This is a genomic window from Sorangium sp. So ce327, assembly GCF_051530205.1.
GTDB lineage: Bacteria > Myxococcota_A > Polyangia > Polyangiales > Polyangiaceae > Sorangium > Sorangium cellulosum_B.
This window is the reverse complement of record NZ_CP150330.1, coordinates 11,009,957-11,125,299: the sequence shown is the minus strand read 5'-3', so window position 1 is coordinate 11,125,299 and position 115,343 is coordinate 11,009,957. Positions and strand designations below refer to the sequence as shown.

Genomic DNA, 115,343 nt, shown 5'->3' with positions numbered 1-115,343 from the left:
GTCAATGACGCTCAGCGGGGCCGGCGGCTCGCCCTGGGTTCAACCCAGGAGAGAGACGAGCACCTCGGCGACGCCCCGGCCGGGTGTCGACATGAAATGCCAGGTTCGAGGTCCCGAAACACGCGCCACACCGTCGCGCGCGGCGGCGCCATCGCCCTGCGAAAGCGCAGCTGGTCGGGGCTCGCCAATGCAGCCTTCCTGTCCGTGTCACGCGCGTGGCGCGCACCGAGTAACGCACCAGGAGGCACCCGTGAATTCTTCTGGCAACACTTCAGCCAGCGCGAGCCTGTTTTGGTGCGATGCGTCATTTCGGGCCCCCCTTCCGGGCCGCGGAAGAGAGCCGGTCCTGCTTAACCAAGTGATTTCGATTACTTAATAATAACGCGCCGCAGAAGATGACAAACTGCCGAAGGGTGTTCGGAGACCTTTGACATGAACAGAACGTTCCTGTTAACTGTGCCCCCCGCGGGCCCCGCATGTGTGGCAGCGGGTGGCTCTTTCCTACAGAGTCAACTTGGATTCTCTTGACAGGCCACTACCTCTGCCGCGCTTGGCCATCTGGCCGAATCACCTCCCATCACCCCAAAGCACACTCCCAGAGAATGGATAGGAGCGTCGTTCGATGACATCACTTATGAGAGACAGGTCGTCGGTCCCCAGCAAGCGAATCGCGGGTCGGCGCGCCGCTGTCCGAGCCCTCGGGCTGCTTTCCGTCTCCGCCCTTTGCCTCACGGCGGCGCCGCGGTCGGCTCACGCGGTGGGGAGCGAGAATTTTGAGTGGCACTGGTACTCACGCCTCGGCATGGCGTGGTCCCCGGTCTACGGGCAGAACGTCCAGGGCGCGTCCCTGAACCTGCTCGGGTTCGGCATCGGCGGCCGCTACGAAGAGGGCGATTACTCCGAGCCGTCGTTCGTCGCGCACGTGGTGAAGGGCGCGACGCCGGATGACTTCTACGTCAAGTCCGAGATGACGTTCGCCATCTGGAACCAGTACGGCGGGCCGTTCATGCAGCCGTCCTCGAACGGTGGCCAGTCGATCACGGTGCAGTTCAACCAGGCGTACATCGAGGCCGGCAACTTCCTCGTCCCGGGCCTCAGCGTCTGGGGCGGCGCGAAGTTCTTCCGCGAGCAGTACGCGCCCATCGGCGACTACTTCTACCTCGACGACCTCAGCGGCCAGGGCGGCGGTATCAAGTACGGCGGCCTGCAGCTCGCGATCCTCGGGTATCGCGGCTTTGGAAACACCACCCCCCCCTACAACGTCGACGTGAACGGCGACGGCGGCGTGGACGTCGAGCGCTTCCGCACCATCTTCGCCGGTAACTACAAGGCGGAGTTCGGCGGCGAGGCCAAGCACCACGTCAAGGTCCACGGCGAGTTCCACGTCCTGCCGGCCGCGAAGCGGGGTGAGGGGTGGGCGGTGCCCGACAACGCGCCGGCGGACTTCGGCGGCGTCATCGGCGCGAAGCTGCACCTCGGCCTTGGCCAGGGCAACTTCAGCGACACGGCGGTGCGCTTCGGCACCGGCATCGCCAACGGCGCCGCCGGCGGCGCGAAGACGTACCAGACCTGGGGCGCCGCGAACGACGAGGGCACCTTCGCGGGCTCCTTCGCCATCGAGGCGGTCGAGCACCTCGGCTTCCGGCTCGGCGACGCCGCCGCCCTGGAAGGCCTCGCCACCTTCCACTACACGAAGGCGGCGTACGAGGCCGAGGGCGCCGCGCCCCCCACGGCCCTCGAGAAGCAGATGGACTTCTCGGTCCAGGCGAACGCCACGATCTTCGCGCACAAGAACTTCCACCCCGTCGTCGAGGCCTCGTTCCAGGGCCGCAAGGACGGCGACGGCGACCTGGGCACCGCGGTCAAGGTCTCGGTCGTCCCGACCCTCGTGCCGACCGGCGAGCTCAGCGCCGGCGCGCGGCCGCACTTCAAGCTCATCTACTCGCTCGCCATCTACAACGATGCGGCGAGGGACGCGGCGATGTCCGGCTACCTGCAGCGCGTTGGCGCCGGTCCGGGCGTCGGGTCGAAGGTCGGCCAGTACATCGGTGCCCGCACCGACTGGTACTTCTAGACCGCTCGGCGATCGAAGCCGCCGCTCCCCTCCGTTCCCCCACCCACCCTCAGGCCAGCGCCCCGGCGCCGCGATCGCGGCGCCGGCGGCGCGCCCTCACGCCGTGTCGCTGCGCGACTCGCTCGCGATCTCCTGCGAAGCAGGCCCGGCGTCGTCGTCTACCGGCCCCTGGGCCTCGTGGTAGTGGTGCGCGAACGAGCGCGCCGCGCGGCGCGCCTTCAGGAACTCCGCGAACGCCGTCAGCGTGTCGAGATCCCGCGGACCGAGCGCCTCGGCGATGTCGCGGAGGTTCTTGCGCAGGCTCTCCACGCTCTTGCCGCGGCGGGGCTCTCGCGTCTCCTCGCGCTCGCGCGCCGGCGGCTCCACCGCAGGGACCGCCGGGACGATCGGCTCCGGACGAGACGGCACCTCCGGCACCCAGAGCGGGCGAGGGACCGGGTTCAGCGCATGGGCGCTGAGCCACGCCTCCATGAAGATCCGCAGCCGCTCGCTGCGGAACGCGAACCAGCGCTCCCGCTCCGGACCGTAGGACATCAACACATCCTTGAAGCGACGGAACGCGCCCTTGCCATCGATCGCCTGGCTGAGCTTCGCCTGGAGATCCATGTCTTCCACCATCGGGATGTAGCGCTCCATCCACCGGTACTGCTCGCGCGAGCTCACGGGATCGATCCGGAGGTAGTTCGCGTCTGCCGCGATGCGCGCGTGCATCTGCGGATCCGCCACGCCGTCGACCACCCGCAGCACGTCGCCCGTGCCGAGGTGCAGGTACGAGTGCACCTCTGGGGCGTTGTTCTCGAAGGCGTCCTCCAGCGCCTCCCAGTCGATCGGGATGTCGCGAACGGCCGTCCCGCCGGCTGAAGCATTCTCGGTAGTCGGCATGTCCTCCTCGTCTCCATCGAAAGCAGCGAGGCGGCGGTGGGCTGGCCGCGCGCCTCGGTTCAAGTGCACCAAGTTTGAACGGAAATGCGCCGTCGTCATAGCACTCTACGCTGGTTGGGGGCTTCTGGGCCTAACTCTCGCAACCTAGGGTTGATTCCTTGATCCGGAAGCCCGTTCGGCCGCCGAGCCGCGGCGCGATGACGGCTCGGGAGAGAGCTTCGGAAGACCTGGTTCAAGCGGAAAACAGCGTGGAAATTCAGGGGAATCGGCGAGTGCTCAGCTGCGCTTCGAGCGCGTGCGGGCGACGGCGTCGGCCCAGCGGTGGAGGTGGGCGGATCGAGCCGCTTCGCTCATCTCGACCTGGAAGCTCTGCCCCACACGGGACATGCGGGCCGCGTCCTCCTTCGTGAGGAAGAGGCCGGCGCCGACCCCGGCGAGCATTGCCGCGCCTCGCGCCGTCGTCTCCAGGTCGGTGGGGCGCTCGATAGCGACGTTCGCCACGTCCGCCTGGAACTGCATGAGCAGGTCGTTCGCGGCGGCGCCGCCGTCCACGCGCATCCGGCGCAGCGGGTGGCCCAGGTCGTCGGCCATGGCCCGCACGAGATCCGTCACGGAGAGCGCGATTCCCTCGAGCGTCGCGCGGGCGAGGTGCGCCGCGGTCGTGCCGCGCGTCACCCCGGAGATGATCCCGCGAGCGTCCGGATCCCAGTAGGGCGCGCCGAGGCCCGAGAGCGCCGGGACGAACGTGACGCCCTCGCTCGATGGCACGCTGCGGGCGAGCGCCTCGATCTCCGCCGCGCTCTTGATGAGGCCCAGGCCGTCGCGGAGCCACTGCACCGCCGCGCCGGCGATAAAGGCGCTTCCCTCGAGCGCAAAGACCACCTCGGAGCCGATCTTCCACCCGACGGAGGTGAGCAGGCCGAAGCGGCTCCTGAGCGGGCGATCGCCGATGTTGGTCAGCACGAACGCGCCGGTGCCATAGGTGCACTTCGCGTCGCCCGTCGCGAAGCAGGCCTGGCCGAAGAGGGCCGCCTGCTGGTCGCCCGCGACGCCGGCGATCGGGATGCCGTCGGGCAGGTGCGGGAAGCCGCGAGTCGCCGCGATGCGGCCCGCCGAGCCGACGATCTGCGGCAAGAGCGAGCGCGGGATCTGGAGCATCGCGAGCATCGCGTCGTCCCAGCTCAGCGACGCGAGGCTCATGAGCAGGGTGCGCGACGCGTTGGTGACGTCGGTCGCGTGCACCGGCGAGCCGCCGGCCGCGTCGCCCGAGAGCCGCCAGACGAGGAAGCTGTCGATGGTGCCGAAGCAGAGCTCGCCGCGCTCGGCGCGCGCGCGCGCGCCGGGCACGTTGTCCAGGAGCCACGCGAGCTTCGTGCCGCTGAAGTACGGATCGAGCACGAGGCCGGTGGTCTCCTCGACCGGCTGCTCGTGGCCCGCGGCGCGGAGCTCGGCGCAGCGCGCCGCCGTGCGGCGGTCCTGCCACACGATCGCGCGGTGGATCGGGCGCCCGGTCGCGCGCTCCCAGACGAGCGTCGTCTCGCGCTGGTTCGTGATGCCGATGGCCTTGATCGCGCTGCCGGCGACGCCCGCCGCCCTGAGCGTCTCGCCCACGGCATCCTGAACGCTCTGCCAGATCTCCTCCGGGTCGTGCTCGACGAGGCCCGGCTCCGGGAAGTGCTGGCGAAATTCGCGCGTCGCGCGGCCCAGCGTCGCGCCCGATGTATCCATGAGGAGAGACGTCGTTCCGGTGGTGCCCTGATCGATCGCGAGGAGGTACGCGGAATCCATGCGGCCGACTAACGCGGCGGCATGTGGGCGCATAGCCGTTCCAGGCGGCGCCTCCATGAGATGCAGGGCCCGGTCAGCTAATCATCCGGTCAGGTATCCATGCGACAGCCGGCGACAGCCGCCCCGGGCGGTCGAGCTCGGCGCAGGGGTTTCCTGCGGGGCGAAGGCCCATTTTGCGCGGCCCGGCACGGTCGCTCCCCGCGGCCGGCGCTGGACTTCGGCCGGAAAGATTGTCGGTCCGTGCCCGGCTGGGTAATCTGCCAGAACCGATGGCCCGCCTCATCCTGCAGACCGCCGAGGGCCAGCAGGCGATCGATCTGCGACCCGTGAACTCGCTGGGGCGCCACCCGAACAACTCCATCCAGTTGCTCGACAAGATCGTCTCCAAGGAGCACTGCATCATCGAGCAGCGGGGCGATCACTTCGTCCTGCGCGATCTGGGGAGCCTGAACGGCACGTTCATCAACAGCGAGCGTGTCCGGGGCGAAGCGCCGCTGAAGCACGGGGACGAGATCGCCCTGGGGTCGACGCGTGGGCGCTTCGACGATCCGGCCGCCCCGGTCGCGCCGCCCCTCGTCCCGGGCTGGCCGCCCGTGGTCAACCACCAGGGCGCGGCGCCGGCGCAGCCGCAGGGCCACGGGTATCCGCCGCAGCAGCCGCAGTACCAGCGCCAGCCGCCGCAGCCGCCGCTCCCGGGCACGCCGGTGGCGCCGCCGGTGACGCGGCAGCCGTACGTGCCGCCGCCGCCGCTGGGCGCCGGGCCGGGCGGGACCGCGCCGCTGCCGGGGCGCTCGGGGGCGCACGGAGGCTCGTTCGTCGCGCAGGGCACCCGCATCGACGTGAACGATCAGGCCCGGCAGATCGGGACGCAGATCGCCGCGGTCGACAAGGGGTTCTTGGCGTTCGATCGGATCGCCAACGACATGAACCAGCTGCGCGCCGACTACGAGCGGCTGCGCCTGTCGCACGAGCTGTCCCGCGAGATCGCCGCCGAGCGCGACACGACGAAGCTGCTCGAGAAGATCCTCACGAGCGTGTTCAAGTTCATCCGCGCCGACCGCGGGGTGATCTTCCTGCGCAACGAGAACGGCGAGCTCACCCCGCAGGCCATGCAGCGGCGCGACGGGACGACGGCCCCGATCAGCGTGTCGTCGACGATCCTGAACCACGTCGTCCACGAGCGGGCCGCGGTGCTGACCCACGACGCGGCGATGGACTTCGCGGCGTCGAAGGGCAAGAGCATGATCTTGAACCGGATCAGCTCGGCGATCGTCGCCCCGCTGCAGCACAACAGCGAGGTGCTCGGCGTGCTCTGGCTCGACTCGGAGACGCTCGCGCAGTTCCAGCCCAAGGACCTCGAGCTGGTGACGGCCATCGCCTACCAGGCGGCGATGTTCATCGAGATCAACATCCTCGGGAAGAAGATCGAGAACGAGATCGTCACGCGCGAGCAGCTGCGCCGGCTGCTCTCGCCGAACATCGCCGAGCGCGTGCTGAGCGGCCAGCTCGCCGTGAAGCAGGGCGGCCAGCACGTCGAGGAGTGCACCGTCTTCAACAGCGACATCCGCGGCTTCACGCGCATGGCCGAGAGCAAGCGGCCCGAGGAGCTCGTCGAGATGCTGAACCTCTACTTCGAGCGGATGGTCGACACGATCTTCCAGTTCGAAGGCACGCTCGACAAGTTCATGGGCGACGGGATCATGGCGCTCTGGGGCGCGCCGGTCGCCCACCGGGACGATGCGGTCCGCAGCGTGGAGTGCGCGCTGAAGATGGGCGAGGTGCTCGGCGAGTTCAACCGCGAGCGGCTCGAGAAGGGCGAGCTGCCGCTCGCTGTCGGCATCGGGATCCACACCGGCCCGCTCGTCGCCGGGTACATCGGGAGCTCGAAGGCGCTCAGTTACACGGTGATCGGCGACGTGGCGAACACGTCGGCGCGGCTCTGCTCCATCGCGCTGGCCGGACAGATCGTCATCAGCGAGAGCACGTACGCGCAGCTCGGGGGAAGGTTCGAGACCGAGGAGCTCCAGCCCGCCAAGGTGAAGGGCAAGGACAAGCCGGTCACGATCTACAACGTCATCCGGAGCCGGCCGATGTCGCAGGTCCCGGCGAACGCCTTCATCCACGCCGAGCCGACCAACGCCCTGCCCGAATGACCGAGGTGACGCGGCGCCTCGGCCGATCGGCCGGGGCGTGCGCGCGCGTCATCCCGTGGACGATGCAGCGCGGCAGCACAGCGCCGTAGCCGTCCGCCTGCTGCAGCGTTAGGGTCCGGGCCGTGGCTGCTTCGATCCTACCCTTTGAGAAACCTGTCGCAGAGCTCATCGAGAAGGTGCGGGAGCTGCGCGCGCTCGCCGCGGCGGACCCGCGGTTCGAGCCGGAGCTCGCCCAGCTCGAGGACAACACGGGCCGGCTGGCGCGCGAGATCTTCGCGGGCCTCACGCCGATGCAGAAGGTGCTGCTCTCGCGCCACGCGAACCGGCCGTACACGCTCGATTACATCAAGCGGCTCTTCACCGACTGGGTCGAGCTGAAGGGCGATCGGCGCTTCGCCGACGACTGCTCCATCGTGGGCGGGCTCGCGACGTACCACGGGCGGAGCGTGGTGGTGGTGGGCCACCAGAAGGGGCGCGGCGCGAAGGAGAACGTGAAGCGCAACTTCGGGATGCCGCACCCGGAGGGCTACCGGAAGGCCATCCGGCTCTACGAGATGGCCGACAGGTTCGGGCTGCCGATCCTGACGTTCATCGACACGATGGGCGCGTACCCGGGCATCGGCGCCGAGGAGCGCGGCCAGAGCGAGGCGATCGGCGCCGCGCTCGCCGCGATGGCGCGGGTCGGGGTGCCGATCGTGGCGACCGTCATCGGCGAGGGGGGCTCGGGCGGCGCGCTGGCGCTCGGCGTCGCCAACCGGGTGCTTGTGCTCGAGTTCAGCTGCTACTCGGTCATCTCGCCGGAAGGCTGCGCGGCCATCCTCTGGAAGGACGGCTCCCGCGCCGACGAGGCCGCGGCCCGGCTCAAGATCACCGCGCCGGATCTGCTGCAGCTCGGCGTCGTGGACACGATCGTCGAGGAGCCGACCGGCGGCGCGCACCAGGATCACGACGACGCCGCGGTGCGGCTCGACAAGGCGCTCTGGGCGACGCTCTCGTCGATGGACGGGCTCGGGCCGGAGGAGCTCGTCGACGATCGGTACCGCAGGTTCCGCGGGCTCGGGTCGTTCGTGGGTTAGGCGGCGCGCCGCCCCGGCTGGCTCTCCCTGAGCGCCGGGGCTATACGGCTCGCGGATGGACTACGGCAAGGCGGTGCGGATGCTGCTGCTCGTGGGCACCAGCGCCGCCGCCGGCGGCGCGGTCCTCTGGACGCAATCGAGGTTCAACGCCTCGGACCGCAGGGCGGCGCTCGGTGTCGTGCAGCAGTACCGCCCCGAGGGCGGCCGGAGCGTGCCGGAGGCGATCGGCGCGCGGCACCCGGGAAAGGCGCCCGCCTGGAGCGCCACCACCGAGTCGGCCTGCTTCCAGCACGTCCGCGTTCGCGCGACGATCGAGGGCGAGGCGCGCGCGCGGTACGACTTCCTCGTCGACATCAACGGGCCCTCGATCCACCCGGGCAACGCCGAGGGCGAGGCGATCCTCGGCGAGCTCACGCTCCGGCCGGCCGAGTCCGCCGCGGCGCCGGGGGCGCCGTGAGCGCCGCGAACGTCCGGGTCGCGCTGGTGGGCTGCGGGCGGTGGGGGGAGAAGCTCCTCCGCGCGCTGTCGGAGAACGCGCGGGCGCGCGTTGTCGCGGTGGCGGACGTCGACCGCGGCCGCCTCTCGCGGGCGCGCGCGATTGCCCCGCGGGCGCGGCTCGTGCGCACGATCGACGAGGCGCTGGCCGCGCGCGTGGACGCGGTGATCATCGCGACCCCCGCGGCGAGCCACGCCGAGCTCGCGCTGCGGGCCCTCGAGGCCGGCGCAGACGTCTTCGTGGAGAAGCCGCTGGCCCTCTCCGCCGCGCAGGCCGATCGCTGCGCTTCCCGCGCCGCGGCGCTCGGCCGGATCGGCATGGTCGGCCACCTGCTCCGCTACCACCCCTCGGTGGTGCGCCTCGTCGCGCTCGCGCGCGAGCGGCGCCTCGGCGATCTCGTGAGCTTCAGCGCGGCGCGCCTGTCGATGAGCGCCGGCGCAGCCGGCGCCGGCGGCGGGGCCCGGTCGGCGCTCTGGACGCTCGGGCCGCACGATCTCTCGTTGCTCTCGGCGCTCGACTCGAGCCCGCTCGCCGAGGCGCGGGCCCACCTCTCGCCGTGCGGCGAGCTCGTCACGCTGGAGGCGCGCCTCGAGAGCGGCCTCGCGGCGCGGATCGAGCTCTGCTCGTCGAGCCCGGCGAAGGAGCGACGGCTGCGGCTCGTCGGCAGCGCGGGCGTCGCGGTCTTCGACGACGTGCGCGCGCCCGACCGCATCGTGTTCCTGGACGCGCGCGGCGCCGCGGCGGGCGCGCCGGCCGGCGAGCGCGCCGCGCACCTCGAGCTCGCGCCGGCCGGGCGCGAGCTCGAGGTGCCGTGGCGCGAGCCGCTCTCCGTGGAGATCGATCACTTCCTCCGCTGCGTCGAGGACCGCGCGCCGCCGCTGACGCCGCTCGACGAGGGCGCCGAGGTCGTGCGGATCCTCGAGCGTGTCGAGGCGACGCTCGCCCCCGTCGATGCGCGGGTGGTCGCCGCAGGGTGACATGCGTGACCGCGGTCCGTTCCGGCCAGCCCGAGGCGCCCGGCAGGGCGCGGAGGGCGCCGGCGCGGCCGAGCCCGCGGGAGCCCTGGAAACCTCGGAGACACCGCTGAATCCGAGAAAAGCGGAGCGGCGCGCGGCCGACGCGCCGCGGCGCTTTGCAGCGCCGGATCGGCGTGGTACTGCCGTCGCCTGGAAGGGCACGATGCCGCAGGATCCGAAGCTGACTCCCACTCAGGTCAAGGCGCCGCACGGCGCGACGGTGATGGAGATCCACTGGGCCGACGGCCACCGCAGCGTCCTTCCGCACGAGCTCCTGCGCGGGTACTGCCCGTGCGCGAACTGCCAGGGGCACGGCGGCACGATCAACTTCGTGCCCGGCGGCGACCTGAACGTCCGCGAGATCGAGCAGGTCGGCAACTACGCGCTCCAGTTCACGTGGGGCGATCGGCACGACTCGGGCATCTACACCTTCCGGTACCTGCGCTCGCTCTGCCAGTGCGACGAGTGCAAGCCGCAGTTCCAGCCGCCCCGCTCTAAGTGACCACCTCCCGCCGCGCCCCCAAGCCTCAAGCTGCTCCGACGACGCGCGCCGAGCGGCAGCTCGATCCGTTCCAGATCGTCGACTCGTCCTTCGTCGCCGGCGCGGGATCGCTCGCGTCGCTCCCTCCGCCCGTCAGCGCGGAGGTGGCGTTCGCCGGGCGCTCGAACGTCGGCAAGTCGAGCCTCATCAACACGCTCGTCGAGCGCAAAGGGCTCGTCCGGACGAGCTCGAACCCAGGCTCGACGCGGCAGATCAACCTCTACGAGGCGCGGGCCCGCGACGGCGCGGTGTTCCAGCTCGTGGATCTGCCGGGGTACGGCTTCACCCGGCGCTCGAAGTCCGAGCAAGCGGCGTGGGCGTCGCTGATCGAGGGGTACCTGCGCGGGCGCGTCACGCTCGCCGCGGTGTTGCTCCTGGTCGATGGGCGGCGGGGCCTCGAGGAGGACGATCTCGAGCTCATCCGCTTCATCGAGGCGTCACGCGACGTCGCGCGACGGCCGGTGGAGCTGCTGCTCGTCGCGACGAAGGTCGACAAGGTGCAGCGCTCGTCGGTCCGTCGCGCGCTGGACCAGCTGTCCGCGGCGGCCCCGCGCATGGCGGGCGGCGGTCTTCGCCGTGCGATCGGCTTCTCGTCGATCACCGGCGAGGGCAGGCGGGATCTGTGGCTCGCGATCCGGCGCGTGACGCAGCTCGGCGGCGCGGCGCCGTCATCGAGCGGCGGCGCCGCGCGCGAGGACGATGACCAGCGGACGACCGACGGCTGACCTCGCCGAGGTGCGAGATCCGCGCAGAAACAGCGCGTCTCGCGGCGGAACAGGGCCGATGGAAGTATTGACCCGCCCTGTGGCCCTCCATTAACGTGCGGCTCCTCCGGTTCCGCGGGGGAAGTCACCAGAGCCGACTGACACGTCGCGGGGTGGTTGCAGAGCAAGACGCGCGTGCCGGCCCATGTTCTCACCGGCTGCCCCAACGATGCCCGACTACTCCGGCCAGGTCACGCACGTCCACACGGCGCTGGCGCCACTCTGGTGGATTCCGCTCCTGCCGATGCTCGGCGCGGTGATCAACGCGCTGTTTGGCCGCGCGTTGCAGCGGAGCGCGTTCGGCCGCGACGTGTCGAGGCGGCTCCACATCGGGAGCTTCGGCGTCACGCTCGTCGCCGTGGGCGCGATGCTGGGCGCCTTCGCCCTCGGGCTCGCGAGCTTCGTCCAGCTCATCGGGCTCGCTCCGGGGGAGCGCGCGCTCTACAGCTTCGCCTGGCAGATGGTCCGCATCGGATCGCTCGACGCGAACTTCGCGTTCGTGATGGATCCGCTGAGCTGCCTCATGACGCTGATCATCACCGGCGTCGGCACGCTCATCCATGTTTACGCCGCCTCGTACATGGAGGCCGAGCCGGCGTACTGGCGATTCTTTACCTACCTGAACCTCTTCGTCTTCTCGATGTTGCTCCTCGTCCTCGGGGACAACTTCATCGTGATGTTCTTCGGCTGGGAGGGCGTCGGCCTCTGCAGCTATCTGCTCATCGGGTTCTGGTACAGCGACTACAAGAAGGCCTCTGCCGGCATGAAGGCCTTCGTCGTGAACCGGATCGGCGACTGGGGCTTCGTGTGCGGCCTCGCGCTCCTCTTCTGGGGTCTCGGCGCCAGGTGGCTCGACGACGGCCGGTTCCTCTCCGATTACCGCGCGCGCTTCATCGCGGTGGCCGCGGAGGCGCGCGGCGATCACGGCGCCTCCGCCGGGGTGCAGGACGGCGCGGGCGGCAAGGCGGGCGAGCGCAGGGCGCAGCCGCTCGCGGGGGCGAAGGGATACCTCACCTTCACCGGTCATCCCGGCGCGCGCGTGTACCTCGGTATCGCCGACGCCGCTCAGCTCGCCTCGAGCCCGCGGCCGTTCGGCGTGTCCCCCTTCATCCGCAAGGAGATCGACGCCGGGGCGCACTCCGTGGTGATCGTGCCGGGCGACGGCGCCGTGATCGGGGGCGATGGCCTCGAGATCGCGGCGATCGAGCGGATGCGCGTCGAGCCGGGCAAGGAGATCGTGGTGGCGACCGTGGGCTCGACGGTCACGTTCCGCGAGATCCACGATCAGCTCGTCATCAAGGACGCGAGCGGCAAGGCGTTCCTCAAGGATGCCCTCGAGTCGAAGACGGTGTGGGGCGGCGTCGCGCTGATCACGCTGGCTTGCCTCTTCCTCTTCGTCGGCGCCGCCGGCAAGAGCGCCCAGATCCCCCTCTACGTCTGGCTGCCGGACGCGATGGCCGGCCCGACCCCCGTCTCCGCGCTGATCCACGCCGCCACCATGGTCACGGCCGGCGTTTACATGGTCGCGCGCCTCAGCTTCCTGTTCTCGCTGAGCCCGGTCGCGGGCGGCGTCATCGCGCTCATCGGGGCCTCGACGGCGCTCCTCGCAGCGACGATCGGCTTCTTTCAGTACGACATCAAGAAGGTGCTCGCCTACAGCACGGTGAGCCAGCTCGGCTTCATGTTCATCGGGGTCGGCGTCGGGGCGTACTGGGCCGCCGTGTTCCACCTGATGACACACGCCTTCTTCAAGGCGTGCCTGTTCCTCGGCTCGGGCTCGGTGATCCACGGGATGCACGCGGTGGAGCACGACGAGGCCGCGGCCCAGGACATGCGCAACATGGGCGGCCTCCGCCGCGTCATGCCGCTCACGGCGCGGACGTACCAGGCGGCGTGCCTCGCCATCACCGCCGCGCCCATCCCGTTCTTCGCAGGCTTCTGGTCCAAGGACGAGATCCTCTGGAAGGCGTTCGGCACCGAGAACACCGGCCCGATCCCGGGGCTGCTCCTCTATGCGATGGGCCTCGCGGCGGCGCTCGGCACCTCGTTCTACATGTGGCGGAGCTACTTCCTGACGTTCGAGGGACCCCACGCCCGCAAGGAGATCGAGACCAAAGTCCATGAGTCGCCGCCGGCGATCACCTGGGTGCTCGCGGTGCTGGCCGTCCTGTCGGCGTTCGCGGGCGTCGTGTTCGGCTTCTCCAGCCACTTCGTCGGCGGCCACGGCGAGCCCCTGCTGGAGGCGTGGCTCCATCCGGTGTTCGCCCACGCCGACGTCTCGTTCCGGCGCCACGGGCTGGGGCTCGAGCTCGCGCTCATGGCGCTCTCCGTCGGCGGCGCGGTCGTCGCCTTCTCGCGCGCGCGCGCCCGCTACGGCGCGCGTCGCTCCGCGCGCTGGGCCGAGGAAGAGCGGCGGCTCCCGGGCTTCCAGCTCCTCTCGAACAAGTACTACGTCGACGAGATCTACGACGCGACTGTGGTGCGCGCCGCCCTCTCGCTGCGCCTCTTCTTCGCCGAGATGGACCGCTGGATCGTCGACGGCATCGTCAACGGGGTCGCGGTCCTGGCCCGGGCCGCCGCCTGGGTCACGGGCGCCATCGATCGGTACCTCGTCGACGGCGTCGTGAACCTCGTCGCCGAGGGCACGCTGAGCGCCGGGGCGAAGCTCCGCTCTCTGCAGACCGGGCGCATCCAGAGCTACGTCTATTTCCTCCTGGGCGGCGTCGCCTTGTTCAGCATCGTTCATTACTTCCTGCGGTGAACGGCCGATGTCGAACCTCTCCCTCGTCAGCATGCGCCGTGGATTCGCCCTCGCGAGATCGGCCAGGTCCACCTCGATGAAGCTCCTGATCCCCCTCCTTGTCGCGCTCTCCGTCGTGCTCGGGGCGGCGCCGCCGGCGCTGGCGCAGGCGCTCGAAGCGCCGAGGGCGCCCGGGCCGCGCGGCCAGATCGCGCTGCGCGCGGAGCCGCCCGGCGCGCCTGTCGAGCTCGCCGCGAACGGGCCGGATCACGTCGGCTCGTTCACGATCGAGAACCAGGGCGACGGCCCCTTGAAGGTGACGCGGGTGATCGTGCGGACGTCCCCCGAGGACCCGCGCGTCCCGCCGGGCGTCAGCGTGGAGCTCGAGGGTGGCGGCGCCGCGGCGACCCTCCCGCCGGGCGCGAGCCGGAAGGTCGTGGTCCGGTGGAAGACCGCGGGCGTGCGCGCGCGGGAGCTCTACGGGCACGTCGTCGTCGAGTCCGACGCTGTGGCGGCCGGCGCGGCTGCGCCGGGGCGGACCGTCGCGATGGGCATCCACGCGGAGCGCGGGAGCAGCCTTGGCTTCGTCGGCGACCACATCCTCTCCATCCTGACGTTCCTGCCGCTGCTCGGCGTGGTCGCGGTCTTCCTCGCGCACCTCCTGCGTTACCGGGACGACAGGAAGCTCCGGCTGATGACCGTCGTGCTGATGGGCGTGAACCTCGTGCTCGCGGCGTGGCTCTACGCGCAGTTCGACCGGGGCTTCACCAGGGCCGACGGGAACGACGGCTACCAGTTCATCGAGCACGGCGTGTGGATCCGCTCGCTGAACGTCGAGTACTTCGTCGGCGTCGACGGCGTGTCGATCTCGATGGTCCTGCTCACGGCGCTGATCTCGTTCGTGGGCGCCCTCGCGAGCTACAGCGTCCACGACCAGCTCAAGGGCTACTTCGCGATGTACAACCTCCTCGTCACGGGGATGTTCGGCGTCTTCATCGCGCTCGACCTGTTCCTCTTCTTCGTCTTCTGGGAGGTGATGCTCCTGCCGATGTACTTCCTCATCGGCATCTGGGGCGGACCGCGGCGCGAGTACGCGGCGATCAAGTTCTTCCTCTACACGCTGGCCGGCAGCGTCTTCATGCTGCTCGCGTTCATCTGGTTCTACCTGAACGCCGGCCACACCTACCTGGTCGACGGCCAGGCCACCGAGCGCATCTTCTCGATCCCGGAGCTCTCGCGGGTCGCCTGGGCGGCGCAGGGGCTCACGATCCTCGGCGTCGCCGCGGTGAAGGTGGTCTGGATCTGGCTCTTCGTCGGGTTCGCCATCAAGATCCCGATGTTCCCGTTCCACACCTGGCTGCCGGACGCCCACGTGGAGGCGCCGACCGCGATCAGCGTGATCCTCGCGGGGGTGCTCCTCAAGATGGGCACCTACGGCATCCTCCGCATCAACTTCACCCTGCTGCCCGAGGCGACGCAGTGGGCCGCGCCGGCCATGGCGGTGTTCGGGGTGGTGAACATCCTCTATGGCGCCTTCTGCGCCATGGCGCAGAGCGACCTGAAGAAGCTCGTGGCCTACTCCTCCGTCAGCCACATGGGCTTCACGCTGCTGGCGCTCGGCGCGATGACGCCGCAGGGCATCCAGGCCTGCCTCGTCCAGATGTTCAACCACGGCCTGATCACCGGGATGCTCTTCACCCTGGTCGGCGTGGTCTACGACCGCGTGCACACGCGCGACATCGACAGGTTCGGCGGCCTCGCCTCGGAGATGCCGCTCTACACCGCCCTCGTCGGCTTCGCGTTCATGGCGTCGCTCGGCCTGCCCGGCCTGTCCGGCTTCTGGGGGGAGGCGATGACGTTCATCGGCGCCTTCCCGCGCTACCGCGCCCTCACGATCCTCGCCGCCGTCGGCGTGATCCTCACCGCGGCCTACCACCTCTGGGCCCTCCAGCGGATGTTCCTCGGCACGTTCCGCGCGTCGTGGCGGCAGAGCAAGTACCTCGAGCCGTTCGGCGGGAAGTTCCCGGAGATCAGCGGGCGAGAGCTCGCGTCGATCGCGCCGCTCGCGGCGCTGGTCCTCGTCCTCGGCTTCTGGCCGCGCCCGCTGCTCAGCCTCATCGATCGCGGGGCCCTCGACGTGCACCGCCTCGTCGACAGGCCGGGGCAGTCCCAGATCGCCGGCGCGCCGAGCGCAGACAGCGCGGGCGGCGCCGCGTACGCCCGCGCGGGCGCCCCGGAGGAGGGCGCCTCGCCGGGCCAGGGCGCCCTCGCCAGCGCCAGGTAAGCCGTGGAACCCCGCACCCTCGACAACGTGGCGAGCCTCGCCTACTTCGCGCCGGAGCTCGTCCTCATCGCGGCGGCCCTGCTGCTCGTCGTGTGGGATCTCGCGTCCCCGGCGCGCCTCAAGCTCGCCGGCCTCGTGAGCCTCAGCCTCGCGGCGCTCGCCTGCTCGGGCGGGCTGGGCGCGTACTTCCTGGCGACGGACGCCGCCCCTCGCGCGCTCTTCCACGGACTGCTCGCGTTCGATCGCTTCTCGAACCTCTTCCGCGTGATCTTCGCGCTCGTCACCGGGGCGATCGTCCTCTTCGCGGTGCCCCCGCGGGCCCCCGGGATCGAGCCCGAGCTCCGCCGCGACTCGGGCGAGCTCTTCACGCTGATCCTCGTGCTCTCGCTGGGCATGAACCTGATGGCGGCGAGCCGCCATCTGCTGCTCATCTACCTGTCGCTCGAGCTCGTCAGCGTCATCAGCTTCGTGCTGGCGGGCTTCAAGATCAACGACGCGAAATCGAGCGAGGCGGCGCTGAAGTACGTCATCTTCGGCGGCGTCGCGTCGGGGATCATGCTCTACGGGATGAGCTGGATCTTCGGCATCACCGCGTCGATGCGGCTCGACGAGTGCGCGGCGCGGATCGCCGCGCTCACGGCGCAGCAGGGCAGGGTGCCGGAGGTCGTGTTCGTCGGCACGGCCTTCATGCTCGCGGGCTTCGGCTACAAGATCAGCGCCGCCCCGTTCCACATGTGGACGCCCGACGTGTACGAGGGCGCGCCGACCCCGGTGACCGCGTTCCTCTCGGTGGGGCCGAAGGCGGCCGGCTTCGCGGTGCTGATCCGCTTCTTCTCGGACGCGCTCGGCGCCGGGAGCGCGCCGCCCGGCGTCGCGACGCCGTGGCCGGTGCTGTTCGGGTGCCTCGCGATGGCGACCATGACCGTCGGCAACCTGTCGGCGCTCGAGCAGGAGAACGTGAAGCGCATGCTCGCCTACTCGAGCATCGCGCACGCGGGGTACATGCTGCTCGGCTTCTCGGTGTTCAGCGGCGCCGGCGTCGCCGCGATCGCCTTCTACATCGTCACCTACTGCTTCATGAACCTCGGCGCGTTCATGGTGGTGATGGCCGTGGCCGAGGAGAGCGGCGGAGACGAGACGTTCGCCGCCTTCCGGGGGCTCGGGCGCCGCGCCCCGCTCGTCGCCGCAGCGATGGCCGTGTTCCTCGTCTCGCTCACCGGCCTGCCCCCGACGGCGGGCTTCATCGGCAAATTCTACCTCTTCTCGGCGCTGCTCGCCGCCGGGGGCGCGTGGAGCTGGGGTATCGCGGTCGTCGGCGTGCTGAACAGCGTGATCTCGCTCTTCTATTACGCGCGCCTCCTCCGCACGATGTATCTCGACAGGAGCGATCGCACCGAGCCCACACCGGTGCGGCCGCTGCTCGGCGCGACGACGTGCGCGCTCGCGGTTCCGACCGTGCTGCTCGGGGTCTACTGGGGGCCAGTTTACGACTTCGTGGCGCGCTCGGTGACGATCCTGCGCTGAGCGCTGAGCGCTGTGCCACGGCGCCGACGCCGTCCCATCCAGCGCGCACCGGGCCGAACGCGGCGGTATCGATCTCCCCGCGATCCTTGCTAGTGTGCGCGCGCGTGGCCACGACCCAGGACGCGATCTCTCCAGAGGAACGTTTCGCGCGGGGGGTACGCCTTGTCCCGGGCGGCCTGGACATCGGCGGCAAGCTGGTCCCGCTGTACGCCGGCAGCGTGCACTACTGGCGGCTCGACCCGCAGCACTGGCGCGCTTGTCTAGAGGCCACGCGGTCGCTCGGCGTTCACCTGATCGACATCTATGTGCCGTGGGCCGTTCACGAGACCGGGCCGGGGCAGTTCGATTTCGGCCGGCTCGATCCGCGCCGCGACGTCGGCGCCTTTCTCCGCCTCGCGCACGAGCTCGGCTTTTACGTCATCGCCCGCCCGGGCCCGCACATCAACGCGGAGCTCACCTGCTTCGGCATCCCCGAGCGCGTCATCTGGGACCCGAGCTGCCAGGCCCGCTCGGCGCGGAACAACCCGGTCGTGCTCCCGATGTTGCCGTACGGGTTCCCGGTCCCGAGCTACGCGAGCAACGCATTCCACGACGAGGTCGCCCGCTATTTCAACGCACTCGCCCCGGTCCTGAAGCCGCACCTCTACCCGGACGGGCCCATCGTGCTCTTGCAGATCGACAACGAGGGCGCGCTCTACTTCCGCGACGGGGCGTACGACCAGGATTACCACCCGGACGCGATCTCCCTCTACCGCGACTTCTTGCGCGAGAAGTACCGGACGATCGAGGCGCTCCAGCGCGCTTACGCGACGAAGAGGGTGGAGCCCGCGCCGGAGGGCGACGCGACCGAGGACGCCGGCGCGGCGCTCGTGCGCGCGATCGTCCGCGAGCGCGCGCAGGCCGAGGAGGGCGATCTGCGGTTCGCCACGATCACGCCGCCTGTCGCGTTCGACGCCGAGACGCCGGCCGATCTCGCGCGCCACCTGGACTGGAGCGAGTTCCACGAGCACCTCCTCGAGACCGCCATGGGGCGCTTCGCGAGGGCGCTCTCCGCGGCGGGCGTCGACGGCCTGCCCACGATGCACAATTTCCCGATGGGACAGGACGCGACGCCGCTCAACCCGGCGCGCATCTCGCGCGTCGTGGACCTCGTCGGCCTCGACTACTACAGCGTCGCGAGCCCGAGCAGCCGGCAGATCCTCGCCCGCCGGACGAGCGAGCTCGCCGTGCGCTGCGAGGCGCTCTCGCTGCCGCCCTTCGCGTGCGAGATGGGCGCCGGCTTCCCGCCGTTCTTCCCGCCGCTCGAGGAGCGCGACAGCGTGTTCGTGATGATGGCCGCGCTCGCGTACGGGCTGCGCGGGTACAACATCTACATGGCGGTCGAGCGCGACCGCTGGATCGGCGCGCCGATCGATCCGCGCGGCCGCCCTCGCCCCTTCGCCGCCTTCTGGCGGAAGCTCTCCGCGGCCCTCGAGGCCACGAGGTTCCACGAGCTCCGCCGCCCGGCGCCGGTGCGCATCGTCACGCCGCGCACGGAGCGCCGGCTCTCCCGCGTGATGCACGCCTTCGGCCCGCTCACCGGGGCGTTCTTCTCGATCATGAACTTCGGCGCCCGCGATCGCTGCCTCGAGGACGACCTCGGGCTCGGTTACCCGCTCGCGGTGGAGTCCGACACGTTCGTGCGTGCGTTCGAGGAGGCGCTCGACGCGCGCGGCGTCCCCTACGCCCACGTCGGCGGCGAGGATCGCGACATCTCGCTCGTCGGGGCGCGCTGGGTCATCTGCGCCACCTCGGGCGGCCTGAGCCCGGAGCTGTTCGCGTGGCTGGAGGCGACGTCCCGGCAGGGGACGCTGATCACGCTCGGCCCCCGCGAGCCCACCTTCGACGGCGCCTTCCGCCAGCTGCCGCGGCCCTACGATCTGAAGCGGCTCCTCGCCCCCGGACAGAACCTGCCGGCGCTCCTCCAGGACGACCCCGCCGCGGCCGACGCCGCGGTGTCTCGCGCCATCGACGCGCTCGGCCTGCCGGCCTTCGCGTGTGATCCCGACAGTGTCTTCGCGACGCTGCACGAGGATGCGTCGGGCACGCCGCGGGTGCTCTTCTTGCTGAACCCCGGAGACGCGGACGTGGTGGCGCGCGTCACCGTGAGCGCCCAGCGCGCGCGCGATGTGCTGGACGACGCGCACTTCGAGGCGCGGCGCGGGGCGCTCGAGGTGCGGCTCGTGCCTCGCTCCGTGCGGATGCTCGCGCTGGAATAGCCCCGCCGCCGGGCGCTACGCCGTGACGGCCAGCGAGGCCAGGCAGCGCTGGCCCGCCCGCTCGCCTCCTGACCTGGCGTGCCCCTCGATCAGCGCTCGAACCGCAGCGAGTTGCCCTCTGCGTCGCGGAAGCGACCCATGCCGATCATGAGGATGTCGATCAGCGACCAGATGCCGAGCCCGCCGCACGTCAAGAGCTTCGCTATGCCGAGCCCGGTCTGTCCCAGATAAAAGCGATCTACGCCAAAGTAGCCGAGGAAATAGGAGAGCAAGAACAGCGTGGACTGGCTCTTGGTCGGGTGACCGACGGGCGCGTCGCGCCTGAGCACGAGCCCCTGGGCGTCTCGCATCGAGCCGGTGCCGATCAGGATCGTGTCGATGAGGCTCCAGAAGCCGAGTCCACCACACGTGAACAGCTTGAGGAGCCCGAGCCCCGTCTGGCCCAGGTAGAAGCGATCGACGCCGAAGGTCCCGAGAAACACGGCGAGCATGAAGGCTGTCGCCTGGTCCTTGTCGGAATAGGCCTGCGCCGGGGCGCCGTGCGGCGGTCCACCGCCGTGAGCCGGCGGCGGGCCCCAGCCGCCTCCGGGAGGCGCGCCATAGCCGCCGGGGGGCGCGCCCCATCCTGCGCCAGGCGGCGGGTATCCTCCGCCCGGCGGTGGGTATCCGCCCGGCGGCGGGTATCCGCCCGCCGAGGACGCGCCGCCACCGCCGCCCGGCGCCACGCCTTGGCCGCCGGGCGGGCTCGACCCCCAGCCGCCATTTCCCCAGCCTCCGCCTGCGTTGCCCCAGCCTCCGCCGCCGGGCGGAACTCCGCCTCCGCTGTTGCTCATCCTCGTTCCCTCCAGCTGATGCGGCTGTGGAGGCGGCCGTGCGCCCCGCGGTCGTCAGCCGAGCCTGACTGTATCCTGGAACCGAGGCGCCGCGCTTGCGCAACGCGGAAATCGCTGGTGGTTGCCGGAGGCCCACCCTACCTTGGCCCACGATGGGCCGCTGAGCGCGGCGCAGGAGCGAGCGCACCCGGCGATGCAGCAAGATTTTCAGTCCGATCGGTGGCTGTCGTTCGCCCTCCGGGCGGGGCTCATCGCTCTGTTCTTCTGGATGGTGAAGGGGCTGCTCGTCCCCGTCCTGCTCGGCGGTCTGGTCGCGCTCCTCGTCTCCCCGCTCCAGCGCCGCCTCGCGCCTCGACTCGGCCGCTTCCGCCCCTTCGCGCCCGCGATCTCGACGGCGGGCGTGATCATCCTCGTGTGCATCCCGCTCGCGGTGATCATCATCGAGGCCTCCGCCTCGATAAGCCGCTTCTTCGCGCGGGATTGGTCGAACACGATCGAGCGGGTCGAAGGCCTCCTGAACGACGGGAGGATAACGGGGCTCCTCAACAGGGCTGGCCTGTCCGGGGACGATGTCCGCACGTACGTGAGCAACCTGTTCGAGCGGGTGGGCAGCTCGATCGCCGGCTTCGCGGGGGGCATGGTCGCCGCGGTGCCGCAGACGATCGTCGACGCCTTCCTGTTCGTCGTCGCGCTCTACTACCTGCTCCGCGACGGAGGCCTGCTGCTGCGCTGGCTGCTCACGCAGTCGCCGTTCAGGAACGAGGAGACGGACGTCCTCTTCGCGTCGATCCAGGACACGGTGCACGGCGCCGTCCTCGGCCTGCTCGCGACGGCGGCCGTCCAGGGGACGCTGACGACGATCGCGCTGTTCGCCTGCAAGGTGCCGGGCGCGTTCCTGTTCGGCCTCCTGGCCACGCTGCTCTCGCTCGTCCCCATGATCGGCACCACGCCGGTCACGCTGGGGGCGGCCATCTACCTGTTCGTCGTCGGGCGCATCGGGGCGGGCATCGGGATGTGCGCCGCGGCGGTCCTCATCGGGCTCTCGGACAACGTGATCCGGCCGTGGGTCCAGAGCTCGCACGGCGGGATGCACCCGCTCATCGCGCTCCTCGCCATCTTCGGCGGGCTCGAGCTGTTCGGCGCGGCGGGGATCTTCATCGGCCCGGTCGTCGCCGCGATCGTCCTCTGGGCGGTCGACACGCGCGCGGGCATCTCCAGCTCGGGCCTCCCGCTGGGCCCGCACACGTCGCAGCCGCCACCCTCGCTGACGTCGCGACCGCCGCCGGCCTCGCGACCGCCTCCGACGTCGCGACCGCCGGCGTGACGCGTCGGCGCGCCGGAGCGCCGCGAGAGGCGCGGCCCGCGCCCTAGAGGGAGGCGCTCACGGCGACAGGCCGTAGCCGCGGGCGAGGGTGAGGGAGAGGAGGTTGCACGCCGCGTGGAACACGAGCGGCGCCCCGATGCCGCCTGTGCGCGCCCGCAGCCATCCGAAGAGGAGCGCGGGGAAGAAGACGGCGAGCCGGGCCGGGTGCTGGATCGTGAGCACGTGGCCGATCGCGAAGATCGCCGACGAGAGGAGCCACGCCGGGCCGAGCGTCGCGCCGGCGACGCGGAATCGCGGCGGGAAGACGCGGTCGAGGGCGCTCTGGAGGTAGCCCCGGAAGAACGCCTCCTCGGGCAGCGCGACCACGAGCAGCTGCGCGGCGATCTCGTCGGCGAGCGAGGGCGGCGGGCGCAGCACGAACGGCGAGGTCGCGCCCCAGTAGAGCCGGTAGCCCAGCCAGAAGAGCGGGAAGACGATCGCGGCGACCAGCGTCGCCCAGGCGACGGCGTGGAGCGCGGCGCGGGCGAGGCGCCTCGCCGACAGCGGCACGGGCTCCAGGAGCCCTCCGAGGGACAGGCCGTGGGCGCGGATCGTCGACTCGTCGTACCTCAGCACGAGCCAGGACGTCGCCGCGAAGAACGTGAGGCCGACGAGCGTGCCGGCGTAGCTCTTCGGCGCGGCGTAGGACACCGCCGTCACGGCGGCGGTCGTGATGCCAGCGGCGAGGAGCGCGCGCGCCGCGGTCGGCTCGGGCGGCCGCGGGCGCTCGCGCTCACCGGCGCTCGCATGCGCGGCGTTCGCGTCTGCCGGCGCGCCAGGTGTCTCGTCGCCGGCAGGTGCGCGGGCGTCTCGGCTCGGTTCGATGGGTGTGGGCGGCTGCAAGGCGTGTTCGTCGCGGAGGGGAGCGCGCGGTGCGGGGGCTTACGCGGGGATCGCGGCGACCCGGGGTCGCGGCCGCGCGCGCTCAGCCTAGCCGCCACGATGTCCCTCCGCGATGGTCAGCGCTCGGGGCGGCGCGATTCAGGTGCTGCACACGGGTCCAGCCACCGCCCATTTTCTAGCCTTCCAGCCCGGCCACGTTAGAGTGCGGCCGCTGTGGCGTTTTCCCGACTTCGCTGTCTGATGAAGCCGTTGGCCTGCGCGCTGCTTGCGTCCGTCGCGACGCTCGGTCCGGCGCCCGTGTCGGCCGCGTCGCCGTTCCTCATGACGCCGGCGGCGAGCGTCGCCGAGGCGTCTCCGGCGTACCGCTACGCCAACATGACGAACGAAGAGGCGCTGGCGGAGCTGGATCGCCGGAAGATCCTGTACCTCAAGGTCGACCACGCGCCCGGGGTGCGCGCTCCGATCCGGCTCACGGGTCGTCTGAACGGCGTGAACTTTCATTCGGTGCTCCCGCCCGAGCAGCGCGTGACGAGCATGTTCGAGATCCTGGACGCGCGCCTCGCGCTCGCCCTCGACGATTTCGCGGCCGTGCTCTCGAGGCACGATATCGACGAGGTCGTCCATTACACGATGTATCGACCCAACGTGCCGATGCGCGGCCGCGAGGGCGTGGACGGCGACGGAGAGCACGGGCACCCGATCGCTCATGCCAAGGCCGCTGACCGCGCGGTGCAACAGGCAGAGGCCGCGGACGGCGCTGCCCGCGAGGAATCGACGAGGCAGGCCTCGCCGGTCGAGCCTGCGCCGCCGGTGGAGCTCGGCAAGAAGGGCGCGCTCGATGCGACGTCCAAGGCACCTGAGGAGCGGCCGCGACGCCTGAAGGAGAAGGGGTCGGCGGAGGCGGCGCCGAAGGAGAAGGGGGCCGCGGAGGCCGCGCCGAAGGCGAGGGCCGCAGCGGAGGCCGGGCCGAAGCAGAAGGGTGTGGCGGAGGCCGGGCCGAAGGCGAGGGCCGCAGCGGGGGCCGCGCTGCAGGAGAAGGCCGCAGCGGGGGCCGCTCCGAAGGAGAAGGCCGCAGCGGGGGCCGCGCCGCAGGAGAAGGGCGCCTTGGAAGCCGATCCTGGCGCCGCTTCCAAGGCTCCTGGCCAGCGGACGCGGACGATCGCTGCGCGCAGCGGGCCGGCCAAGAAGGACGCCGGCAAGGTCGGAGCGCGCCGCGCTGCTCGGCGCAAAGCCGCGGGGCCGACCCGGGCGACGACGTCTCCGGTCAAGCACCGTGGCGACGTCGCGCTGCGCAGCGATGCAGCGCAGAAGCCCCGCGGCACGTGGGCTCCGCCGGGCACGCGGCACCCCGCCGGCCTGGCCATCGACGTCGGCGCCCTCAAGAAGCGCGACGGCACCTGGATCAGCGTCGCGCGCCACTTCCACGGCCGCATCGGGGACAAGACCTGCGGTGAGGGGGCGCCCCAGCCCGAGCTCCCCGAGGCGCGCGAGCTCCGGTCCATCGTGTGCGAAGCGGCGGACCTCGGGATTTTTACATACGTGCTGACGCCCAATTTCAATGCGGCGCACGTCGACCATTACCATATGGAGATCAAGCCGGGCGTCCGGTGGTTCCTCTATCACTGAGCGAAGGCCTCGCGCCCCCTGTGCAGCCCTGAACGGCTCGCAGCGCCCCCCACTGCACATCCGTTGATTGCGCGTTTTTTGATGATCTGAGCGGTTTGTTCGCGCAACTTCTGCCACGAGAGCGACGATTCCCTTCCCGAACGAAGGCGCCGGCGCTCCGCCGCGCGCCCCCGCGAGGGAGGTCGACGGACATGGTGCAAAAGAAAGACGGACAGCCGCTGCCGGGGACTTCGTACCGTGTGCTCCGTCGGATCGGGGCAGGCTCGTGCTCGGAGGTCTTCGAGGTGACCGGGCGCCGCGGCCAGCTGCGCGCGCTCAAGCTGCTCCGCGCCATGCACGAGGGGTCGAGCGAGATCGGAGCGCGCCTTGTCCAGGAGGGGCGCGCTCTCTCGACGCTGAGCCATCCTCACATCGTGAAGGTCGAGGAGGTCGGCGTGACGAGCGACGGCCGGCCCTTCCTCGTCATGCCGCGCCTCTTCGGCGAGACGATGCGCGAGCGGCTCGACGCGCGCGGACCGCTCGCGACACCGACCGCCGTGCACATCGCCATCCAGGTGCTCGGCGGGCTCGCGGCGACGCACCGCGCTGGCATCGTCCACCGCGACATCAAGCCGGCGAACGTCTTCCTCGCGCAAGCGAGCTGCGCCGAGCAGGGCGTCGCCGATCTGGAGAGCGCGCCCGGTGTACCCGAGGCCGAGCACGCCGTGCTCATCGACTTCGGCATCGCGAAGGTGAGCCGCGAGGGGCTGGAGCCGTCGATGGGCTCGAACGTCCTTGGCACGCCGCGCTACCTGTCGCCCGAGCAGATCCGCGGCGAGGAGGTCGACGCTCGCACCGACGTGTACGCGGTGGGCCTCCTGCTCTTCGAGGCGATCACCGGGCGCGGTCCGTTTCCGGTTGTCGACTCGATGGCGGTGATGCGGGCGCACCTCAACACGCCGGCGCCGCGGCTTCGCTCGCTCCTCTGGGTGCCTCCGGCGCTCGATCACGCCGTCGCGCGCGCGCTCGAGAAGGATCCGGGGCTCCGCTGGCAGACGGCGGACGCGATGGCCGCGGCGCTCGCGGAGGCGCTGGGCGAAGGCGGGGGCAAGGAGACGCCGGCTCACGGCGGAGCGGGGCGCGCCGCGCCGCCGGACGGCGAGCGCAGCGCGCGGGCGCACCTCGCGGTCGGAGAGGCGCGATGAGCGGCGCGTCCGCCGAGTGCTCCGGGGCGCGCACGCTGCTCTACGCGCGCGGGGTGTCGCTCGCGCCGAGGGCGCCTCTCGCGCGGTCGCTCCGCGCGAAAGGCGAGGGCGAGCCGTCCGAAGGCGCGTGGCCGCTCCGCGCGCCGGGTGAGGGGGAGCCGCTCCCCGGCACACCCTATGTCGTGCTGCGTCTGCTCGGTCAGGGCGGCATGGGCGAGGTGTACGAGGTCGAGCACCGGGCGCTCGGCCGCCGGTTCGCGGTGAAGGTGCTGCACCGCAGCCACGCCGGCCGCAGCGATCTCTCGGCGCGCCTGCGCGCCGAGGCGCGCTCGATCGCTCGCCTGCGCCACCCGGGTCTCCCCGACGTGTTCGATCTCGGCGTGACCGACGGTGGCCGCCCCTACTTCGCCATGGAGCTCCTCGAGGGGCGCGATCTCCGGACCGAGCTCGCGCGCCTCGGCGTGGTCGCGGTTCCGACCGCGCTCGACCTGGTCCTGCAGGCCCTGTCCGCGCTGTCGCTCGCGCACGCGGCGGGCATCGTCCACCGCGATCTCAAGCTCGAGAACCTGTTCCTCTGCGACGACGGCACGCTCAAGGTCCTCGACTTCGGCGTCGCGAAGCTCCTCCACGCCAGCGCCTCGCTGACCGCCCCGGACGCCGTCATCGGCACACCCAGGACGATGGCGCCCGAGCAGTGCGCCGCCCAGCCGATCGATCCGCGCGCGGATATCTATGCGATGGGCCTCGTCCTCTACGAGCTCGTCGCCGGGCGAGGCCCCTTCGACGAGCTGCGCGGCCGGGGCGACGCGCTCCGCTTCGCTCACTGCGAGCAGGAGCCTCCTCCTCCGTCGCGCTTCGCGCCGCAGCCGATCCCGGCGGCGCTCGAGCAGCTGATCCTGCGCGCGATCGCGAAGGCGCCGGAGCATCGCTTCCAGACGGCAGCCGACATGGAAGCCGCTGTGCGCCGAGTGCACGTCCGGTTGCACGACGGATCGCCCTCGAGCGCCGGGCCGGTGGTCAGCGCGAGCGCGCTCACCCCGACCGCGACCGACGCCGTCGCGGCCTGCACGCCTGTGCGCAGCGAGGTGCCCGCCGAGCTGCTTCGCCGACCGCTGCTCGCCGCGCCGGCCGGCGCCGCGCGCCTCTCGCGCCGCCCGAGGGCGCGCTCGACACGGCGCGCACCCCCGGCGCGGCCCGTCGCCCGTGCGGCGTCGCGCGCCTCGGCGCTCGCCGTCTGCGCGCTCGCCGTCGCGTTGGCCGCGCTCGGGCTCGCGCTCGCGCAGCGCTGGATCGCGGCGAGTGAACCCTCCGCGCCCGCGCCGCCGTCCGCGCACGCCGGGGCGCAGGCGCGCTCGGCTGTAAGGTAGCCTCGTCGCGCCCGTTCTCTGGTCGACACCGCAAATGCGGAGTGGAGGGACCATGAACCGGATGCGACGAATCGGGCTGGCTTGTTTGGCGATATCGCTCCTCGCGGGCACCGCCGGCTGCGGCGGCAGCACAGCGGCCCGGCCGGCGGATTCCACGGCAAAGGGGGGACGCGCGATCACGGGCGCTCCCGAGCCCTCCGGCGCACAGGGATTCCAGGACGGCGCCGCGTTCGACGAGCCGGGCGCGCCCGCCGCGCCGCCGTCGCCCGACGCCTCGCCCGCGGCGCCTTCGGCCGAGATCGAGCGGCCCTCTGCGACGGGCGGCGCCTCGCGCGCCGAGGGGGCCGCGCGCAAGGCGCCGAGCAGCCAGGTCGCGCCGGAGCCCATCGATCGCCCGGGCCTCGGCACCGAGTGGGGTGAGACGCGCGTGTCGCGCATCTCGACCGCGCCGTTCGTCCGGGCCGACGTCAACCGCCCCTTCGTCGTCGCGAGCCTGTTCTACAACGACGCCGAGGGCGCCCGCGCCATGGCGAGCGCGTCCGGCTTCCGCCGCACGTCGCCGCAGGCGTTCACGCTGGCCGGCGGCGCCGTCGCGGTCGGGCTCCGCGGCGAGGGCGGCGGCTTCCTGAGCGGCTTCGTCGCCGGCGAGAAGAGCCACGTCATCGGCGAGGCCGGCCAGCGCTACAGCATCGTGCTGCGCAACCTCACGCCGACCCGGATCGAGTGCGTCGTCTCCGTCGACGGCCTCGACGTCATGGACGGCCAGGCCGCGACGTTCAGCAAGCGCGGTTACCTCATCGATCCCCACGGCGAGCTCGAAATCGACGGCTTCCGCCAGTCTGTCGACACGGTCGCCGCGTTCCGCTTCGGCTCGGTCCGCGGCTCCTACGCGAACCAGAAGCACGGCGACACGAGGAACGTCGGCGTGATCGGCGTGGCCCTCTTCAACGAGCGCGGGACGACGCCCTGGACGTTCGACGAGGTCCAGCGCCGCCGGGAGGCGAACCCGTTCCCTGGGCAGTTCGCCACGCCGCCCGGCATCTGAGCCTTTCCAGCGGGATCTCGCGCCTCCTCCGCGCTCCGACAAAATCAAGCTCCCGCTCCGCCGCGCGCCGGGCTAGGCCACGGCACGGTGTCGGACTTATTGAACCCGTCTCAACGTGCGGCCGTCGAGCACGAGCTCGGGCCAATGCTGGTGCTCGCCGGCGCAGGTTCCGGCAAGACGCGTGTGGTGACGACGCGGATTGCCCGCCTCCTCGATCGCGGCATCCCGGCGCGCTCCATGCTGGCGATGACCTTCACCAACAAGGCCGCCGCCGAGATGCACGAGCGCGTCGGCAAGCTCGTCGGCTCCAAGGTCGCGCGCGAGCTCAAGGTGTGCACCTTCCACCGCTTCGGGCTCGACGTCCTCGGCGCGGAGACCCGCGCCCTCGGCCTGCGCGGCGGCTCCTTCGCCATCTTCGACCAGTCCGACGCCCTGGGGGTCATCCGCGAGATCCTCCGCGAGCTCCGCGCCGGCAAGAGCTACGACGTCAGCGCGATCCTCTCGCGCATCTCGAACGCCAAGAACGCGTTCCTCGACGCCGAGACCTGGGCCGAGGCGCAGCGGCAGGGCAAGGGCATCGACGAGTACGACGAGATCTCGATGCTCGTGTACCCGCGCTACATGGCGGCGCTGCGCTCGTTCCAGGCGTTCGACTTCGACGATCTCATCTGCGAGGTGGTCCGCCTCTGGCAGACGCGCGCCGACGTCCTCGAGCGCTGGCGGATGCGCTACCGCTTCGTGATCGTCGACGAGTACCAGGACACGAACCGCGCCCAGCTGGAGCTCCTGCGCCTGCTCTGCGGCGAGCACCGCAACGTGGTGGTCGTCGGCGACGACGACCAGTCGATCTACGCCTGGCGCGGCGCCGACGTGCGCAACATCCTCGATTTCGAGGAGCACTTCTCCGGCGCGAAGGTCGTCAAGCTCGAGCACAACTACCGCTCCCGCAAGCCGATCCTCGACGTCGCGAACGCGGTGCTCGCCAAGTCCGGCGCCCGGCGGCACAAGAAGTCGCTCATCGCCACCCGGCTGGAGGGCGACAAGGTGCGGTCCATCATCTGCGTGGACCCTGACGTCGAGGCGAGCTTCGTGGCCACGGAGGCGCAGCGCCTCCTGGAGCGGGAGGCCGCGCGGCCGAAGGACATCGCCGTGCTGTACCGCTCGAACCTCCAGGCGGCCGCGATCGAGTCGGCCCTCAAGGAGCGGCAGATCCCGATCCGGATGATCGGCGGCCAGCAGTTCTTCGAGCGCAAGGAGGTCAAGGATCTCATCGCCTACCTCCGCGTCGCGCTCAACCCGGGCGACGAGATGTGCCTGCGGCGCATCCTGAACTACCCGGCGCGGGGCATCGGCGACGTCGCGGTGGCCAAGCTCGGCGCCTACGCGACGGCGCACGACGCGTCGCTCTGGACGGCGGTGTCGCGGCCGCACGCCGTCCACGAGCTGACCGCCGCTGCGATCGAGGGCTGCCGCCAGCTGCTCCGGATCATCGAGGCCACGCGCGCGCGGTTCGAGCGCGGCGAGCCCTCCGCGGAGGTCGCCCGCGCGCTCCTCGCCGACGCCGGCTTCAAGGAAGACATCATGGCCGGCTCGTCCACGGCCAACGCCGCGGCGCGCCGCTGGGGCAACATCGAGGGCCTGCTCAACGTCTTCGCGCGCCGCGACGAGAAGGGGAAGGGGGACCGCGCGAGCTTCGCCGAGTTCCTGCGGCTGCTCGCCCTGCGGCAGGACTCGGAGGAAGAGGAGGCCACCGATCGGGTGACGCTCACCACGATGCACGGCGCCAAGGGCCTCGAGTTCCCGTACGTGTTCGTGATCGGCCTGGAGGAGGGGCTGATGCCTCACCAGCGCAGCCTCGACGAGCGCGCCACGGACGCCGCGCCGAGCGGCGCGGAGGGCGGCGACACGGGCGGCCACAGCATCGAGGAGGAGCGGCGGCTCTTCTACGTCGCGGTCACGCGGGCCCGCGATCGGCTCTACCTCACGCGGGCGAAGCACCGCGGCTCGCGCGGCAAGATGGTGCCGAGGACGCCGAGCCGGTTCATGCTCGAGATCCCCCCCGAGCTCATCGAGGAGCGCGAGGAGCTCGCGCCGGTCGCTCCGGGGATGGAGAAGGTGAAGGCGGGGGCGGCCGGCGTGCTGGCCGCGCTGTCGATGAACCCGTTCGCCGGGGATCCCCCCCTCATCCCGCGCCGCCGCAGCTGAGCGGGGCGCGGGACGGCGGGGGCTCGGTCAGACGGCGCCCTCGGCGGCGGCGAAGCCGGCGCGGGTGATCTCCTGCACGCCCTTGCGCGTGACGAAGTCGCGGAAGCTCTCGCCCTCGGCGCGGCCGGCCATGTAGAAGCGCGCGATCGCGGCGATGACCTTGGGCGTCTCCTCCTCGGGGATGCGGCCGTCGAGGCGCTCGCCGATGCGCGCGCTCGGGCCGCAGCAGCCGCCCACGCGGAGCGAGTAGTGCGGGCGCTCGACGCCGTCCTTGCCCTTCACCATCAGGCCCGTCATCCCGATGTCCGCGACGTGGTGCTGACCGCACGAGTTCGGGCACCCCGAGATCTTGATGTCGAACTCGCCGAGCGCGCTGACGAAGTCCTCGGTCTCCTGCCGGCTGCCGTTCGGCACCAGGTGATCCCGGATGCGCGTGCCGACCTCCATGCTCTTCGTGATCGCGAGCGTGCAGTAGTCGCCGCCGGGGCAGGTCACCACGTCGGTGATGTGCCCCGCGTCCGCCTCGGCGAGGCCGATCTGCGAGAGCTCGCGGTGCAGGCCGAGGATCTTCGCCTCCGGCACCCAGCGCAGCACGAAGTTCTGCGTGTTCGTCGCCCGCACCTCGCCGTTGCCGAAGCGACGGGAGATGTCGGCCAGGCGCTTCAGCTGCTCGCCCGTGATGTCGCCGAGCGGCAGCTTGACGGTGGCCACCCGGTAGCCGGGCTGCTTCTGCGGGATCGTGTTGGTCCGCTTCCAGCGCGCGAAGGCGCCGTCGCCGAGCGTCTCCCGAGACGGCTCGAGCGGGGGCGGGTCGCTCTCCCGGTACTCGGACACGTACCGCGCCACGTCGGCCGCGAGCGCGTCGCCCCGCGCCGCCTTGATGCGATCGAACTCCTCGTCCAGCCTGCGCAGGAACTCGGCCTCGCCGACCTTGCGGATCAGGAACTTGAGCCGCGCCTTCTTCCGGTTCTTTCGCTCGCCGTCCCGGAAGAACACGCTGACCACCGCTTCGCACGCCGGCAGCAGATCGGCGATCGGGATGAAATCCCGCCAGAGGTGGGCGATTTCGGGCGTCGAGCCGAGCCCGCCCGCCACATAGACGGCGAAGCCCTGGCCGAGATCGCCGACCTTGGCCAGGAGGCCGACGTCGTTGATCATGATCTGCGCGTGATCGCGCGCGCTGCCCGACAGGCCCACCTTGAACTTCCGCGGCAGCCGCCGGTTGTGCTCGTGGAAGAGGAAATGCTCGGTGACCGCGTGCGCGTAGGGCGTCACGTCGAACACCTCGTCCTCGACCACGCCCGCGAGGTGCGACGCGGTCACGTTGCGGAGCGTATCGGCGCACGCGCCGACCGTCGTCACGCCAGCTTGCGCCAGCGCGCGCTGCAGGTCGATCGTCTCCTCGATCTCCAGGTAGTGCAGCTGGATGTCCTGGCGTGTTGTGACGTGCGCTAGCCCGCGACCCCACCGCTCGGTCACTTCCGCGAGCGCTTCCAGCTGCGCTGCGGTCAGCTGTCCGCCCGGGATCTTGATCCGCTGCATGTGCTTCACGTGCGCGAGCTGCGCGTAGACACCCATGGCCAGCCGTAGAGGACGGAACTGGTCGGGGGTCAGCTCACCACGTTTGAATTTGGCGACGTTCTCGGCGTGTACGTCGATGGCCGCCGCAAGGCGCTCGACTCGTTGCGACATATCCGATGGTATTCCCTATATTTCCGACGCGTCAAGTGCGACAATTATCACCGCCGGTTCTACGAGGTATCCAGCCCCCAGCACCATGAAGACCGCTCTGCCGAACTCGACCGAAGCCGTGCATGCGGGTGTACTCCGCCAGCGCCCCTCCCACACCCTCGCGCCTGCGATCGCGCAGACGGCGACCTACACCTTTGCGAACACGGCGGACCTCGAGCGCTATTTCGCCGGAGGGGACGCGGATCCCGAGCGGCAGGAGTACGGCCGTTACGGCAATCCCACCGTGCGCGAGGTCGAGCAGCGCATCGCGGCGCTCGACCGCGCCGAGGACGCCCTGCTCTTCGCGAGCGGGATGGCGGCGGTGACGACCACGGCGTTCGCGCTCCTCAAGGCGGGCGACCACGTCATCCTGTTCCGCGACGTGTACCGCCGCACGCGGCAGTTCGTGATCAACGTGCTCTCTCGGCTCGGCGTCGAGCACACGCTGATCGACCCGGGCGCGTTCGATCAGCTCGAGGCGGCGATCCGGCCGCGGACCCGCTTCGCGCTCAGCGAGTCGCCCACGAACCCCTACCTCCACTGTATCGACCTGTCCCGCTTCGCCGAGATCTGCAAGAAGGCGCGGGTGAAGACGGTCGTCGACGCGACGTTCGCGACCCCCTGCAACTCCGACCCGATCGGCCGCGGCATCGACCTCGTGGTCCACAGCGCCAGCAAGTACCTGTCCGGCCACAACGACGTCCTGGGCGGCGCGGTCTCCGGATCGAGCGCGCTGATCTCGCTGATCCGCGACATGCGGAGCGTCCTTGGGGGCATCATGGATCCCCACGCCGCGGCGCTGATCGGGCGCGGGATGAAGACGCTCGCGCTCCGCATCGAGCGGCAGAACGCGACCGGGCTCGCCGTGGCGCGCGCGCTCGAGGCGCACCCCGCGGTGGAGCGCGTGTTCTACCCGGGGCTCCCGTCGCACCCGGATCACAAGGTCGCGGCCGAGCAGATGCGCGGCTTCGGCGGCGTGGTGAGCTTCACCGTGCGCGGCGGGCGAGAGGCGGCCTCGCGCGTGGTGGACGGCACGCGCATCGCCGCGATCGCCCCGAGCTTCGGCGGCGTGGAGACGCTCATCGAGCAGCCCTGCATCATGAGCTTCCACGAGCTCAGCGACGAGCAGCTCGCGGCGATCGGCATCTCCCCCGCGCTGATCCGCCTGTCGGTCGGCATCGAGGAGACCGAGGACGTCGTGAGGGACGTCCTTGGCGCGCTCGACGCGCTCGGCAAGCCCTAGCCCCGGCCCGCCCGGGAAGGCCGGCGCGCGGCTAGCCGAGCTTCTTCAGCTTCCGCTGCAGCGTCCGCCGGTCGATCCCGAGCAGCTTCGCCGCGGTGGCCACCACGCCGCCCGACTCCCGCAGCGCGGCGCGGATCGCCTCGCGCTCGAGATCGTCGAGCTTCAGGCTCCCCGGCGGCGGCGTCGGCGCCGCCGAGGCCGAGGGCGGGGGCCGCTGGCGCTCCCGGAGGCTCGCGGCCTCGCGCAGCAGCTTGTCCGCGTCGATGGGCTTGCTGAGCAGCGTGTCGGCGCCCTCGCGCATCGCCGCCACCGCCAGCGGGATGTCCCCGAACCCGGTCAGCATCACGATCGCCGCGTCCGGCTGCAGCTTGCGGTACTGGGCGAGCGCGCTGAGCCCGTCGCCGCGCGGCATGCGGTAGTCGATGACCACGAGGTCCACCGGCTCGTACTCGAGCGCCACGAGCCCCTCGTCGATCGTCGCCGCGGTCCTCGCCACGACCCCGCGGCGGCGCAGCGCGCCCTGCAGGGTGGTGCGGAACGCGTCGTCGTCGTCCACGAGGAGCGCCGTCTCGATCCGTCGCGTCATCTTCACCTCAGGCGGCCCCGGAGCGCTTCAGCGCGCCGGGCAGATCCGCGTCCATGGGGCCCGTGCTCCCGTCGAGGCGGAGGCGCAAGGTCGCCTTCGCGCCGCCGGTCTCGACGCTCTCCATGCGCAGCACCGCGTTCATGCGGGAGGCCATCATCGAGCTGATGTAGAGCCCGAGCCCCATGCCTCCCTGCTCCATCTTCGTCGTCTGGAACGGCTCCCCGAGCCGCCCGGCGATGTCGGGGTTGAGCCCCGGCCCGTTGTCGGAGACCGCGATCTCGCAGACGTCGCCGCGCTCGACGACGCTCACCTCGATCCGCTGCTCGGCCGAGTCGGCCGTCGCCTCGGCGGCGTTGGCGAGCAGGTTGACGAGCACCTGGCAGAGCGCCGGCCGCAGCACGTCCGCCTGCACCGGCCGCGGCGTGTCGAACGCGAGCTCGCCGCGGTAGCCGAGCCGCGCGAGCTCGACCTTCGCCAGGTCGCGCACGAAGCGGGTGAGCTCGAGCGGCTCCAGCCGCTGATCGAGCCGGATCTGGCCGCGCATCAGCCCGATGATGTCGCTCGCGCGCCGCGCCTCGCCGGCCACGGTCTCGGCCATGCGCGCGGCGTCCTCGGAGCCCGTCTCGCGCGCCACGTCGACGAGGTCCTTGCTCGCGAGGAGGATCGTCGCGAGCGGCGTGCTGAGCTCGTGCGACATCCCGCCGACCATGCGCCCGAGCATCGCCAGCCGCTCGTTCCGCTGGCTCTGCTGCCGGAGCTCCTCGAGCCTGTGGGCGTAGACGACGACGAAGAAGCCGAGGAACAGCGTCAGCGACGTGAGCGACACGAGGTCGCCCAGCCGCCGGATGCGCTCGCCGCCGAGCGGCGCCGCGTCGAGCGGCAGCGGCGTCGCGTACGTGAGCACGGCGATCGCGGCCAGCGTCAACAGGCCGACGAGCACGGTCGTGCGCCGCGGGCAGAGGAGGCCGGAGAGGGCGATGTGGAAGGCGAGGAAGACGGCGAAGGGGTTCGCCAGCCCGCCCGAGAACCAGAGCATCCAGGCGTTCGCGATCACGTCGCCCACGAGCTGGGCGCGCGCGTGATCCTGCGCGGGCTCGCGCGCCGACGGCTCGCCCCCGTCCGGCCGGCGCGCGCGCCCGACCCGGATGGTCCAGGCGACGTTGGCCGCCGCGATCGCGGCGATGCCGACGATCAGCGGAGCGAGCCCGAGGTCGGGGACGAGCTTCCTGCCCGCGACCGTGGTCGCGATCATCCCCGCGATCGCCCCCCACCGCAGCTGGATCAGCCACCTGTCGGCGGTGTCCCAGGAGGGGGGCTTGGGCCCGGAGAGCAGGACCGCGAGCCGCCGGCGCGCCGCAGGGGGCGCGCTGCTCTTGGCGGGGTCGTGCCCTGCGTCAAGCGACCATGGCTGAAAGGAGGATTGCATCCGCGCGCGGACAGGGGGGCTTTCCAGGGCGTGGTCGAGGCGTCCGGCGTCCATCCCGGAGCAACCTTCCGACGTTGCCTTGCATCCGCTCCCTTGTACCGCGCACGAAAGCCGCGAGCACGCGCGAGGTGCGCCCCGGCCCACATCCGGGGGGTGTCAGGAAAAACCCCAGCGAATACCGTGACTTGAAATTGTTGTCTGGGTTACGTTCGGCCTCGCGCCGGCGGGGCGCTCGGCCTCGGGCCGGTCACTTGGCCTCTGCGGCTCCGTTGCCGTGCTGCGCGGGCGGCGGCGGCGCCTTGTGCGCCCGCTTCATCCTCCAGTCGTCGGCGGCGCGCTTGCCGTCGAACGGCGCCTTGATGTCCGCCGGCCGCTCGGCCTCGATCCCCTCGGCCCGGCCGCGGTTGGCCGTGTCGAACATGGTGAAGCCGATGAAGATCGCCAGGAAGATGAGCGACGACGCGAAGATCAGGGTGTGGAACTTATGGTCCCACTTGAGGTGCATGAAGATGAGCGCCACGACGCCCGCCTTCGTCGTCGCGATGAGGACCGCGATCGCCAGGTTGGCCGCGCCGAGGTCGACGTAGCTCGCGCCCACGGTGACGACCGTGAGCACGAGCAGCGCGAGCCATGTGGCGATGTAGACCTTGAGCGGCAGGACGTGAGGCACGTGGTCTGCGCCGTGGCCATGGCCGTGCCCGTGCCCGTGCGCGCCAGCTGCTTCTGCGTGTGTCGACATGCTGTCCTCTAGGCCTCAGCCCACCAAGTAGAGCAGGGGGAAGAGATAGATCCAGATGAGGTCGACGAGGTGCCAGTACAGCCCCACCCCTTCGACCGGCGAGTAGTAACGGCTCGAGAACTCACCGCGCAGGTTGCGGATGAGGATCCACGTGATGAGCCCCATCCCGATGACGACGTGCAGCCCGTGGATGCCCGTCATCATGAAGTAGATGGCGAAGAACGTCCCCGCGTGGGCCGTCGTGAAGCCCTGGGCGGTGAAGTACTTCCCGGGCAGGAGGCCGTCGTGGAACTTGTGCTGGTACTCGAAGTACTTGATCACAAGGAACACGGCCGCGCAGAGCAGGGTCACCACGAGCAGCCGGGTGGTGGTCTTCTGGTCGCTCCTCTGCGCAGACCGGACGGCGAGCGCCATCGTCAGGCTGGAACAGATGAGCACGATCGTGTTGACGCCGCCCATCACCTTGTCGAGGTGATGGTGGGCTTCCACGAACGAGTCGAAGAACCAGCCCCGGAAGATGGCGAACGCGCAGAACAGCCCGCCGAAGAGCAGGATCTCCGTGACCAGGAAGAGCCAGATGCCCATCCTGCCGGCGTCGAACTGCGTGTCGGCGGAATCGAAATGATGGGCGACGTGGAAGTCGGGGGACAGGGCCGTGCCTGCCTTGTTCGGCCGGTCGGCGGCCTCGGCGTGCGCGCTCATGCGTTCTCCGTGTTGAAGTCGTAGGCGCCCTTGGTCACGACCGGGGTGCGGACGAAGTTCTCGGTGATGGGCGGGGAGGCGGTGGTCCACTCGAGGCTGAGCCCACCCCAGGGGTTCGCCGGCGCCGGAGCGCCGGAGCGCAGCGACTTGATGAAGCAGATGAACATCACGAGGAAGCCGGTGCCCAGGATCCACGAGCCCACGGTCGAGAAGGCGTGCAGCGGCTGGAACTGGTCCAGGTAGTTGTAGTAGCGGCGCGGCATCCCGCGGCTGCCCAGGACGAACTGCGAGAAGAACGTGACGTTGAAGCCGATGAAGATGAGCACACAGGCGATGGCGGCGAGCTTCTCGGAGTACATCTTCCCCGTCATCTTGGGCCACCAGTGGTGGAGCCCGCCCATGAAGGCGATGACGGTGCCGCCCACCATCACGTAGTGGAAGTGCGCGACCACGAAGTACGTGTCGTGCAGGTGCAGGTCGACGCTGAGCATCCCAAGGAAGACGCCGGTGAGCCCGCCGATCGAGAAGAGGATGAGGAACGACAGCGCGTAGAGCATCGGCGCGTTAAAGCTGATCGAGCCGCGCCACAGCGTCGCGATCCAGTTGAAGACCTTCACGCCGCTGGGGATGGCGACGAGGAAGGTCAGGAACGAGAACATGATCGCCGCGAACTCGCTCTGGCCGGAGGTGAACATGTGGTGGCCCCACACGAGGAAGCCGACCAGGGCGATGGCGATGCTGGAGAACGCGATCGCCTTGTAGCCGAAGATCCTGCGCCGCGCGTGGACGGCGATGAGCTCGCTGATGATGCCCATGCCCGGCAGGATCATGATGTAGACGGCCGGGTGGCTGTAGAACCAGAAGAAGTGCTGGTAGAGCACCGGGTCGCCGCCGAGCGCCGGGTCGAAGATGCCGATGTGGAACGCGCGCTCCGCGATGAGCAGGAGGAGCGTGATGCCGAGGACCGGCGTGGCGAGGATCTGGACGATGCTGGTCGCGTAGATCGCCCAGAGCATGAGCGGCATCTTGTACCAGCCCATCCCGGGCGCCCGGAGCTTGTGCATCGTGACGATGAAGTTCAGCCCCGTGAGCACGCTGGAGAAGCCGAGGATGAACACGCCGAGGGTGACGCTCAGGACCGACGTCGTGGTCACCGTGCTCGAGTACGGCACGTAGAACGTCCACCCGGTGTCGATGCCGCCCGTGACGAGCGACGACAGCGTGAAGAGGGCGCCGATCCAGTAGAGGTACAGGCTGAGGAGGTTCAGCTTGGGGAAGGCCACGTCCTTCGCGCCGATCATGATCGGCAGCAGAAAGTTGCCGAGCGCGCCGGGGATGCTCGGGATGATGAACAGGAAGGTCATCACCGCGCCGTGGAGCGTGAACATCTGGTTGTAGGTGTTCGCGCTCATCAGCGTCTCCTTCGGCGTCAGCAGCTCGAGCCGGAGGACGAGCGCGAACACCCCGCCCATCGCGAACGCGATGAACGTGCTGATGAGGTACATCAGGCCGATCCGCTTGTGATCGACCGTGGTGAGCCACGACATGATCCCGCTCTGGGCCCGGATGTAGTCCGTTCCGTGGCCGCCGGCGGGTGCCGTATTGACGTCGAGGGTTGTTACGGTCTGCGACATGACTGCTTCTCCCCGGCGCTCACTTCACCGACTTCAGATAAGCGATGAGCGCGTCCACTTCTTTGTCCTTGAGGAGCCCCTTGAACGACGGCATCACCGGCGGGTAGCCGCGAACGACCTGGCCGCCGGGGTTGAACACGCTCTCGCGGAAGTAGTTCTCGTCCGCGATGAGCTTGGATCCGTCCGCGAGCTCCTCCTCGCGGCCGAAGAGTCCCTTGAGCGACGGGCCCTGGATGCGCGTCCCGTCGAGCGAGTGGCAGGTCGCGCAGCTCCGCTTGGCGAAGAGCAGCTTGCCGAGCTCCTCGGGCGGCAGGTCGCTGTTGTTGTTGCCCTCGAGCCACTTCTCGAAGTCCGACGGCTCCAGCACCTTGACCGTGGCGAGCATGTCCGAGTGACCGGAGCCGCAGTACTCGGTGCACAGGAGCACGGTCTCCCGCGCCTCCGTCGCCTCGAACCACAGCGACGTGTACGACCCCGGGACCACGTCCTGCTTCACGCGGAACTCCGGGATGTAGAAGCTGTGGAGGATGTCCTTCGAGCTCATGATGAGCCGCACCGGGCGGCCCCGCGGTACGCCGAGCTCGTTCACGGTCGTCGTCCCGTCGGGGTAGGTGAACGTCCACAGGTACATCTCGCCGGTGACGTTGATCTCGTAGGACTCGGCCGGCGCGACGGAGGCGTGCACGTAGCCGCGCATGCCCACGAAGAAGAGCGCGATCACGATGGCGAGCGGGATCAGCGTCCACACGACCTCGACCGTCGTGCTGTGGTCGATGGGGCTCGTCTTGTCGCGCTCGCTCCGCCGCTTGTACTTGATGGCGAAGAGCACCGTCGCCCCCGCCACCAGGATGAAGAAGAGGACGGAGACCCAGTAGGCCGCGTCCCAGCCGGCGTCGATGTGCTCAGCGAGCGTCGAGCCCTGGCGGGGCAGCCAGAAGGAGCCGAGTTCGATCGGGTTTTTCATCACCATAGTTGTGGCTCCGCCACCTTGTATCTAGGAAGCCTCGTTTACACGCGCCCTCGTGCGGGCGCGTTCAGTCCGCCAGAAGCGAATGAGCCAGAGCCCGATGAGCACGACGGTGACGACGCCTGACGCCATCATCAGCCGCCTCGTCGCCAGGACGTACCCTCGGGCGTTGGGATCGTAATGGAAACAGAACAAGAGCACCCGATCCCAGGCGCTCCCGACCTGCCCGCTGCCCGCTTCGCGCAGCGCGAGGCCGAAGTTCTTCTGTGGGAAGGAGATGCCGTACAGCGTGCGCGACAGGCGCCCGTCGGGCGTGAAGACGAACGCGCCCGCCGCGTGTGCGTACTGCTTGGTCGTGTCGTCCCACCGGTAGTGGAAGCCCACCGCGTCGGCGAGCGCGCGCACCGACGCCTCGTCTCCGACGAGGAAGTCGAAGCCGTCGCCGGTGACCGGCTTGCCGTACGCCTCGATGTAGTTCGCCCGCTTCTTGCGCGCGGCTTCGGGCGTGTCGCGGGGGTCGAAGCTGACGACGAGCGCGCGGTACTCCTCGCCCGCGGTCCAGGCGCTCTCCTTCATGGCCTGGAGCACGCCGTTCAGGACCAGCGAGCACAGCATCGGGCACTCGAAATAACCGAGCACCAGGACGAGGGGCTTGTCGCCCGCCGCATATTTGGCGAGCTCGACCTCTTGCCCCGACTGGTCGCGGAGCCGGAGCTTCTGCGGGAGCAGGGCTCCCGGCCGCTCCTCGATGTCGATGCCGGCGAGCTCCGTCGGGATGGTCGTGTCCGCAGCTCGCGCGCTCCGCGCCGGGGTGACCGTGGCCACCACGAGCGCGAGAACGGCGAGCAGGGCAGACAGCGGGCGGGACATCACTGCTCCGGAGCGGGGGTCGCCGGGGCTGCGGGCTTGGGCGCCGCGCCTGCAGGCGCGGCGGGCTTGGCGTCCGCAGGCTTGGCGGGCTTCACGGCGTCGGCGGGCTTGGCCGTCTCGGCGGGCTTCACGGCGTCGGCGGGCTTGGCCGTCTCGGCAGGCTTGGCGGCGTCCGAGGGCTTCGCCGCGTCCTTGTTGCCCGCCGTCGCTGCGTCTTCACCCTTCGACGGCTCGGCGGCGGCGCCCTCGGCGGGCTTCGCCGCGCCGTCCGCGGGCTGCGCGCCCTCGGTCGTCGCGGCGGGAGCGGCCACGGTCCTCACGCGCTTCTCCTGGTAGTCCTTCAGGGTGAGCGCGACGGCCTGATCGACCGGGATGCGGACGACGCCCTTCTTCTCGTCGGCCCACTGGTAGCGGCTGAGCCGCTCCTTCTCCCAGGCCCGCAGGCTGCGGACCCCGCTGCTCGGCGGCTCCAGCACCTTGGTCGAGATCTCGCGCTCCATCGTCGACTTGAAGATCTCGTTGACGAAGAGCACGACCACCACGATCGAGAGCAGCGTGGCGATCACGATCACGAAGATGAGCGAGTTGTTCGGTCGATCCACCTCGGCCTGGGCCTCGGCGTGATCGGTCGCTGTGTTGTCGGTCGCTTCGCTCATGGCCGGCTCCTTACGGGTTGTCGATCCGAGCCGCTTCGGCAAGGTGAGGGTCGTTCAGGGGATACAGCGGGCTCTTGGACGCCTGGAGCGCGAGCATCCAGGCGCCGACGCCCAGCGGGCCGAGCAAGCCGGCGAGGTCGATCCAGCTCAGGTGCGCGCCGTGGTGATCCACGTTCGGCATGACGAGCCAGTAGAGGTCGACGTAGTGCATCACGAGGAGGAGCACCGACGCCGCGCCGAGCACGAGCGGGCTCCGCTTCGCGTGCCGCGACAGGAGGACGAGGAACGGAACGACGAAGTGCCCGAACAGCAAGGCCAGGCTCACGACCTTCCACGAGCCCTCCCAGCGGTGCTGGTAGAAGATCGTCTCCTCCGGGATGTTCGCGTACCAGATCAGGATGAACTGCGAGAACGCGATGTAGGCCCAGAAGATCGTGAATCCGAAGAGCAGCTTGCCGATGTCGTGCTGGCGCTCGACGTTGCTCACCTTGCGCAGGAGCCCCGCCTTGTGCAGCGCGATCGTGATCAGCGCGAGCGCCGAGAGGGAGCTCGTGGCCGAGCCGGCGAACACGTAGACGCCGAAGATCGTCGAGTACCAGTGCGGGTCGATGCTCATCAGCCAGTCGAACGCCGCGAACGAGATGGTCAGGGCGAAGACGATGACGGCCGGGGCGGCCCCGGCGCGCATCCTCGCGGTGGGCCGGAAATCGGCGCTCTTGTCCTGCGCGCGGGAGGTCTTGATGAACCAGAGCGCGAGGCCCGCCCACGCCGCGAGGAACACCACGGCGCGGATGTAGAAGAACGTCGGGTTCAGGTAGGGCGCCTTCTGGTGCAGCACATGATCGTTCGCCGCGTCGGGCCCCATCCAGTGATGGTAGATGTCATGGGCGAGCACCGCGACCGGGAGGAAGAGCACGATGCAGGCGGGCAGGATGCCGCTCATCCACTCCATGTGGCGGCGCGCGGCCGCCGACCAGCGCGCGCGGGTCAGGTGCTGGATGATCACGAAGAACAGCGCGCCGAGCCCGATCGTCACGAGCCACGTGAAGCCGGTGAGGTACGAGAACGCAAAGCGCTTCGCGTCGGAGACCGCCGCCGCCGCCGAGAGCACCACGCCGACGATCGCCAGCACCATGCTCCCCGAGACGAGCCGCTTCGCGACCGCCGGATCGAGGACCTTCGCGTCCTCGGCCAGAGCACTTCCGTGGGACTTCATGGAGTTCCGCTCTCCTTCGCGATGTTGCCCCGCTGGGCCTCGGGCACGTCGTCGACGCGCGCGTGCTGGCTGTGCTGCAGCACGCGCACCCACGTGACGATCGCCCACCGGTCCTTGACCGGGATCTGCTTCCGATAGGACGGCATGTTGCGCACGCCGTTCGTGATGACGTTGAAGATCTCGCCGTCGGGCAGGCCGATGGCCCGGTCGGACGCGAGGTCGATGGGGGGCGGGTACCCGCGCTTCACCACCATGCCCTGGCCGCTCCCGCTCTGGTCGTGGCACGGCGCACAGTAGATGTTGAAGCGATCCTGGCCGCGCCGGATCACCGTCTCATCGACGGTGATGGGCGCGAACGCCAGGAACGTCTCGCCTTCCTTGCCGGTGCGGTAGGCCTCGCTCTCGTCGAGCGATCCCTGGGCCACCGTGCCTTCGACGATCGGCCGCATCGCCCGCCCGTCGGGGAACAGGCTGGTGCCCTCCTCGGGCTGGAACTTGGGCTGCCAGTCCATGTCTCCGAAGAGGTGGATCGGCGGATCGCTGCTCGCCTGTCCGCGGCAGCCTGCCAGGACGACGAGGAGGGGAATGCACCAGCGCTTCACGAGGAGACCTCCCGGATGCCCTGGGCGCCGAGGCGCTGGAGGAGGTTGCGCGTCTCCGTGGAGTCGAACTTCGGGTCGCTCGCCTCGACGCTGATGAAGAAGGCGTCGTCGGTCGCCCGCGGGAACGAGGGGTGCGTCATGGTGGGGTGGAACAAGGTGGGCAGGCGCCCGAGCGCGAAGAGCCCGAAGAAGCACGTGAGCGCCGCGAAGAGGACCGTGAGCTCGAAGAAGATGGGGATGAAGGCCTGGTACGAGAACGACGGCTTGCCGCTGATGATGAGCGGATAGTCGTAGTACTGCGTGTACCAGGCGAGCGCGATGGCGCTGGCGAGCCCCGCCGCCCCGCCGCCGAGCACGAGCCACGGCAGCGGAGACGGCTTGAGCCCCATCGCCTTCTCCAGCCCGTGCACGGGGAACGGCGTGTGCGCGTCGAAGCGGCTGTACCCGGCGTCCCGGAGCGCCTCGCACGCGTGGAAGATGTCCTTCGGGGTCGTGAAGTAGCCCATCACCCCGAACAGGGTCGACTCGCCGTCCGCCTCGTGCTCGGCCTTACGCTCCAGCTTGCGCTCGATCGCGAGCGCGGCCTGACCGTGCGGCCCGCTCTCGCGGGGCTCGTCGTACTCCGCGTCGTCCTCGGGCACGTGGCCCTGCGGCTTGATGTCGGGCTGGCTGTCGCGCGCGGAGTCCTTGTGCGCTCGTGCCTCCTCGGCCGAGGCGGGCTTCCCGGAGCGCTTCTGGCGTCGGGCGTCGCTGTTACGCTGCATGATGAGCCTCGTCGTTGCTGTGCGAGCCGTGAGGATCGGCCGCCGCCGTGACCCCCTTCACCTCGCTGATCGCGACCATCGGCAGGTAGCGGACGAACAGCAGGAAGAGCGTGAAGAAGAGGCCGAACGAACCGAAGAACGTCGAGATGTCCCAGATGGTCGGGCGGAAGTAGGTCCAGCTCGAGGGGAGGAAGTCGCGGTGGAGGCTCGTCACGATGATGACGAAGCGCTCGAACCACATCCCGATGTTGACCAGGATCGAGATGATGAACATCGCGGGGATGCTGGTGCGCACCTTCTTGAACCAGAAGAGCTGCGGGAAGATCACGTTGCAGCTCACCATGGTCCAGTAGGCCCAGGCGTACGGGCCGAGGATGCGGTTCCGGAAGGCGAACTGCTCGTAGCCGTTGCCGCTGTACCAGGCGATGAAGAGCTCCATCCCGTACGCGTAACCGACCATGGTGCCGGTCGCGACGATGACCTTGTTCATGTTCTCGAGGTGCCGCATCGTGATGAGCCCCTCGAGACCGAACGCCTTGCGCGCGAACACCATCAGCGTGACGACCATCGCGAACCCGCTGAAGATGGCGCCGGCGACGAAGTACGGCGGGAAGATCGTCGTGTGCCAGCCGGGGACGATCGAGACGGCGAAGTCGAACGACACGATCGTGTGCACGCTGAGCACGAGCGGCGTCGAGAGCCCGGCGAAGATCAGGTAGGCCTTCTCGTAGTGGAGCCAGTGGCGGTGCGAGCCGCGCCAGCCGAGGCTGAGGATCCCGAAGACGATCTGCTTCGTCCGGGTCGTGGCCCGGTCGCGGATCGTGGCGAGATCAGGGATGAGCCCGACGAACCAGAAGAGGGTCGAGACCGTCGCGTACGTCGAGACGGCGAACACGTCCCAGAGCAGCGGGCTCTTGAAGTTCGGCCAGAGGCTCATCTGGTTCGGGATCGGGAACAGCCAGTGGGCGAACCAGATCCGGCCCAGGTGGGCCACCGGGTAGATGGCGGCGCACGCGACCGCGAAGATCGTCATCGCCTCCGCGGCGCGGTTGATGCTCGTCCTCCACTTCTGGCGGAAGAGGAAGAGGATGGCGCTGATCAGCGTGCCGGCGTGGCCGATACCGACCCAGAACACGAAGCCGGTGATGTCCCACGCCCAGTTGACCGTGGTGTTCAGCCCCCAGATACCGATACCGGTCCCGACGAGGTGAACGAGCGAGCCGGCGAGGATGAAGAGGATGCTGATGGCAAGGCACAGCAGGACGAGCCACCCGGGGGGGCGCTTGCTGAGGACGATGCCCGAGATCTTGTCGGTGAGAGAGCGGAAGTCGTCCTTCCCCTGCACGAGCGGCGCCTCGTCCAAGAGGGCGGCGCGGTCCGAGAGCCGGGGGTGATCGACCTGGAGGGGTGCTGTGGCGCTCATGCGTCGGCGAGCTCCGGGTTCTTGTTGCGGATCTTGGCGAGGTACGTGACCCGCGGCTTGGTGTTGATCTCGTCCAGCAATCTGTAACCGCGCGGGCTAGCGGCCGCCGCGGCCACCTGGCTCTTGGGGTCGTCGAGGTCGCCGAAGACGATGGCCTGCGTCGGGCAAGCGCCCTGGCACGCGGTCACGACCTCGCCGTCCTTGATGTGCTCCCGCCCCTCTCGCTTGGCGTCGATCTTGGCGTGGTTGATCCGCTGCACGCAGAAGGTGCACTTCTCCATGACGCCCCGCGATCGGACGGTGACGTTGGGGTTGAACTGCATCTTCCGCTCCTCCGAGTCCACCTGGTTGTACTCGAGGAAGTTGAAGCGACGGACCTTGTAAGGGCAGTTGTTGGCGCAGTACTTCGTGCCGACGCACCGGTTGTACGCCATGTCGTTCAGCCCCTCGGGGCTGTGCGTCGTGGCGGCGACCGGGCAGACCTGCTCGCACGGCGCGTTCTCGCAGTGCTGGCAGGGGAGCGGCTGCGAGATGCTCTCCGGCTCGTTCGGGTCCGTGCCCTGGAAGTAGCGGTCGATCCGGAGCCAGTGCATCTCGCGGGTCTGCCGCACGCCGTCGGCGCCGACGACCGGGATGTTGTTCTCGGCCTGGCAGGCGACGACGCACGCGTTGCAGCCGAGGCAGGCGTTGAGGTCGATGGTCATGCCCCAGGCGTGCCCCTGCCGCCGGTTCGGCTCCTTGAACAGGCTGAGGAGCGGCGGCACGTGGACCTGCTTCTGGGCGAACTCCGGGTCCTTCTGGAACTCGGCGAGCGTGCCCTCCCGCGCGAGCGGGCGGCCCTCCATCACGAAGTGCTCCTGGGTGCGCGCGAGCTCGACGACCTCGCCGGTCTTCTCCAGCGAGAAGCCGCCGGCGAGCTCGAAGGCGTCGCTCTTGCGCAGCGGGGTCGTGTCGACGCCGACGCCATGGCCGACCCGGAGCTTCGCGCGCCGCCCCTGGCCGACGGTGATGCCCACCGAGTCGTCCGCCTGCCCCGGCGCGACGATGACGGGGATCCGCACCGACGCGCCGCTGCCCGTCAGCGTCACGACGTCGCCGTCCTTCAGGCCGAGCCGCGCCGCCGTCGAGGGCGAGAGGTTCGCGGCGCTGCCCCAGGTGAGCTTCGTCATCGGGTGGGGCAGCTCCTGGAGCCACCCGTTGTTCGCGAACCGGCCGTCCCACGTGTGCACGTCGGGCCGGAAGGTCACCTCCAGGCCCTCGCCCAGGGCGGGCGCGAACGCGCGGAGCGCCTCGATCGCGCCCTGCGCCGCGGCGGCCACCTGCTCGTCCGCGAGCTGGGTCCCCGCGACGAGGCCGTCGTGCAGCGCGCGGCGGAAGTCGTCCTCGGTGCGCTTCGCGCCCTCGGCGGTCAGCCAGGTCGCCCGCACCAGATCGTAGGCCGTCCGCGAGCCGCCGAGCAGGAGCTCGATGACCTCGGCGTCGGTCCTGCCGCCGAAGAGCGGGGCGATGAGCGGCTGCGCGACGCTGGCCGTCCCGTCCTCCGCCCGCACGTCGCTCCACGACTCCAGCGGGTGGGCGCGGTTCAGGTGCCAGCGGGTGCGCTCGCTCGTCTCGTCGACGTGCGTCGAGACGTGCACGCTCACGGGCACCTTGGCGAGCGCGTCGGCGAAGCGCGCGTCCGCGGGCGCGTCGAAGGCCGGGTTGCCGCCCAGGATGATCAGCGTCTCGACGTCGCCCTTCTCGATGGAGCGCGCGAGCTCGACGAGCGCCTCGGGGCCCTCGCGCGAGTCGTCGAAGGGCGCGACGTGCCGGACCGCCTTGCCCGTGTTGTCGAGCGCGAGGTTGATGAGGTGCACGAGCCCGTGGACCTCCTTCGGCAGCGAGCGCCCGGCCACGACAGCGCCCTCGCCCCGGTTGGCGACGAGGTCGGCGGCGATGGCGGCGACGTGCCGGGTCGCCTTGGCGTCGAGCCCCTCCGATTTGCCCGCGAGCGCGCTGAGCAGCTGCGGGTCGAGCGCGACCCCGCGCTTGCCGAGCTCGGTCGCGAGGGCGAAGGCGAAGGCGGGGATCTTGCGGCTCTGGATGCGGAGCCGGTGATCCGCGGCCGCGCCGGTGATCGTGAAGGTGCTCTCGACGGAGTAGAGGCGGTTCATCGCCTTCGGGTCCTTGTCGACAGCGCGGCCCGCCGTGAACGCGCGCCCCTGCTTGAGCGGGCTGCCGTCGGAGGCGAACAGGTCGGCGTCGAGCGCGACGATCACGCGCGCCTTCGTCAGGTCGAGCGTGGTCTCGAGCGGCTTGCCGAACGCGAGCCGCGCGCCCTCACGCGCGGCGTCGCGCGAGAAGGGCTCGTACCGGACGACGCGCGCCTCGGGCAGCGTCTTGCGGAGATCGGCGAGGCGCGCGGCCAGCGTCGGCGACCGGTGCGCCTCGGTCAGGATCGTGAGCCCCTTGCCGCCGCGGCCGCGGAGCTTGTCGCCCTCGGTGCGGAGGAACGCCGCCGCGTCGTCCCACGACTTTTCGGTCGCGCCCTCGCGCGGCGACTTGCTGCGATCGGGATCGTACAGGTCGAGGATCGAGGCCTGGATGTGGAGGGTGGTCCCGCCGAGGCTCTCGGGGTGCTTCGGGTTGCCCTCGATCTTGGTGGGCCGCCCCTCGTGGCTCTCGACGATGACGCCGAAGGCCGTGCCCATCATCGGCAGCGCCGTCGCGAAGAACAGCGGCTTGCCCGGGATGACCTCCTCCGGGGTCCGCGAGTACGGCAGGATCTGCTCGACAGGCCGGCGGCAGCCCACGAGGCCGCCGAGCGCGAGCGACGCGCCCATGAGGCTCAGGAACGTGCGCCGCCCGACGCCCTCCGGCGGCTCGAACGCGGCCGGCGGGAACTCGCGCCCGAGCGCGTCGACGAAGTCGGGCGAGCCGGAGAGCTCGTCCAAGCTGCGCCAGTAGGTCTTTCCAGAGAGATCCTGGGCGAGGGGGAGGGGAGTTCGTTTACTCATCGGTGGCACCCCGAGCAGTGAAGCGGCGCTTGCACCTGCCGCCCGGAGGAAGTGACCGCTGGCACGCGATCGTTGTAAGGCTCGTGGCTCGCGGGGATGCCGGCGCCCGCCATGGCGGCCGTCGCGGGTGCCATATCCATCTTGGTGACGTCGGCGGGATTGCGGAGGTTGGGACCCGGATCGCGGTGGCAGTCCAGACACCATCCCATGGTGAGCGGCTGGACCTGCCGGACCTTGTGCATCTGGTCCACGCGTCCGTGACAGCTCACGCAGCCGACCCCTGCGGCCAGGTGGGCCGAGTGGTCGAAATAGGCGTAGTCCGGAAGGTTGTGGACGCGCACCCAGGGGATGGGTTGATCCGTCGCCCAGCTCTCCTGCACGAGGAGGAGCTTTTCGCTGTCCCGCCGCACCTTGGCATGACAGTTCATGCACGTCTCGGTGGGGGGAACCGCGGCGAAGCTGGATACCTCTACTGTGCTGTGACAGTAGCGGCAGTCGATGCCGAGGTCGCCGGCGTGCAGCTTGTGGGAATAGTCAACCGGTTGATCCGGCTGATACCCGACCTCGAGATGTTTGTTGGTACCGTAGTACCAGAATCCGCCGATCACAGCGGCGCCGAGGGGCAGAACTCCGAAGAGCAGCCCCAGCGGAACCACTTTGTTGGCCCATCGTGGGAACAGGAACCGAGCCATAGGGTTGTGGTGGGCGTCGGAGGGACGCGCGGGCGCAGTTATGGCTTGCTGGCGGGGTGCGACAAGACGGCAAAGTGCCGCGTGACTGCGGCAGATTGCCGCTGTGGGTAATTGAGGCTCCACGCCGCGGCAGGTCGCCGCGGGGGCGCGGCACTTTGCCGCGGGTGCAGGCGTCCGTCCTTACGACACGGGGGCGAACTGGATGTGACACCGGCTCGAAAAATTGTCGAAACGTCACGCCGGCCGGGGAACGTTCCGGGGAAGCCAGGGGAACAGGGGAAGGAGAGGGCTGGCGAGCGAGGGGGCCGCCGCGCCGAGGCCGCCTGCCCGGGGGAGCTCAGAACACCGGCGTGAACGTGCGTGGGGCCTTCTTCTTCCGGAGGCAGCGGGTCGCCCTGCTCATGTAGCAGACGGTGAACGCTCGCCTCGGCTGGCCGCTCCGGTTCATGGCGGAGCAGTGCCAGAGGTAGTTGTGGATCAGCAGCGCCTCGCCCGCGCGCGCCGGCAGCGCGATCTTGCGGGCGTCCGCGTCGGCCGCGCGCACGCGGTCGATCGGAATGACGCCGCCGAGCGGCGTCGCGAGCCCGGCGATGTGGCTGCCTTCCAGCACCTCCACGCAGCCGCCGCCGGCGGGCGCGTCGTCGAGCGCTGTCCAGATCTGCAGCTCGGGGTCGCGATCCAGCCCCCAGTAGCTGCCGCCGTCCTGGTGCCACGGCAGCGGCGTCCCTCCGGACGCGGCCTTGTTGAAGAGCACGGCCCGGTAGATGGAGACCTCGCCGTCGATGAGCGCGCGCGCGATCCTCTCGAAGAGCGGGTTCTCGATCCAGGCGAGGAACAGCGGGTCCTTCTCGAGCTTCTCGAGCTTCCGGTACGACGTGCTCGGCCCCTGGTAGCCCTTGCCGTACGGCAGATCCTCGTAGCGGCCCGACGCGGCGTCGTGCTGGAAGAAGAGCCCGGGGTACGTGACGCGCCCGAGCATCAGGTCATCCGAGCGCGCGCGCAGCGCCGCGAGCCCCGCGTCGGTCATCACGCGCCCGAGGCGGGCGTGGCCGCGGGCGGCGTAGTCGGCCAGGGGGCCCGCGAGATCGAGGTCCCTGGCCTCGGGCAGGAGGAGATCGATCATCGCGCGTAGCTCGCGTCGGTGCCGAGGTGATCGCGGTAGAGCGCGTCCATGCGCCGCGCCGCCTCCTCCGAGAGCGGGCGCCCGACGGCGTCGGCCGCCGCGTCGAGGTGCTCTGCCCGGACCGGGCCGACCAGGATGGAGTCGACGACGTCCCGCCCCGCGAGCCAGGCGTACGACAGCGAGAGCAGGCTCATCTCTTCGTCCGCCGCCACCGATGCGTAGCTGGCCGCGAGCTCGAACATGCGCCTGCTCCAGTACCGGCGCTGGTAGAGGCGGTTGCCCTCGAAGCGCGAGCCCGCCTGCGTCGCCTCCGGCCCCGCGTGCCGCCCCGTCAAGAGCCCGCCGGCGAGCGGGTTGTACACAGCGGTGGCCAGCGCGTACCGCCGCGCGAAGGCGGCGTACTCGACGTCGAGCTGGCGGATCAGCGCGTTGTAGAGCACCTGAGAGACGGCGGGGCGCGGCTTCCCGACGGCGTCGCGGCGCGCGATGATCTCGAGGATCTGCCACGACGCGAAGTTGCTGACCCCGTACTGCAGGATCTTCCCGTGCTCGAGCAGGGCGTCGATCGCCGACAGCGTCTCCTCGATGGGCGTCTCCGGGTCCGGCGCGTGGAGATAGCAGACGTCGACGTGGTCGGTGCCGAGGCGCGCGAGGCTCTCTTCGACGGCGCGGATCACGCGTTCGCGCCCGAGGCCCTCGGGCCTGCCCCGGACGCGGCGCAGGCCGACCTTGGTGGCGATCTGCGCCTCGGCCCGGCGGCCCCGGAGCGCCCGGCCGAGGATCCGCTCGGACGCGCCGTCCTGGTAGAGGTTCGCCGTGTCGAACGCGGTGATCCCTCGCTCGAGCGCGCGCAGGGTGATGCGCTCGGCCTCCTCGGGCGGCGTGCGGCCGCCGAAGTTCATCGTGCCGACGAGGATCGCGGGCGGCGCGCCCGGGCGCCGCTTCGCCGTCATTCCCGCCCTCACGTCGTCAGCCTTCACGTCAGGCGCCACGCCCTGCTCCTCACGCCCGCGCGACGAGGAGCGCGAGCACGTACACGATCAGCCATACGAGCCACAGGGTGCTCGTCCGCCGCCACCCCAGCCGGAAGCCGTACATCGGCGCGAGCGGCGGCACCACCAGCGCGACGAGCCCGCGCCAGCGCGGCTGGCTCCGGAGCGCGAGCCGCGCGGCCAGCGCGACGTGGGTGGTCACCCAGGCGGCGAACGAAAGGACGAGCGTCGCGGTCGCCGCGATATCCTTCACGGGGCGAAGCCTAGCGTCGCCGGCGCGCCCCGCCTCTGGAAAACGGCGATCCCGGGCAGCGCGGTGACCTCCCGGCGCGCCCGGAGCCCCCGCTCTGTCGCGCTACCAAATCCGGGCTAAGCTTGGCCCGTGCCTCTGCGCAACATGCCGTGTTTTCGTCCGGATTCCTTCCTCATCGCGCGCGCCGCCCCGCTCGCGACCCGCAGCGCGAGGGCGATCGCGGGCGCCATCCGCGCCCTCGTCGACCGCGACGGCCGCCTCATCCCCCTGAGCCTGCTCGCCGGCGCGGCGTGCAGCGTCGCCGTCGGCGTCGGCGCGGCCCAGGCGATCTCCGCTCCGCCCGATACGTTGCCGCTCTCCGAGGTGAAGCCGGGCATGAAGGGGTACGGCCTCACCGTCTTCTCCGGCACCACGCCCGAGAAGTTCGACGTCGAGGTCATCTCGACGCTCCGCAATTTCCGGCCGAACCAGGACCTCGTCCTCGTCAAGACGCAGCACCCGCGCCTCGAGGTCGCGCGCACCGTGGCGGGGATGAGCGGCAGCCCGATCTACCTGAACGGCAAGATGATCGGCGCCTACGCGTACGGCTGGCTCTTCGGCGCGGAGGCGATCGCCGGCGTCACCCCGATCAAGTCGATGCTCGACGAGCTCGCGCGTCCGCTCCCGCGCGGGATCGCCCCGAAGGTCGGCGGCCCGCTGCCGGCCCCGGTGAGCCGCGCCGGCGGTGCGACGCCGCCGCCGCCGCCGCGCGCCGCCGCGCCCGCTCGCCTGCACGGGAGCCGCGGCTTCCTGGGGGCCGTCGACGCCTACGACCTCGCCGGCCACGCCAGCCAGATCGCCGCGCGCGTCGCGCCGTCGCTCGCCCCGCCCGAATCGACGAGCCTCGCGCGCGCCTCGACGCCGGTGATGCTCGGCGGGCTCGGCGGGACGTCGCTGCGCATCGCGAGCGATCTGCTCGGCCCCATGGGGCTCGATCCGATGCAGGCCGGCGGCGGCTCGTCCGCGAGCCCGGAGCCGGGCGCGCCGACCAAGTACGTCGACGGGGGGGCGATCGGCGTCGAGCTCGTGCGCGGCGACATCTCCGCGATGGGCATCGGCACGGTCACGCGCGTGTCGGGCGACAAGCTTGTCGCGTTCGGCCACCCCATGATGAACGGCGGCGTCACGAACCTCCCCGCCGCGATCGCGCGGGTCCACTGGATCCTCGCGAGCCAGAACCGGAGCTTCAAGATCGGCGAGGCGGTGCGGCCTCTGGGCACGCTGGTGAACGATCGCCAGGCCGCGATCGTCGTCGACAGCTCGGCGAAGGCGCCGGTCTTCCCGATGCGCGTCCAGATCGACGGCGTGGCGGGCGCGCCGCACCCGACGTGGAACGTCGAGGTCGCGCACGATCAGTTCCTCGCGCCCGCCTTCGTCTCGATGGCCGTCGGCAACGCCGTCGAGGCGACGACGGCCGAGCGGCGGGACATGACCTGGCGGGCGGTGAGCCAGGTGAAGATCGGGCGCTACGGCACCATCTCGCTCGTCGACTTCGGCGCTGGCAACGGCACCCCGCTCAGCAGCGACGATTTCGTCCGCAGCCGGCTCGTCCGGGCGATGGGGGCCCTGCTCAACAACCCCTGGGAGGACGTCTCGATCGAGCGCGTCGACACCCGCGTGAAGGTCACGTTCGACCGCGAGGTCGTGCTGCTGCGCGGCGCGAAGGTGCTCGAGCCGGAGATCGAGGCGGGCGCGCCCGCGCGGATCCGCCTGGATCTCCAGCCCCATCAAGGCCCCATCGAGTCGCGCGTCATCGAGGTGCCGGTGCCGCGCGAGCTCGCCGGCGGCCAGGTGGACATCGATCTCGCGCCCGGCTACGAGGTGGAGCGCCCGATGGCGACCCCGAACAACGTCGCCGAGCTCGTTGCGATGCTGCCGAGCCAGACCCACGACGCGGAGAGCGTCGTCGCGACGTTCCGGCTCCGGGAGAACGGCGCGGCGTACCGCGGCAAGGTCGCCTCGCGGCTCCCCCCGGGTGCGATGGACACGCTGCGCCCGAGCTCCGCGTCCGACGCGCCGGAGACCTTCGGCGCGCAGGTGCAGGTGCCGGTGTCCCTCAAGCGCTTCCTGGTCGGGAAAGACTCCGTGAGCGTCACGGTCCGGCCTATCCTCCGCTGAGCCCGCCGGTCTCCCGCCTCCCTCTCTTCCCTGACCCCCCTCTCCCTGACCCCCCTCCATCTTGCGACCCATGAGCACAGAGCGCTCTTCTGCCCATTCCCGAACGCCTCACCTTCGCGCCGTCCCCTCTCCGCGCAGGCTCCTCGCCGCCGCCGTCGCCGCCGTGGGGCTCGTCGCGCTGCCGGCCCACGCGGTGGGCACGCGCAGCTTCGAGCTCCGATCGCTCGAGGACCTGAAGGGCGGGGATCTCACCGGCGTCAGCGTGGACTCGAACGGCGCCGTGCGCGCCGGGCTGACGCTCGGCGCGACGCCGCTGCCGGACGCGACGTCCATCTGGAGCTCCGTGGTGCTGCCGGACGGGACGGTGCTGCTCGGCACGGGCAACGAGGGGAAGATCTACAGCGTCTCGGGCGGCCGGGTCGCGCTCGTGGCCACGACCGGGCAGATGGCGGTCAGCGCGCTCGCGCTCGCGGAAGGTGGCGACGTCATCGCGGGGACCTTCCCCGAGGGCAAGCTCTTCCGCCTGCCGCGCGGCGCGGGCAACGGCGGTCCGGCGAAGGTCTTCGCCGAGCTCCCCGACACCGAGGACGTGTGGGGCCTCGCGTACGATCCCAGGGCGAAGGCGCTCTACGCGGCGACCGGCTCGGGGGGGAAGCTGTTCCGCGTCGACGCCGCGGGCAAGGCTCAGGTGTACTTCGACAGCGACGAGCCGCACCTCATGTGCGTCGCCGTCGGGGACGACGGCGCCGTCTACGCCGGCTCGAACGGCAAGGCGCTCCTCTACAAGCTCACGGCGCCCGGGCGCGCGACCGTGCTCTACGACTTCGACGCCGACGACGTGAAGGCCATCGCGATCGCGCCGGGCGCGAAGGGCGGCGCGATCTACGCGATCGCCAACAAGTACGCCGAGGCGTTCGCCCCCCCGAAGCGCAACCGGAGCGGGCCGCCGTCGCCGCAGCCGGCGCGCGCGCCGAAGCCCGGCAAGGGCGTGCTCATGCGCTTCGATCGGAGCGGCGTCGCCGAGAAGATGATGAGCGACGACGACACCCACTACGTCTCGCTCGGCCTCGGCGACGACCTGACGCCGTACGTCGGGACCGGCGCGGAAGGCCAGCTCTACGCCGTGAGCGACAACCACGTCGCGCGGCTCGTCGCCGACACCGACGAGCGCCAGGTCGGCGCCTTCCTGATGGCCGGGCGGCGCAGGTTCGTCGCGACCACCGACCCGGCGGTCTTCCACGAGGTGAAGGGCGTCGGCGGCGCCGACGCGGTGTGGACGAGCAAGGTGCTCGACGCCGGGCTGCGGGCCACGTTCGGGCGCCTTTCGTGGCGCTCCGACGGCGCGCTGGAGCTCGAGACCCGGAGCGGAAACACCGACGCGCCGGACGGCACCTGGAGCCCGTGGTCCACAGCGCTCGCCGCGCCGGGCGACGTGAAGAGCCCTCCGGCGCGCTTCGCGCAGATCCGCGCGCGCTGGCGCCGCGATCCGGGCGCGGTGCTCCGCGAGGTGAAGCTCTCGTTCGTCACCGACAACGCGCGCGCCGTGGTCACGTCGATCGAGGCCGCGCCGAAGGGGCAGACGAAGCCCTCTCGCTCGAGCCTCCCGCCGTCGGGCGGGGAGGCGCCGAAGCCCGTGAGCGCGCTCCAGCTGACATGGAAGGTCGACAATCCAGATCAGGACGACCTCCGCTACCGCCTCTCCTACCGGATGGAGGGGCAGTCGACCTGGCGCAGCCTGCTGAAGCCGGGCGAGAAGGTGACGCGCGCCGAGCACGTATGGGACACGACCGCGCTTCCCGAAGGCGAGTACCGCATCCTCGTCGAGGCGAGCGACGAGCTGGCGAACCCGCCCGAGCGCACGCTGCGCCACAGCCTCGAGTCGGGCACCGTCCTTGTCGACAGCACGCCGCCGGTGTTCCGGGCGCTCGCGCTGCAGGGGCGCCGGCTCACGGGCGAGGTCGGGGACGGCCTTGGTCCGGTCGCGCGCGTCGAGGTCTCGATCGCGGGCCTGGAGGAGTGGCGGCCCATCTTCCCGAGCGACGGCGTCTTCGACGAGGCTGTCGAGCCGTTTGAGGCGGATCTCGGCGCGATCGTGCCGCCGGGCGCGCACCTGCTCGCGGTGCGCGCCTATGACAGCGCGGGCAACGTGGTCACCCGCGACATCGAGGCGCGGTAGGCGCCATCACACACCATCGCGCGAGGCCCGGCGCTCGGTGCGACACGGGCGTCATGCTTGCGCCAGGGATGCCCGCAGGCGAGGTGCCCCCGTGTTCGCGGCGCACAGGACGGCGTCCTCACCCAGGTTGCGCTCGGCGCCCTGGCGACGACACACAGAATCGGCACATTCTGTGAATGCAGGAGGCGACATGATACGCTCATTCCGCTTGTGCTTTTCTGGTAGTCCTGGAATGAGCTCACACCACGCCGGTCTGCTTTCCAGTCTCGTGGCGGCCTGGGTTTTCGCGCTCTCGGCGTGCTCGATGGACGACGCCTCGGCGGGTGGGTACGACGACGACGGCGGCGGCGGGATGTTCGGGAGTGGGGGGAGCGAGAGCGAGTCGGCCCAATCGGGTGGCAGCCCTCCGCCCGCGAGCGCCAGCGGCGGCGGCGGCGTGAGCGAGGATGTCAACATCCCGGCCGCTCCGGAGGCGCAGGATCCCTACACCCGCTTCGCTTACCTGTGCGGCGATGGCTGCACCCCAGGCGGCGAGCCGACCGAGTGCTCTTCGGACGGCGGCGCGGGCACAGGGACGGGGCTCCCTGCCGCGCAGACGCTGCACTGCCAGCTCGTGCTCGACGACAGCGACGCGATCCCGAGCTGCCAGCCGGCGGGCCGCTTCGAGGCAGGCGGCCCTTGTCACAGCGCCGCCGATTGCGCGGCTGGCCTGGGGTGCGTGGCAGCCGACGGGGAGGGCGGCGTGTGCCGGCAGTACTGCTGTGGTCACGTCGAGAGCTGCGCGGCGGGGACGTACTGCGACGAGCGACCGATGGCCGAGTCGGTCGCCGGGGCGAGCTCGAGCGCTCCGGTCCCGATACCCGTCTGTGTTCCCGCGATGAACTGCGAGCTCTTGAACGACAGCGTGTGCCCGACGGGCCTCACCTGCACGATCGTCCGCGAGGATGGGACGACGAGCTGCGTCGTGCCCGGCGAGGGGCGGGCCGACGAGCATTGCCCGTGCGCGCCCGGCTTCGTGTGCTCGATGCTGACGAACCAGTGCAAGCAGCTCTGCCGGATCGACAGCAGGGCGCCGGAATGCGGCGCAGGCGCCAAGTGCCAGGGCGGCAGCGCGATCTACCCCGCCGGGTTCGGCGTGTGCGTGAGCACGTCGTAGCCGCCGTCCGCCGCGTCGCTCCGTTAAGAAATGTTGTCGAGCCTGGCTCCGGCGCGGATGGGAGCGGCAGGCGCGCGCCGCCGTGGTCATGCTGGACGCGTGCAGCGGCCTCTCCTCTCCTTCGTCGTCTTCATCGCTGTCTTCAGCGCCATCGTGGCAGGCGTCCACTACTACCTCTGGCAGCGCCTGATCCGCGCGCCCGAGCTCGGCCCGCTCTGGCACCGCGTCGGCAGCGTGGCCCTGGTGGTGCTCGCGTCGCTGGTGCCCCTCGGCCTCTTGCTCACCCGCGCGCTGCCCCGGCACATCGCCGGCGTCGTCGCCGGCGTCGTCTACACGTGGGTCGGGCTCGCCGTCCTGCTCTTCTTCCTCCTGCTCACCTCCGAGTTCGTCCGCCTCGGCGCCCACGGCGTCACCGCGCTGCTGAACCAGCCGCTCGACGGCGAGCGCCGCACCTTCCTCTCGCGCGCCCTCGCGGGCGCGGCCGGAGCGCTCGCCATGGGCTTCGGCGTCGCCGGCGCCGCGAGCGCCCTCGGCGAGGTCGCCGTCCGCCCGGTGCGCGTCCGCCTCCGCCGCCTCCCCGCGGCCATGTCGGGCTTTCGCGTGGTTCAGCTGACCGACCTCCACATCGGTCCGACGATCGGCCGGGCCTGGCTCGAGCGCGTCGTCGCGAGCGTGAACGCGCTCGAGCCGGATCTCATCGCGATCACGGGCGATCTCGTCGACGGCTCCGTGGAAGAGCTCCGCGAGCACACCGCGCCGCTCGCCGATCTGCGCGCCAAGCACGGGGTCTTCTTCGTGACGGGCAACCATGAGTACTACTCCGGCGCCGAGGCGTGGATCGCGGAGCTCCGCCGGCTCGGCGTGACGGTGCTGCGCAACGAGCGTGTCGCGATCGGCGACGGTGAGCACGGCTTCGACCTCGCCGGCGTGGACGACTGGAGCTCCCGCGGCATGGGCCGCGGCCATGGCCCCGACCTCGCGCGCGCGCTCGCGGGGCGGGACCCTTCTCGGGAGCTCGTGCTGCTCGCGCACCAGCCCAAGCAGATCCTGGAGGCCGCGGAGCGGGGCGTGGGCCTGCAGCTCAGCGGCCACACCCACGGTGGTCAGATCTTCCCGTGGAACTTCTTCGTGCGGCTCGACCAGCCCTACGTGGCCGGGCTGTCCTCGCACGGCGACAGCCAGATCTACGTGAGCCGCGGCACGGGCTACTGGGGGCCGCCGATGCGCGTCGGCGCGCCGTCCGAGATCTCGCTGATCGAGCTCGAAGGCGCCGCCGCGGCGGAGGCCGTGGCGTGACCCGACCTGGCGCTCACGGGAGCGGGTTCGCCGGGTCCCTCTTGCAGTTGATGACCGGCGCCGGGTAGCTGCTCGGATCGGCGATTCGCTCCATGGCGAAGTTGGAGCCCTTGAGGTTCAGGGGTATCGGCCTCGCCGCGCTGCCGGTGACGACGCCACAGATGAAGTCGGCGGGCGCGCAGAGGGAGCCGGTGAGCGTGATGGTGGCCTCGAGCTCGTTGCCGGAGATGGGGTTGGCGTCACCCGGCACGATGAGCGTGGGCAGCTGCGCGGTGAACTTCCCATCGGCGGACAGATCGAAGGGACCCACATCGAACGGCTCGCCCGTGGGCGTCCTGCGATCGGCGGCCACGAGCGGCTGGAAGGTCAGCGAGAAGCTCAGGCCGCCTTCGCTGGCCTCGGTGGTCAGGCTGGCCACGAAGAGGAAAGGGGCCCGCGGGTTGAGATAAGCCGAGAGGCTGAAGAGGAAATCGCCGTCGATGGCGCCCGCTTCCGGCAGGCAGTTGTCCCCGCCGCCTCCAGCGCCGCCATTTCCGTCGCTGCCACCACCACCGCCGCTGCTCTGGTCTTCGCGGATCGTGGTATCGCGAGCTTCGAAGTCATCGTATCTGCCTGCCGGGTCGGCGCAGCCGATGAGGAGCGCCGTGGTGGTGAGGGCAGCTGAGGCGAGCGTTGTCCGGATGGTGCGGGAGAAAAGCATTTGACACCGTGCGAAAGGTGACATTTGACTTGAGCGGGTAGAACCTTCCCCGACGTGGCAGGTGTTGCAACCCTACCATGCAGGGTCCGCCGCAGGCGCCGCATTCCTCCGCCCTCAGAATCGAGAACACCGGATATGTTCATCAACCGCCCCTGTTTCGCGATCTCCGTCGGCCTCCTCGGCGGTCTCGCCTGGACCGGATCCGCGCTCGCCGGTGGGTTCGCGACCGCGCGGTTTGGCGGCGAGCACGGCAACCCGATCACGAGCAATCCGACCGCGGTCTACTACAACCCCGCAGGCCTCGCCGAGAGCGAGGGGATTCATCTGTTCCTGGACGGAAATATCGCGTTGCGCGCTGCCTCCTACACGCACTCGGCGGCGGCGACCGATGACGTGACGGTGCCGCAGGCGAACACGGGGGAGGCGAGCCTGTTCAACGTGGCTGCCGCGCCGATGCTCGGCGCGTCGGCCAGGCTCGGCGATCTGGCGCTGGGCGCCGGCGTCTATGTGCCCTTCGGCGGCGCCGCGTCCTGGGACACGAACGCGGCGTTCGAGGGCAATCGCGAGCTCGCCGGGCCGGTGGACGGCGTGCAGCGCTGGCACTCCATCGAGTCTTCGCTCCAGGCGATGTTCTTCACCCTCGCCGCCGCCTACAAGATCCCGGCGCTCCGCCTCAGCCTCGGCCTCTCCGGCAACCTGATGCGGACCCAGGTCAACACCGTGCGCGCCCGCAACGCCTCGGGCGACAACCTCCTTGCGACCGAGGGGCGCTCGCTGCTCGAGGTGAGCGGCTTCCACGCGAGCTTCGGCGTCGGCGCGCTGGTCGAGGCGGTGCCGGAGCAGCTCTGGATCGGCGCGTCGTACCAGTCGCGGCCGAACGTCACGGGGGGAGAGTCGCTCGAGGGCACGCTCACCAACCGCTTCAGCGGCGTGTCGAACGCCCCGAGCGACGTGGAGCTGCACCAGGGCCTGCCGGATATCGTGCGGCTCGGCGCCCGCTTCGTCCCGGCGGAGCGCTTCGAGGTCCGGCTCTTCGGCGACTGGACGCGGTGGAGCTCGATGGAAAACCAGTGCCTCACCCAGATCGGCGCGGCGTGCGAGATCGACAGCGACGGCTTCGCCGGAGAGGGCGCCCGCGTAGTGCAGAACATCCCCCGCCGCTGGAACGACACGTTCGGCGTTCGCGTGGGCTGGAGCCACTGGCCGCGGCCTGCGATCGAGGTCTTCGGCGGCGTCGGGTACGACTCCAACGCAGTTCCGGACGAGACCCTGGATCCATCGGGCGTCGATTTCCACGATGTCTCGTTCGCCCTCGGCGGGCGCTTCCATGTCGCGAAGCAGCTGCACCTCGCCGCGTCGTATACCCACCTGTTCTACGTCAGCCGCGACACCACGGGGGACAGCATCACCGCGGGCCTGCACCCCAACTCGAGGGCTCCCGACTCCGGCGGGCACTACGCGCAGAGCATCGGCGTGATCAACCTCAACGTCGATGTCGCCTTCTGAGCGCGGAATCTGCGTGCGGTGACCGAGCGCGAACTCACGTCGCGGCGGAGCCGCTGCGCCGCGGCGAGGCGCCTCAGGAGGTGCCTCGCCGGGTCCGGCGGAGCAGGCTGAAGATGCGAGCCCCCAGCTCGGGGGCGCGGAAGGGCTTCACCATGTAGTCGTCGGCGCCGCTGGCGAAGGCCTCGACCATGTCCTGCGAGGAGGCGTGCGCCGTCAGGAAGAGGACCGGGAGATCGCGGAGCCCGGGCTCCTGCCGCAGCGTCCGGCACAGGTCGATGCCGGTCATCTTCGGGAGGTTCCAGTCGAGGACCACGAGGTGAAACGGTGAGCCGCGGACCCGCGCCAGCGCCTCTTCCGCGCTGGCGACGGCGACGACGGCGAGCTCGACCGCCTCGAGCATCGCCGACAGGAGCTCGCGGATGTGGGGGTCGTCGTCGACAACGAGGACCCGTGAGCCTTTGCCCTTCAGCCGAGGCGGCGCAGGGGGCGGCGGCGCCCGGCCCGCCGGGCCGGCGCCCTGGACGCCGGATGACGCGGCGGGCCCGGCCCCGTCCGCGGCGCGGAGGAGCGCCGCGGCGTCGGTGTCGGGCACGGATCCGGGGCGGGGCGCCTCCGTCCGCGCGAAGTGGGCGAGGCGATGCCAGTCGCGCGGCTCGAACGTGAGCCGCGCCCCCTCCGGTGAGACCGACGCGCAGGCCGCGGCCGACGTCGCGCGGCGGTTTTCGCCCAGCTCGAAGATGGCGAGCACCCACTCGCCATCGGCCACGACCTCCCCCGCGGGCAGTCCGAGCTCGAGGTCACGCTCCTCCGGATCGCACACGATTTGCTCGAACTGCTGCAGATCCGGGAAGCGGTAGAGGACGCTCCGCACCTCTTGACGCTACACCCGCGCTAGCATCTCGCAAGGGGTCCGACTAAGCTCGCGCCGCGATGTCATTCCTGCGCTGGATGCCGCCGCTCCTCGCGTTGCCGTTGCTCGCGATCGGCGCCACGGGCTGTCCTGGGAACCCGAGCTCGAACGAGCCCAAACCGGCCGCGAGCCCGGAGGTGTCGGTCTCGCTGCCGGGCGTGGACACCTCCTCGCTGACTCCCCGCGAGCGCCGGGAGTGGGGGGCACAGGTCTCCGAGCTCCTCTCCCCTTGCCCGGACACGCCCGTGAGCATCGCGCAGTGCGTGAAGGAGCAGCGCCCGTGCAAGGCGTGCCTCCCCGCCGCGCAGCTCCTGCTCGATCTGGTCAAGGACGGCCGGTCGAAGAAGGAGCGCGACGACGCGTTCCACATGCGCTTCGACGCGAACAAGGTGAAGACGCTCGCCACCGACGGCTCGCCGGAGATGGGGCCGCCCGACGCGCCGATCACGATCGTCGAGTGGGCCGACTTCGAGTGCCCGTTCTGCAGGCTGATGTCGCCGCTGCTCGAGGGGCTCGTGAAGCGCTTCGACGGGCAGGTGCGCCTCGTCTTCAAGTTCTACCCGCTCTCGGCGCACGTCCACGGCGAGCCCGCCGCGCGCGCGGCGACCGCCGCGCTCAACCAGGGCAAGTTCTGGGAGATGCACCACCTCCTCTTCGAGAACCAGGACAAGCTGGAGCAGGCCGACCTCGAGCGCTACGCGCAGCGGCTCAAGCTCGATATGGTGAAGTTCCGCGCCGACCTCGTCTCGACCGACACCAAGGCGCGCATCGACAAGGACAAGCTGCAGGCCGACGGGGTCGGGCTCGAGGGGACGCCCCTCGTCTTCATCAACGGCCGCGAGGTCAACCTCCAGCTCCTCTCGAACCCCGGCGAGGATCTCGAGGCGTGGGTCAAGCTCGAGCTGGAGCTCCTCGGCAAGACGCCGCGGCCTGCGCCCCCGAAGCCAGGCGACGCGTCGCCCTCCGGCAGCGCGATCCCCGCGGCCAGCGCGACCCCCGCGGCCAGCGCGACCCCCGCCGCCGGGACCAGCGCGCCGGCGGGCGGAGCGGCGCGCCCCGCGACCTCGGTTGCACCCGTCCAGCCGGCCCAGCCCGCCAAGCCGAGGACGCCGTGAAGGTCGCCGACCCGTGCGGCTGCTTCCCGACGGGCCGGCACTACCCTGGGATCGCGCACCTCCTCAAGGTGCGCGCCGTCGGCGTCGCGTCGGAGATCGACGCGGGCAGCGCCTGGATCGATCAGCCCATCGCCTTCGTCGACGTCGAGACCACGGGGCGCGATCCGGCGGGCGATCGGATCATCGAGCTCGGCATCGTCATCGGCCGCTCCGGGGAGATCCTGACGCGCTACAACTGGCTCATCCACCCCGGGCGGCCCATCCCCGCGGAGAGCACCGCCATCCACGGGATCAAGGACGCGGACGTCGAAGGCAAGCCGTCGTTCGCCGAGGTCGCGGAGGAGATCCTCGGCTGCTTCAAGGGGGCGATCCCCGCGGCGTACAACGCCACCTTCGACCGCTCGTTCCTGCTCGCCGAGCTCGAGCGCGTGGGCATGCGCCCGCACGAGCCGCCGCCCGCCATGCGGCGCGAGGTCGACTGGGTCGATCCGCTCACGTTCGCCCGCGAGCTCTACAAGAACGAGGAGAGCCGCGCCCTCGGCGACATGGCCGCTCGGCTCGGGATCTCGCTCGAGAAGGCGCACCGCGCGACGGACGACGCCGAGGCGGCGCTCCAGGTCCTGTACGCGCTCGCGAAGGATCCGCGGGTACCTCGCGCCTACGGCGGCCTGATCCAGGAGCAGCGGCGGCTGGTCCGCCAGCAGGACGAAGCGCGGAAGTTCTGGCGGAAGGCTCCTGCCGCGGCGCCGCCCCCGACCTCGAAGCCCAGCTGACGCCATGGGGGACGCGCCGAAGCGACGCCTCCCGGTCGTCGGCAGCGGCGCGGCAGGCGCGGCGCCTCCTCGGGGCGGCGCGGCAGCGCCGGAGAAGCGCAAGCTCCCCGTGCTGCAGAGCAGCGGCGACGACGACGGCGAGGACCGGCCGCCGTGGCACTGGATCGCGCTCGGGACGGTGGCGATCTTCATCGCGTGGCTGCCGCTCGCGGGCCTCGTCAACACGCTGCTGCGCCGGATGATCGAGCGGGCGGGGGACGCCGGGGCACAGGGCTCGGTGCGGCTCGCGATGGTGGGGCTCAACGTGATCGCGTTCGCGCTCGCCGGGGTCGCCGGCGGCTACCTCGTGGGGCGGTTCGGCGGGCGCGCCGGGCGGCGCGAGGCCGCCGCGAGCGGCGCCGTCGTCGCGGCGCTCGCGTGGGCGCTCGCCTTCGCCGAGGGCGCGCCGGCGGGCGCGCTGGGGTGGGCGCTGCTGCTGGTCGTGGTGGTCACGATCGGCAGCGCGGCGTCGTACGCCGGCGGCCGCGCCGGTCTCCGAGCCCGCGCCGCATCCGGCCCGCCGCGCTCGCGCTGAGCGCCGCGCCCGCGCGCCGCTGCCGCGCCGATCAGATGGGATCGAGCTTGCGAATGGGCGCGCTCGCCTCGGGGAGCGCGGCGTACGCGACGGCCGTGCGAGGGTCGCGCGCGTCGGGGGCGACGTCGAGCAGCGGCCTGAGCGCGAACACACGGTCGCAGAGCCGCGGGTGAGGCACCTCGAGATCCGGCTCCGCGACGACCTCGCCCTCGATCCAGAGCAGGTCCAGATCGATCGTGCGCGGCCCCCATCGCACCGGATCGGGGCGCGTCCGCCCGAGCGAGCGCTCCACGGCGAGGGTGCGCTCGAGGATCTGGCGCGCGGGCAGCGACGTGGCGACGAGCACCGCGGCGTTCACGTAGTCGCCCTGCGGAGGGCCGCCTGCGGGCGGGGACTCGTAGCGCGACGACTCGAGGAGGACGTCGAGATCGGGATCAGCGCCGAGCGACGCGATGGCGGCGCGGAGGGTCGCCAGGCGATCGCCCAGGCTCGACCCGAGCCCGATGACGACATGCCGGCGGGATCTCATGGCGAGAACCTACCACGCGCCGCGCGCATGCGGCGGCCCGCGGCGCTCCGCGCGGAGAGCGGGCGCCGCTCCGGAGATCGGCGCGAGGAGGGCGCCGGCGCGCGCGAGGAGGGCGTCGGCGCGACGGTCGCGATCACTCCCCCGGATCGCTGGCGCGGCGTCCTGCACCGAGCCGCCGGCCTTCCGGCCGCGGGGGGAAGACGCGCCGATCCTCGGGGTTGCGGCGCGCGATGGGGGAGCGGCGCTCGACGGACGGATCGCGCTGCGCCGGCTGCGCGCTGCGCTGGAGCCCCACGAACAGCGCGCGCATCTCCTCGAACGTCTCCGGCATGGCGGCGGCCACGGTCGCCGCGTGCGTCCGGCACAGGCTCAGCGAGCGTCCCTGGATGACCACGCGCGCCATCCGCGTCCTCGCGCGAGGATCCCCGGGCGCACCGCCGTCCCGATCACCCTGCTCGCCGTCGCTGCACACGGCACACCGCTCGAATGACTCGCCCATGGGGGAGCCTTCGCAGAGGTGGGCGCTCCGGGCCAACTTTCCGGAGCGAGGTGGGTCACGCGCGCGCGGCCTGACCGCGCGCCCGCTCCTCGGCCCAGGCGATCACCCTCGCCGCCGGATCCGCGCCGGTGAAGCGCCCGAGCTCCTGGATGCCCGTCGGGCTCGTGACGTTCACCTCGGTCAGGCGCTCGCCGATGACGTCGAGGCCCACGAAGAAGAGGCCGTCGGCGCGGAGGCGAGGCGCGACCGCGCGGACGAGATCGAGCTCGCGCGGCGAGAGCTCCGTCGAGACCACGCGCCCGCCGACGTGGATGTTCGAGCGGTGATCGTCGTCGCGGGGCACCCGGAGGATGGCGCCGAGCAGCTCGCCGTCGAGCAAGAGGACGCGCTTGTCGCCGTGGACGACGGCGGGCAGGTACTCCTGGACCATCGCGAGGCGGTGCCCCTCGTTCGTCATCATGTCCGCGATGGCGCGCGCGTTCTTGTCGCGCTCGTTGATCTGCAGCACGCCGAGGCCGCCCGCGCCGTCGAGCGGCTTGATCACCGCCGTGCCGCCGAGGGCGCGCACGAACGCGTGGATCTGCTCGCGGTCCGCGGTGACCAGCGTCCTCGGCGTCCACTCGGGGAAGTTCAGCGCGTAGAGCTTCTCGTTGGCGTCGCGCAGCCCGCGGGGGTCGTTCACGATGAGCGGGCAGCGCCGCGCGCGCTCCAGGATCAGCGTCGCGTACAGGTAGCTGCGATCGAACGGCGGGTCCTTGCGGATGAAGATGGCGTCCACGTCCGCGAGCCGGAGCCGCTGCGCGCCCCCCGCGAGCGAGATGAACGGGGGCGCGTCGCCGATGAGCACCGGCGAGGCCGAGGCGTGCGCCTCGCCGCCCTCGATCGAGAGGTCGCGCGGCAAGCAGTGGTAGCTCTCGTGGCCGCGCGCCTGCGCCGCTCGGATGAAGGCGAACGACGTGTCCTTGTCGTGCGTCACGCGGCTCAGCGGATCCATGACGAAGACGAAGCGCATGCGGTCTCTCGCGGTAAGGGTTGGTCGGGGTGGGATGATCGAGGGAGGGGAGAGAACGGCGCCCGCTGGAGAGCGGGCGCCGGCGCGCTCACTGCATCGCAGCGAGGACGAGCTGCGTGCTGACGTCGTCGCCGAGATCCGAGGCGAGCGCGTAGCCGACGCCGCTGCGCTCGGCGGCGGCGACCGAGTAGCCGTTGATGTTGCCCACGTAGACGGGGCGCTCGCGCACGACGCGCGGCTGCAGGATCGGCTGCGCCTTCTGCACCGGGACCGCGCGCGAGTTGAACATGTAGACCGTCACGCGGTGGTTGCCCCGCACCACGAACTGGAGCAGCGCGGCGCGCCGATCGCGCATCGTGTGCACGCGGGCGCCCATGAAGTTCGCCGGTATCGACTGGAACTGCGGCCTGCGGACCGGGACGCCGACGAACGGATCGAAGCGCGGGAGGTCCTCCGGGTTGGTCGTCTCCGGCGGCAGCGGCTGCGCGTGCTGGGTGACGAGATCGTCGAGCAGGACCTCGACGCTCTCGGTGGACGCCGCGCGATCGACCGCCGCCCTCGCGGCGTCCGCCTTCGCGGCCTCCGCCGGCGCGTCCGGCCGCCGCGCCACGCCCACGACGAAGACGACGCCCGCCGCCGCGGCGAGCGCGATCGCGTACCCCCTGTGCACGAGGCGCGGCCTCGCCTCGGCCGACTGCGCCGCGTCGCGCGCCTGCTCGTGCGCCACCGCCGCGGCGACGCGCGCCCGCAGCGCGTCCGGGCACCCCGACGGCCGCGCCCGCTTCAGGCTCGTCCGCAGCGAGCGCAAGAGCCTCACCTGCTCGAAGCACGGAGGGCACTGGACGAGGTGGGACTCGAGATCGACGGCGTGGTCCGGATCCAGCTCGCAGTCGACGTAGGCGGACAGCGCGTGGTCGAACCGCGAACAGCTCTCGATCGATTTCGCAGCGCTCATGCGGCACCCCGCTTCCGCTTGCGGTACGCGTCCAGGTCGGCGGGCGCGTCCTTCGCCGCGTCTTCGCTGACGATGCCCATCAGGACCGCGTGCTCGCGCAGCGTCTTCTGGAGGAGCTTGCGGCCCCTGTGCAGGCGCGACATCACCGTGCCGATGGGGCAGCCCATCGCCTCGGCGATCTCCTTGTAGGAGAGCTCCTCGATGTCCGACAGCACCACGGCCAGCCGGAACTCCTCGGGCAGGGCGTCGAGGGCGCGCTGCACCTCCGCCTCCACGAGCGGCGTGAGCGCCTGGGTCTCCGGATCGCGCATCGCGCGCATCGTCGTCGCGCCGACCCACGCATCGGTGAGCGGCTCGGCGTCGGGGCCGTCGAAGATGCCTCGCTCGAGGCCCCCGCGACGGTACCGGTTGATGAACGTGTTCGTCAGGATCCGAAGCAGCCAGGCCTTGAGGTTGGTGCCCGGCTCGAACTGATCCCGGGCTCGCATCGCCTTGACGATGGTGTCCTGGACCAGATCCTCCGCCTCCGTCGAGCTCTTCGTCATCCGGCAGCTCACGCCGTAAAGCGTGTCCAGATGACCCAGCAGCTCGATCTCGAAGGCGTCGGCTCGGCCACCATCGGTGCTGGCCAACGACAGGTCCTGCGCTACGGACGCAGGTTTCTTGCTGAAGAAGAACGGCATGGGCTCGCCCGGGGGAACAGAGGAGCGCCCAGGGCTATTCCAGCCTGCTCTCGCTCCCTTGACCCTCGCGACCCTCGCCCGCGGGTTCGTCCGCGCCGGAGCCCGCCTGGTGCGGAGCCGCGCCCTCGATGGGTTCACCCGCGCGTCCCTGGAGCTTCGCCTCCAGCTCGTCAATGCGCTGCGACAGGCGCTTGACATCGGACTGGAGATCGCGAACGAGCCCGAGGCCCGGGAGGATGGCGCGGATGCGCTCGTCGACGGCCTGCTGCCACTGATCGAGCGTCTGCTTCGAGCTCTCGACGATCCCGCTCAGGCGCCCCTTCGCGTGGCTCGACCTGTCTGCGTCGAGCGGCGGGGGCGGATGGGACGAGGGCGACGCGGGCGTCGCTTGCTCCGTCCCAGGGGCGGGCGCCGTTCCTGGCGCCGCCACGCCGCCCTCGCCAGGGACCGCCCCGGGGATGAGCCGGCCGATCGGGCCCTCGCGCAGCTGCGAGAGCAGCCGCTCGCCGCGCTCCTGGATCAGATCTCTCAGCGTGCCGAGCGGGACCGAGCGCGGCTGCGATTTGAGATCTTCCGAGATGATCAGCGCCAGCGTGACCTCGGTCTTGTCCTCCTTGGTCGCGTTGTCGATGATCTGGACCTCTTCGCCAGCCCGGACCATCTCCCCTATCTGCTGCAGGGTGACGTAACGACTGTCCTTCGTGTCGTAGAGCTTCCGATTGGAGTAGCGCTTAATAACGCGACGCGGTACCTCGCCGCCTCCCAGAGTCTCCTTCGCCGTTTCCATCTCCTCTACGCCTCGAGTCGATTGGACCACCGCAAGAAACCTCGCGCAAGGGAAGATCACTCGATATCACTCAAATCATTCGACAAAAGAGACCGCGTGCAGGGGCCGGCGATCGATCTGCGTGACGTGGCCGCGAGCTATCCCACCGGGAGGCTGGCGTTGGAGGGGATCAGCCTGGATGTGCGCGCGGGCGAGCTCTGCGCCGTCCTGGGGCCGAACGGCGCGGGGAAATCGACGCTGGTCCGGGTCCTCTCGGGGGCCCTGCGGCCGACGCGGGGCGAGGCGACCCTGCTGGGGAGGCCGCTCGCCGGCATGGACCGGCGGGCGATCGCGCGGTGCGTGGCGGTCGTGCCGCAGGGGATCGCCTCGGCGCCCGGCTTCACGGTGCGCGAGGTCGTCATGATGGGCCGCGCGCCCCACCAGGGCGCGTGGATGCTCGCCGCCGGCCGGGACGAGGAGGCGGTCGCCCGCGCCCTCGACGCCTGCGATCTCGTGGGGCTCGCGGGGAGGCCGGTGGCCGAGCTCTCCGGTGGCGAGCAGAAGCGGGTGGCCATCGCCCGCGCGCTCGCGCAGGAGGCGCAGGTGCTGATCCTCGACGAGCCCGGGGCGCACCTCGACATCCGCCACTCGATCGAGGTCCACGAGGTCGTGCGCAGGGAGGTGGCCGAGCGGCGCCTCGCGTGCGTCGCGGTGCTGCACGACCTCAACGCGGCCGCCCAGTACGCCGACCGCGTGGCGCTCCTCAACGCCGGGCGGCTGGTCGCCCACGGCACCGTCGAGGAGGTGATGACCTACCGCCGGCTCAAGGACGTGTTCGAGGCAGAGCTCTACGTGGGCGTGAACGAGCTCGACGGCAGCCGGTACTTCCTCCCCGTCCGAGGCCGGTAGGTAAGCCGGTCGGTAGACAGCGCCGAGCGCTTTTCTCCGCATTCTCGACCGCGCGAGCGGCGCGGTTTATAAGCGGCACCATGCGCGGATCTCCTCCCTGGAGAGCTCTCTCTCGAGGCTTCTTGCCGTGCCTCCTGGCCCTCCTCGCGCTGCTCGGCGCGGCCGGCTGCGCCGAGAGCAGGACGGCGCCCGAGCTCCTGAGCGTCGTCGACGTCGTGCCGCGCGAGGTCGACCTCGGCGACCGCATCGAGATCCTCGGGACCAACCTGCCGACCGCCGAGGCGAAGGAGGCGGTCGTCACGTTCCGCGGCACCCTCCGCCGCCCCGGCCAGGCGCCGCTCACCGGCCAGAGCATCGAGATCGAGGGCGCGCAGGTCAGCAGCACGAAGATCTCGCTCGTCTTCTCGGAGGGCCTGCAATCCCGCTTCGCCGGCCGCGGCGACGACGCGGTGCACACGACCTTCCACGGCGACGTTGTCGTCGAGATCCCCGCGACCGCGCAGGGGGCGCTCCCCGTGAACGGCACGGTGAGGGGCGTCACGATGGACTTCCTCCCGCCGACCCCGCGCCGCGCCGTCATCGAGGCGCGCGTGAAGGAGGGAGCGCGCGCGCTCGCGTTCTTCGGCGTCGAGGTCGCGGCCGAGTCGCCGCCCGCCGGCGGGCTCGTCGTGACGGGCGTGCGCGACGGGAGCCCGGCGAGCCAGGCAGGGCTCCAGCCCGGCGACGTCATCACGCGCTTCGAGGGCGTGAAGGTCCTCTCGAAGGCCGACGTGATCCCGAGCGGCCACGATCGGCGGTCCGCGGTCGGGATCCGGCGGGGCGGCGCGACCCCGTCCGAGATGGAGCTCTCGACCGAGGGGTTCCACGCGAGCGCCCCGACCGATCTGCTCGGCGCCGGGATCCTCCTTGGCGTGGCCGCCGCGATCATCCTGCTCTTCATGGCGCCGACCGCGGGGATCATCACCTGGGTCGAGCGCCGCGTCTCGGCGCGCATGCAGTCCCGCATCGGGCCGAACCGCGCCGGGCCGCAGGGCCTCCTCGTGTGGGTCGCCGACGGGATCAAGTCGATCATGAAGGAGGACGTCATCCCGGCCGAGAGCGACAAGGCGCTCTTCCGGCTCGCGCCCTACCTCGTGTTCGTCGGCGTGTCGGCCACGTTCGTCGTCATGCCGTTCGGCCAGTACCTCATCGCGGCCGACCTCGACATCGGGATCCTCTTCGTCATCGCCGTGACGTCGCTGGTCACCATCGGCCTCATGACCGGCGGCTGGGCGTCGAACAACAAGTGGTCGCTCCTCGGCGGGATCCGCTCGGCGGCGCAGATCATCAGCTACGAGATCCCCGGCGCGGTCGCGATCGTGTGCATCGTCATGATGACGGGCTCGCTGCGGCTCCAGGACATCATCGGCGCCCAGGGCGGCGCCGGGCCATCGCTCCTCGACGTGGGCGGCTGGCCCTGGCACTGGTTCGTCTTCCGCAACCCGATCACGTTCGCGCTGTTCTTCCTGTATTTCACGACGGCGCTCGCGGAGGGCAACCGCGCGCCGTTCGACCTGCCCGAGGCGGAGAGCGAGCTCGTGGCCGGCTACTCGACCGAGTACTCCGGCATGCGGTACCTCTTCTTCTTCTTCGCCGAGTGGGCGAACGTCTTCGTGATGTGCGGCATCGCGAGCGCGCTCTTCCTCGGGGGCTGGCAGATCCCCGGCGTCTCGCCGGCCCAGCAGGAGGCGAGCTTCGGGCTCCAGCTCGTCGGCGTCTTCCTCTTCCTGCTGAAGAGCTGGGCGCTCGTCTTCGTGGTCATCTGGATCCGCTGGACGCTGCCGCGCGTCCGCATCGACCAGATGATGAACCTGTGCTGGAAGTGGTTCGTCCCGCTGTCGTTCGCGGCCTTCCTCCTGACGGCGCTCTGGATGGTGATCGGCGTCAGCAAGACGGTCCAGCTCGTCATCAGCGTCGTCACCTTCGCCGCCTGGGCGTACCTGTTCATCCACTTCATCCGCAGGGTCCAGCACAACCTGCGGGAGGCCAAGGTTGCGCTCCACCTGAATCCGTTCCTCTGAGCGCAAACCGCGGTGCCACCTCGGCCTTGCGCTGAGGTATGCTGTCGGCGTGGCGGTCCCCTCGAGCCCGGCCTCCGACTTCTGCTCCGCGTGCGGGTTCCCGCTGCGTGGGCCGCGGTGCGAGGCGTGCGGGGTGGACCGGTCGCCTGTGCTCTCCGCCTCGCGCAAGCCGCCCGCGGATGCGGACTGGGACGGGAGCTCGATCGACGCCTTTCGCACGCGCGACCCGGTGCGCTTCGTCGCGCAATGCGCCTCCGCGGAGGCCGGGGCGAGCCTCCAGGCGACGACGCTGCCGGAGGGCGTGGGGTGGATCGTTCCGCTCGGGGCGATGACGCTCTTCGTCTCGCTCGACGCGGCGAACGAGCGGGTCTCGATCGACGTCCCCGTCGTGCGCGTCGCGGAGCGGCACCGGGTGCCGCTGCTCAGGACGGCGCTGGAGCTGTCGGGCGGCCCCGAGCCGTTCCGGCTGTGCATGCGGGAGGATCTGCTGCTCCTCCGCCGCGTCGGCCGCGTCGCCGCCTTCACGCCGGAGGCGCTGCGCCAGGCGCTGCGCGAGAGCGGCGAGGCGGCGCAGCGGCTCGGGGAGACGATGGGCGCCTGGTTCGACGCGCGGCCGCCGTTCTCCGAGGAGCAGCGGGCGAGCCTCACGTGGGCCTCGGCCGGCCGCGCACGGCCGCTCAAGAACCTCACCGTCCCGCCCGCGCCTGCGCGCGCGCAGAGCGCTCCGTCGGTGCGGGCCGGCGCGCCGGCGACGCCGGTCTCGGGGGCGCGGACGCCGCTCGAGGAGCTGGCCGCGTGGGCGGCGCCCCCCTTGCCGCGCCTGCCCGAGTCGGTCGCGCGCCCCATCCGCGACGCGGACGCGATCCCCGACATCCTGTCCCCGTCGCTGGCGTCGGCGCCGATGCCGGCGGCGGGCGTCGCGTCGTCGAAGAACGGCGGCGCGCCCGCGCCCAAGGCCGGCATCCTCCCGCCGGCGCACGACGCCGGCGCGGCGTCGGCGGCGTCGAAGTCGATCGGCGGCGTCGCGAGCCCGGGGTCCGAGGGCGGCGCAGCGAAGCCGGCTCCGGGGAGCGTGGCGGCCGCGGCGCCGCTGTCGGGTGAGCAGGCGGCGGCCGCGGAGACGCCGGCGCAGGTCAGCGATCGCCGCAGCGCGCGCACCGTGCCCTTTCGTCGCTCGTCCTCCATCATGGCGGCGACGCCGCTGTCGGTGCGCCCGCCCGCGCTGCCGGAGGTGGAGATCGAGCCTCCGTCGCGCCGGAGCATCCCGTCCCGCCCGGAGTCGGCGAACGCGGCGGCCGATCGGTTCTGCCAGCTGCTCCGGGACGCGCAGGTGCTCGGCGCGGCGCTCAGCTTCCAGGAGCGGCCGGGCGTCATGGTGCTCCTGATCCGGTGCACGGTCTTCCGCGCGATCTACGAGCACGGCGAGGTGATGCCCGACGCGGTGGCGCACCTCTACCGCTGCACGGCGGCCGCGACCCGCGAGCTCATCCAGGCCGAGGGCGGCGCGCGCCGCGGGAACACCGCGGGCGTCGCGGAGCCCGCGCTCCTCGCGATGGAGCGGCTCGTGGCGGTGCGCGGCCAGGTGCCCGAGGAGAAGCCGCTCCACATCGATCCGCTCACCACGGCGGCGCTCGCGCGCGAGCACCTCGGCCGCTACCTGCGCGAGATCGAGCGCGCGCCGGCCGACCCGATGCTCCGCCACTTCCTCGCGATCGGGGCCCTGTCCGAGCTCCTTGTGCGCACGAAGCTGCCCGCCAAGACCGAGCAGCGGCTGCGCGACATCGTCGCCTACGCGCAGCGGGACGGCGCCAAACCCGGCACGATCGAGCTCCTGATGACGGCGCTCTCGAGGATCGTCGCGCAATGACGTCGCAGCTGGCGGCGCACGGCGACGGCGATCTCGCGCTGCTCCACGAGCGCGTCGCCCGCGCCCGCCGCTCGGTGGTGGCGATCCGCGCCGGCGCGCTCGTGACGACCGGCTGGGTGGCGCTCGGCAACGGCGTCGTTGTGGCGAGCCGGCGCGGGCTCGGCTACCCGACGGAGGTCGCGCTGACGTTCGAGGACGGGCGGGGCATGGCCGGGCGGGTGATCGCCGCGGACGTGGGCCGCGACGTGGCGCTCGTCGCGCCGGCCGATCCGCCCGGCGTCGCGGCGCTCGCCGTCCGCGCGGCGGCCGAGCCGAGGCTCGGCGAGCGCGCCGCGGTGCTGAGCTGCCTCCCGGGGCAGAGCCTGCGCCTCGCGGTCGCGCGGGTCTGCCACGTGGCGCGCAAGGTCGACGGGCAGCTCCCGGCGTTCGAGCTCGACGTGGCGGCGCCCCTCGGCGCGCCGGTGCTCGATCCCGAGGGGCGGGTGATCGGCGTTGTCGCGGCGCCGTCCGGCGCGGCCGGGGAGCTCGCGGGTCACTGCGTGGTGGTCCCGGCGGGCGCGTTCCAGCCGCTGCTCGCCCTGGGGGATCGGCCGCTCGCGGAGCTCAGGGACCGGGCGCCGGTGTACCGCTGCCCGGCGTGCGAGGAGCCGTTCGACGTCGAGTGCGACCGGTGCCTGGGCTGCGGCCGCCTGCTGCCGCACGCGTACCCGCCGTGCCCGGCGCGCGCGGGCGTCGAGCGGGTGATCCGGCAGGGCCTGTCGGCGCTCGGGCTCATCGCCAACCGGGTGCGTGTCGGTCCGAGGGCGTGGCGCATCGCGCAGCGGCCGTACCCCACGGCGGAGACGGCGACGCAGGTGGACATCGAGATCGACGAAACGGGGCGCCTGCTGACGCTGCGCGCGCCGGTCGTGGGGCTGCCTGCGGCGAACCACGAGCCGTTCTACCGGTTCCTGCTCACGATGAACGACCAGACGACGGGGGAGTTCCGCGTGTCGCTCACGGGCGACGAGGTGTCGACGTCGTGCGTGGCGTCGCTGGGGGGCTGCGCGGACCACGACGTGGCGCTGCTCATCGATGGGCTCGTGCAGATGGCCGACGAGTACCGGAGGACGCTGGCGGAGACGTTCGAGGCGGCGCCCAGGTTCGAGTCGGCGGCGGGGCGCTGAGGGGGAGGCCCGTCGGCGTCGACCAAGCGCGTTCAGCGCCCCACGCCCACCCCCAGCCGTCGTGGTCGTGGTCGTGAACGAGGTCGTGGTCGTCAACGGCTCGGTCGTGAACGTGAACGTCCCGCTCCGGCGTTCCGCTGCCCTCCGCGATGGGCCGAAACAAAAGCTTCCGGCGCGGAGGCGCGACGCGGAATTGGCCGGAAAACTCGTCCCCAGCGCGCGTCGGACGGCGCCGGCTCGGAGGCGCTGCGCTCGCTCAATGCGACGCTGGGGTACGCGCAGCAGCGGGTTGCCCGGAGCGACAGGACTGCGACCGCGCTGCTCGGCGGCGTCGCCCTGAGGCGGCAGGCGCTCCTCGGCTGGCCCTGACGATGTGAAGGATATTGACAGTGCCACCGGGAAGGTCGACATCGACCACGCGCTCACGCAGCTGGAGAATGCGATGAAGAAGCTGAGCGAAAACGGACTCGCCAGCGACGTCGAGCGGATCGAGTTCATCATCCCCAAGGGTGCGCCGCTCAAGAATGAGAACGAGATCGTCGAGGAGTGCTATCTAGTCGACGCGCTCACGGGTAAGCGCATCAAGCTTGAAGGCTTTAGGAACCTGGTCATGGTGATCCAGTGATGAGCGTATCAGGTCCCTGGATCCATGCATGGTGTGACGAGAAGGGCCGGGGCGACGCGCTCGCGGCGGCTCTGTCTGCTCTTGTCATCCCGGGGGGAACGTGCGGCTTCCACATCGAGTCCATCGACCATCCAGACAGCACATGGCGATGGCGCGATACCTTCACCCTCAGCGAGACGGTCGCGGCGGTGCGCGCAGGATCACTGCAGGGACGCACGTCTTCGCATCCTTCGGCGCGACGCTGAGCTCCGGAAGCGCAATCGAGATCGCTGTCGAATGCAGCGGCGAAGAGTGGGAGCGCAGGTATCCCACCGGTCCTCTATGCGCACGTCCGGGCGATCGCAGCGATCTACTTCCCCGGAGTCTCCGCCTCGCCCTCGGCCATCTTCAGCGATGCAGGCTCCCCTGCGTGCTGCCGCGTAAATACGCCGGCCCAAACTTCGACGAAGAGCTGAAAAATCAAGATAGAGTGAGAGCAAGATGGCCAAGGTCAAATTCGTGGAGATCCACCTCGTCAGGGCGCACCAGGAGGTCGTCCCGCTGGCTCGCTTTGTCCTCAGGTCGGAGGGCCCCCCCGTGCAGATCGTGAAGCTCCACCCGAATTGCATGAACGCGTTGGGCGACATACTCGAGCAAGGGCTGCCTAGCTACGAGCGCGTCTACAACGTCGAGGATGGGCTCGATTTCCTGAAGGCCTTGCGGCGAACCTATCACTCCCTTCGGTACTACGCGACCGAGGTCGCCGAGATGGACGAAGAGGAGGCGCTCCGTGGCTGCGAGGACGGCGAGGGGTAATGCGCGCGGGCCCACCGCGTCCGCCTCAACGCATGATCGACGCCTGAGCCCGGCGGATGCACGTAGAACGGCCCCTCTGTCGCGCTGGCGAACCTCATCGGAGCTCACTCGCCGCCCGCTACGCACACCATCTGAACGAAGTCAACCCACACGCCCCCACGTCGCCGCTGTCCGCGGGCGGCGTCGCGCAGGTCCGTCCCGCACCGCCGCGCCGCCGCCCTCCGCGCTGCCGTCCGGAACCCTCGCCGAGCGGCGCGTGGTAGCTTCACCCGCGCCCGCACGAGGCCGTGCGGCCACCCGTCATCGAGGAGACCATGAAGCGAGAGAAGCGACTGACCAAGCGCGAGCGGAAGGCGCTCGCGCCCGCGCGCCCGGCGCAGCCCCACGAGCACAAGCACATTCATTGCGTCGCCTGCGGCAAGCACCTCGATCCGGAGGAGTTCCTTGCGCAAGGGTCGGCGACCTGGATCCAGTGCCTGCACAAGTCGCGCTTCGCCACCTGCACCGAGTGCGTCGAGATCTCGAAGCGCCTCCTCGCCGAGCACGACCGCACCGGTCAGCCAGTTCAGTCCGCTCAGGCATGGCACTGAGCGACCGACACCAGCCGACGCGCACGCGCGGCCTCGCCTGAGCACCCTGCGCAGCTTCACCTGGGCACGCCCGCACGGCCTCGCCTGAGCACGCCCGCACCGCAGGCGGGCGCCCTGGACAGGTCGTCCCAGACACCAACTCCCCATCTCCCCGCTCGCCCGGAAACCGAAGCGCATCGAGGAGAGCCAATCGCTGGAACACACGGGTCGTCGGTAGTCCAGAGGACGCTGCCGCGTCCGCTCCGGAGGCGCCGTCCCTCATCCGGATGCACCACCCCTCATTCCGGTGCGCCGCCCCTCATCACAGCTGCCGCTCGCCCTCCACTCCCGCGCTGGCCCGTGCGGTATCCCACGTGCGCCGCCTCTCATTGTAGCTGTCGCTCGGTGTCGCACACCCGCGCTGGTCCGCCCGGCATCCCGCGGCGCCCCGCCGCGCCTCGCCGATCAGCGCGCGCCCTCGACGGCGACGCGTAACCTTGCTCGCTCTCCCGCGCGGCCGTCCACCCCGGATACGCTTGCGCTCGGGGCCCTTTCCGTCAATGGTTTGCGCCCCATTCATCTCTCTCGGAGGATCTGCATGACGAAACCAATCCGCCGCGCGGGCGTCATCGGCGCGGGCGTCATGGGCAGCGGCATCGCCGCCCACTTCGCGAACGCCGGCATCGAGGTCCTGCTCCTCGATATCGTGCCCCCGAACCTCACCGACGCCGAAAAGAAGGACCCGGCCGCCCGCAGCAGGTTCGCCGCAGGCGGGCTCGAGAAGGCCCTCAAGGCCAGGCCCGCCGCGTTCTTCCACCCGTCGAACGCCCGCCTCGTGCGCACCGGCAACACCGAAGACCACTTCGCCGAGCTCGCCCAATGCGACCTCGTTATCGAGGCCATCATCGAGAAGATGGAGCCGAAGCGCGCCCTCTTCGCGCGGCTCGAAGAGGTCTTGCGGCCTGACGCGGTCGTGGCGTCGAATACGTCCGGGCTGCGCATCGAGGAGATGATGCAAGGGCGCTCCGCGGACTTCCGCAAGCGATTCCTCGTCATGCACTTCTTCAACCCGGTCCGGTACATGAAGCTCCTCGAGCTCGTCGTCGGGCCCGACACCGATCCCGCCGTCGTCGCCCGCGTGCGGAAGCTCGGCGAGGACGTGCTCGGAAAGGGCCTCGTCTTCGGCAAGGACACCCCGAACTTCGTCGGCAATCGCATCGGCACCCACGCGATGCTGACCGCCATCCACCTCATGATCGAGGACGGCCTCGCGCCGGAAGACGTCGACGCCATCACCGGCGTCGCCATGGCCCACCCGAAGAGCGCGAGCTTCAGGACAGGCGATATCGTCGGGCTCGACACCTTCGCCCACGTCGCCGACAACTGTTACTCGGCGCTCGAGCGCGACGAGGACCGCGACGTCTTCAAGGTGCCCGCCTACATCCGGAAGATGATCGAGGCGAAGCTCCTCGGCGACAAGACCAAGGGCGGCTTCTACCGCAAGGCCAAGGAAGGCCTGGAGACGCTCGACCCGGCCAAGCTCGAGTACCGCCCCCACGGCGGCGACGAGGCCATCAAGAAGGCCACGCGGTCGTGCGAGAAGATCGAGGACCCCGCCGCGCGCGTGAAGAAGCTCGCCGGCGACCCCGGCAAGGCCGGGCAGTTCGCCTGGAAGGTGCTCTCCCGCGCGCTGGCGTACACGGCGCGGCGCGTCGGCGAGATCGCCGACAGCATCGTGGCGATCGATGACGCCATGCGCTGGGGGTACAACTGGGAGCTCGGGCCGTTCCAGACCTGGGACGCGCTCGGCTTCGCCGAGACCGTCGAGCGCATGCAGAAGGACGGCATCAAGCTGCCCGAGTCGATCCTCCGCATGAAGCAGAGCGGCGCGACGTCGTTCTACCGCGCCGACGGGGCGGTGTTCGACCTGCTCAAGGGAGAGTACGTCGCCCAGAAGGTCGATCCGCGCAACGTGACGCTGGCCGGCGCGCGCGCGGCCGCGCGGGGCGCGAAGGCCGTGCTCGCCAACGACGGCGCAGAGGCCTGGGATCTCGGCGACGGCGTGCTCGGCGTCACCTTCAAGACCAAGGCGAACAGCCTCGATCCGGACTCGATCGGGATGCTCTCGCTCGCCGCCGAGAAGGCCGAGCAGGACTTCCGCGCGCTCGTGGTCTTCAACCAGGGCGAGCACTTCTGCGTCGGCGCCAACCTGTTCCTCGTGGCCATGGCCGCGGGCAACAAGGACTGGGACGCGATCCGCAAGATGGTGAAGGCGTACCAGGACGCGACCCAGCGGCTGAAGTACGCGAGCGTGCCGGTCGTGGCCGCGCCCTACGGGATGACCCTCGGCGGCGGCCTCGAGCTCTGCTTCGCCTGCGACGCGGTGCAGGCCGCGGCCGAGACGTACGCGGGGCTCGTCGAGGTCGGCGTCGGCCTGATCCCGGGCGGCGCAGGGACGCTCAACATGCTCTGGCGCGCGCTCGAGGGGATCCCCGAGGGCGTGACGGTGCCGACGTACGACATCGTGACGCAGGTCTTCAAGAACATCGCCCTCGCCAAGGTCGCGACCAGCGCGGACGAGGCGAAGGCGCTCGGCTTCTTCCGCAAGACGGACGGCGTCTCGTTCGACCGGGCCCGCCAGCTGTACGAGGTGAAGGCGCGCGCGATCGGGCTGGCCGAGGCCGGGTACCACGCGCCCGTGCCGCGCGCCTACAAGCTGCCGGGCGAGAGCGGGATCGCGACGCTGCAGATGATGATCGACACGCTCGTCGCCGGCGGCCACGCCAGCGAGCACGACGCGAAGATCGCGCGCAAGCTCGCCGAGGTGCTCTGCGGCGGCGCTGGCGGCGGGGCGCGCGAGGTGACCGAGGACGAGATCCTCGAGCTCGAGCGCGAGGCGTTCGTCAGCCTGTGCGGCGAGCCCAAGAGCGCCGAGCGAATGCAGTACATGCTGATGAACAACAAGCCCCTCCGGAACTAGGTGAACGCCATGGTCGACGTCGTAATTGCAGAGGCCGTCCGCTCGGCCGTTGGCCGGGCCCACAAAGGGTCGCTCGCGCTGAAGCGACCCGATGAGCTCGCCGGCGAGGTCGTCGCTGCGCTGCTCCAGCGCGTCCCCCAGGTGAAGCCGGAGGACGTCGAGGACCTCGTCCTCGGCTGCGCCATGCCGGAAGGCGAGCAGGGGCTCAACATCGCGCGCGTCGTCTCGCTCCTCGGCGGGATGGCGCAGGAAGGGTCCGCGATCACCATCAACCGCTTCTGCTCGAGCGGGCTCCAGGCGATCGCGAGCGCGGCGGGCAGCATCGCGATGGGATCGCTCGACATCGCCGTCGCCGGCGGCGTCGAGTCGATGACGATGGTGCCGATGACCGGCAACAAGCTGAGCGCGTCGCCGGAGGCGATGGAGCGGTGTCCGACGGTGTACACGCCGATGGGCATCACCGCGGAGAACGTGGCGAACCGCTTCCAGGTGAGCCGCGCCGACCAGGACGCGTTCGCGCTGAAGAGCCACCAGAAGGCGGCGGCGGCGCGCGCGGCCGGGCGCTTCGAGGACGAGATCGTCACCGTGAAGGGGGTGCGCTTCGAGAACGGCAAGCGCGCGACCTTCGACTTCCGCGCCGATGAGCTGATCCGCAAGGAGACGACGGCGGAGGCGCTCGCGGGGCTGAAGCCGGCGTTCTCGGCGAAGGGGAGCGTCACGCCGGGCAACAGCTCGCCGCTGTCGGACGGCGCCGCCGCGGCGCTCGTGATGAGCAAGGCGAAGGCGGACGCGCTCGGGGTGAAGCCGCTCGGGTACTTCCGGGCGTTCGTGACCGTCGGCGTCGACCCCGCCATCATGGGCATCGGCCCGGTGCCCGCGGTGCGCAAGCTGCTCGCGAGGACGGGGCTGAAGATGGCCGACATCGACCTCTTCGAGGTCAACGAGGCGTTCGCCTCGCAGGCCGTCTACGTGCAGCGGACGCTCGAGATCCCCGAGGAGAAGCTCAACGTGAACGGCGGCGCGATCGCGCTCGGCCACCCGCTCGGGTGCACCGGCGCGAAGCTCACCGCGACCGCCCTCTACGAGCTGCGCCGCCGCGGCGGCCGGTACGCCGTCGTGACGATGTGCATCGGCGGCGGCATGGGCGCGGCCGGCCTCATCGAGCTGGCCGGCCCGACCGCGCGCGCCTGATCCCACCGCGCCGATCCCGCCCGTCCCGTCCCATCGCGTCGATCCCGCCCGTCCCGTCCCATCGCGTCGATCCCGTCGACCGCGCCCCGCCGCGGCCCGAGCCCCGCGCTCCGGCTTTCCCGCGGCGGGGCGATGGCCTATAGAACGCCCATGCCGAGCCACCTGACGACCTTTCAGGGGTCGATCCCCGAGGCCCTGAAGCAGGCCATCGAAGCGAAAATCGAGGGCTCCACCGCCGAGGTGACCGGCGGCGGAGGCCACTTCAACCTGGTCGTGACCTCGCCGGTGTTCGCCGGCAAGAGCATGCTGGAGAGCCAGCGGCTGGTCTACGGGGCGATCGCCCACCTCATGGCCGGCGACCAGGCGCCCGTCCACGCGATCGACAGCCTGAAAACCCGCACACCCTGAGCGGGGGCGCCCCCGCTCAGGGCGTGGATCAGCGGTGGGGGGCGTGACGTCGGTCGCCCTCGGCGTGGCAGGTGCTGCTGCAGCCGTCGCCGTCGGTGGTGTTGCCGTCGTCGCACTCCTCGGGGCCCACCTCGATGCTGTCGCCGCAGACGGGGGCGCAGACGCTGGGCTCGCCGGTGCACTGGTAGCCGTGATCGACGTCGCAATCGGGGCTGCAGCCGTCGCCATCGACGGTGTTGCCGTCGTCGCAGCCCTCGTTGCCGATGAGCAGGCCGTCGCCGCAGAGCGGGCCGCAGGCGCTGGGCTCGCCGTTGCACTCGTAGCCCGCCTCGATCACGCAGACGGCGTTGCAGCCGTCCTCGTTCCCGACGTTGCCGTCGTCGCAGGCCTCGGCGCCCCGCACCAGGCGGTCGCCGCACATCGTCGAGCAGATGCTCGGCGCGCCGGCGCAGGTGTAGCCGGGCTCGACGGCGCAGCCCGCGTCGCAGCCGTCTCCTGCCGCGGTGCCGCCGTCGTCGCAGGCCTCGGCGCCGCCCACCGCGCCGTCGCCGCACACGCCGCCCCCGGCGCCGCCGTCGCCGGCGCCGCCCTGGCCGCCGTCGCCGGCGCCGCCCTCGCCCGTGGCCCCGCCGGAGCCCGCCGTCGTCGTGCTCGACACGGCGCTCGACCCGCTCGTGCTCGATCCGGAACCGCCGCCCCCGCCGTCGCCGTCGCTCGCGCCTTCCCGTTCGCACGCGAGCAGCGCCGTGGCCGCGATCACCGCGGCCGCCCCAGTCCATCTCGTTAACAGCATCTGTATCCTCCAGGAGCGAGGTCCGCGAGCGACGGGGGCCTCCCCTCGACCCTCGAGCGCGCGCCGAGCACCTGTTGCCCCAACCTTCCACGGAATACTCCGCTCCGATCGTCCGGACAACTTCGCCCTACCCGGACGTCCCGGCGTTCGGCCGCGCGGCCCGCCGGCGCGCATCCACGCGCATCAACTCATGATTTCCGGCGGATCGCGGGCCCTCGCGAGGGAGCGGCGGGCGCGCGCCGCTCCCAGGCGGAGCGCCCGGCGCCGGGCGCGCGGCGGGGCGCGTGGCAGGTCGCGTGACAGGTCCAGCCAGGCGCCGCGATCGCTCGCGCCGCGAGCTCGCCGCGTCGTCTGTTTGACACCGGAATTCGCGCGGTGGTACGTGGCGCCGGGCGCCCCACGCGCTCGCCCGATAGCGACCTCACACGACCCCGAGGACCCTCCCATGACGCCTCGTTCCCCGTTGCTCCCCGCCGAACCGCTCCCAGGCGCTCCTGGGGCGAACGACGCCCGGCTCCCGGCCCAGGCGCGCCCCGGCCGAGCCTCCCGCCTGGGCGCCGGGCTGCTCTCCTTCGTCCTCGGCGCCGCGATGACCGCCGCCAGCGCGGGCGACGCCGCGGCCCAGACGCGCACGGGAGACGGCGCCAACGGCGACGGCATGGACCTGCACCTGTTCCGGCCGGCGGTCGACTCCAAGGGGCTCTTCTCCGTCAACGGGGCGGACATCCTCGGCGCGAACGACATCAGCCTGGGGCTCGTGCTCGATTACGGGCACAACATCCTGCCGCTCACCGAGAACGACCGGGGAACGGAGATGATGCTCAATCACGCGTTCCAGGGGACGTTCCAGTTCGATTACGGCATCGCCAACTTCCTGGTCGTCGGGCTCTCGGTCCCGGTGGTGCTCAACGGGGGCAAGCCGGTCGACGACATCGGCCCGGGCGGCAGCGCCAACTACGACGACGACTCGCTCGACGCGCAGGCGCTCGGCAACCTGGCCGTCCACGCGAAGGCGCGCATTCTCCGCCCCGATCAGGACGTGATCGGGCTCGCGGTGATCGCCCAGGCCGGGATCGGGGTCGGCGGGAGCCAGGACTTCGCGTCGGATCCGGGGTTCTTCTTCTGGCCGCAGCTCGTGCTGGAGAAGCGGCTCGGCACGACCAACCCGTTCCGGATCGCGGCGAACGTCGGCTACCGCGGCCACGCCGGGAAGAACCCCGTGTTCGGCCTGCGCCAGGACGGCACGACGTTCCAGCTCAAGCACGGGGACCTCGAGTACTCCGACCTGATCACCGCCGGGGCCGGGATGAGCTACCGCGTCCTCACGCCGCTCGATCTCGTGGCCGAGACCTACCTGACCCAGCAGGTCGGCGGCGGCGACAGCGCCAAGCAGAAGCTGTCGGCCGAGGCGATCGGGGGCATCAAGCTCTTCATCGAGCGGAACAGCTTCCTCATGCTCGGCTTCGGGGTCGGGTACACGCCCGGGTTCCAGGCCGCGGCGCAGCGCGGGACCATCGGGTTCGTCTTCGAGCCGTCGATCGGCGATCGGGACGGCGACGGCATCAAGGACGACCAGGACGACTGCCCCGACGAGCCCGAGGACTACGACGGCTTCCAGGACACGAAGGCGGACTCGCCCCCCGGGAAGTACGGCTGCCCGGATCCGGACAACGACGAGGACGGCATCCTCGACGTCGACGACCGCTGCCCGAACAACCCGGAGGACCGCGACGGCGACGAGGACGACGACGGCTGCCCGGAGGGGAGCGACGGCGATCGCGACGGCGACGGCATCCTCGACTCGCGCGACAAGTGCCCGGACGACCCGGAGGACCGCGACGGCTTCCAGGACAAGGACGGCTGCCCGGATCCGGACAACGACAAGGACGGCATCCCCGACAAGTCCGACCAGTGCCCGAACGACCCCGAGGACAGGGACGACTTCGAGGACGAGGACGGGTGCCCGGAGCCCGACAACGACAGGGACGGCATCCCGGACGTTGTCGACAAGTGCCCGAACGATCCGGAGACGTTCAACGGCCTCGAGGACGAGGACGGGTGCCCGGACAAGGGCAGCGTCGTGATCGAGGAGAACAACATCGTCATCCTCGAGAAGATCCAGTTCGCGACCGGCAGCGCCGAGATCCTCCCGGAGTCGTTCGGCATCGTGCAGGCGGTGGCCGAGACGCTCAAGCACCACCCGGAGTTCACGATGATCGAGGTGCAGGGGCACGCCGACGAGCGCTCGGCCGACGCGTACAACCTCAAGCTGACCCAGGCCCGCGCGGACGCGGTCGCCGCGGCGCTGGCGCAGCGCGGCGTCAACAAGAACAGCGTTCGCTCGATGGGCTACGGCGAGTACTGCCCGATCGATCCGGCCCACAACGCGGCCGCCTGGGAGAAGAACCGGCGCGTCGAGTTCAAGGTCGTGCGGACCGACAAGGGGCCGACCAACGTGGAGCTCGGCTGCGCCCTGGCCCGATCCAAGGGCGTCAACCCGCCGCCTCCCTGAGCGAAACCGCGGCGCCGCCCGGAGCAGAACCGCGGCGCCGCCGATCTGGACAGGACCGGTCGGGCCGGGAGAGAGTGAGCCCATGAAGGCCCGCGCCAGGCGCTCCGCCGCCACCACGCTCGCCGCCGCTGCGCTCGCCATCATGGCGAGCGGCTGCATCAACACCGACGCGGCCGTGTTCGTCGAGCCGTCCATCGCGGCGCCCGGGGCGACCGTCTCCTCGAACGCGCTCGGGACCGGCCTTACCGCGAGCTTCGCGCTGGAGCTGCACCTGAGCGCGCGGGCAAGCGGACCCAGCCGCGTCGCGGTGCGCACCTTCGCGATCACGAGCGCCGATCAGAAGACCTCGATCGTCGAGCCGCTCCCCGTCGAGACCACGGCGGCGCTGCCGGTCGAGGTCGCTCCGGACAGCGACGTCACCGTGGCGTTCACCGTCGATACCGGCGCTCAGGGCGGGACGCTCAAGGCCGACGCCGCGGCGGCGCTCTGCGCCACGGAAGGGATCCGCATCACGGGCGCGATCGAGGACTCGCTGGAGGACGGGGCGACGCCGGTCGCCTCCGCGGTGTTCCACGCGGACTGCCCGTGATGCGGCGCACGCCCGCCGCCCCGGCGCGTTCGCCGGCATTGCCCGGCGTCATCGCGCGCGCGCCGCGCTAAAATGCTCGCCATGGCGCCTCGAGAGATCACCCCCCCTCCGGAGACCACGGCGGATCGAGCGGTCGGGTCCCCGGGAAACGCCGACGCGCTCCGTTCCACGAACGGCGGGGGCGGAGAGGGGCTCGCGCTCGACGAGGCAGGGCTCGCGGCGCTCCGGCGCGCGGTGGCCGCGTGGCGCGCGGGCCCGGTCGCCGAGGCGTCGGCGCGCTTCCCGCCGCGGAGCGAGCGCTTCACCACGTGGAGCGGCATCGACGTCCCCGACCTCGCGACCCCGGCCGACGCGCCGGTCGACCACGCGGCGGATCTCGGGCTGCCCGGGGAGTACCCGTTCACGCGGGGCGTCCAGCCGACGATGTACCGCGGCAGGCTCTGGACCATGCGGATGTTCGCGGGCTTCGGCACGCCCGAGCAGACGAACGCGCGGTTCAAATACCTGCTCGCAGAGGGCCAGACGGGCCTGTCGACCGCCTTCGATTTCCCGACCCTCATGGGCTACGACTCCGACTCTCCGCGGTCGCTCGGCGAGGTGGGGATGTGCGGTGTCGCGGTCGACACGCTCCGCGACATGGAGGCGCTCTTCGACGGCATCCCGCTCGACCAGGTGACGACGTCGATGACCATCAACGGCCCCGCGGCCGTGCTGCTCGCGTTCTATATCGCGCTCGCCGACAAGCGCGGGATCCCGCGGAGCCGCGTCGGCGGCACCGTGCAGAACGACTGCCTCAAGGAGTTCATCGCCCAGCACGCCTGGCTCGTCCCGCCGCGCCCGGCGATGCGCATCGTGACCGACATGATCGAGTTCTGCGCGCGCGAGGTGCCGCGGTGGAACTCGGTGTCGATCAGCGGCTACCACATCCGGGAGGCGGGCTCGACCGCCGCGCAGGAGCTCGCGTTCACGCTCGCGGACGGGCTCGCCTACGTCGAGAGCTGCGTCGCGCGCGGCCTCGACGTCGACTCCTTCGCGCCGCGCCTGTCGTTCTTCTTCGACGTCCACAGCGACTTCTTCGAGGAGATCGCGAAATTCCGCGCCGCGCGCCGCATGTGGGCGCGGTTCCTCAAGGTGCGGTACGGGGCGAAGAAGGCCGAGAGCATGAAGCTCCGGACGCACGCGCAGACGGCCGGCGTGTCGCTGACGGCGCAGCAGCCGTACAACAACGTGGTCCGCGTCTCGCTCCAGGCGCTCGCCGCCGTGCTCGGCGGCACCCAATCGCTCCACACGAACTCGCTCGACGAGACGTACGCGCTCCCGACCGAGGAGAGCGTGACCATCGCCCTCCGGACCCAGCAGATCATCGCCCACGAGAGCGGGGTCGCGAACACCATCGATCCGCTCGGCGGGAGCTACTATGTGGAGTGGCTCACGGACCGCCTGGAGAAGGAGGCCCTCGAGTACATCCAGCGGATCGACGAGATGGGCGGGATGGTGGCCGCCATCGAGAAGGGGTATCCGCAGCGCGAGATCGCCGCCTCGGCCTACAGGTTTCAACGAGAGCTGGAATCGAACGAGCGGATCATGGTGGGCGTCAACCGCTACGCCGCGGTGGGCGAGAAGACGATCCCCCTCCTCCGGATCGACGAGGAGGTGCAGCGCGTTCAGTGCGAGAACCTGGCCCGGGTCAAGGCCCAGCGCGACCAGGATCGGGTGCGGCGCGCCCTGGCCGACGTGCGGAGCGCCGCGCGCGGCCGTGACAACCTGATGCCGCCCCTCATCGCGGCGGCCAGCGCGTACGCGACCGAGCAGGAGATCTGCGACGTGCTGCGCGACGTCCTGGGGACTTACAGCGATCCGGCCGAGTTCTGAGCACGCGGGAACGCGCGCGATCGCGGGGGTAGTCGCGCGGGTAATCGCTCGGGTAGGAGCGCGCGCGCGGCTTGCTGCGGTGCGCCGCGGCCCCGGCGTGCGCATCCGCTCAGGTCGCGGGCGGCGCGGTGGCCGGGGAACCCCTCGATTCGTCAGGTTGACACTTCTCTACCTCGGCCGGTAGAGTGCGCCGGCGTCAGGTTGCCGCAGTCGCGGCTCATCCGTGGCGCCGCCGTACGGTCTGCTGTTGTCGCTGCGCTGCGGCGCTGCGAGCTGTCGGTCGAGTGAGAGGATCGTCGTGGGCGACCGAGGTCGCCGCGTAGGGAGCAAGCTTATGAAGAGTCGATCCATGTCGCGCCGCATTTTTGCCCTTTCGGCGCTCGTCCTATCCGTCGGCGCCACGGCGGCCTGCGACAACAAGCCCGAGTCCGGTGGCACGGGGCCCACGGGCTCGGCCGGGCCCGCGGCCACGGGCGCGGCGAAGGGCGATGCGAAGGGCGGCGCGAAGTTCGTCACCATCTCCAGGGAGCAGCAGGCGTCCTGGGTTCGTAACTTCAACCCCCTTCTCGGCGAGGGGGCCACGCGCTTCCCCACCGTCGCGGGCATCTACGAGCCCATGATCGTGTACAACACGATGAAGGGCGAGTACGTCCCGTGGCTCGCCACGAAGTACGAGTGGAGCGACGCGAACAAGAAGCTCACCTTCACGACGCGCCCCGAGGTCAAGTGGTCTGACGGACAACCCTTCTCGGCGAAGGACGTCGCGTTCACGTTCGGGCTCCTCAAGAAGTTCCCGGCGCTCGATCTCACGGGCGTTTGGAAGCTCGTCGAGTCGGTCGAGGCCAAGAACGACACCACGGTCGAGTTCGTCTTCAAGGAGGCGTTCGTCCCCGGCCTCACCTACATCGGCCATCAGCCGATCGTGCCGGAGCACAAGTGGAAGGACGTCGCCGACCCGGTCACGTTCACGAACGAGAACCCGGTCGCGACGGGGCCCTTCACCGAGGTGAAGACCTTCCAGAACCAGATCTACGAGCTCGGCAAGAACCCGAACTACTGGCAGAAGGGCAAGCCGGCGGTCGAGGGGCTCCGCTTCCCGGCGTACCCGGGCAACGACCAGGCGAACCTGGCGCTCATCAACGGCGAGGTCGACTGGGCCGGCAACTTCGTGCCCGACATCGACAAGACCTACGTCGCCAAGGACCCGGAGAACAACCACTACTGGTTCCCGCTCGTCGGCGGCACCGTGACGCTCTACCCGAACGCCACGAAGAAGCCGTTCAACGACATCAAGCTGCGCAAGGCCATCAGCATGGCCATCGACCGCGCCCAGATCGCGAAGGTCGCGGTCAACGGCTACACGGTCGGCGCGGACGGGACCGGGCTCGACGACGCCTACGGTCGCTGGCGCAGCGACAAGGCCGCCGCGGCCGGCGACTGGACGACCTTCGACGTGGCCAAGGCGAACGCCCTCCTCGACGAGGCCGGCTACGCCAAGGGCGCCGACGGGATCCGCGCGAAGGACGGCAAGCCGCTGAAGTTCGACATCAACGTCGTGACCGGCTGGTCCGACTGGGTGCGCGCGGTCCAGATCACCGCGCAGAGCCTGAAGGCCGTCGGCATCGAGGCCACGCTGAAGACGTACGACTTCAGCGCGTTCTTCGAGGCGCTCCAGAAGGGCACGTTCGACATGTCGATGGGCTGGACCAACACCGAGCCCACGCCGTTCAACTACTACCGCGATCTCATGGCCCCCGAGTTCGTGAAGGCCGTCGGCGAGGTCTCGAACCGCAACTGGCACCGCTTCGCCGCCAAGGAGGCCGAGCCGCTGTTCAAGAAGTTCGCGGCCGCGACGGATCCGGCGGAGCAGAAGAGCATCGTCGAGGACCTGCAGATGATCTACGCCACGCAGGTGCCGGTCATCCCGCTGTTCAAGAACCCGTCCTGGGGCGAGTACAGCACGAAGCGCTTCGTCGGGTGGCCCAGCAAGGAGAACCCGTACGCGAAGCTGTCGCCGAACAACTCGCCGGACTACCTGCTCGTCCTGACCGAGATCAAGCCGAAGTGACGGCTCCTGCGCTGCGCGCCGGGCGTCCGGCGCGCAGCGTGTGTGTCCCCGCCTAGCGGCGCTTCTCTCTCTCTTCTCTCTTTCACCCCCGACTCAGCACAAACCTTGGCCGCCGGCGGCGCCGGTGCGAAGATCGCACTGCATGCTTCCCTCGGGCGTCCAGATTGCGCGCTTCGCTGCGCTCCTCTCCGGAGTCTTCCTCGCCGCCTGCGGCGGCAACCAGCACGCGGGCGCCGCGGCGTTCTGGGAGGGCGACACCGTCGATCCCGCCGCGCCGGCGGATCAGGCGGGCGCGAAGAAGAAGGCGCCGCGCAGGGCTTTCGGCGCGTCCGACGATTTCGGCGGCGCCCCGCAGACGCCCGAGGAGCGGGCGCCCTCGTCGTGGGTGGGGGTGCGGCACGATCTCTCGCTCGCGCGCGCCGACTCGCGCAAGGAGCGCTGCAGCTGCCTGGCCGTCGAGGTGGGGGAAGCGCGCGATCCCAGGTTCCAGTGGGCGGCCGGCGCGCCGGAGACCTCGGCCAATACGCTGGCCATCGCGCTGAGCGCGCGCGGGGTGCCCTGCCCGGGCGGCGCTCCCGACGAGGAGAGCCGGCGACCCTCGATCTCGGCGGTCGATCAGGAGGGGAACGATATCGTCATCGAGGTCGAGGAGCTGCCCGCAGGACGGCCGCTCGCGACGGGCGCCGTGATCCCGAGGCCCGCTCCGGGCGGGGCGATCTACGTGAAGGGGCGCAGCGCGAAGATCCCGTATGCGCGCGCCGCGGGCGGCGCGCGCTGCAAGGTCTACTGAGCGCCTGCGCTGCAGGGACAGGCGCTGAGCCGGGCAGACGGGCTCACTGGGCGGGAGCGCCGGCGCAGATCCAGTCGTTGATCTTCTTGATGCTGGCCTCGGGCAGGGCAGCGCCCTTGTCCGGGGGGGGCATGCGCGTGTCGTCGCCGCAGAGGCCGGTGCCGCGCACCTTGTTGATGATGTAGCTCTCGCTCGGCTTGCCCGGCACGACGAGCATCCGGCCGGTGCACTCCGAGCTCGCGCCGTTGACGAGCTCGCCATGGGCCGCGTTCGCGCGGAGATCGAGGCCGGCGGCCGCGGGGCCGGCGTTGCCGTGGCACCCCGCGCAGGTCGTGTTCAGGATCATCCGCACATCAGCGAAGGTCGCGGTGCCCGCGCCGCAGAGGGGGTCGCCGGGAGCGGAGCCGCCTTCGCCGGCGCCGCCCTGGCCGCCCTGGCCGCCGGAGCCGCCTTCGCCGCCGCCGGTGGCGCCGCCCTGGCCGCCGGAGCCGCCTTCGCCGCCGCCGGTGGCGCCGCCCTGGCCGTCGGTCCCACCGGTGCCGCCGCCCTGGCCCGCGCTGCTGCTGCTGGCGCTGCTGCTGGACGAGCTGCTGGAGCTGGAGCTGGTGCTGGTGTCGGTCTCACCACCATCGTCAGAGCAGGCAGCCGCCGAGAACCCGATGGTCAGACAGAGGACCAGTTGAAGTGCAGTTTTCTGGGAAAGCATGTGAGGACCTCTTTGACGCTGTGTTCGCGCGGCGAGCGCCGCGCTGTCGATTCGCGGAGGACCCTAGATGGCCTCGTGAGCATCCACAACGCATTTCACGAAGTGAAAATGGTTATCGTTATCGCGAGCTCGCGACACTGCAATGAAATGATGGTGCTGTACCGGGATCGGTTCGCTCGCGTCTACGCGGAGAGCGCCTTCGACGAGAGCAGCTCTCCGGGATCGCGCTCGGCCAGGTCCTCGAAGCGCGGGAGGTCGGCGAGGCGGCGCGTCGTCGTGGCGCAGGTCTCGGGGTCGCGCTGGAACGCGATCGCGCGGCTGAGGCCCTGCTTCGACACCCCCCTGAGCAGCGCGGGCGAGTGCGTCGTCGCCACGATCTGGCAGACGGAGGGCCGCGCCGCCCCCTCGAGGAGCTGCGCGAGCACGGCGGCGCGCTCGGGGTGCAAGCCGGCGTCCGGGTCCTCCACGAGGAGGAGCGAGCCCTCCGGCGCGGTGAGCACGCCGGCGATCTTGCCGAGCGCGCGCAGCGCGCCGTCCGGGAGGCTCGGCGCCGGGACGCGGGCGCCGCCCTTCTCGACGAGCACCATCATGACGTCGCCGAGGCCCGTCTCCGCGAACTCGATATCTTCGATCTCGGGCGCGAAGATCGAGCGCACCCAGCCGAGCACATCGGCCTTGTGCTCGGCCTCCTGGCAGAGCCAGCGGAGCACGGCGGAGAGGTTCTGCCCGCCGGCGCCGAGGTTCTCTATCTCGTGCGGCACATAACCCCTCATCCGCGAAGGATCGATGTCGAGCGACAGCGTGCTCCGCATCGCGACCTGGAGCGCGTTGCAGAGCGCGATGACGTCCGCGAGGCTCACGTCCTCGCCGCGGCCGCGGTGGTGCTCTATCTGGCCGAGCAGGCTGCGCCGCGCGGGGTTGCGATCCATGGAGGCGATCCGCATCGAGCGGCCCTTCTTCGACGCCGCCTTCATCGCTCCGCCCGAGGCGAACCCCTCCAGCCCCTTCAGCGCCGACGCCGGCGTGTCGAAGAGCGGGCCCCCGGCCGACCTCGCCTCGAGCGACTCGTGCTCCACGATCACGTCAGGCTCGACCTGACACGTGATCTTGTGTGTGAGCTCCTCCTTCCCGATCGCCCATCGGCTCTCGATGGTGAACGATTTGGCGCCCCTGTGCGTGGCCCCTTGCGTGCCGCCGCGCAGGCCCGGCCACACCTCGCGCCTGCCGTCGACGCGGCCGCGGAAGATGTCGCACAGGGGTAGATCCAGCCCGACGCCCTGCAGGAAGCGCAGGGCGTCGAGGAAGTTGCTCTTCCCGGCGCCGTTGGCCCCGAGCAGCAGCGTGAAGGGGGACAGCTCCACCGTTTGATCGGCGAAGCTCTTGAAGTTCCTGAGTCGGATGGATGTCAGCATGCCTGGCCGCCCGCAGCCATCATGTGACCAGGCAGCCGGCCGGATGTAAAGCGCCGGCCGACGGCTCAGCGAAAGTCGATGAGCTCGACGTCGAACACCAGCATGCCGGCGGGCGCGCCGGGCCGTGTGGGCTTGTCGCCGTAAGCGAGGTCGGCCGGTATCCAGAATCGCGCCTTCTCGCCTTTCACCATCAGCTGTAAGCCCTCCGTCCACCCCTTGATCACGCCGCCCACCGGGAAGGTGGCCGGCTCGTCGCGGACGATGGAGCTGTCGAACATCTTCCCGTCCGTGGTCCACCCCGTGTAGTGGACGACGACGCGGCTCGTCGGCTTCGGGTGCTCGGTGCCGGTGCCCTTCTGCAGGACCTGGTAGGCGAGCCCGGAGGCGGTCTTCTTCGCGGTCTTCGGCGCCGCCTTCACGTCCTTCGGCGCGGGCGGAGGCTTCGGCGCGGGGGCGAAGTCGAGCAGCTCGACGTCGAACACCAGCATTCCGGCCGGGGCGCCCGGCTGGGCCGGCGTGTCGCCATAGGCGAGGGCCCCGGGGATCCAGAGGCGGCGCTTCTCGCCCTTGCTCATGAGCTGGAGCGCCTCCGTCCACCCCTTGATCACGCCGCCCACCGGGAAGGTGGCCGGCTCGTTGCGGACGATGGAGCTGTCGAACATCTTCCCGTCCGTGGTCCACCCGGTGTAGTGGACCGTCACCTTGTCGTCCGGGCCGGGATGCGCCGTGTCCTTGCCCGGCGCCAGCACCTTGGACGCGAGGCCCGATGCCGTCTTCTGCGCGTCGGCGGGCGGCGCCGCGACGTCCGGCGGCGCGGGCAGGCCGGCGGGCTCGGGCGGCGGCTGCGGCGAGGCGGCGGGCTCGGGGGTGGGCGCCGGCGGCGGGGCCGGCTTGACCGAGGCGCTCACCGGCGCGTCGGCGATCGCCTGTGAGGCGGGCTTCTGGTCGCACGCGGTGAGGGGGACGGCGAACATCGCAACGAGGACGAGAGAGAAGCGCTTCATGCGCGGCTTCATAGCTCGTCCGCCGTCGAGAGCCGGGGTTTTTGTGAGGTGCACGCGTGAGGTGCACGCCGCGGTTCCGACGGCTCTGGATCCGATAGGGGCCGTCGGCGGTCGGCCGTCCGTCGTACCTCCATTCCGCCGTTCGAGGGATCTCGACCTGACTGCGAGGACGGTCTAGCGTGCACCCGCCATGGGGAGATCGATATATTTCTTCGGCGCAGGGCAGGCGGACGGGGACGCACAGCAGAAGGATCTGCTCGGCGGAAAGGGCGCGGGGCTCGCCGAGATGACCCGCCTCGGCATCCCGGTGCCGCCGGGCTTCACGGTCACCACCGAGGTCTGCAACGCCTATTACGCCTCGGGCAAGGCGCTCCCCGCCGGCGTCGAGGACGAGATCAAGGCGGCGATCGGCCGGCTGGAGGCGCTGCGCGGCGCCGGGTTCGGCAGCCCCGAGGCGCCGCTGCTCGTGTCGGTCCGCTCGGGCGCCCGCGCGTCCATGCCGGGAATGATGGATACCATCCTGAACCTCGGCCTGAACGACGAGATCGCGCGGGGGCTCGCGCGGCGCACGGGCAGCGAGCGATTCGCGCTCGACGCCTATCGGCGGTTCATCCTGGCGTATGCCGATATCGTGCTCGGCGTGCCCCGCGACCGCTTCGAGGAGGCGCTCGGCCGCGCGCGCAGGCAGGCCGCCGCGAAGCTCGGCGTCGACGCGACGCGCCTGAACTCCGCCGAGCTCGAGCGCAAGGTGCCCGACTCCCAGCTCGATCCGGAGTCGCTCGCGGCCTTGATCCAGCGCCAGAAGGATATCGTCCTCGGGGCGACGGGCCGCCCGTTCCCCGACGAGCCGTACGCGCAGCTCTGGGGGGCGATCGGCGCCGTATTCGATAGCTGGAAGAACCACCGGGCGCAGGTGTACCGGAAGATGCACGACATCCCGGAGGCCTGGGGGACAGCTTGCACCGTCCAGGTGATGGTGTTCGGCAACCTGGGCGACGACTCCGGCACGGGGGTCGCGTTCACGCGCGATCCGTCGACCGGAGAGCGGCGCTTCTACGGCGAGTGGCTCCCCAACGCGCAGGGCGAGGACGTCGTCGCGGGGGTGCGCACGCCGCACCCGCTGTCGATCACCGGAACTGGCACCGGAACTGGCACCGGAACTGGCACCGGCGCCGGCGTGGACGACGAGAGCTCGCTCGAGGCGCGGATGCCCGCGGCGTACGCGGCGCTCGTCGAGGTGCAGGGCAAGCTCGAGCAGCACTTCCGCGACGTGCAGGATCTGGAGTTCACGATCCAGCAGAAGGAGCTCTTCCTGCTCCAGTGCCGCACCGCCAAGCGCACGGGCCGCGCGGCCGTGCGCATCGCGGTCGAGATGGCCAAGGAGGGCCTGATCAGCCAGCGGGAGGCCATCCTGCGGGTGGATCCGGGCTCGATCGATCAGCTGCTGCACCCGAGCATCGACCCGAGCGCGCCGAAGTCGCTGCTCGCGCGCGGCCTGCCGGCGAGCCCGGGGGCGGCGACGGGGCAGGTGGTGTTCAGCGCGGACGAGGCGGAGCGGCGCGCGGGCCAGGGCAGGGCGGTGATCCTCGTGCGCTCCGAGACGTCGCCGGAGGACATCCACGGCATGAAGGCGGCGCGCGGCATCCTGACGGCCCGCGGCGGCATGACGAGCCACGCGGCCGTCGTGGCGCGGGGGATGGGCAAGAGCTGCGTCGCCGGCTGCTCGGCCATCAGCGTGAGCCAGGGCCGGATGGCGGTGACGATCTACGACGATCACGGGCGCTCGACCGGCACGATCACGGTGAAGGACGGCGATCTCATCACGCTCGACGGCGGCACCGGCACGGTCTACCTCGGGGCGGTGCCGACCATCCCGGCGGCGCTGAGCGGCGAGTTCGAGGAGCTCATGGCCTGGGCCGACGCGGTCCGGCGCCTCCGGGTGCGGTCGAACGCCGACACGCCGCACGACGCGAGGACGGCGCGCAACTTCGGCGCCGAGGGCATCGGGCTCTGCCGCACCGAGCACATGTTCTTCGACGAGGAGCGCATCCAGGCGGTGCGCGAGATGATCCTCGCGGACGGCGAGCTCGGGCGGCGGCGCGCGCTCGAGAAGCTGCTCCCGTTCCAGCGCAGCGACTTCGTGGGCGTCTTCCGGGAGATGGCCGGCCTGCCGGTGACGATCCGGCTGCTCGATCCGCCGCTGCACGAGTTCTTGCCGCAGGACGAGGCGCAGCTCCAGCAGCTCTCGAGGGCGACGGGCGTCTCCGCAAAGGATCTCCAGCGCAAGAGCGAGGAGCTCGCCGAGTACAACCCCATGCTCGGCCACCGCGGCTGCCGGCTGGCGATCACGTCGCCGGAGATCTACGAGATGCAGGCGCGCGCCATCCTCGAGGCGGCGTGCGAGGTCGCGGCGGCGGGCATCGAGGTGGAGCCGGAGATCATGATCCCGCTCAGCATGACCCGGCGCGAGCTCGCGCTCACGCGCGCGCTCGTCGAGGGGGTCGCGGAGAAGGTCTTCGCCGAGAAGGGGCGGCGGGTCGACGTCCGCTTCGGGACGATGATCGAGCTCCCGCGCGCCGCGCTCAGGGCCGGCGAGCTGGCCGAGGAGGCCGAGTTCTTCAGCTTCGGCACGAACGATCTCACGCAGACGAGCCTGGGCATCTCGCGCGACGACGCGGGCCGGTTCCTCGGCGCGTACGTCGAGGCCGGCATCTTCGCGAAGGATCCGTTCCAGTCGCTGGACGTGCCCGGCGTCGGAGAGCTCGTGGAGATCGGGCGGGATCGAGGGCGCGCGGCGCGGCCCGGGCTGAAGCTCGGTGTCTGCGGCGAGCACGGCGGCGATCCGAGCTCGATCGCGTTCTTCGAGCGGGCGGGGCTCGATTACGTGTCGTGCTCCCCGTTCCGCGTCCCCATCGCCCGCCTCGCCGCGGCGCAGGCGGCGCTCGCGGCCGAGGCCGCGAGGGGTCCGCGCGCGACGGACTGACACCCACCCTCCGGCGACATATGCCCGGACAGGGCGCCGGGACATCCGTTCTCACGAGCGTGCTTTGATTACGCTCGTGCGAGCTTTGGTATCGCGCCAAGTCTGCTAAACCAGGAACCTCGCTGTTCATCGCCGGTGTCTCGCCGGGCGCGCCTGCCTGCCCGAGCTGCTGCACCGCGCGCTGGCGAGACATGGAGGTTTCATGCGTCATCTCGGCGTCTCCTCTGCGCTCCTCGCATTTCTCGGGGCCGCGACATCGGGTGTGTTCGTCGCGGTCGGCTGCCACGCCTCGGGCCCGCACGTCGATGTCGGCGCGAGCGGCGGTGCGCCCGGCGACGGCGGAGGCGGCGCGGGCGGCGGCGGCGCGCCCGAGGGCAGCAGCGGCAGCGGTGATTTCGTTCCGGATAACGGCCTTGGCGGGGCTGCCCCCGGCGACGACGCCGGCGGCGGCGGCGACGCCGCCGTGAACCCGTGCGGGACCCAGTGCGGCCGCGAGGAGCTCTGCGATCTCAACCACCTCGGCCTCGACGACGACTGCGACGGTCAGGTCGACGAGACGTGCTCCTGCGTCGCGGGGCAGGCGCACGCGTGCTTCATGGGTGATCCGTCGTACCGCGGGGCGGAGGGGTGTTTTCCGGGCACCGAGCTTTGCAACGAGGTGGGCGTCTGGGGGCCCTGCGTCGGCGGCAGCCACGCGACCGAGGCGTGCTTCCGCGAGAACCCCGCGGGGTGCCACGCGCTGAGGGTGCCTCCGTTCGCGAACGTGGATCTGAAGGAGGGGACAGGCACGTTCAGCGTGGACGCCGAGCCTGGCTCGGAGACCTGGAGCGTCGTTTGCCCCGCGGGCATCGACCCCTGTCCGGCGGTCTCCGGGGCGAGCCCGGCGGATGATTACAAGCCGCTCCAGTCGGGGGAGTACAAGGTCATCTACACGAAGCGCCTCGCCGACGGCGCGACCGACTCGTGCGAGTATGCCCTTTACGTCGGCGCGCCCGGCCTCCGGGTCGAGCTCGAGTGGGAGCACGACCTCGGCGGCGAGGGGGTGGATCTCGATCTGCACCTGCACAAGCCGGGCGACACGCGGCCGTGGGCGGTCGCCGGCTCGCCGGACGACTGCGGTTACAACAACTGCACCGTGGACACGCTGGGGTCGGATCCGGAGCTGCGGTGGTTCAGCGACGGCGCGTCGCCGCCGGAGCCGGTGAGCTGGTACGCGGACCCGGATGAGGCCAAGAACACGTGTTATTACGCCCCTCGCGGCGCCGGGCGGGCGTGGCGCGATCTCGGCAAGGGTTGCTACAACCCGCGGCTCGATATCGACAACATCACGTGCGACCCCGACGTCACGGACCCGGACAGCGATGATTTTTGCGCGCCCGAGAACATCAACGTGGATTTTCCGCCGTTCGGGCAGTGGACGCGGATCGGCGTCCATTACTACTCGGCGCATGGCCGGAACTACGCGGTCCACCCGCGGATCAAGATCTTCTGCAATGGCTCCCTCGGGGCGGATCTCGGCCCGACCGGGTTCTACGACCCGGAGGCGCCCGTCACGTTCGCGCCGGCCGACGGGAACACCCGGTACTGGCTGGTCGCCGACGTCGCGTTCGTCGAGGGGGGGGAGTGCGGGGAGGACACCTGCGTGGTGAGGCCGCTGTACGAGGACGAGACGCTGAAGACGCCGCTGCTGACGACGCGGTCGGCGGTGGAGTCGAGCTTCGGTCCGGCGTACCCGCCGGCGCCCTGATCGCCGGTCTCCCCTGGGCCGCGGGGGGGCGCCCGCGGCCCCGCGCGCGGGCGCTTTACAGGGGCGGCGGGGCGGTGCACGCTAGCGGCATGGGCATCTTCGACCGGATGGGAAAGGTCATCTCGAGCAACGTCAACGCGCTCCTCGACAAGGCGGAAGATCCGAAAAAGTCGCTGGATCTCATCGTCGAGGAGATGAAGGACCAGGTCCGCGCGGCGCGGAAGGAGCTGGTCGACGCGGTGGCGGCCGAGAAGGTGCTGCGCAAGAAGGTCGACGAGCTCGACGCCGAGGCGGAGAAGTGGGAGAAGCGCGCCGAGCTCGCGCTGAAGGCGAACGACGAGAAGCTCGCGCGCGAGGCGCTCGTGCAGAAGAAGCGGGTGGTGGGCGAGCGCGACCGCGCCGAGGCGATGCGCGCGGAGCAGCGCTCCGCGGTGCTCTCGATGAAGACCGAGCTCGAGCGCATGGAGGCCAAGCAGGAGGAGTTCCAGGCGCGGAAGGGCACGCTCGCGGCGCAGATCCAGCAGCAGCGCGCCGGCGGCGGCGCCGAGGGGCTCGGGGCGAGGGGCGGCCAGAGCGCCTTCTCCGAGTTCCGGCGCATGGAGGAGCAGGTCGAGGGGCAGGTGGCGCAGGTCGCGGCGTCGCGCGAGATCGAGGAGGCGATCTCCGGCGGCGGGCTGTCGGCGGCCGAGCTGGAGGCGAAGTTCGCCCAGCTCGAGCACGGCCGCGGCAGCGCCGGCGCCGGCAGCGCGGACAAGCCGGGCGGGGCGGCGGTCGACGACGAGCTCGCCGCGCTGAAGAAGCGGATCCGGATCGGGTCCTGAGGGGCTGAAAGAAGAGCGGCAGGAAGGCGGGGAGCGGCGGCCGTCCTCGCCGGACGCGCTGTGGCGGCGCCGGCGCCGGCGCCGCATCGAGTGACATTCCGCCTCGGCGAGCCTCCTTCCTTCGACAGGTGACGAAGGCTCCACATCACGGAGCGGTGGAGGCGACCTCCCGCACCTCGGAGCGACCGCCGGGGGCGCGTCGCGAGATTGCGGGTTCAGCCGTATGGACCGAACTTTGGGGCGTACCTGTAGCTCATGTTACGCTTTCGCGCGTCACAGAAAGCCGAGGTGCGCATGAAGTGGAGTTCGATCGTCTTTCTTGGGTGCTTGCTGGTGGCCTGCGGGGATGATGAGATCAGCTTTGGCAGCGGCGGCGCGGGCGGTCGTGCCGAAGGTGGGGGCGGCGCGGGCACCGGCGGCAAGGCGGAAGGCGGAGGCGGCGCGGGCACGGGCGGCAGCGCCGAAGGCGGAGGCGGCGCGGGCACGGGTGGCAGCGCCGAAGGCGGGGGCGGCGCGGGCACGGGCGGCAGCGCCGAAGGCGGGGGCGGCGCGGGCACGGGCGGCAGCGCCGAAGGCGGGGGCGGCGCGGGCACGGGCGGCGATGCCGAAGGGGGCGGCGGCGCGGGCGGCAGCAGCCTCGATACGACGGAGCTCGCGATCGCTTCCGATGAAGCCGCCACGGCGGGTTGCGCGACGTTCGTGGACGGGGCCTGGGGTGTCGGGGAGACCGACTTCATCGACGGTGAGCCCACGAACGACGATTGCGCCCTGGTGCCCGTGCTGGTCGAGGGGAGTCCCTACTGGATCACGTCGGGTGAGTTCGAAGGGGACATCGATCTCGACAGCCTGGAGCACTCGTTCTCGACCGCGGCGGCGGCGATCGACGAGGGGAGTTATTCGATCGTCCTCCGCAACTTCACGTTCGAGGAGATCTTCACCGGAAGTATCGAGGTGGCGGACGTGACGGACGAGGCCGTGACTCTCTCCATCGAGTAGAGCACGTCGCAGATCTCAAGCGGCACGCCGCCCCCCGACGGAGGCCGCACCTGACGGAGAGGAAGAACGTAAAGGGCGCGACCAGGCAAGGCTGCTCGCGTGCGCGCCGAGCGCTCGGCGCTCGCCTGACCGGAGCCACCGTGGGGATGAGGCAGCACTCTGCCTGTATCCGGAAGGACGACGAAGAGGGATCGGTCCAGCGGCTGCTGGCGCTGGCAGGTACCGCGCCGGCAGAGGACGTCCAGCACCTCCGCAGCTTTCACTTCGCCAGGGCGCGTAGCAAGCTGCAGTGCTGCGCGCTCGCGTCGTTGGGCCCGCGAGACCTGATGAGCGGCGAGTTGCTCGACGTGACGATCCTGCGACAGACGGCCGAGCGCTACTTCCAGCGCGAGGACGAGTGGAACGCTGACGACAGCCCGTCCCTCTCCTCAATGATCGTGAGCGAGGATTGAGCCATGATGTTGCGCGTTCTCCTCCGCGACGTTTCGGTAGGCATGATAGAACGGCACCAGGATGGGCGGGTCGTCTTCCGCTTCGATGAAGCTTACCTGGCGCTCCCCGACCGCCCCGTGCTCGGCCGCTGGTTCGAGGATCATCTGGCCGCACCTCTGGAGTACACCGGACAGAGCGGCCGGCTGCCCCCCTTCTTCCAGAACTACCTCCCGGAAGAGGAGGGCGCGCTTCGCGCGCTTCTGGCGCGCAAGGCGGGCGTGCGGGAAAATCAGGAGCTATCCCTCCTGGCGGTGCTTGGCGGTGACCTCCCCGGAGCCGTCATCGTTCGCACGGAAGATCCGGCGGCGGGTGGCGCGGAGCTTGACGAGCCGGCGCCCTCATCCCCGGCCGAAGACGATACCCTGCGGTTCTCTCTGGCCGGTATGCAGCTCAAGTTTTCTGTGCTTCAACACGAAACGCGCTTCACGCTCCCCGTCGCCGGCCAAGGTGGGCGCTGGATCGTCAAGCTGCCGGACAGGCGTTATCCCAGGGTTCCAGAGAGCGAGTACTCGGTGCTGGCTTGGGCACGGGAAACCGGTGTCTGCGTGCCGGATTTCAATCTCGTTCAGGTCTCCAATATTCAAGGGTTACCCGACGAGCTGCGCTTCGACGAGACCTTGGCGCTCGCAATCCGGCGCTTCGACCGGGACGATCAAGGAGCCCACATCCATCAGGAAGACTTCGCCCAGGTCCTCAACGTGCGGCCTCGGGACAAGTACAAGGGCCACAACTACGCGACGATCGCGAACATTGTACGCACCGTGTCGGGTGAGGCCGATTACGAAGAGCTGGTGCGCCGCCTCGTCTTCGTCGTGCTGAGCGGAAACGCCGACGCGCACCTGAAGAACTGGTCGCTCGTGTACCCCGACGGCCGCCGTGCGCGGCTTTCGCCTGCCTACGATCTCGTCTCCACGATCGCCTATGGCCCCGGTCTGGACCAGCGCCTCGCCTTGCGGCTCTCCGGGGAGAAGGACTTCTCCCGCATCACCCGAGCTCACTTCGAGAGGCTGGCCGAGAGGATCAATGCGTCGCCCGAGCTCACGAGAGACATCGTGTCGGAGACTTCGTCGCGCGCGCGCGACGCGTGGTCCACGCTGCGCGGATCGTTGCCTATCGCCCCCGGCGCGCGGAACGCGCTGGATCAGCACCTCAACACGAGCCCGCTCTAACCGCACGCGGGCGTAGCCCCGGGCAGGCAGCGAGATCCTGGGGAGGGGGCCGCGCACGAGGCCGCCTCTTGCCAGGCTCGCTCGCCGGTGCTCGAGCGGGATCGAGCGACCCGGTAGCTTCGTGCACGCTCGAGATCGCACGTCCTCCGCGCTGCGCGAGGGGGCTGCGCCGCGTGGCGGTCGATTTGATGATAAATGGATGACTCCAAATGCAATGCTCGGCTCGCTCCTCTGGGCTGTTGCGAACATCCGGCGGCTGCGGCAAAGCTGCGCCGTGCGCCCTGCCTCGATCGAGCCGACCCACTGGGGTTCCCCGCGATGCGATGACTACGAGGATGCCGACGCGGTCCGCCGGTACGAGCGTGAGGTGCGCGTCTATCGAGCGCACAGCGAGCCTTTCTCCATCACGCCGCTCAGCGGTCGAGTCGACGGCGACTACGCTGTGGCGAGCGGGAGCGGGGGGCGGTACGTCGTCGATCTCGTGGACGCCAGCGCGCGCCACGACACCTGCTCTTGCCCTGATTTTCTGGGCAATCAGCTCGGCACGTGCAAGCACCTCGAGGCGGTGCGCCGCGCGGTCGCGGAGCGTCCGGCGTGGCGCCGCGCGCTCGCCCGGATCGACGCGCCGGCGCGGCCCACGGTCACGGTCGACGCGGAGGACGGCCTGCGCCTGCTCGCGGTCGGCGCGTGGCCCGCGTCGCTCCGCGAGGAGCGCGCGCGCCTCGTGCAGGCGGGCGGCTTGCTGAGGATGGCTGCTGAGGGAGCTCTCGGGAATCACGCGTCCCCGTCCCGGATCGTCCATGCGGCGTTGCCGGCGGCGGAGCGGCTCGCGGGGGCGATCTGGCACAAGCGCCGCCGGCGCTCGCTCGAGGCGCAGGCGGGCCGAGAGCAGGGCGCGCTGGAGGCTCTCGGGCTGCCGCTCTTCCCGTACCAGTGCGAGGGCGTGCTCCACCTCTTCCGCAACGGGCGGGCGCTGCTCGCCGACGACATGGGCCTCGGCAAGACCCTCCAGGCGATCGCGGCATGCGAGCTCTTGCGGCGACGCGGGGAGGCGCGGCGGGTCCTCATCGTCACGGCGGCGTCGCTCAAGCACCAGTGGGCGCAGGAGATCGCGCGGTGGACGGGCGAGCGCGCCGCGGTCCTCGGCGGCTCTCCCGCGCAGCGCACGGGGGCGCTCGCGCTCGAGGCGGCGTACACGGTGCTGAGCTACGAGCTCACCTGGCGCGAGCTCTCGCGGCTCCAGGCGCTCGCGGCGGACGTGCTGGTGCTCGACGAGGCGCAGCGCGCGAAGAACTTCCGCACCAAGACGGCCGCGACGCTGCGCGCGATCCCGTCGCGCTTCCTGTTCGTCCTCACGGGGACGCCGGTCGAGAACCGCCTCGACGACCTGTATGCGCTGCTGCAGCTCGTCGACCCCGCGCTGCTCGGGCCGCTCTGGCGGTTCAACGCCGACTTCCACCGCCAGGACGAGCGGGGCAGGATCGTCGGCTACCGCAACCTCGGCGAGCTGCGCCGCCGCGTCGCGCCGGTCGCGCTCCGGCGCGAGCGGGCCGAGGTGCTGCTGGATCTGCCGCCGCTCCTCGAGCAGACGCGGTACACGCCGCTCACGCGGGAGCAGCGCGAGCTCGAGGCGGACTACCGCGCTCAGGCGGCCCGGCTGATCGCGATCGCGGAGCGCCGTGCGCTGCGCAAGGAGGAGCTGGACCGGCTCATGATGATGCTCTTGAAGGCGCGGCAGGCGTGCAACGCGCTCGAGCTGTGCGATCCTAGCCGCCGCAAGAAGGCGTCGCCGAAGCTCGACGAGCTGGAGGCGCTGATCGCCGAGGTGACGGCGCAGCCCAGGAACAAGGTCATCGTGTTCTCCGAGTGGGTGGGGATGCTGGAGCTGGCCCGCGAGCGCCTCGACCGGCTGCGCGTCGGGCACGCGATGCTCCACGGCGACGTGCCGACAGAGCGCCGCCCGGCGCTGCTCGACCGGTTCCGGGACGACCCGGCGGTGCGGGTGCTCCTGAGCACGGACGCCGGCGGGGTAGGGCTCAACCTGCAGGCGGCGAGCTACGTCGTGCACCTGGATCTGCCGTGGAACCCGGCGCGCCTCGACCAGCGCACGGCGCGCGCGCACCGCCTGGGCCAGGCGCACCGCGTGAGCGTGACCTACCTGTGCGCCGAGGAGGGCATCGAGCGAGGCATCGAGGGCATCCTGAGCGACAAGCGCAAGGTGCTGGTGGCATCGCTCCGCGCCGACTCCACGGTGGAGGAGCTCTCGGCGCCGAGCTTCTCGGTGGTGCTGCGCGAGATGCGGGAGGTGCTGGCGGTGGCGGAAGGAGCCGAAGCGACGGATGCGGGCGCGACCGAGGAGGGGGGCGGCGACGTCCTGCCTGCGGCGAGCGGCGAGGGAGGCCAGGGCGCGCCGGCGTCGCTGGTAGAATGGTGGGGGCGAGAGGCCGTGACGGCGATCGATCCCGCGGTGGGCGGGGCTGCGGCGGAGGGGGCCGCTGCGGGCGCCGGCGCCGTGAAGCCTGCCGTCGTGGAGACCGCCACGGCGGCGCTGCGCGCCCGTGTGGCCGAGGTCGAGGCCACCGGGGCGAAGGAAGAGGGCGCGGGAGCGATCGGGGCGGGCGTGGGAGCGACAGGGGAGGCCGCTGGGACGATGGGAGAGGCGACGCATGAGAACGGCGACGGACAGGCGCGCTGGCCGTCGGCGGGCCCTCGCCCTCCGGCGGCGACCGCCCGGAAGGCGGCAGCGGATAGGCTTCGGCTCGCGCGGGTGGTGTTGGACGCCGGCTTCGCCGCGGACGCCGCTCGCGCAGCCTACGAGGCGCTCGCCGGGACCATCGCGGGCATGCTGGAGGGGCCAGCGCCCGAGTCGCACGCGGCCCTCATCGCGGGCGTGTACCGCGACCTCGTGCCGGCCGGCGGGCTGCCCATCGAGGCCCACGCCGTGCTCGCGCGGCTTCACGACCTCGGCGCCCTCGCGCGCGCGGGCGTGCCGCTCGACGCGGCGCTCGCTAGGTCGGCCGTCGACGAGGCGACGAGCTGGGTCGAGCGGCTGGGGGGTGCGTCGCTCGCGCGCGCGGCCGAGCGGTAGCCTGATCCGGACATCGCGTCTCGCCGGGATTTCGGCGCGCGAGCCGGGCGCCGTACCGCCTCCAGCACGACCATGGGATGCGAGTCGGTCCGGTGATTCCGGCAGTCGTGGCTTGTGAAGCGGGCCTGAAGAACACGGCTCTCGAGACTCGGCAGCGGCGGCGAAGAAGGAGCCGCGACGAGACGGCGCCGGCCCTGGAAGAGGGCGGCGAAGACGAGTTTGGAAAACATGGCGTCGTGTGAACGCCTGAGCGTTGCAGCGCGCCCCCGCCTTGACTCGGAATTGCGATGCCGCGTGAAACAGGGTGAAGTGGCGCCATGAGCGAGGGGAACGGGAGCGCCTTCACGGATCTGCTCGAGCGCCTGCCGACGGCGGTTCATGTCTATCGCTGCGACGGGGCCGAGGCCACCGCGGAGCCGCGCTTCGTCGCGGCGAACCCGGCGGCCGTGCGCGCCCTCGGCCGCGGCGCGGCGGGCGCGCGCGTCGAGGAGGTGTTCCCGGCCCTGCGAGGCGCGGGCATCCCCGAGCTCTGCGCCCGCGTGGCACGATCGGGCTCGCCCGCCTCCCTGGGAGAGGTCCGCCTGGGCGCGGGCGACGGCGGCGCGCCCGTCCTGCTGGTCAAGGCATTCCCGCTCGGAGAAGGGTGTGTGGGCGTCGTGTTCGAGGACGTGAGCGGGCTCAAACAGGCGCACGCGGAGGAGCTGCGCCTCCTCCGGATCGCTTGCCAGGCCGCCATCGACGTGGTGCCCGATATCCTGTTCGTCAAGAGCGTCGACGGGCAACGCTATGTCCTCAGCAACAAGGCCGGCGCGGACGGCGTCGGCCTGACGACCGAGACCATCGTCGGGAAACGCAACGACGATCTCTTCCCGCCGGAGGTCGCCAGGCACCTCACCGAGATGGACGAGCGCATCGCCGCCGGGCACGAGCGCGCCGTCTTCGAGGAGGAGCTGCCGCTCGAGGACAAGCAGACGCGGAGCTTCCAGACGACGAAGGTGCCTGTCCGCGACAGGGACGACAAGCCCCTTTACATCGTGGGCCTCGTGCGGGACGTGACCCGTCAAAAAGAGGTCGAGCTGGACCTGGCGAGGGCGCGGGAGAGCCTCCTCGACACGATCCGGCAGCTGTCCACGCCCGTGCTGCCGATCCACGAGGGCGTGCTCGTCGTGCCCTTGATAGGGCAGATGGACAGCGAGCGGGGGGAGCGGCTCACGGAGACCTTGCTCGACGGCATCCAGCGACACCAGGCGGAGATCGTCATCATCGACATCACGGGCGTGATGACGGTCGACACGTCCGTGGCGAGCCGCTTGATCCAGGCGACGCGGGCCGCGGCGCTGCTCGGCGCCGAGTGTGTGCTGGTCGGGATCGCGCCGTCGATCGCCCAGACGCTTGTGCAGCTGGGCGTCGACTTCGGAGCGCTGATCACGCGCGGCGATCTCCGGGCCGGCGTGGCCTATGCGCTCGCTCGAAAGGGCGCGCCGGCGCAGAGGACAGGACCGCATCGGCGTTGACCAAGAACCTGGCCCACCGTGCTCCCATGAGCGATCGCGCCCGCCCCGGCGTTCAGCGGCGAGCCCACCGGGTGACCGGCTCCGGCTAGGTGGAGTGGCTCGCTGCGCTCTCGGTCGAGAGCGGCAGCTCGACGCAGAAGGTCGAGCCCTGGCCGACCTCGCTCGACAGGCGAATTCGTCCGCCGTGGGCCTCGACGATGGTGCGCGCGATATAGAGGCCGAGCCCGAGCCCCCCATAATTCCGCGACGAGACGCCGCGGCGAAATCGCTCGAAGAGCTGCGTCCGCACCTCGGCCGGGATCCCGAGCCCGTGGTCGGCCACCGAGAGCCGCGCGACCCCGCCTTCCGCGGTGATGGTGATCTCGATCGGCGCGCGTTCCCCGAACTTGATGGCGTTGGTCAGGAGGTTGGTGACGACCTGTTCGAGGCGGTACCGGTCCCACCAGCCGGTGATCGGCTGCTCCGCGCGCATGGCGAGCGTGCTGCCCGACTGCGCGAGCTGGTCGCCGAGCTGGGCGACGATCTCGGCGACCAGCTCGCGCAGATCGACGGGCGCCCGGTCCAGCTCGAGCCTCCCCGCCTGGATGCGGGAGACATCGAGGAGCATGTCGACGAGGTTGGAGAGGCGCTTGATCTGGCGGCCGGAGAGGGCGACCGCCGATCGCACGCGCTCGGCGTCCATGCCCCGCGAGAGCCTTTGCCCGAGCGATTGAATGGAGAGCTGCAGGGAGGTGACCGGGGTGCGGAGCTCGTGCGAGGCGATGAGGAGGAACTCGTCCCGCAGACGGGTGGCCTCCTCCGCCGCCGCGCGCGCGCGGCGCTCGTCCAGGAGGAGCCGATCGCGCTGCTGCTCGGCGTGCACGCGCGCGGTGATGTCGCGGAAGCTCCAGACCCGCCCGGCCACGCGCGCTCCGAGGCGCTGGGGCTGCGTATAACACTCGAAGACCCGCTCGTTCCGAAGCGGGAACGTGTCGAAGGCGCTCGCCTCGGGATCGGCATAGAGGTCACGGACGCTTCGCAGGAACAGCTCGGGCTCGCGGAGCTGGCCGCCGACGAACGCGAGGAGCACATCGGCCGAGCCGCCGTCGAGGACATCGGTGGGAATGCTCCACATCTGCGCGAGCCTGTGGTTATGGCGCACGACGCGCCTCGCGCCGTCGACGACAAGGATGCCGTCGGCCGTCGACTCGAGCGTGGCCTCGAGGAGCGAGTAGGAATGGCGCAGCACGTCCTCGGCGTGCTTGCGGCCCGTGATCTCGGTGGCGATACCGCAGACGCCATCAGGTTCGCCGGCGGGGCCGCAGAGTGGGAACTTGAGAGATATGTACGTGCGTGCGCCGTCGCGCTGGGGGGCCACCTCATCGAGCTCCATGGCCCGATTCTGCTGCAGGACGAGCAAGTCGTTGGCGCGATACGCGTCGGCCTGCTCGGGTGGGAAGATGTCGTGGTCGGTCTTGCCGATGATCTGCTCGCGGCGCATCTGGAAGAGCTCTTCCCACCCGCGGTTGACGAGCATGTAGCGGCCCTCGATGTCCTTGACGAAGACGACGGCGGCGGTGTTGTCGACGATGGCCTGGAGCAGATGCTGGCTCTCGCGGAGAGCGGCGTTCGAGCTGGCCAGCTCGGCCGTGCGCTCTCGCACCCGCTGCTCCAGCGCTTGATGGACACGCTGCAGCTCCGCGTTCTTCTCTTCGAGCTGCCTCTGCGCCTCGCGCAGGCTCAGGTGCGTCGTGATCCGTGCCATCACCTCTCCAATCTCGAATGGTCTGGTGATGTAATCGACGCCCCCCGCCCTGAACCCCACGAGCTTGTCGGCCGCGTCGGTCAGGCAGGTCATGAAGAGCACCGGGATGTCTCGAGTACTTTCAGCCGCTTTCAGGCGGCGGCACGTCTCGAAGCCGTCGATGCCAGGCATCAACACGTCCAGCAGGATCAGGTCGGGCCTCGTGAGGCTGGCCCGCTTCAAGGCCTCTTCACCGCCCTGAGCGACGAGCACGCGATGACCTATGCATTCCAGACTATCCACCAGCACGCCGAGATTGGCGGGCACGTCATCCACGATCAGGATAACGCGGGTGCGCGGACCGGGGGCCGTGGCGCTGCTCATGGTCGCTGACCGCCCTCCATGCACCGCGGCAGCTCCGGCCCCACCATCGCCATCGGCTCGACCCCCTGCAGGCGTTCCTCGACCAGGGTGAGGAGCGCGTGGGACTGGTAGTCCTGCGCGAGGCGATCGAGGCGGTCGGCGAAGGGGCGGTAGCGGTCGCCCAGGGTGATCAGGTAGGCGGCCCGCTCTCGGATGTCACGCATGTTGCCCTCCAGGGCCAGGGCATGGAGGACTTCCATCTCCTCCCGGGGAGGCGCCACGAGCTCCGCGGCGCCCCTGTCCCCGGCTTGCTCCTCGGCCGGTCTGGCATAGACCCAGGTGAGCCCGAGCTGGGCGCCGATGATCCGCAGCAGGCTTTCCTGGTCGATCGGCTTGCTGAGGAAGGCGTCGGCGCCGGCGGCGACGCACTCCGCCTGGTCCTCCTCGTTGGCGCTCGCGGAGACGACGATGAGCGGCAGCCGCGCGAGCCCCCGAGCCTCGCGATCGCGGCGAATGTTATGGATGGTCTCCAGGCCGCCCATCACCGGCATGACCAGATCCATCACCACCAGATCCGGCGACGCCGTTCTTGCCTGCTCGATGGCCTCCTGGCCATTCGCCGCCTCGCAGACCTCGAAGCCCCGGTTGCTCAGCAGGTCCAGAAGCACCGCCCGATTGCTCACCACGTCGTCGGCGACCAGCACCTTCCGGCGCGGCCCCTCGTAGCCGATGGCGACCCGCTCGGAAGGCCGGAGGGGCGTTGCGATCTCGGTCACCGGCAAGGTCGCGTCGAACCAGAAGCGGCTGCCTTCGTCGGGCCGGCTCTCCACGTGGATCTCGCTGCCCATGAGGTGCACCAGCTGGCGGCTGATCATGAGCCCGAGGCCGGTACCCGGGCGGCGCCGCACATCCCCCACCCGCCCGAAAGGCTGGAAGAGCTTGGCCAGCTGCTCCGGCGTCATTCCGACGCCGGTATCCTCCACCTCGAAGCGCAGGCGCGCCCCGGTCTCGTCCTGGGCGAGCAGCTGCACCCCGAAGCGCACCCGCCCCCGATCGGTGAATTTCACCGCGTTGCCGAGGAGGTTGAGCAGCACCTGGCGCAAGCGCTTCTCGTCGGCCAGCGCCGCCCGGGGCAGGTGCGGCGTGACGTCGTAGACGAAGTGAAGGCTCTTCTGCTCCGCCCTGACGCGGATGATGTCGGCGACGACCGTCAGGAAGGCCGAGAGATGGATCGGTTCGGGGTAGAGCTCCAGCTTGCTCGCCTCGATCTTGGCCAGGTCCAGAAGGTCGTTGATGAGGGTCAAGAGGTGCTGACCGCTCTGTTGAATGGTATTCAGTCCCACTGCCCGGCGGTCTTCGAGATCCGGGGGGTGCTTGAGGATCTGGGCGTAGCCGAGGATGGCGTTGAGCGGCGTGCGCAGCTCGTGGCTCATGTTCCTCAGGAACTCGGTCTTCGCACGGCTCGCGGCTTCGGCCGTCTTGCGGGCCTGGCGCTCGGCCTCGGCCTGCTTGCGCTCGGTGATGTCGGTGGAGATGCCGCAGACGGCATAAGGCTGCCCCGCCGCGTTGCACAGGGGATACTTGAGCGAGATGTAGGTGTGCAGCCCATCGTCCTGGAGGGCCTCTTCCTCGGCTTGAAGCGCGGTTCCGGTGGCCAGCACCTCCTGGTCGACGGCGCGGTAGGCATCGGCCCTCTCCCTGGGAAATAAATCGTAGTCGGTCCGGCCGACGATCGCTTGCTGACTGACGTGGAACAGCTCAGCGTAGCGCCGGTTGATCATCAGGTAACGACCCTCGATATTCTTGAGGGAGATGACCGCTGTCGAGTTGTCGACGATCGACTGGAGGAGCTCTTTGCTGTCCCGCACGGCCTGCTCGGCGCGCCGTCGTTCGCTGTTCTCCTGGAGCAGGTCGGCGTAGAGCGTGGCATTGGCGATCGAGATGGCGGCCTGGGCGGAGAGCAGCTCCAGCACCGAAAGCCGGTCCGGGGTGAACGCGCCGGCGATGAGGTCGTTTTCCAGGTAGAGCAACCCCACGAGCTCCGCCTGCCGCAGGATGGGCAGGCAGAGGGCGGATCTGGCGTACCGATAGAGGTCGTCGCCGGCGATGATGGGGTTCCGTGCCGTCCCGTCGTCCAGGATCACCTTCTCCCGGCTGCGCCGGACGTAGTTGAGCAGGGACGCCGGCAGATCCGGAGGGAGGGCTTCGGGCTCGCGAGGAATACGCACCTCGATCTCGGGCCCCTCCGCCCTCGCCTCGGCCGTCAAGAACAGGGTCTCGCCGCGGGCGAGGAGCAGGCAGCCCCGCCTCGCGCCGGCGTTCTCGACCAGGATGCGCATGAGCGCGTCGAGCAGGCGGTCGAGGACGATCTCGCCCGAGATGGCCTGGGAGGCCTTGAGCACCGAGCTGATGTCGAGCGCGGCGCCGGTGGGCGCGGTGGCCTCCGGGCCTGTCGCGACGCGGAGGAGCTCGCTCGGGACGAGGTCGGGGTACGCGCGTTCGAGGCGCCGCATCGCCTCCGTCGCGCCCCAGCGGCCGTAGGCCCTTTGCGCCTCGGTCATGTAAGCGCGGGCAATGGTGGTCTTGCCGAGGACGAGCCAGTGGCGCGCGCAGAGCTCGTTGCCGAGGGCCTCATCCTGGAGGAAGCGGTTCTGTTTCGCGAGGGCGATCCCCTCGTCGTAGTGATCGCTCGCAGCGTGCGCATCGCCGCGGACGCGCTCGAGCTCGGCAAGGAGCAGGGCGCGGCGGTGGGCGAAGTTCTCCGGGCCGAGGTCGGCCCAGCGGGAGACCTCGGCGGCGAACTGCTCGGCGCGGGTGATGAAGAGCGCACGCTCGTCCGGCGAAACGACGTCCGAGGCCCGCGCGAGCGCGATACCGCTGTAGAAGTGGAAAGACGGGGTTCCGAGCCAGGCCCGATTGGGCTCGAACCCGAAGTTAACCTGGAGGGTCGCGCGCGCCCCCTCCTCGAACTCACCCTGGAAGACGAGCAGGAACACGACATAGAAGCTCGCGAAGTAATGCCAAGCTTGGTAGTTGTGCCGGCGCGCCTCGTCGAAGATGTTCTCGATGTCGACCCACTCCCCCACGAGCACGGCGGGGCGCTCGGTCGCGATCGAGAGGTTGTGCGCGATCTGCCCGACCGAGCTGGATATCCAGGTGATGGCGTTGAACCGGTCGAGCTTGAACATCGGCACGAGGCTCCTCGCCTCGGCGAGGAGGTCAGGGATCGGCAGACCGCGGATGAGGCTATTCGTGCTGAGGTTGGCCGTGTTGTAGAAAGCCCAGATGTACTGGCCGGTCTCGACCCCGGCGTGAATGCCGGTGAGCAGCGGCTCCCTGCAGGCGTCGAAGCTATCTTTGCAGTGCTGGATGTGGGCGGCCCACATGTTGCACAACATCGCTTCGGATTTCTTGTCCGGGTATCGCTCGGCGAGCGCGAGGGCGGCGCGGCCGAACTGGTAGCCGAGCTCGACGTCGCCCCGGGCACAGAGGAAAGACCCGAAGTTCACGCAGCCGTAGATCGAGTTTGGTGACAGGCCGTGGAGGTAGGAGATCTCCAAGATCTTCGCGAACATGATGCCGTAGTTGTTCGGACTGATGTGGTAGGTGGGGGAGAAGAGCTCCTGGAGCACGTTCTGCAGGGCCGCGATCTCCCGGTCCACGAGCGGGGGCAGGTCCAAGAGCGCCTCGAGCGAGCGCTCGCGGACGATAGCCATCGTCGTGCGAATGTGGGCGTCGAGCGTCTCGTCGTCGGGCATGAGAGGCAGGTCGATCCCGAACCCCCTGAGGGCCTCGAGCCCCTCGGCGAGGGCGGCCGAAAGGTCGTTTCTCAGCACCTGCACGTTCATCTTGAGCCGCAGCACCTCGGTGCGATCGAGCCGGCTCGCGGTCCGCTCCAGGCAATCGGAGAGGAGCGCCAGGGCGTCGTCGTGCTGGCCCGAGAGCGAGAGCATGAGGCCGGTCTTCATCGCGTATGCGAGGCGGAGCGGGTACTGCGACGTCCAGGCGTCCTCCGGGAGGCGCAGCAGGCCGAGCTCAAGGTAGCGCAGGGCGGCGCCGAAGGCGGCCGAGTCCTCGGCGCGGCAGGCGGCATCGAGGCTCATGCGGGCGAGGGAAAGGCGCTCCGCGGGGTCCGACACGAGGTCGCCAGCGCTGTTCAGGTGGCCGACGACGTCGAAGAGGCTCTGGCTCTCGGAGAGGTCCAGCTTGCCCGCGAGCAGCCGGCCGATCCGGAGGTGGAAGGCGGGCCGGTCCGCCTCCGGGATCATCGCGTAGGCGCCCTCCTGGACCTTGTCATGGGCGAAGCGGTAGCCCTGGCGCCCGGCCAGCACGAGCCCCTCGCCGACGGCGGGATCGAGGCGGCCGTACACCTCTTCCGGCGAGCACTCGCTCACCGTGACGAGCATGTCGAGCTCGAACCGGTTGCCGATCGCCGCGGCGAGCTTGAGCGCCTCCACCGCCTCCGGCGGCAGGCGCGCGATGGTGCGCACCATGAGGTCGACGACATTGTCCGTGTACGCGAGCGCCTCGATCCGGGCGAGGTCCCAGCGCCAGCCTGACCCGGCCGCGAACGTGAGCACGCCGTGGTCGTGCAGCGACCGGACGAACTCCTTGACGAAGAACGGGTTGCCGCCGGTCTTCTTCTGCACCGCATCGACGAGCGGCCCGCAGTCGTCGCGCTCCAGGCTGTCCGAGAGCATCTCGAGGAGGTGCGAGCGCGCGAGCGGGGCGAGGACGATGTCGCGCACGACGAGCCCGGCATTCTTTAGCTCCTCGACGGCCCGGACGAACGGGTGCGCGGGCGACACCTCGTTGTCGCGGTAGGCGCCGCAGAAGAAGAGCGCCGCGAGCGAGTCGTCGGCGAGGAGCGTACGGAGCAGCCCCAGGCTCGCGGCGTCGATCCACTGGAGATCGTCGAGGAACAGGACGAGCGGGTGCGCGTGCCGTGCGAACACCGAGACGAACAGCAAGAAGCAGCGGTTCAGGCGGTTCTGCGCCTCGAGCGGGGCGAGCGCCGGCACGGGCGGCTGCGCGCCGACCACATGGCCGAGCGAGGGGATGACGTCGCAGACGACCTGCGCGTTCGGCCCGAGCGCCTCGAGGATCGCGCTGCGCCAGCGCTCGATGCGCGCCTCGCTCTCGGTGAGGATCTGCCGCACCAGGCCGTCGAACGCCTGGATCACCGCGCTGTAGGGCGCGTCGCGGTTGTACTGGTCGTACTTGCCGCTCGTGAAATAGCCTTTCTGCCGCGCGAGCGGCCGCAGGATCTCCTGCACGAGCGAGGACTTGCCGATGCCCGAGTAGCCGGAGACGAGGACGCTCTCGCGGCTGCCCTCGAGCGCGCGCTCGAACGCGGCGGTCAGCGCCTCGATGTCCTGCTCGCGGCCGTAGAGCTTCTGGTGGATCCGGAACAGGTCCTGGCGATCGTGCTGGCCGGCGACGAAGGGCTCGATCGTCCCCGTGCCGCGCAGGGCCTCGCGACAGCGATCGAGGTCGGCGAGCACGCCCTCGGCGCTCTGGTAGCGGTCCTCGGCGTTCTTCGCGAGCAGCTTGAGCACGACGCCGGAGATGGCCTCGGGGATCGTCGGGTCGACGCGGGACGGCGGCGCGGGCGCGAGGGCGAGGTGCGCGTGGATGAGCTCCATCGGGTCCAGGGCCTCGAAGGGGCGCTGACCCGTGAGCACCTGGTGAAGGAGGACGCCGAGCGCGTAGAGGTCCGTCCGGTAGTCGACGCCGCGGTTCATGCGGCCTGTTTGCTCGGGGGAGACATAGGGCAGCACGTCGGCGAGCACCGCGGGCGCGTAGAGCCGCTCGTGGGCGCGGGTGATCTCGGCGTCGACGCCGAAGCTCGTGATCTTGACCGCGCCGCATGCGCCGACGAGCACGTTGTGAGGGCGCAGATCGCGGTGGATGAGCCCCGCCGCGTGCACGGCGGCGAGGCCTTCGGCGAGGGCGGCCGCGAGATCGAGCGCCTCGCAGAGCGGCATTCTGCGCGCCGGGCGCGCGGCGAGGATCCGCGCGAGATCGCGGCCCGGGAAGTCCTCGAGAACGACCGTCAGGGCGCCGGCGAGCTCCTCGACGCCGTGCAAAGCGACGAGGCGGGGTGAGGCGAGCTGGGCGATGCGCTCGCACTGGTGCTTGAAGCGCGCGACCTCGGCGCGAGTCGCTCTCTCGGCGCGCAGGACTTTCAGCAAGACCGGGACACCGTCGTCCTCGCGGCACGCGCGGAACAAGCTGAAATCAGCGTGTTCCTCGATCTTCCCGAGGCGCGCATACCCTCTTTCGACGATCATCAATTAGCCTTGCTCGCCTGCCCGTGAAAGGCGGCGCATTCAACCAGTTATATCTCCGGAGGCGGAGATCTGGCACCGAGCTGTGCCGCCAGGGGGGTTGGCGCTGCCCACGCCCCCCAGCCCGCCAGCATCATAGCGAACGTTCGATGACGGGTACGAGCGGCGGAACGAGCTCCCCAGAGCCAGGTGCGGATCGGCGGACGACACCAACAACAACCGCCTGCGCGCCGCCCTGCGGGAGATCGAAGTCCGTCGAATCGACCCAGGACGGACGAAGGAGGGGAGCGCGATGTATGTCTGAACTGCGGTGTACTGATGCGCAATCAGCAGAACCGGGCCAAGCAGGCGCGTCCCGCGGCGAGCCGCCGGTCGACCTCGGGAATCGGGTCGTCCCCCGCTCCTCGGCGCTACTTCGGCCCCGCCCTGCCGATCGCGATGACGTTCTGCTGCGCCGCCGGCTTGCCGCCCTCGTTCGCCGACACGAACGCGCGCGGGTGCGCCCTGAGGAGCGTCACCGTGAGCGTGATGCCCCAGCCGTCGTTCGTCTTGAGCTCGGCGTGACCGTGGCTGTCCTCGACCGCCAGGATCAGCCGGCCGAGCGGCTCCAGGCCGGCCGGCGCGGAGCCGGGGGCGGTGAGCACGCGCTGGAGCGCCGACTCCGGCAGCCCCAGGCCGAAGCCGACGTCCAGGATCGACAGCTGCACGCCCTGGGGCGCCTCGCGCACCGACACCACGGGGCCGTGGCCGGGGAGCCCGCGGCCCGCGACGTCGGTGAGGAACGCCTCGAGCACCTGCTCGAGCTCGCCGCGGTGCCCGAGGGCGTGCGTGGCGCCGCGGATGGGCTCGAGCCGCACGGCCCGGCCCGTCGCGCGGGAGGCGCTGGCGACGGCATCGGCCACGACGTCGCCGAGCTGGAAGGCGCAGAGCGGATCGGCGGCGTCGCGCACCGCGAGCGGCCGCACGTTGTCGGACACGGGGGCCGCCTGCTGGACGGGGATGAGCGCGGCGACGTAGCCCGCGATCCACGAGGAGCCGTCGGACTCGCGCCGCAGGGGGCGCACCGAGAGCACGGCCGGCTCGGGCGCGCTGACGCTCAGCTCGATGCCGTCGTCGCTCGCCATCACGCTGGAGAGCGACACGGCGGCGTCGCTCGCGGACGTGGCGCCGAGGACGTCGCCCAGCGTGAGCGAGCCGGGCGGGAGCGCCGCGCTCGCGCTCTCCGCGGGCACCGTGACGTCTCGCGCCCGCAGCCACTTCGCGAACTCGGGCGCGACGAAGCGGACGTCGCCGAAGGCGTCCGCGTACAGCAGCCCGACCGGCGCGCTGCGCAGCATCGAGCCGAAGAGCTGGAGGTCGTCGAGCGCGACGCGCGCGCCCTCGACCAGATCGTCCTCCGGCGAGCCGCCGCCGCGCGCCTCGCCCGCGCCGGCCTGCGCCGTGCGCGCGAGGCGCTTCCTGCGCAGGAGCAGCGCGAGCTCGCGGCCGACGTGCTCGGCGCGCTCCGGCTCGCGCGAGAACGTCTGCTCGGCGACAGGGCCGCAGAAGAACACGTACCCCTCGATCTCGCCGAACGCGATGAGCGGGACCACGACCGCCGGCATGTCCTGCTTCGCCAGGAACCGGCGCGACAGGCGGATCGCCGGCACGCCCTGCTCGCTGCTGTACGGGGGGCGGCGGACGTCGCGGCGGAGCTCGGCGACGAAGCTCTCGCCGCCGCCCTGCCTGTCGTTCCAGAACCGGAGGTGCCAGCTCCCCGCGGGCAGCTCCGCGACGAGCACGAGATCGGCCGGGTGCGCCTGCTCCGCGAGGCGCGCCACGCGCGGCCAGAACTCCTCGTCCGGCAGCGTGTGGACGCCCTGCATGCGGAACAGCGCGGCGCGCTGGATGAGCTCCGCGGCGCGATCGACGGAGCGCTGGACGACGAGCCCGCGCACGATCATGACCCCCGCGAACGCGACCGCGAGGCCGAACAGCGCGCTCGGCAGCGCGATGAGGCTCGCCTCGGCCCGCGCGGCCAGCACGCCCTGCCCCGCCGCGAGCGCGAACACGCCGAGGAACAGCGCGGCCGTGGCGACGAGGCTCCCGTAGCGGCGGCGCGCGAACCACACGAGCCCGCCCGCGAGCAGCACGAACAGCGCCGGCACCCACGCCGGCGCCGAGGCGCGCCGGCCGCCGTCGAGCAGCCCGCCGAGCACCGCGGCGACGCCCCTCGCCGGGGGCAGCGCCGACGTCGCGACCGCCTGGGGAGCAACGCCGCCGGCGCCCACCGCGACCACGGCGACGCGGCCCTCGAGCGCGCTCGCGGGGACCTGGCCGTCCGCGAGATCGCGCAGGCTGACCGCCGGGACGCTCTG

Annotated in this window: 86 protein-coding genes (1 of these 86 cut by a window edge); 49 read left to right on the top strand and 37 right to left on the bottom strand. The window is 70.9% G+C overall.

Annotated features, from left to right (window positions below; translation table 11 throughout):
- Positions 1-757 precede the first annotated feature (757 nt).
- Positions 758-2,074, top strand: coding sequence for a carbohydrate porin (locus WME95_RS41720; RefSeq protein WP_437904810.1), 1,317 nt, complete (start codon positions 758-760; stop codon positions 2,072-2,074).
- Between the two features lie 96 nt (positions 2,075-2,170).
- Here WME95_RS41720 and WME95_RS41715 read toward each other — a convergent pair whose 3' ends face one another.
- Both WME95_RS41715 and glpK read right to left on the bottom strand, forming a co-directional pair.
- Positions 2,171-2,956 (bottom strand): UPF0158 family protein, encoded by a 786-nt coding sequence (locus WME95_RS41715; protein ID WP_437545893.1) that lies wholly within the window; start codon positions 2,954-2,956, stop codon positions 2,171-2,173.
- A 276-nt stretch (positions 2,957-3,232) separates the two neighbouring features.
- Entirely contained in the window at positions 3,233-4,777 is a 1,545-nt protein-coding gene (gene glpK, locus WME95_RS41710) for a glycerol kinase GlpK (RefSeq protein ID WP_437904809.1), read from the bottom strand.
- 236 nt (positions 4,778-5,013) lie between these two features.
- Between glpK and WME95_RS41705 the strand changes: the two genes are divergently transcribed.
- From WME95_RS41705 to WME95_RS41660, 10 genes are all read left to right on the top strand, one after another.
- Positions 5,014-6,897, top strand: a complete 1,884-nt coding sequence (locus WME95_RS41705) for an adenylate/guanylate cyclase domain-containing protein (protein WP_437545890.1) — start codon at positions 5,014-5,016, stop codon at positions 6,895-6,897.
- Positions 6,898-7,019: 122 nt separating this feature from the next.
- A complete protein-coding gene (locus WME95_RS41700; protein WP_437711984.1) occupies positions 7,020-7,973 on the top strand; it encodes an acetyl-CoA carboxylase carboxyltransferase subunit alpha in 954 nt (317 codons plus the stop codon).
- A 55-nt stretch (positions 7,974-8,028) separates the two neighbouring features.
- On the top strand, positions 8,029-8,430 hold the full coding sequence (locus WME95_RS41695; protein ID WP_437545886.1) for a hypothetical protein: 402 nt from the start codon (positions 8,029-8,031) through the stop codon (positions 8,428-8,430).
- Positions 8,427-9,446 carry a Gfo/Idh/MocA family protein gene (locus WME95_RS41690; RefSeq protein WP_437904808.1) on the top strand — a complete coding sequence of 340 codons (1,020 nt, stop codon included), beginning with the start codon at positions 8,427-8,429 and terminating at the stop codon, positions 9,444-9,446. Before WME95_RS41695 ends, WME95_RS41690 begins: the two co-directional genes overlap by 4 nt.
- Before the next feature lie 202 nt (positions 9,447-9,648).
- Positions 9,649-9,987: a gamma-butyrobetaine hydroxylase-like domain-containing protein gene (locus WME95_RS41685; RefSeq protein WP_437545883.1), complete on the top strand. Its 339-nt coding sequence runs from the start codon at positions 9,649-9,651 to the stop codon at positions 9,985-9,987.
- The gene (gene yihA / locus WME95_RS41680; protein WP_437904807.1) at positions 9,984-10,751 is read left to right on the top strand and encodes a ribosome biogenesis GTP-binding protein YihA/YsxC; all 768 of its coding nucleotides are present in this window, start codon (positions 9,984-9,986) and stop codon (positions 10,749-10,751) included. Before WME95_RS41685 ends, yihA begins: the two co-directional genes overlap by 4 nt.
- A 208-nt stretch (positions 10,752-10,959) precedes the next feature.
- Positions 10,960-13,551 carry an NADH-quinone oxidoreductase subunit L gene (locus tag WME95_RS41675; protein WP_437904806.1) on the top strand — a complete coding sequence of 864 codons (2,592 nt, stop codon included), beginning with the start codon at positions 10,960-10,962 and terminating at the stop codon, positions 13,549-13,551.
- Positions 13,552-13,558: 7 nt separating this feature from the next.
- Positions 13,559-15,814 carry a complex I subunit 4 family protein gene (locus tag WME95_RS41670; RefSeq protein ID WP_437904805.1) on the top strand — a complete coding sequence of 752 codons (2,256 nt, stop codon included), beginning with the start codon at positions 13,559-13,561 and terminating at the stop codon, positions 15,812-15,814.
- Between the two features lie 3 nt (positions 15,815-15,817).
- The gene (locus WME95_RS41665) at positions 15,818-17,338 is read left to right on the top strand and encodes an NADH-quinone oxidoreductase subunit N (protein WP_437904804.1); all 1,521 of its coding nucleotides are present in this window, start codon (positions 15,818-15,820) and stop codon (positions 17,336-17,338) included.
- 104 nt (positions 17,339-17,442) lie between these two features.
- Positions 17,443-19,596, top strand: a complete 2,154-nt coding sequence (locus WME95_RS41660; protein WP_437545873.1) for a beta-galactosidase — start codon at positions 17,443-17,445, stop codon at positions 19,594-19,596.
- Between the two features lie 89 nt (positions 19,597-19,685).
- On the opposite strand, the gene WME95_RS41655 is transcribed toward WME95_RS41660, so the two are convergent.
- Positions 19,686-20,429: a TM2 domain-containing protein gene (locus WME95_RS41655; RefSeq protein ID WP_437904803.1), complete on the bottom strand. Its 744-nt coding sequence runs from the start codon at positions 20,427-20,429 to the stop codon at positions 19,686-19,688.
- Positions 20,430-20,622: 193 nt separating this feature from the next.
- Here WME95_RS41655 and WME95_RS41650 point away from each other — a divergent pair, with 193 nt between their 5' ends.
- Positions 20,623-21,753: an AI-2E family transporter gene (locus WME95_RS41650; RefSeq protein WP_437904802.1), complete on the top strand. Its 1,131-nt coding sequence runs from the start codon at positions 20,623-20,625 to the stop codon at positions 21,751-21,753.
- Positions 21,754-21,810: 57 nt separating this feature from the next.
- On the opposite strand, the gene mrtC is transcribed toward WME95_RS41650, so the two are convergent.
- Positions 21,811-22,635, bottom strand: a complete 825-nt coding sequence (mrtC, locus tag WME95_RS41645; RefSeq protein ID WP_437711967.1) for a myxosortase MrtC — start codon at positions 22,633-22,635, stop codon at positions 21,811-21,813.
- 240 nt (positions 22,636-22,875) lie between these two features.
- Here mrtC and WME95_RS41640 point away from each other — a divergent pair, with 240 nt between their 5' ends.
- The 5 genes from WME95_RS41640 to WME95_RS41620 all read left to right on the top strand — a co-directional run bounded on the left by WME95_RS41640 (position 22,876) and on the right by WME95_RS41620 (position 30,062).
- On the top strand, positions 22,876-24,261 hold the full coding sequence (locus WME95_RS41640; protein ID WP_437904801.1) for an extensin family protein: 1,386 nt from the start codon (positions 22,876-22,878) through the stop codon (positions 24,259-24,261).
- Between the two features lie 191 nt (positions 24,262-24,452).
- Positions 24,453-25,445 carry a serine/threonine-protein kinase gene (locus WME95_RS41635; protein WP_437904800.1) on the top strand — a complete coding sequence of 331 codons (993 nt, stop codon included), beginning with the start codon at positions 24,453-24,455 and terminating at the stop codon, positions 25,443-25,445.
- Positions 25,442-26,812 carry a serine/threonine-protein kinase gene (locus WME95_RS41630; RefSeq protein ID WP_437904799.1) on the top strand — a complete coding sequence of 457 codons (1,371 nt, stop codon included), beginning with the start codon at positions 25,442-25,444 and terminating at the stop codon, positions 26,810-26,812. Before WME95_RS41635 ends, WME95_RS41630 begins: the two co-directional genes overlap by 4 nt.
- Positions 26,813-26,873: 61 nt before the next feature.
- The gene (locus tag WME95_RS41625; RefSeq protein ID WP_437904798.1) at positions 26,874-27,857 is read left to right on the top strand and encodes a hypothetical protein; all 984 of its coding nucleotides are present in this window, start codon (positions 26,874-26,876) and stop codon (positions 27,855-27,857) included.
- A gap of 87 nt (positions 27,858-27,944) precedes the next feature.
- Positions 27,945-30,062, top strand: a complete 2,118-nt coding sequence (locus WME95_RS41620; RefSeq protein ID WP_437904797.1) for an ATP-dependent helicase — start codon at positions 27,945-27,947, stop codon at positions 30,060-30,062.
- A gap of 27 nt (positions 30,063-30,089) precedes the next feature.
- Here WME95_RS41620 and WME95_RS41615 read toward each other — a convergent pair whose 3' ends face one another.
- Positions 30,090-31,754 carry a nitrite/sulfite reductase gene (locus WME95_RS41615; protein ID WP_437904796.1) on the bottom strand — a complete coding sequence of 555 codons (1,665 nt, stop codon included), beginning with the start codon at positions 31,752-31,754 and terminating at the stop codon, positions 30,090-30,092.
- 85 nt (positions 31,755-31,839) lie between these two features.
- Here WME95_RS41615 and WME95_RS41610 point away from each other — a divergent pair, with 85 nt between their 5' ends.
- Positions 31,840-33,036 carry a trans-sulfuration enzyme family protein gene (locus WME95_RS41610; RefSeq protein ID WP_437904795.1) on the top strand — a complete coding sequence of 399 codons (1,197 nt, stop codon included), beginning with the start codon at positions 31,840-31,842 and terminating at the stop codon, positions 33,034-33,036.
- Positions 33,037-33,067: 31 nt separating this feature from the next.
- Here the strand turns inward: WME95_RS41610 and WME95_RS41605 are convergent, their stop codons facing one another.
- The 17 genes from WME95_RS41605 to WME95_RS41525 all read right to left on the bottom strand — a co-directional run bounded on the left by WME95_RS41605 (position 33,068) and on the right by WME95_RS41525 (position 50,677).
- A complete protein-coding gene (locus WME95_RS41605; RefSeq protein ID WP_437545854.1) occupies positions 33,068-33,622 on the bottom strand; it encodes a response regulator transcription factor in 555 nt (184 codons plus the stop codon).
- A 7-nt stretch (positions 33,623-33,629) separates the two neighbouring features.
- On the bottom strand, positions 33,630-35,102 hold the full coding sequence (locus WME95_RS41600; RefSeq protein WP_437904794.1) for a sensor histidine kinase: 1,473 nt from the start codon (positions 35,100-35,102) through the stop codon (positions 33,630-33,632).
- Between the two features lie 193 nt (positions 35,103-35,295).
- Positions 35,296-35,787 (bottom strand): cytochrome C oxidase subunit IV family protein, encoded by a 492-nt coding sequence (locus WME95_RS41595; RefSeq protein ID WP_437545850.1) that lies wholly within the window; start codon positions 35,785-35,787, stop codon positions 35,296-35,298.
- 15 nt (positions 35,788-35,802) lie between these two features.
- Positions 35,803-36,489 (bottom strand): cytochrome c oxidase subunit 3 family protein, encoded by a 687-nt coding sequence (locus tag WME95_RS41590; protein ID WP_437545848.1) that lies wholly within the window; start codon positions 36,487-36,489, stop codon positions 35,803-35,805.
- The gene (gene ctaD, locus WME95_RS41585; RefSeq protein ID WP_437904793.1) at positions 36,486-38,123 is read right to left on the bottom strand and encodes a cytochrome c oxidase subunit I; all 1,638 of its coding nucleotides are present in this window, start codon (positions 38,121-38,123) and stop codon (positions 36,486-36,488) included. The genes WME95_RS41590 and ctaD overlap by 4 nt, the downstream gene beginning before the upstream one ends.
- Positions 38,124-38,142: 19 nt before the next feature.
- Positions 38,143-39,087: a cytochrome c oxidase subunit II gene (coxB, locus tag WME95_RS41580; protein WP_437904792.1), complete on the bottom strand. Its 945-nt coding sequence runs from the start codon at positions 39,085-39,087 to the stop codon at positions 38,143-38,145.
- A 30-nt stretch (positions 39,088-39,117) separates the two neighbouring features.
- Positions 39,118-39,960, bottom strand: a complete 843-nt coding sequence (locus tag WME95_RS41575) for an SCO family protein (protein WP_437904791.1) — start codon at positions 39,958-39,960, stop codon at positions 39,118-39,120.
- The gene (locus WME95_RS41570) at positions 39,960-40,616 is read right to left on the bottom strand and encodes a hypothetical protein (RefSeq protein ID WP_437904790.1); all 657 of its coding nucleotides are present in this window, start codon (positions 40,614-40,616) and stop codon (positions 39,960-39,962) included. Before WME95_RS41570 ends, WME95_RS41575 begins: the two co-directional genes overlap by 1 nt.
- Positions 40,617-40,626: 10 nt before the next feature.
- Positions 40,627-41,832 carry a hypothetical protein gene (locus WME95_RS41565; protein WP_437904789.1) on the bottom strand — a complete coding sequence of 402 codons (1,206 nt, stop codon included), beginning with the start codon at positions 41,830-41,832 and terminating at the stop codon, positions 40,627-40,629.
- Positions 41,829-42,434 carry a c-type cytochrome gene (locus tag WME95_RS41560; RefSeq protein ID WP_437904788.1) on the bottom strand — a complete coding sequence of 202 codons (606 nt, stop codon included), beginning with the start codon at positions 42,432-42,434 and terminating at the stop codon, positions 41,829-41,831. The genes WME95_RS41565 and WME95_RS41560 overlap by 4 nt, the downstream gene beginning before the upstream one ends.
- A complete protein-coding gene (locus WME95_RS41555) occupies positions 42,431-43,198 on the bottom strand; it encodes a DUF3341 domain-containing protein (RefSeq protein WP_437904787.1) in 768 nt (255 codons plus the stop codon). Before WME95_RS41555 ends, WME95_RS41560 begins: the two co-directional genes overlap by 4 nt.
- On the bottom strand, positions 43,188-44,621 hold the full coding sequence (nrfD, locus tag WME95_RS41550) for an NrfD/PsrC family molybdoenzyme membrane anchor subunit (protein WP_437904786.1): 1,434 nt from the start codon (positions 44,619-44,621) through the stop codon (positions 43,188-43,190). Before nrfD ends, WME95_RS41555 begins: the two co-directional genes overlap by 11 nt.
- Positions 44,618-47,617: a TAT-variant-translocated molybdopterin oxidoreductase gene (locus WME95_RS41545; protein ID WP_437904785.1), complete on the bottom strand. Its 3,000-nt coding sequence runs from the start codon at positions 47,615-47,617 to the stop codon at positions 44,618-44,620. Before WME95_RS41545 ends, nrfD begins: the two co-directional genes overlap by 4 nt.
- A complete protein-coding gene (locus tag WME95_RS41540; protein ID WP_437545829.1) occupies positions 47,614-48,309 on the bottom strand; it encodes a cytochrome c3 family protein in 696 nt (231 codons plus the stop codon). Before WME95_RS41540 ends, WME95_RS41545 begins: the two co-directional genes overlap by 4 nt.
- 337 nt (positions 48,310-48,646) lie before the next feature.
- Positions 48,647-49,432: a phytanoyl-CoA dioxygenase family protein gene (locus WME95_RS41535; RefSeq protein WP_437904784.1), complete on the bottom strand. Its 786-nt coding sequence runs from the start codon at positions 49,430-49,432 to the stop codon at positions 48,647-48,649.
- Positions 49,429-50,424: an aldo/keto reductase gene (locus WME95_RS41530; RefSeq protein ID WP_437904783.1), complete on the bottom strand. Its 996-nt coding sequence runs from the start codon at positions 50,422-50,424 to the stop codon at positions 49,429-49,431. Before WME95_RS41530 ends, WME95_RS41535 begins: the two co-directional genes overlap by 4 nt.
- Positions 50,425-50,434: 10 nt before the next feature.
- Entirely contained in the window at positions 50,435-50,677 is a 243-nt protein-coding gene (locus tag WME95_RS41525; RefSeq protein WP_012240189.1) for a hypothetical protein, read from the bottom strand.
- Positions 50,678-50,806: 129 nt separating this feature from the next.
- On the opposite strand from WME95_RS41525, the gene WME95_RS41520 reads away from it, so the two are divergent.
- The 4 genes from WME95_RS41520 (at position 50,807) to WME95_RS41505 (ending at position 57,462) form a co-directional block, all read left to right on the top strand.
- Positions 50,807-52,834: a SpoIVB peptidase S55 domain-containing protein gene (locus WME95_RS41520; RefSeq protein ID WP_437904782.1), complete on the top strand. Its 2,028-nt coding sequence runs from the start codon at positions 50,807-50,809 to the stop codon at positions 52,832-52,834.
- A gap of 70 nt (positions 52,835-52,904) precedes the next feature.
- Positions 52,905-55,010, top strand: a complete 2,106-nt coding sequence (locus WME95_RS41515) for a hypothetical protein (RefSeq protein ID WP_437904781.1) — start codon at positions 52,905-52,907, stop codon at positions 55,008-55,010.
- Positions 55,011-55,314: 304 nt separating this feature from the next.
- A complete protein-coding gene (locus tag WME95_RS41510) occupies positions 55,315-56,166 on the top strand; it encodes a hypothetical protein (RefSeq protein ID WP_437904780.1) in 852 nt (283 codons plus the stop codon).
- 99 nt (positions 56,167-56,265) lie between these two features.
- Complete coding sequence (locus tag WME95_RS41505; protein ID WP_437904779.1) at positions 56,266-57,462, top strand: metallophosphoesterase; 1,197 nt, start codon at positions 56,266-56,268, stop codon at positions 57,460-57,462.
- A gap of 13 nt (positions 57,463-57,475) precedes the next feature.
- On the opposite strand, the gene WME95_RS41500 is transcribed toward WME95_RS41505, so the two are convergent.
- Positions 57,476-58,162: a hypothetical protein gene (locus tag WME95_RS41500; RefSeq protein WP_437904778.1), complete on the bottom strand. Its 687-nt coding sequence runs from the start codon at positions 58,160-58,162 to the stop codon at positions 57,476-57,478.
- A gap of 135 nt (positions 58,163-58,297) precedes the next feature.
- On the opposite strand from WME95_RS41500, the gene WME95_RS41495 reads away from it, so the two are divergent.
- On the top strand, positions 58,298-59,668 hold the full coding sequence (locus WME95_RS41495) for an OmpP1/FadL family transporter (RefSeq protein WP_437904777.1): 1,371 nt from the start codon (positions 58,298-58,300) through the stop codon (positions 59,666-59,668).
- A gap of 73 nt (positions 59,669-59,741) precedes the next feature.
- Here WME95_RS41495 and WME95_RS41490 read toward each other — a convergent pair whose 3' ends face one another.
- A complete protein-coding gene (locus WME95_RS41490; protein ID WP_437904776.1) occupies positions 59,742-60,539 on the bottom strand; it encodes a response regulator transcription factor in 798 nt (265 codons plus the stop codon).
- A 59-nt stretch (positions 60,540-60,598) separates the two neighbouring features.
- Between WME95_RS41490 and WME95_RS41485 the strand changes: the two genes are divergently transcribed.
- Genes WME95_RS41485 through WME95_RS41475 form a run of 3 tightly spaced genes read left to right on the top strand, consistent with a single transcriptional unit; the run spans position 60,599 to position 63,040 of the window.
- Positions 60,599-61,693, top strand: coding sequence for a DsbA family protein (locus WME95_RS41485; RefSeq protein ID WP_437904775.1), 1,095 nt, complete (start codon positions 60,599-60,601; stop codon positions 61,691-61,693).
- Positions 61,690-62,466, top strand: coding sequence for a 3'-5' exonuclease (locus WME95_RS41480; protein ID WP_437545809.1), 777 nt, complete (start codon positions 61,690-61,692; stop codon positions 62,464-62,466). Before WME95_RS41485 ends, WME95_RS41480 begins: the two co-directional genes overlap by 4 nt.
- Positions 62,467-62,470: 4 nt before the next feature.
- A complete protein-coding gene (locus WME95_RS41475; RefSeq protein WP_437904774.1) occupies positions 62,471-63,040 on the top strand; it encodes a hypothetical protein in 570 nt (189 codons plus the stop codon).
- Between the two features lie 31 nt (positions 63,041-63,071).
- Here the strand turns inward: WME95_RS41475 and folK are convergent, their stop codons facing one another.
- From folK to WME95_RS41445, 6 genes are all read right to left on the bottom strand, one after another.
- Complete coding sequence (gene folK, locus WME95_RS41470; protein WP_437545805.1) at positions 63,072-63,569, bottom strand: 2-amino-4-hydroxy-6-hydroxymethyldihydropteridine diphosphokinase; 498 nt, start codon at positions 63,567-63,569, stop codon at positions 63,072-63,074.
- A gap of 133 nt (positions 63,570-63,702) precedes the next feature.
- On the bottom strand, positions 63,703-64,068 hold the full coding sequence (locus tag WME95_RS41465; RefSeq protein ID WP_437904773.1) for a hypothetical protein: 366 nt from the start codon (positions 64,066-64,068) through the stop codon (positions 63,703-63,705).
- Between the two features lie 55 nt (positions 64,069-64,123).
- A complete protein-coding gene (gene gshB / locus WME95_RS41460; RefSeq protein WP_437741930.1) occupies positions 64,124-65,080 on the bottom strand; it encodes a glutathione synthase in 957 nt (318 codons plus the stop codon).
- 88 nt (positions 65,081-65,168) lie between these two features.
- Complete coding sequence (locus WME95_RS41455; protein WP_437904772.1) at positions 65,169-66,035, bottom strand: anti-sigma factor family protein; 867 nt, start codon at positions 66,033-66,035, stop codon at positions 65,169-65,171.
- Positions 66,032-66,667 (bottom strand): sigma-70 family RNA polymerase sigma factor, encoded by a 636-nt coding sequence (locus WME95_RS41450; protein ID WP_437545797.1) that lies wholly within the window; start codon positions 66,665-66,667, stop codon positions 66,032-66,034. Before WME95_RS41450 ends, WME95_RS41455 begins: the two co-directional genes overlap by 4 nt.
- 85 nt (positions 66,668-66,752) lie before the next feature.
- Positions 66,753-67,505 carry a polyhydroxyalkanoate synthesis regulator DNA-binding domain-containing protein gene (locus WME95_RS41445; RefSeq protein ID WP_012240173.1) on the bottom strand — a complete coding sequence of 251 codons (753 nt, stop codon included), beginning with the start codon at positions 67,503-67,505 and terminating at the stop codon, positions 66,753-66,755.
- 96 nt (positions 67,506-67,601) lie between these two features.
- Here WME95_RS41445 and WME95_RS41440 point away from each other — a divergent pair, with 96 nt between their 5' ends.
- The 10 genes from WME95_RS41440 (at position 67,602) to WME95_RS41395 (ending at position 80,054) form a co-directional block, all read left to right on the top strand.
- Positions 67,602-68,393 (top strand): ABC transporter ATP-binding protein, encoded by a 792-nt coding sequence (locus WME95_RS41440; RefSeq protein ID WP_437545795.1) that lies wholly within the window; start codon positions 67,602-67,604, stop codon positions 68,391-68,393.
- A 122-nt stretch (positions 68,394-68,515) separates the two neighbouring features.
- Entirely contained in the window at positions 68,516-70,453 is a 1,938-nt protein-coding gene (gene nuoH, locus WME95_RS41435) for an NADH-quinone oxidoreductase subunit NuoH (protein ID WP_437904771.1), read from the top strand.
- A gap of 133 nt (positions 70,454-70,586) precedes the next feature.
- A complete protein-coding gene (locus WME95_RS41430; protein WP_437904770.1) occupies positions 70,587-72,320 on the top strand; it encodes a hypothetical protein in 1,734 nt (577 codons plus the stop codon).
- Entirely contained in the window at positions 72,317-73,486 is a 1,170-nt protein-coding gene (locus WME95_RS41425) for a trypsin-like peptidase domain-containing protein (protein ID WP_437904769.1), read from the top strand. Before WME95_RS41430 ends, WME95_RS41425 begins: the two co-directional genes overlap by 4 nt.
- A 373-nt stretch (positions 73,487-73,859) precedes the next feature.
- Positions 73,860-74,111, top strand: a complete 252-nt coding sequence (locus WME95_RS41420) for a hypothetical protein (protein WP_437904768.1) — start codon at positions 73,860-73,862, stop codon at positions 74,109-74,111.
- Between the two features lie 480 nt (positions 74,112-74,591).
- Positions 74,592-74,906, top strand: a complete 315-nt coding sequence (locus tag WME95_RS41415) for a hypothetical protein (RefSeq protein WP_437904767.1) — start codon at positions 74,592-74,594, stop codon at positions 74,904-74,906.
- Between the two features lie 314 nt (positions 74,907-75,220).
- Positions 75,221-75,496 (top strand): hypothetical protein, encoded by a 276-nt coding sequence (locus tag WME95_RS41410; protein WP_012240164.1) that lies wholly within the window; start codon positions 75,221-75,223, stop codon positions 75,494-75,496.
- Between the two features lie 577 nt (positions 75,497-76,073).
- Positions 76,074-78,455 (top strand): 3-hydroxyacyl-CoA dehydrogenase/enoyl-CoA hydratase family protein, encoded by a 2,382-nt coding sequence (locus WME95_RS41405; protein ID WP_437904766.1) that lies wholly within the window; start codon positions 76,074-76,076, stop codon positions 78,453-78,455.
- Between the two features lie 9 nt (positions 78,456-78,464).
- On the top strand, positions 78,465-79,646 hold the full coding sequence (locus tag WME95_RS41400; RefSeq protein ID WP_437904765.1) for a thiolase family protein: 1,182 nt from the start codon (positions 78,465-78,467) through the stop codon (positions 79,644-79,646).
- A gap of 150 nt (positions 79,647-79,796) precedes the next feature.
- A complete protein-coding gene (locus WME95_RS41395; RefSeq protein WP_012240161.1) occupies positions 79,797-80,054 on the top strand; it encodes a BolA/IbaG family iron-sulfur metabolism protein in 258 nt (85 codons plus the stop codon).
- 28 nt (positions 80,055-80,082) lie between these two features.
- Here WME95_RS41395 and WME95_RS41390 read toward each other — a convergent pair whose 3' ends face one another.
- Positions 80,083-80,847 (bottom strand): DUF4215 domain-containing protein, encoded by a 765-nt coding sequence (locus WME95_RS41390; RefSeq protein WP_437904764.1) that lies wholly within the window; start codon positions 80,845-80,847, stop codon positions 80,083-80,085.
- A 445-nt stretch (positions 80,848-81,292) separates the two neighbouring features.
- Here WME95_RS41390 and WME95_RS41385 point away from each other — a divergent pair, with 445 nt between their 5' ends.
- The 5 genes from WME95_RS41385 (at position 81,293) to WME95_RS41365 (ending at position 88,678) form a co-directional block, all read left to right on the top strand.
- On the top strand, positions 81,293-83,359 hold the full coding sequence (locus WME95_RS41385) for an OmpA family protein (protein WP_437904763.1): 2,067 nt from the start codon (positions 81,293-81,295) through the stop codon (positions 83,357-83,359).
- 82 nt (positions 83,360-83,441) lie between these two features.
- Positions 83,442-83,948, top strand: a complete 507-nt coding sequence (locus WME95_RS41380) for a hypothetical protein (RefSeq protein WP_437904762.1) — start codon at positions 83,442-83,444, stop codon at positions 83,946-83,948.
- 81 nt (positions 83,949-84,029) lie between these two features.
- Positions 84,030-85,820 (top strand): acyl-CoA mutase large subunit family protein, encoded by a 1,791-nt coding sequence (locus WME95_RS41375; RefSeq protein ID WP_437904761.1) that lies wholly within the window; start codon positions 84,030-84,032, stop codon positions 85,818-85,820.
- Positions 85,821-86,169: 349 nt separating this feature from the next.
- A complete protein-coding gene (locus WME95_RS41370; protein WP_437904760.1) occupies positions 86,170-87,888 on the top strand; it encodes an ABC transporter substrate-binding protein in 1,719 nt (572 codons plus the stop codon).
- A gap of 142 nt (positions 87,889-88,030) precedes the next feature.
- On the top strand, positions 88,031-88,678 hold the full coding sequence (locus tag WME95_RS41365; protein WP_437904759.1) for a hypothetical protein: 648 nt from the start codon (positions 88,031-88,033) through the stop codon (positions 88,676-88,678).
- Positions 88,679-88,721: 43 nt separating this feature from the next.
- On the opposite strand, the gene WME95_RS41360 is transcribed toward WME95_RS41365, so the two are convergent.
- The 3 genes from WME95_RS41360 to WME95_RS41350 all read right to left on the bottom strand — a co-directional run bounded on the left by WME95_RS41360 (position 88,722) and on the right by WME95_RS41350 (position 91,800).
- Positions 88,722-89,384: a c-type cytochrome domain-containing protein gene (locus WME95_RS41360; protein ID WP_437904758.1), complete on the bottom strand. Its 663-nt coding sequence runs from the start codon at positions 89,382-89,384 to the stop codon at positions 88,722-88,724.
- 182 nt (positions 89,385-89,566) lie between these two features.
- Positions 89,567-90,796, bottom strand: a complete 1,230-nt coding sequence (locus tag WME95_RS41355; RefSeq protein WP_437904757.1) for an AAA family ATPase — start codon at positions 90,794-90,796, stop codon at positions 89,567-89,569.
- Positions 90,797-90,861: 65 nt separating this feature from the next.
- Entirely contained in the window at positions 90,862-91,800 is a 939-nt protein-coding gene (locus tag WME95_RS41350; protein WP_231864474.1) for an FKBP-type peptidyl-prolyl cis-trans isomerase, read from the bottom strand.
- Between the two features lie 190 nt (positions 91,801-91,990).
- Between WME95_RS41350 and ppdK the strand changes: the two genes are divergently transcribed.
- The 8 genes from ppdK (at position 91,991) to WME95_RS41310 (ending at position 104,610) form a co-directional block, all read left to right on the top strand.
- On the top strand, positions 91,991-94,783 hold the full coding sequence (gene ppdK / locus WME95_RS41345; RefSeq protein WP_437904756.1) for a pyruvate, phosphate dikinase: 2,793 nt from the start codon (positions 91,991-91,993) through the stop codon (positions 94,781-94,783).
- A gap of 202 nt (positions 94,784-94,985) precedes the next feature.
- Complete coding sequence (locus WME95_RS41340; protein WP_437904755.1) at positions 94,986-96,530, top strand: hypothetical protein; 1,545 nt, start codon at positions 94,986-94,988, stop codon at positions 96,528-96,530.
- Between the two features lie 89 nt (positions 96,531-96,619).
- A complete protein-coding gene (locus WME95_RS41335; RefSeq protein WP_437545761.1) occupies positions 96,620-97,351 on the top strand; it encodes a PspA/IM30 family protein in 732 nt (243 codons plus the stop codon).
- 294 nt (positions 97,352-97,645) lie between these two features.
- Entirely contained in the window at positions 97,646-98,347 is a 702-nt protein-coding gene (locus tag WME95_RS41330) for a hypothetical protein (RefSeq protein ID WP_437904754.1), read from the top strand.
- A 146-nt stretch (positions 98,348-98,493) separates the two neighbouring features.
- The gene (locus WME95_RS41325; protein WP_437904753.1) at positions 98,494-98,799 is read left to right on the top strand and encodes a hypothetical protein; all 306 of its coding nucleotides are present in this window, start codon (positions 98,494-98,496) and stop codon (positions 98,797-98,799) included.
- Positions 98,800-98,802: 3 nt separating this feature from the next.
- Positions 98,803-100,008 carry a type II toxin-antitoxin system HipA family toxin gene (locus WME95_RS41320; protein ID WP_437904752.1) on the top strand — a complete coding sequence of 402 codons (1,206 nt, stop codon included), beginning with the start codon at positions 98,803-98,805 and terminating at the stop codon, positions 100,006-100,008.
- Positions 100,009-100,207: 199 nt separating this feature from the next.
- Positions 100,208-103,096 carry a DEAD/DEAH box helicase gene (locus WME95_RS41315; protein ID WP_437904751.1) on the top strand — a complete coding sequence of 963 codons (2,889 nt, stop codon included), beginning with the start codon at positions 100,208-100,210 and terminating at the stop codon, positions 103,094-103,096.
- A 317-nt stretch (positions 103,097-103,413) separates the two neighbouring features.
- Complete coding sequence (locus tag WME95_RS41310; RefSeq protein ID WP_437904750.1) at positions 103,414-104,610, top strand: PAS domain-containing protein; 1,197 nt, start codon at positions 103,414-103,416, stop codon at positions 104,608-104,610.
- Between the two features lie 85 nt (positions 104,611-104,695).
- Here the strand turns inward: WME95_RS41310 and WME95_RS41305 are convergent, their stop codons facing one another.
- The 3 genes from WME95_RS41305 to WME95_RS41295 form a co-directional block, all read right to left on the bottom strand.
- Positions 104,696-106,717 (bottom strand): ATP-binding protein, encoded by a 2,022-nt coding sequence (locus WME95_RS41305; protein WP_437904749.1) that lies wholly within the window; start codon positions 106,715-106,717, stop codon positions 104,696-104,698.
- Complete coding sequence (locus WME95_RS41300; RefSeq protein ID WP_437904748.1) at positions 106,714-112,989, bottom strand: AAA family ATPase; 6,276 nt, start codon at positions 112,987-112,989, stop codon at positions 106,714-106,716. Before WME95_RS41300 ends, WME95_RS41305 begins: the two co-directional genes overlap by 4 nt.
- Positions 112,990-113,396: 407 nt before the next feature.
- Positions 113,397-115,343, bottom strand: the 3' portion of a protein-coding gene (locus tag WME95_RS41295) for a hypothetical protein (RefSeq protein WP_437904747.1). 495 nt of this gene lie beyond the right edge of the window; 1,947 of the gene's 2,442 nt are visible here — the last part of the coding sequence; its start codon lies beyond the right edge, outside the window — the gene reads right to left on this strand; it ends in the stop codon at positions 113,397-113,399.

What these genes read in the sequence shown, in the direction of transcription:
- WME95_RS41320 (WP_437904752.1), top strand. Translation starts at nt 98,803, where the DNA reads ATGATGTTGCGCGTTCTCCTCCGCGACGTTTCGGTAGGCATGATAGAA.
- gshB (WP_437741930.1), bottom strand. Translation starts at nt 65,080, where the DNA reads ATGCGCTTCGTCTTCGTCATGGATCCGCTGAGCCGCGTGACGCACGAC.
- WME95_RS41465 (WP_437904773.1), bottom strand. Translation starts at nt 64,068, where the DNA reads ATGGGCGAGTCATTCGAGCGGTGTGCCGTGTGCAGCGACGGCGAGCAG.
- WME95_RS41360 (WP_437904758.1), bottom strand. Translation starts at nt 89,384, where the DNA reads ATGCTTTCCCAGAAAACTGCACTTCAACTGGTCCTCTGTCTGACCATC.
- WME95_RS41640 (WP_437904801.1), top strand. Translation starts at nt 22,876, where the DNA reads ATGAAGCCGTTGGCCTGCGCGCTGCTTGCGTCCGTCGCGACGCTCGGT.
- WME95_RS41685 (WP_437545883.1), top strand. Translation starts at nt 9,649, where the DNA reads ATGCCGCAGGATCCGAAGCTGACTCCCACTCAGGTCAAGGCGCCGCAC.
- WME95_RS41545 (WP_437904785.1), bottom strand. Translation starts at nt 47,617, where the DNA reads ATGAGTAAACGAACTCCCCTCCCCCTCGCCCAGGATCTCTCTGGAAAG.
- WME95_RS41670 (WP_437904805.1), top strand. Translation starts at nt 13,559, where the DNA reads ATGTCGAACCTCTCCCTCGTCAGCATGCGCCGTGGATTCGCCCTCGCG.
- WME95_RS41475 (WP_437904774.1), top strand. Translation starts at nt 62,471, where the DNA reads ATGGGGGACGCGCCGAAGCGACGCCTCCCGGTCGTCGGCAGCGGCGCG.
- WME95_RS41385 (WP_437904763.1), top strand. Translation starts at nt 81,293, where the DNA reads ATGACGCCTCGTTCCCCGTTGCTCCCCGCCGAACCGCTCCCAGGCGCT.
- WME95_RS41390 (WP_437904764.1), bottom strand. Translation starts at nt 80,847, where the DNA reads ATGCTGTTAACGAGATGGACTGGGGCGGCCGCGGTGATCGCGGCCACG.
- WME95_RS41485 (WP_437904775.1), top strand. Translation starts at nt 60,599, where the DNA reads ATGTCATTCCTGCGCTGGATGCCGCCGCTCCTCGCGTTGCCGTTGCTC.
- WME95_RS41565 (WP_437904789.1), bottom strand. Translation starts at nt 41,832, where the DNA reads ATGAAGTCCCACGGAAGTGCTCTGGCCGAGGACGCGAAGGTCCTCGAT.
- WME95_RS41495 (WP_437904777.1), top strand. Translation starts at nt 58,298, where the DNA reads ATGTTCATCAACCGCCCCTGTTTCGCGATCTCCGTCGGCCTCCTCGGC.
- WME95_RS41375 (WP_437904761.1), top strand. Translation starts at nt 84,030, where the DNA reads ATGGCGCCTCGAGAGATCACCCCCCCTCCGGAGACCACGGCGGATCGA.
- WME95_RS41395 (WP_012240161.1), top strand. Translation starts at nt 79,797, where the DNA reads ATGCCGAGCCACCTGACGACCTTTCAGGGGTCGATCCCCGAGGCCCTG.
- WME95_RS41400 (WP_437904765.1), top strand. Translation starts at nt 78,465, where the DNA reads ATGGTCGACGTCGTAATTGCAGAGGCCGTCCGCTCGGCCGTTGGCCGG.
- WME95_RS41555 (WP_437904787.1), bottom strand. Translation starts at nt 43,198, where the DNA reads ATGCAGCGTAACAGCGACGCCCGACGCCAGAAGCGCTCCGGGAAGCCC.
- WME95_RS41695 (WP_437545886.1), top strand. Translation starts at nt 8,029, where the DNA reads ATGGACTACGGCAAGGCGGTGCGGATGCTGCTGCTCGTGGGCACCAGC.
- WME95_RS41600 (WP_437904794.1), bottom strand. Translation starts at nt 35,102, where the DNA reads ATGGACGCCGGACGCCTCGACCACGCCCTGGAAAGCCCCCCTGTCCGC.
- WME95_RS41455 (WP_437904772.1), bottom strand. Translation starts at nt 66,035, where the DNA reads ATGAGCGCTGCGAAATCGATCGAGAGCTGTTCGCGGTTCGACCACGCG.
- WME95_RS41675 (WP_437904806.1), top strand. Translation starts at nt 10,960, where the DNA reads ATGCCCGACTACTCCGGCCAGGTCACGCACGTCCACACGGCGCTGGCG.
- WME95_RS41630 (WP_437904799.1), top strand. Translation starts at nt 25,442, where the DNA reads ATGAGCGGCGCGTCCGCCGAGTGCTCCGGGGCGCGCACGCTGCTCTAC.
- WME95_RS41405 (WP_437904766.1), top strand. Translation starts at nt 76,074, where the DNA reads ATGACGAAACCAATCCGCCGCGCGGGCGTCATCGGCGCGGGCGTCATG.
- WME95_RS41540 (WP_437545829.1), bottom strand. Translation starts at nt 48,309, where the DNA reads ATGGCTCGGTTCCTGTTCCCACGATGGGCCAACAAAGTGGTTCCGCTG.
- WME95_RS41535 (WP_437904784.1), bottom strand. Translation starts at nt 49,432, where the DNA reads ATGATCGATCTCCTCCTGCCCGAGGCCAGGGACCTCGATCTCGCGGGC.
- WME95_RS41610 (WP_437904795.1), top strand. Translation starts at nt 31,840, where the DNA reads ATGAAGACCGCTCTGCCGAACTCGACCGAAGCCGTGCATGCGGGTGTA.
- WME95_RS41355 (WP_437904757.1), bottom strand. Translation starts at nt 90,796, where the DNA reads ATGCTGACATCCATCCGACTCAGGAACTTCAAGAGCTTCGCCGATCAA.
- glpK (WP_437904809.1), bottom strand. Translation starts at nt 4,777, where the DNA reads ATGCGCCCACATGCCGCCGCGTTAGTCGGCCGCATGGATTCCGCGTAC.
- WME95_RS41310 (WP_437904750.1), top strand. Translation starts at nt 103,414, where the DNA reads ATGAGCGAGGGGAACGGGAGCGCCTTCACGGATCTGCTCGAGCGCCTG.
- WME95_RS41300 (WP_437904748.1), bottom strand. Translation starts at nt 112,989, where the DNA reads ATGATCGTCGAAAGAGGGTATGCGCGCCTCGGGAAGATCGAGGAACAC.
- WME95_RS41510 (WP_437904780.1), top strand. Translation starts at nt 55,315, where the DNA reads ATGGACGACGCCTCGGCGGGTGGGTACGACGACGACGGCGGCGGCGGG.
- ctaD (WP_437904793.1), bottom strand. Translation starts at nt 38,123, where the DNA reads ATGTCGCAGACCGTAACAACCCTCGACGTCAATACGGCACCCGCCGGC.
- WME95_RS41330 (WP_437904754.1), top strand. Translation starts at nt 97,646, where the DNA reads ATGAAGTGGAGTTCGATCGTCTTTCTTGGGTGCTTGCTGGTGGCCTGC.
- WME95_RS41350 (WP_231864474.1), bottom strand. Translation starts at nt 91,800, where the DNA reads ATGAAGCGCTTCTCTCTCGTCCTCGTTGCGATGTTCGCCGTCCCCCTC.
- WME95_RS41305 (WP_437904749.1), bottom strand. Translation starts at nt 106,717, where the DNA reads ATGAGCAGCGCCACGGCCCCCGGTCCGCGCACCCGCGTTATCCTGATC.
- coxB (WP_437904792.1), bottom strand. Translation starts at nt 39,087, where the DNA reads ATGAAAAACCCGATCGAACTCGGCTCCTTCTGGCTGCCCCGCCAGGGC.
- WME95_RS41595 (WP_437545850.1), bottom strand. Translation starts at nt 35,787, where the DNA reads ATGTCGACACACGCAGAAGCAGCTGGCGCGCACGGGCACGGGCACGGC.
- WME95_RS41315 (WP_437904751.1), top strand. Translation starts at nt 100,208, where the DNA reads ATGACTCCAAATGCAATGCTCGGCTCGCTCCTCTGGGCTGTTGCGAAC.
- WME95_RS41380 (WP_437904762.1), top strand. Translation starts at nt 83,442, where the DNA reads ATGAAGGCCCGCGCCAGGCGCTCCGCCGCCACCACGCTCGCCGCCGCT.
- WME95_RS41615 (WP_437904796.1), bottom strand. Translation starts at nt 31,754, where the DNA reads ATGTCGCAACGAGTCGAGCGCCTTGCGGCGGCCATCGACGTACACGCC.
- WME95_RS41590 (WP_437545848.1), bottom strand. Translation starts at nt 36,489, where the DNA reads ATGAGCGCGCACGCCGAGGCCGCCGACCGGCCGAACAAGGCAGGCACG.
- WME95_RS41370 (WP_437904760.1), top strand. Translation starts at nt 86,170, where the DNA reads ATGTCGCGCCGCATTTTTGCCCTTTCGGCGCTCGTCCTATCCGTCGGC.
- WME95_RS41715 (WP_437545893.1), bottom strand. Translation starts at nt 2,956, where the DNA reads ATGCCGACTACCGAGAATGCTTCAGCCGGCGGGACGGCCGTTCGCGAC.
- WME95_RS41650 (WP_437904802.1), top strand. Translation starts at nt 20,623, where the DNA reads ATGCAGCAAGATTTTCAGTCCGATCGGTGGCTGTCGTTCGCCCTCCGG.
- WME95_RS41705 (WP_437545890.1), top strand. Translation starts at nt 5,014, where the DNA reads ATGGCCCGCCTCATCCTGCAGACCGCCGAGGGCCAGCAGGCGATCGAT.
- WME95_RS41340 (WP_437904755.1), top strand. Translation starts at nt 94,986, where the DNA reads ATGCGTCATCTCGGCGTCTCCTCTGCGCTCCTCGCATTTCTCGGGGCC.
- WME95_RS41500 (WP_437904778.1), bottom strand. Translation starts at nt 58,162, where the DNA reads ATGCTTTTCTCCCGCACCATCCGGACAACGCTCGCCTCAGCTGCCCTC.
- WME95_RS41445 (WP_012240173.1), bottom strand. Translation starts at nt 67,505, where the DNA reads ATGGAAACGGCGAAGGAGACTCTGGGAGGCGGCGAGGTACCGCGTCGC.
- WME95_RS41625 (WP_437904798.1), top strand. Translation starts at nt 26,874, where the DNA reads ATGCGACGAATCGGGCTGGCTTGTTTGGCGATATCGCTCCTCGCGGGC.
- WME95_RS41335 (WP_437545761.1), top strand. Translation starts at nt 96,620, where the DNA reads ATGGGCATCTTCGACCGGATGGGAAAGGTCATCTCGAGCAACGTCAAC.
- WME95_RS41515 (WP_437904781.1), top strand. Translation starts at nt 52,905, where the DNA reads ATGAGCACAGAGCGCTCTTCTGCCCATTCCCGAACGCCTCACCTTCGC.
- WME95_RS41325 (WP_437904753.1), top strand. Translation starts at nt 98,494, where the DNA reads ATGAGGCAGCACTCTGCCTGTATCCGGAAGGACGACGAAGAGGGATCG.
- WME95_RS41365 (WP_437904759.1), top strand. Translation starts at nt 88,031, where the DNA reads ATGCTTCCCTCGGGCGTCCAGATTGCGCGCTTCGCTGCGCTCCTCTCC.
- WME95_RS41605 (WP_437545854.1), bottom strand. Translation starts at nt 33,622, where the DNA reads ATGACGCGACGGATCGAGACGGCGCTCCTCGTGGACGACGACGACGCG.
- WME95_RS41570 (WP_437904790.1), bottom strand. Translation starts at nt 40,616, where the DNA reads ATGAGCGAAGCGACCGACAACACAGCGACCGATCACGCCGAGGCCCAG.
- folK (WP_437545805.1), bottom strand. Translation starts at nt 63,569, where the DNA reads ATGAGATCCCGCCGGCATGTCGTCATCGGGCTCGGGTCGAGCCTGGGC.
- WME95_RS41655 (WP_437904803.1), bottom strand. Translation starts at nt 20,429, where the DNA reads ATGAGCAACAGCGGAGGCGGAGTTCCGCCCGGCGGCGGAGGCTGGGGC.
- WME95_RS41425 (WP_437904769.1), top strand. Translation starts at nt 72,317, where the DNA reads ATGACGTCGCAGCTGGCGGCGCACGGCGACGGCGATCTCGCGCTGCTC.
- WME95_RS41415 (WP_437904767.1), top strand. Translation starts at nt 74,592, where the DNA reads ATGGCCAAGGTCAAATTCGTGGAGATCCACCTCGTCAGGGCGCACCAG.
- ppdK (WP_437904756.1), top strand. Translation starts at nt 91,991, where the DNA reads ATGGGGAGATCGATATATTTCTTCGGCGCAGGGCAGGCGGACGGGGAC.
- WME95_RS41635 (WP_437904800.1), top strand. Translation starts at nt 24,453, where the DNA reads ATGGTGCAAAAGAAAGACGGACAGCCGCTGCCGGGGACTTCGTACCGT.
- WME95_RS41410 (WP_012240164.1), top strand. Translation starts at nt 75,221, where the DNA reads ATGAAGCGAGAGAAGCGACTGACCAAGCGCGAGCGGAAGGCGCTCGCG.
- WME95_RS41575 (WP_437904791.1), bottom strand. Translation starts at nt 39,960, where the DNA reads ATGTCCCGCCCGCTGTCTGCCCTGCTCGCCGTTCTCGCGCTCGTGGTG.
- nrfD (WP_437904786.1), bottom strand. Translation starts at nt 44,621, where the DNA reads ATGAGCGCCACAGCACCCCTCCAGGTCGATCACCCCCGGCTCTCGGAC.